We start from the raw sequence: 115,343 nt of genomic DNA, 5'->3' as shown, positions 1-115,343 counted from the left end.
GGTGGTGTTTCTGGTACTTGCTGCGCAATTTGAAAGCTATATCCACCCTTTGGTTATTATGCTTACTGTGCCGCTGGCCACGCTCGGGGCCTTGCTCGGGCTGTATTTCACCGACCAGACACTCAATATCTACTCGCAGATTGGCCTTATCATGCTCATTGGTTTGTCGGCCAAGAACGGTATTTTGATTGTCGAGTTTGCCAATCAATTGCGCGATCAGGGGATGGCATTTGATGAGGCCCTGCTTGAAGCTGCCTCCGAGCGTTTGCGCCCTATCTTGATGACAGCTATTACCACCATCGCCGGCACGATTCCATTGATTCTGGCTACGGGGGCGGGGGCTGAAAACCGTGTTGTCATTGGCATAGTTGTATTGTGCGGCATCACGGTCGCCACCTTGTTTACCTTGATTGTGATCCCGGTGATGTACCGCTTGCTGGCCCGCCACACCCAGAGCCCCGAGCATGTATCGCGACAACTGGCACGGCAGATGGAAGACAGTTGAGTTACGCTTGATTGTAGAAGGGGTTTTGTTCTACATCGAATACATCAATAAAAGTGCGAATTAATGCGGAATTTGATGTGTCTACTACGACAATTTCCCGCCTTTCCGCTACTATCACGGCAGGAATCACGACAAGACTTAATCTGGTGATATTAATATGAAAATTTCTGTTGATGGCGGCTCCTTCAAAGTCGCAATCGAAACTGAATTTGCAGGGCTGATTGAAGAGTCAGTAGCCATTTTTAACGAAACCTTCGAGCAGGCTAAAACCAAAGACAAGACGATTTTGCGCTTCTTGCAAATCATCATTGAGCATCGCGACAGTGATGATGCGATTGGCTATGCCGTACTGGGTTTGTTGGGTTGGTACCATATCAACATTAACCCTGTTGAAGACCAAGACATTGAATTGAACCTGCCGAAAATCCTACCGCACCTGATCAACCCGGCCGGTGATCTGACCGCCACCAGTGCCAGCGAAGGCAGTACCTTCTTGCATTGATGGGATGGGTTAGCTTTAAACAAAGAAAAGCCTGACGGTATCACCGTCAGGCTTTTTTAGGGCTTACTGGTACCTGTTAGTATTCCCAGAACTCGACACTATGGGCGCCGAAGAATTGGTTGCCGAAGTAGTCTTCGCAGGTGCCTTCACGCCATACATCGGCGGTTGCGCAGTGCAGGCCGCCACCAAAGGCGTAAGCATCGCGTAGGTCGACAGGGATGACCTCGAAGCCTAGCTTATCGAACTGTTCCATTTGTGGGTGCTCAGAGGCTTCGACACATACGGTTTTATGGTCAAGGATCAACGTATTCATTGATAGCCAGGTACTTGAGTAACACAGTGGTGGTGGGTTATCCCAAGCAGGTGAAACCGCTTCAACAATTTCCCAGCCGTTCTTCTCGAAGATATCTCGCTGGCCTTTGAACAGTGGACGGTGTGGGTTCAGTAGCATCAATCCCGGGCGCAGTGGGCAGAACGTCGCATCAATATGGATAGGGTGGTTATCCTCGAAGCTCAGGGTGTGAATACGATACCCTTGTGGCTCATATTTACGTTTTAGCCAACGGACCCCGGCCAAGTTGGTTGTCAGGCCGTGCTGGACAAAGATATCTTTGCCTAAACGCATCACATCCGCGGCATCGAATAAAATATCGGTTTCTTTTGTACTGTATTCTTTGCGCAGGGAGCGCGCCATGGTCTCTTCATCAGATAAGTACTCGTAAGCGGCGACGTAGTCCATACGGAAGCTTTCATCGGCCAGGCGTGGGCGCGGTGCCTGCTCAATCAAGCAGTTTGGATCTGATTCAAAGTATTCACGCAGTAAATCTACATAGGCTAAGTATTCGAAGTAGCGGCTTCTGAAACTCATTGGTGCCATCAATATACTTTTACCCATGGTCAGTAAGCAGTCGCGCGGTGGCATACAGCCGAAACCGGAACTGATACTAAAGTCAGGGGTTGTAATTCGCTGGTGCCAATCCACAGCTCCCGGGCGGTCAACAATGATCCCGCGATCTTCCAATGTTTTGGCAAAACCATTTAGGCATTCGTTGGCGCGTTCTATGCTTTCCTGAGTTCGACGGCCAGCCTTGCTGCCTCTCATTGGAGAATCGGCAGGGATTTTTTCATTGCTGGCTGGGCAGGCTTCTGGAATATGTTGGTTATCGGCAATACCGACGATGACATGGCGGAGTGGGTCAAAATCATTATAGGATTCTACATGTAGACCTTCTCGGGTATAGGGTACGCCAGATTCCTTTCTATCAAGGGGTAGAGATGCATTTGGGTATAGATCGTTTGAAACACTCATGACAAACACTCCACAAAATAAACGAATTAATACTGTTGGGTTGAATAGCAAACTATTGCTGTTCAATGAGTCTTATTTTGCGAGAATGGCGATTTTGTAATAGCCAAATAGTGCCGAAAACTAATGTTTTTCTGCTGGTTTAATTTACCCCAAACAGCATTGAAAAATATTTCACGGTAATGGAATAATTATCCGTTAATATCCATTCTTTTAGGATTGAAATCTGATTTTTATTTATGGTTATGTGTGATTATCTATAAATTTGTCATTGGCTAGGCGTATATCACGCTTTGGTAAGCTAGCTTTGGAGATCTATTTAAACAATGGTAAAGATAACGACTACTGTCTTGGGAGGTGAAGTCTATGTGTCAGAGGGTTATCGCCAATACTCCGAAGTTCCTTATGTTTGATTTACAGAAAGTCAGTGAAACCAAACACATGATCTTTGGAGCTGATTATATTCTTGTTGCGCCACGAACGGCTGGGTGTACCCTGCACCTTGCATCGACCCAGTACCGGCTGAAAGTCGGCCAACTGGTATTGTTGGCACCGTTCAACCCGTTTCGTCTATCTTTGTTTTCATCTGGGGGACAGAGAAAGGCTGATTGTGATGTATTGCATTTTAGGCTAAATGCTCTGGGGCAGACCTTTGTTGATAGTATCCAGTTTCAAGCGATTAAACAGATGCTTGATGACTCTCGAAGTGGACTGCTGTTTGATGATCCCCAAGGGGATGCGATCCAGCAATATATTGAACCGATGGTCAATACATTCGATTTTATTCAGGTATTAAACTTACTGGGTTTATTGAATCATTTATCGGTGAAGAAACCCCTGTGTTGTTTAATTAATAACTGCGTCGAAATATCCAATTCTAAACGGGCAGAGGATAGAGTTCACACAGCCCTAAAATATATTGACCAACATCTTGGGGAATCAATATCTGTTGCCAAGGTTGCCGACCAGCTCCATATGGCTGACAGTACATTTTCCCGCTTCTTCCACGCTAATATGGGAATTACTTTTCGGCAATATTTAATAGAGCAACGAGTGAGACAGGCTGCTCGGTATCTGGTGACGACAGATTGGAGTATTGCCCATATAGGTACCGAAGTGGGGTTTTCATCGTTATCGAATTTTAATGCCAAGTTTAAAGGCTTGCTAAAGGTAACCCCACGGGAATACCGGGCCAAGCATATTGATATGAGAGAAGGGATTGATACTTCGCGTTCTATTGCCGGGCAAGTTACCAAACAGTTTTATGGCAATGCCAGCTGAGGAAAAGGAAAAGGGAAAGCGCAATTATGCGTCTTCCCATTCAGTATGCCTACCTAAACCGGAGATATTGAGTTTGGCGATGGCGCTGAGAAACGAGGGATACAAACCAGTAACTACCGCAGGCAAGTACTGAGGCATAAAGGGGAGCCTCTACCCACCCCAAGTTGAATTGCCAGAATAGGAGACACCCAGAGCTAAAACCCATCAGTATAGAGGTGAGCGCGGCATAAATATTCGTTTTGATAACTTGAGCGAAGAGGGTTGGCGCAACCAATGCAGCCATCAGAGTGCCAGAGCCAAGAATTGCGAGCATCGACAACATAAAAGGTGGCGCAATGATCATCAATAGGAAACCGGCCGAGCCTAATAGGATAACGGCCAATCGGTTAAGCGTAAGCAGTTGGCGGTGATTAAGGTTGCAGTTAGGCCAGATGGCTTGCCGCAGGTCATGGGAAACTGAGCTGGCAATCGCGTGCAGGACTGAGTTCGCGGTGGACTTCATTGCAAACAGGATAAACAAGGTGACGATGGCCGATACTGTGGGTGATAAGAACAGCATCAGGAATGTCGGCATTGCCTCATCAGGGGTAGCTAAATGAGGCACCTTGATCCTGACATACAACCCAGCAAGGGGGACAAGGCTGAGCAAGCATGCGATCGGAGTCATGTAGGCGGCGACATGGTGGAGCTTGGTGGTTTTGGCCAGAGCCATAAACCGAACCGACATATAGGGGAGTGTTGCACTGTAGATGAAAGCGTAAGGCAAGACTAAAAAGACATGCCAAACCGATGCGCCATAGGGGCCCGAATCCCGCGGAGCCAGCAAATCAGGATCGATGTTATTGAGCCCATCTATCAACTGGCTGGGGGATAAGTCAGCAAAGATCGTGACCACAATGATAAGGGCTGACACGCACATACCTATAACCATAAAACAGTCGGTAAATGCGACGGCTGCCAGTCCACCAATCGAGGTGTAGAGGATAATAATTGCTACCATTAGCAGCGAGGCTGTGGTGACATCAATTCCTAGCCATTGCCCCGCGAGAAGCCCCAGCGCTTTAATCTGTCCCACAAGGAATACCAGCAATAGCCCCATGGTTATAATGGCAGTGACCGCTTGAGTTATCCGCTTGATCGGCTCTGGTCCGTCGTGGCTTCTGGCGATGTACTCAGGAATGGTCAGGCTGCCGATTTTACTGGCCCGCTGATGAAGGAAGCGGGCACAGAACAACACTGCAAAGACCATTGCTGGAGCGAAGAAAAAATTGCCCAATAACTCGATGGCACCGTATTTGTAAGCCACCCCTGGTGATCCCATAAATCCCCAGCCAGAAAAGCCGGTAGCGACGATCGTCGCAGCTCCTACAAAAGGACCCAGGGTGTTAGCGGCCAGTAAGAAACCGCCTTCACCGTTAGCTTTGCGGACTATTTTATCGCTGTAGAGGGCGAGCCCGGCCATCACAATGACGGTGATAAGCAAAAGGCTCCAATTTAGCCAGGCGTTCATGTCCGACTCCTAGTGTTCAAGTTGGGCATGTTTAGGCTGCTGGTGTTTTTTCCGCATACCAATAACCACTTCCCCCATTCCCCCGCCAATGACCAGGAGCCCACCGATGGCTTGCAGTAAGGTGAGAGATTCACTGAACAATAGGATCCCAATCCCGGCACCGACCACAGTTTCTAAATAGGAGACACATGCCAGCTCAGCTGCTTTGAGGTGTTTGGCGGCAATAGTCAGCAGGGACAGGGCACCAAAGCCGATAAAGAAGCCCATTGCAATGAGCCAGACCCAAGAGGAGGCGTCCATTGCAGCCAGCGATGGGGGGCTTATCAGGAAGTAGATCCCGATAGCAACGGCACCAAACAAGAAGTTGAAGAACGAGCGGACATCTGAGCCCACATCTGCGCGATAACGGCTGAGAAACAGGTATAGGCCATAGCCAACGCCAGAGGCAAGCCCTAGCATGTCGCCGACAAAAGTCTCACGAGAAAAGGACAAGGTGATCACCAAGCCGGACTGGCTGTCATAACTGATAATGCCAATGACAAATAGGCAACCGATGAACACAGCAGTAAGCAGCATGGCTGTTAGCCGAGAGATCCGCTCTTTGAGAAAGATGGCTGCGAGGATAGTAGAGAATACCGGGCCGGAGTAGATCAGGAACACCGCATTGGCCAAGGTGGTATATTGCGTCGCTGACACGTAGGCTGCCAGACATAGCCCAAGGCATGCCCCGCTGGCAATGACACTCGGGGTCAGCTTGGTTGATGATAGCTGGGGGATCTTCCGCTGGTATAGCAGGACAGCCAAAATACAGATAGCGCCGACCGTCATCCGGGTAAAAGCGATAACGTCTCCGGAGGTATTGATATTGCGGGCAAATAAGCCGACAAAGCCCATCAGCGTCGCGGAGACGATCATGGTGCTATAACCTAACGTCTTAGTATTCATATTCACTCCTTGGGGCCATGCTTGCGGTTAGGCGAGGTTAAGTTGCCTCCTCCTGTCCACTCGAGGTAACCAAAGATCATCGCGACAATGGTGCAAAGCGCCACTATTGCAATGATAAAGGCATCAACGGACCAGTAACCCGTAAGCATTTTCATTCCCCTAAATTTAATGTGGAAGAGCTCGATATATCGCCGGCAGATATATTCTGATTACTCAATATATTGGCGGCTGCAAAGGAATAAACTAGTTAAAAGCTGCTGCAAAATTGCTGATTGCTGCCTTGGGTAGCTGGATGTGATTTTGGTTGGAAACAGAGAAGGGGGAAGCTAATTTCAATAGGATTTTTGGTGTGCTAAACCACCGTGCAGCCAGGGCAACGTCCGCTATGTTACCGAAGGCGCATACCTGCACCTTTAGTTCTAGTCTTCATGCCAATACCCACTGCTCAGACCGTAATTAGTGATAGGGTTAATAAAAATAAGAGAAAGAAATTGTCATACTAAAAGGTCAACTATTAACAAACTGTAAAGGAATTACGGATGTTCAGATCTTTGGGTATGGCTATAACGGCTGCCACGCTTTTCGTTTCAAATACGACAATCGCCAGTGAGCAAATCTTTGCTCAAGCATCGAAAGGGAGTTTCAACGATGCTGCAATCGTTAAGCTTTTTGAAAAGCAGCCGGATTTAACGGCAGAGGTTGTATTTGCAGGCACGCCAGCCAATACATTTAAGCAAGCGGTAGACAGTGGTGCACTTGCGTTTAGTGCGGTCGAAAATAGCACGATTGATGGCCGTTTAGTTCAGGCATCTGTTGAGGCATTTCAGCAATATCGATTAGTCGAAGCAAAGGCGTTTATAACGACCCCTATCGAAATGTGTGTATTGATGAATCAGCAAGATATCGCGAATGATACCGGCATCATTACGATAGCCTCGCACCCAGCGGCCTTGAAACAAATCAATGCATGGAAAAAGGGCTTCAACCCGCAAGAAGTTGAAATCCCTGAAGGGACAGCTGCGGCGGCAAAGCTTGTTTCTAGCCAAGCGCTACCGGAAGGTACTGCTGCGATAGGCGCATGTGTATTAGATCGTGTCTATACCAACCTCGAAGTTGTTGAAAAAGGTGTTCAGGATAATAAAAACAATAAAACCTCATTTTTGCTGATGGAGCTTGAGCTGCGCGAAGCCGATATAAGCGAAGAAGAGGCGCGCACAGAGTTAATGGAAGCCATTAAACGGGGAAAAAAGTTGGTACAAGTTCAGTAGTTGATGGAATTGCCATAGCGCTCTGCTGTGGAGTAAGAGTTAAGACCCAAAATGAGGCCAGTAGCAATAGCTACTGGCCTATTGAGTTTGAATTAACTGATTATTGGTTTAATTGATCACCCAGTTTACCAGCCTGCTCAATGGTGCTGGCAAGCAAAATAGTGGAACAATGATCAAGGCCAATAAAGGATCTTTCCTTGATCATTGTTCCGTGAAATTGTCTTTGTCAGCGATTTGCGCTATCAATATCCGTCGTGCCGCAGGATTGGCGGATCACCAGCTTGGGCGGAATAATGATCCGCTTTTGGGGCTCGGTATTGCCGCGGATACGGTCGAGCAGGGCTTCGCCAGCGCGGCGGCCTATTTCTCTTGCCGAGACTGAAATCGTTGTTAGGGCCGGATACGTGTCGGCGGCTTCTGGGACATCATCAAAACCGGTTATGGCAATATCCTTGCCCGGCTCGAGTTGGTGCTGGCGCAAGGTGCGGATCGCCCCGAAGGCAACAATATCTTGGTAACACACAACTGCAGTGACTTCTGGATGGTGTTTTAGTAGGGTTTCCATCGCGGCGGCGCCGCCGTTACGGGTCGCAGGGCAGGTCGCCATCCAGCCTAGCTGAGGTGAGATGTTGTACTCGATCAATTTACTCATGTAACCGCCCATCCGGCTGGCGCGGTTTTTCGAGATTTTTTCACCGCCGATAAAGGCGATATGGCGATGACCTAAATCCAGCAAGTGCTGGGTAACTAATTGGCCACCATAAAAGTTATCGGTACCAACATAGTCGTAGTCCGTTCCTTCAATATCCCTCACCGCCAAGATCACCGGTAATTGACGCCGCTTAAGGGTCGCCAGAAATTGTTGATCCGTCCCTTTGGCTGGGCAGAGAACAAGTCCCCCTGCTTTTTGGCTCAGCAAGGATTCGATAAACTTTTTCTGTCTCTCGACGGCATCTTCGCTGTTGGCCAAGAATAGCATCAGATCGTTATCTTCCATTTCTTGGCTCAGCCCAGCGGTCATTTCGCTGTAAAACGGGTTGGTAATATCATTGAGCAGCAGGCCGATTTGGTTACTGTGTTGGTTTCGTAAATTGGCCGCGGTTTGGTTATAGACGTAGCCTAGCTCATCAACGGCTTGGAGTACCCGCTGGCGGGTCCTGTCTGAAATTCTGCCTTTATCTCTCAATACCATAGACACGGTGGCGGTTGATACCCCGCAGTGCTTGGCAACATCGACAATAGTAGCCATGACTCGTTCAAACTCTGGTTAATCGTTTAATCTGATAATAATGGTTAAAAAGCCGGATTTTTGTGATTGCTATCACGCCAATTTATCAAGGTTAATCGTTTAAACTATAACTGAGTGGTTAAACATATTAACCAAATTGATGGTTGGTGGTTAATCGATATATCTTCACCTCAACGAAATGATGAGGTGCAATCATGAGCTATTTGAATAACCAAAAAGCTAACTACGACAAATTTCCCCATGTTGATGTGACGGGATTTGCCGGCCAGAGCTGGCAGGGCTGGGATAACCTATTCGATGCCGTCGACAGCAAAATCCATGCTTTGGGTAAAGATAAAACCGTACTGGTCGTTGACTGCTACCCGGGTGTGGATCTGAAGGATTTGGAGCAGGCCTTGATTGCGGCTTTCCCTCAGGCACTGCTGCAGTGCTCAGAGCAGGCGAAATATCCGGAACAGAAGATCTTCGCCATGATCGAGCGGCATGTGACTGATGACCGGGTATTTGGTGTGATTGCACCGCATAAGCTGGTCGAGTTTTTCGATGACGAGCAACTGTCTGCCTTGAAGCGCAATGTGGATGAAAGCCAGTCGAAGCTGGTGGTGGTCTATGGGCCGGGGGCATCCTTGATCCACGATGGCGATGTCCATGTCTATGCGGATTTGGCTCGCTGGGAAATTCAACAGCGCTATCGCCGTGGTGAGGTGGGTAACTGGGGCGTGGATAATACCGACGAAGACGTCCTGCGCCGTTATAAGCGTGCTTTCTTCATTGAATGGCGGGTATTCGATCGCTATAAAACCCCGTTGCTCAAGCGTACTGATTTCTTGCTTGATACCAATGTTGCCGGTACCCCTAAATTAATCAGCGGGGATGCATTCCGCGCTGGCCTTGAGCAGGCGGCAAGCCAGCCTTTCCGTTTAGTGCCGTTTTTTGACCCAGGTGTTTGGGGTGGCCAGTGGATGAAGGAGGTCTGCGATCTCGACCCGGACAAGCCGAACTACGCGTGGTGTTTTGACTGTGTACCTGAAGAGAACAGCCTATACCTGATGGTCGATGGCGTTAGAATCGAAATTCCCTCGCAGGATTTGGTTATGCTCCAGCCTCGCGCGCTACTGGGCGAAGAAGTGCATGCCCGCTTTGGTGCCGAATTCCCAATCCGCTTTGACTTCCTTGACACCATGCAGGGGCAAAACCTCAGCTTGCAGGTTCACCCGCTGACCGAGTACATCCAGCAGGAATTTGGCATGCATTATACCCAGGACGAGAGCTACTACATGCTCGATGCGGGTGATGATGCCACGGTCTATCTCGGGGTGAAAAATGGCGTAGACCCAGATGTCATGATGGCCGACCTACAGGCTGCGCAACGCGGTGAGAAATCGTTTGATGATGATCGGTTTATTAATAAATTCCCTGCCAAAAAGCATGATCACTTTCTGATCCCAGCAGGCACAATTCACTGCTCGGGGACGAATGCTATGGTACTGGAAATTAGCGCTACACCTTATATCTTTACTTTTAAGTTGTGGGATTGGGATCGCTTGGGAATGGATGGTCAACCGCGCCCGGTTCACTTAGATCACGGTAAAGAAGTGATTCAGTGGGATCGCGATACCGATTGGACCGAGGAGAATTTGGTTAACCGCGTCGATTTCATTGCCGAGGGTGACGGCTGGCGTGAGGAGCGTACCGGATTGCATGAGCGTGAGTTTATCGAGACCCGCCGTCATTGGTTTACCCATGCGGTGACGCATAAGACCGGCGGTAACGTGAATGTGCTGAACCTTATTGAAGGGCGCGAGGCCATTGTTGAGAGCCCGACGGGGGCCTTTGCACCGTACGTGGTGCATTACGCAGAAACGTTCGTTATCCCAGCCTCGGTGGATGAGTATGTCATCCGTCCTTATGGCGAAAGCGAAGGCCAGGAAATTGCCACCATCAAGGCTTACGTACGCAACTAAACCTGAACCTACCTGTTCCTACAGCTAAGCGGCTTTGCTGGCAAAGCCGCTCATTACAACAAAAAGAGAGTTTGCCATGATCACATCTCTTATAAATGAAAATTTGATGTGCCTTGATTTGAAGGTCACCACCAAAAACGACGTGTTTGATACCCTTTCCGAGCTCTTGTTGCGCGAGGGAAAAATTAATGACAAAGCCCAATTTGTTGCGGACTTGCAGGCCCGTGAAGACCAAGGCAGTACGGGCTTTGAAGATGGCATTGCGATCCCCCATGCCAAGAGTAAAGCCGTGGTTGAGCCTGCGGTAGTCATTGGTATTTGCCAACAGGGAATAGATTACGGCTCGGAAGATGGCTTGCCGTCAAAGCTGTTTTTCATGATTGCCTCCCCTGACGGTGGCGCCGATCACCATATCGAGGTATTGGCTGAGCTATCAAGCAAGTTAATTGAAGATGGCTTTGTTGATGCTCTGCTTGCGGCGAACACACCAGCAGAAGCGCTGGCATTGTTGCTCGAAGAAAAAAAACCGGTCGAGCCTGAGCTGGTGGCAAAGAATGGACCTAAGGGGTTTGTGATTGGTGTAACCGGGTGCCCGGCCGGAGTGGCGCACACCTACCTAGCAGCCGAGTCCTTGGAAAAAGCGGCGGCAGAGCTGGGTTATGAGATCAAGGTAGAAACCAATGGTTCTATAGGCATCAAGAACAGCCCGAGCGCGGAGGAAATTGCCCGTGCCGATGCCATCATCGTTGCCTGTGACAAGCAGGTCGACATGAACCGTTTTGCCGGCAAGAAATTGGTTAAAACCGGCGTAAAAGAGCCGATCAAACGCGGCAAACAATTGATTGAAAATGCGCTTCAGGCGCCGGCTTACCAAGCTCAGGGTAGCGTTGAAACTGGTGAGCCAGCCCAGAAAACCAAGGCGACGTCGGCACTGTACACCTATTTGATGAACGGTGTGTCGTACATGATCCCGTTTGTGGTAACCGGTGGTTTGTTGATTGCGTTGGCGCTGGCTATTGGCGGCGTGCCAACCGAGCAAGGGATGCAGATCCCTGAGGGCAGTTTCTGGCAGCCGGTACTGGATGTCGGCGTGGTGGCGTTTACCTTGATGATCCCGATTTTGGCCGGTTACATTGCTTACGCAGTAGGCGACCGTCCGGCATTGGCCCCGGGGCTTATCGGTGGCTGGATTGCCAACAACGGCTCGTTCTATGGTTCGGAAGTCGGTACTGGATTTATCGGCGCGATCATTGCCGGCTTGCTGGTGGGCTACTTTATCCGCTGGGTGACGAGCATCAACTACCCGAAAGTCATGCAGCCTCTGGTACCCATTATTATCGCGCCATTGTCTGGCACCTTCTTCATTGCGGTTATTTTCATTACGCTTATCGGTGCGCCGGTAGCAGGCATGATTGACTCGATGAACGCCATGCTGGTGAACATGAGCGGCGGTAACATCATTATTTTGGGTATGATCCTCGGTGCGATGTCTGGCTTTGATATGGGCGGTCCGGTTAACAAAGTGGCCTTCCTGTTCGGCGTTGGCATGATTGCCAGCGGCCAGACCCAATTTATGGGCGCCTTGGCCTGTGCATTCCCGGTACCGCCGCTGGCGATGTGGATGTCGACAGTGATTGGCCGCAAGATGGGGCTATTTGATCCGACTGAAATCGAAGCCGGTAAAGCGGCTGGGGCAATGGGCTTTGTCGGTATCGGTGAAGGCGCTATCCCATTTGCAGTGCGTGATCCGCTGACGGTGATCCCAGCTAACGTTATCGGCAGTATGGTGGCGTGTGTGATGGCTTTCTTGTTCGGTATTACCAACACTGTTGCCCACGGAGGCCCGATTGTTGCCTTGCTTGGTGCAATGAACAAGCCAGTGATCGCCGTGATGTGTATGCTGGTTGGTGCAATCGTTACTTGCCTAATCACTATCTCGTTGAAGAAGTACCGTTTGGTAAAGTCTGAAGCTGCTGAGCTGCAGGTAAGTTAATACTTACCCCCTCGGCAAGTTATGAAATAAGTGAATATGCGGGAGCCTGGCTCCCGCTTTTTTGTCTTTGTCTATTTTAACATCAGCGGCGACGGCCAAGGCCTGTCACTTTATTGATAGAACATCCGGGAGAGTAATTTTATCTTGGTATTAATCTCATCCAATGCAATATTGCCAAAGCCCAGTACAACGCTATGCCAACCTCTTTGGCCAGACTTAGCTTGCTCATAATAATTTAGTGCGCGGATAGTGATGCCGGCGTCGTTTGCTCGCGCTACCCATGTATTTTCATCGATGCCGGTGTGCCATTTCAACGTGACATGGAGCCCTGCAGCTTGGCTGATCACTTCAATATCTCCGTTAAAGTGCTGCTCAACCGACTCGCAAACCATCTGGTGCTTGGCTTTGTACAAGCGGCGCATTTTGCGGATATGGCGAAGTAAATCCCCCTCGGAAATGAAATCGGCTAATGCGGCTTGGGTATGAGTTGGTGAGTCACCGGTTACCGCATCTTTGATCATCAAACAGGTGGGTACTAAGGATTCGGGAACCACTAAATAGCCCAGCCTCAAGCCGTTAAACATGACTTTGCTAAACGAGCCGACGTAAATAACGTGATTATCCCAGCCCATTTGTCCTGCCAAACCTTGCATGCTGGTATAAGGCCGGTGGGCAAACTGGAATTCGCTATCGTAATCGTCCTCGATGATCCAACGTTTGCCTTTTACTGCCCAATCGATGAGCTGAAGCCGATCTTCTGTATTGAGTGTTGTCCCCATCGGGTATTGGTTGCTCGGTGTGACATACAGGGCTTTGGCATCGCTAGCCACAACCTGCTGTATATCGAGTCCGGAGTGTTCTTTTACTTCAACAGCTTGGTGGCCATAGCCCATCAGTGAGATGATCTTTCGGGCTTGGATATAGCCGGGATGCTCCATCAAGACCGTATCTTGTTTCTTCATCGTCGCCATTAAGGCAATGGATAGGGCTTGCTGGGCGCCTGCGGTAATGATGATCCTGCCTGGATTGCACAGAACCGAGCGGCTGGTGGCAAGGTAGTTGGAGAGTGCTGAGCGTAGTGCTTCACTGCCTTGAATCGACTGGTTACCGAGCAGAGATGGGCGGGAGGCATGCCGTTGCAGTAGTTTTTGCCATTTGGTGTAAGGAAATTTCGCCAAATCCGGGATCCCCGGTGCAAAGGGGCGATTGATATCGCCTGCTGCCATAGGCAATGGCGTTGCCGAGTCCTTCGTGCTTTTATTTGCTAAGAGATAGTGTTCTGGTAATTCGACAGACACAAAATACCCAGAGCCTTGCCTGCTTTCGATATAGCCTTCGGCTAAAAGGTGTTCATATGCGCCGATGATGGTGTTTCTGCTTAAAGATAGCGCCTTGGCAAGTTCACGGGTTGAAGGCAGTTTCCCTCCTTTGGGCCAAAGACCTGAAACGACTTTCCCCCGGACGGCGTGAAATAACTTCTCTTGCTTGGCACCCTTGCCGGTGCTTAGCGTCAAATCGCCAATATCGATTAATGGAGTGTCGGGTAATGGCATAACTGGATCTACTATTTTGTCAAAACTGGCACTAAAGATGTTACCAGTTTGGCTCTATATTGCCAATTAAAGGATTATGACAAAGAGGTGAATTATGCTTTCAAACACCAAGAGAACAAACATTAAGAAGAGCGCTAAGAAGGCGGTATTTGATCAATCAAAGCTCTATCAGATCATCGATGAAAGCTTGGTTGCACATATCGCGATTGTAGAAGAAAGCGGTCCGATAGTGATCCCGATGCTGGCATGGCGGGTTGATGATTACATTTATATCCATGGCGCCAACAACAGCCGCTTGATGCGTAACTTAAAGCAAGGTAGCCAGACGTGTTTGACCTTCACCTTGTTCGATGGCTGGGTATTGGCGCGGTCGGCATTTCATCACAGTGCGCACTACCGCTCTGCGGTGGTATTTGGTGCATTCGAACGGGTTGAGGGTAGGCAAGAAAAGGACTCTCTTCTGAATCACTTCATCGAGCAGATTGCGCCGGGCAGAACGCAAGAGGTGCGCTTGAGTAGTGACAAAGAGCTAGCGGCTACCATGGTGCTGCGGATCCCTTTGACCGAAGCATCGGTCAAAATCAGCAATGGTGAAGTCAATGACGATGAAGCCGATCTTGATATACCGGTTTGGGCGGGCTTCGTACCTTATAGAACCCAGATAGGCCCATTGGTGCCGGATCCTGCTTTAGCGGATTGTATCGCTTCACCAGATTACAGCAGTGCTTATCTTGAACGCTGGATTAAGGGGGGGAATGAGTGAACGGCTGGGAAATTGATTTCAGCAGGAGACAGGCCCCCTGCTGGATAGTATGCGGATAAAATGGCTTACCTAAGCCATTATTTTTTCTCAATGAAGGTTACTTGGTATTCACCAATGCCGTCATAGCTGATGGTGGTCGGCTTCTCGAATTCCACCTCGACGATACCGCAGTACGAACCGGTAATAATCGCTTCGCCCGCAGAGAAGTGCATGCCGCGGCGGGTCATGGTGTTGATTAGCCAGTACACAGGATTTTGAGGCAGTGAGTTAGGGTGTACGCCAGCGAAAGTTTGTACTTGCTCACCTTGTGTGACAGTGATGTCGATGTTAGCCGCAGAAAATGCTTTCTCACGCTCAATTTCCGAGCCAATGAACATCCCTTGATTGACCAGGCAATCCGCCAGTTTTTCAAAGAATTCCGCTCCGCTGTCATCGGCGAAGCGAGCCTGCATCAACTCCAGTGCCATGTGGCATGGACCAATGGCTTCGTTGATTTGTGCTTCGCTGTAACCTTCAGGATTCGCTGGCAGATCCGAATTCAGGATAAAGGCAATTTCCGGTTCGATACGTACAGCGTTGTTATCAGCAAATAGCTCACAGTGATTACCTTTCTGAATGGTATCGGCAAAAATCGGCGCCACAACAAACTTGTCGTCTGAGAGTGGTAGTAAGCACTTCCAACCGCCAACCTTGTCGCTGTGTTGGTCAATCATTGAGGACTGGATCTGCAGGGCATCATCCACATTGGTCGGTCGCTGCTGCTCAGCAAGACGAGCGGCTTTGGTGCCAGCGACACGGCGGTTTAGCAGTTCGGTGGCTGCCTGTTCAAAATTCATATTGGTCATATTGTATTACCTTTGGGTTTTATCCATAGATAATATCGGGATTTACCGAGGCTGAATAGTGAAACTCTGCGGAAGTCGGCGATTAATTCATATACTGCTTGGCATAGTCGGTGAACCAGTCAATGAACTGGCTTATTGTTGGATCACTTTCTAGCTGGGTGGGGTAATAAAGGGTAAGGCCATGGCGGTGGGCATTGACGACATCGGTCAGTGTTAGTTCGATCAAATCGCCGCTTTCGACATATTCTTCGGCAAAGATCCGTGACAATACCGCCCATCCCTGATGTTTCAGTAGCGCAATCAACACATCATTATTGCTGATGATGTGCTGGTGAGGCGAGATCTTCATCATGTCTATACCTGCCCGCAAGTGGTTCTCGCTGATATATTGCTTGTTGAGCTGGAGATCTCTGATTGTGACTTCAGGCTGCGTTGCCAGTGGGTGGTTTTTGCTCGCATAAATGGAAAGCGGCAGCATGCCTAGACTACGGTATCCGATTTGCTTTTCAGGGAGAATCTTGCCGCGGTTGGGCATGATGGCCAGGTGGGCATCTCCCGAGACCAGATCATTGAGTGTTTCATCGCGGTTGCGGTGGAGCCAATTGAGCTGGAGCTGGGGAAAATACTCGGCGGCTTGTTGCTCTATTTGGATCACCATACTCGCTGGTAACAGCACGTCGTGGTAGATGTTGAGCGTTGTCAGGGCATGATCAAAGGCGGAAAGCGCCGTCAGAGTAAACTCCTGGGCTTGGCGGGCGAGGATCTCTGCTCTCGGGTACAGGCGGTGGGCTAAGTCTGTGGGTCTTGCACTGCGTCCCACAATGGTAAAAAGCGGCAGTCCCAAGTTATCTTCGAGGCTTATGACATGCTCCCTGACGGTGGTGCGGTCTTTTTCCAGCACCCGGGCGGCAGCGCTGTACGAACCTTGCTGGTAAACAGCGATAAACGCAGAGATTTGTTCGAGGGTAAACATAGGGGATCCAACGGCGATGCCAAGTATTGAAACTAATTCTAGAAGCGATTTTTTGCAAGAATGCAGGTGAGAGAGTGGGAGTTAGATAGTGCTTTACGGTCTATATGGCAATGAAAAGGCCGCCGGCCACGGTCGGAGCTTGGCCGGCGGTAAAATGAAAGCAGAATGTATGGGTGGCTAGAGCTGTTCGGCTAGCTGATGGGTGATATCCAGTTTTAACTTGTAGGCGTCCCTCGCCGCATTGGAGGCACTCGGTGCACTGGAGAACGTTGCGATCACCACGTTCTTGTCCTGGTTGACGTACAAGGTTTGGCCGAACACCCCGCGAGCCGTGGCAATGCCTTTCTCCTCGTCATGGATCCACCAGAAGTTCTTGTAGCCAGTTAGCTTATCGTCATAAGTGACGTGTTCGGTATCTTTGTACTGGCTGTTGCTGACATGCTGACGCTCTGTCTCGCTGAGGGTAAAGGTCTCTTTGACCCACTTCTCGGGGAATAGCTGCTCGCCGTTGTATTGGCCGTTGTTGGCCATGGCAAGGCCGAAACGGGCAAAGTCACGCAGCGTGGTATTGAAGCCACCTGTCGCCACCGGCGTGTAGGCAATATCGGTGATGAAGAAGGCATCGTGCTCGGTACCTAGCTTGCCCCAGATGTTATCTGCCACGAATGCTTGCAGCGGTTGGCCACTTTGACGTTCGATGATCCAGCCGATGACATCGACATTGGGCGAATGGTATTCGAATTTATGGCGTGGCGATAAGTCCGCATTTTGCTGGATATTCGGCAAGAAGCCTTGGATCCCTCTCGGGGTATCGTCCTTGGCCGGATTGAGGGCCATGAGATCATAAGCGGGGATAAAACCCAGACGGCGGAAATATTCGGTGCTGGTCGCGCCGGGCTCCATGTTGACGTAATCTTCGCTGTAATCCAGCGCGGTGATCATATTGAGTACATCTCGTACCGTACGCTCGGCAAAGGCGCTGCCTTTCAATTCGGGGATGTAAGCAGTTACTTTCTTCTCAGTATCGAGCTTGCCTTGTTCGGCCAAGATCCCCGCGGCCATTCCAATCAAAGATTTTGTACTGGATGCCCATAGGTGATGATCACGAGGGCCGAAGTCCCCGAAATAACGCTCGTAAACAATTTGGCCGTCTTTGATCACCAAATACCCGTCGGTATTATCGGCGACGAGTGCATCCAGCAAGGTGTATTTCTCCCCTTGGTATTCAAACGTCGCTTGCTCCAGAGAGTCATTCATTTTGTAAGGGATAGATATTGTTTCACCATCGCGTGGCACCATAACCGATGGGTGGATACCCACATTGCGAAATGCCCATTGGTTGAATGTTGGTTGCGTCCAGTTACTGGCGGTGACTTGGGTTTTACCTGAGGCAGGAAATCCTTCCATTACGGCTGCATGGACTGGGCCGAGCCCAGCAATCAGGCTGGCTGTCATTAGGCTGGTCAGTAGGCGTTTTTTCATAGGGATCACCTTTATTTTCACTCTGTGGGTACTGATTCGTTGAACAGCTTTGGTAGTTGCTCATGTTCTGAGTGTGATATTACTGACCGTCACCCATATGTAATGTCAGTTATGATGGTGTAACCCCATCAAGTATTGGTAAGTCTTTGATTTTTGTGTTGGGTGAGAGGGGCTGCGTGATTATTTTTGTATTTAATGCTGCAGCTGGCAGTGAGCTGGCGTATTGGGAGGGAAGTGGGCGAGCCGAATGACTTCGCCCTGTTTAGCGTTATGGAAAAGCCGCCTCTATCATTACCATCACCGTTGGCGTAGGTAGTGGTTTTTCACTATGGCATTGATCAGTACTTCGCTGCTCGTCAGCTCAAACTGCAGCGGGGAAGGTAAATCACCAAATAGCGGGCTGCCTCCGCCCAGTACGACAGGGATGGTCGTGATGATCATCTCGTCGATGAGATCCTCGGCCAAGAAGTTTTGTACTGTTATCCCGCCATCGATATACAGCTCCTTGAAGCCTTTGCCGTTTAATTCAGCAATGATGTTTTTCAGCTCCCCTCTGACCAAAAATGCTTTGTCCTGAAAGCCTTCAGGGATCGCTTTAAGGCTATTGCTGATCACAAAAACCGGTTTGCTGTAAGGCCACTCACAGTCAAAGCCACATACGGTCTCAAAGGTATTTCGCCCCATCACCAAGGCATCCACCCGCTCCATGAAGCCATAGAAACCAAAATCACTACCTTCTGGGTTGGGGATACTGTGCAGCCAATCCAGGCCGCCGTTCTTATCGGCAATGTAGCCGTCGAGGCTGGTTGCAATGTAGACGATATTTGCCATGGTGATCTCCTAATACGACGTTGCTGGTGTATTTGGCTTGGAAGGCCGGAACGGTTTCAGTTATAATATTCTACATTGTAGAATAATGTGAAGTTTAAAGAGATCTGAGAATGACTGTCAAGGGAAAAAAACGGGGAAGGCCGTCAACATCAGCGACCACGTTGAGCAAAGAGCGAATCATAGAACGTGCTAACACGTTGATGGCAAACGACGGCAAGATCCCTAGCATCCGCAAGCTTGCCGCCAGCCTTGAAGTGGATCCGATGGCGATTTATTACTATTTCGCCAACAAGCAGGCATTGCTGGAGGCGGTCACGGTCTCGCTGGTTGAAAAGATTTATCACCCCGAGCCAACAGGGGCTTGGCAGCAAGAACTGGAAAAGCTGTGCGAGAGTTACCTCAACCTGCTGGCACAATATCCGGGATTGCTGGAAACCTTGCTCGGTATGACATCACATGGCCCGGCTGCGGTATTTACCGAGCGTTTTGATTTGGCTACCGCTGAGTTATCGCTGAGCGAAGCGCTTCGCAACAATGCCCTTTCAATGTTGGCTGATTATCTGCATGGCTATGCCTTAGCGATGGGGTGTCAGTCGGGCGATGAATTAACAGTGGATATGATGGCTGGGCCATTGGCGTTTTATATGCAAGCCTTGCAGCAGATGGCGAAGTAATGTGTTTAGCTCTGGATACCGTCTCTTGATCATGCTTCCGTAATGTCGATGGACAGGCCTCGATGGTGTCATGGTGTCATGGTGTCATGGTGTTTTGGTGGCCGGTGACAGTGAATTGTACTTTCCGTATTTAGTTTCATTAAGTTATTGAATAAGTTGTTCTGATTTACTCGGTATGATCGAATCGCCGATGACCTTATATTTCCCCCATAGAAGAACACAACTTAACGTTATAGGGGAATAGAAATGAAAGTGAAACTAACGACGGCTTTGCTGATAATGTCCGCAGCATTTAACGCCAACGCGGCACTGAAAATGACAGCAACGCCATCGAACCATGGTACTTGGGTTAAAGTTATGCAGGATGGCGTGCCTGTTGCTGGAGCTGAAGTGACGAGCAATCGCTCGCAGGTTGCCACTGTGGTGACGGGAGAAGATGGGCGTGCCTTTGTTTTTAATCGTACTAACCGATCACGTTCGCTGCGCTTGACTGCCGTCACTCCTTCAGGGACAGAAGTTTCCAAGCATGTATTTGTACACAGTGATAAGTAACGTTTAATGAATGTAATCCTGCTCCCTAGACAAGGGCGCAGGATGCTAATGCTGCCAAAGGTGTTGGATATGCTTAAGACACCATGTCTTGGCTTTACCCATTTCAGCCCGGTGCCAAGCCACAACAATATCCACTTCCCGGGCGATACCAAGTTCCAGTAGGGTGTTTTGTGTTAGCGCTTGTTGAACTAATGGTCGAGGTACCGTACCAATCCCAATGCCTGCTTTGATTGCTTTTATCTTGTCGCCCATGGTGCTTACCGTGTAAATCGGCTGATCGGTAAGAATATTTTTCGTTAATTTAGGGCTGGTATGCGCAGAATCTGAAACGGCGATGATCCGGTAATGTTGCCTGACGCTTTCTTGCAGCGGCTCGGGTTCTTTAACGATTGGGCTATGGGGCGAGGCGACCCAAATCATCTCCATTTTACCCAAGAAGGCGGTATTGATTTCATTGGGCAATGCGTTGGGACGAGATGACACCAAAATATCGGTTCGTCCTGCACTGAGCGCTTCCCACCCACCGCTTAGGATCTCTTCTTTAAAAATGAGTTTAGTGTGGCTTAGCTTGGCAAAATTAGTCATCAATGGCAGGAAAAGATCTGAGCCGATAATGCCGTCGTAGCTGATATTTAACTCACTCTCCCAACCTTGGGATAATTCGTGAACTTGCCTGCACAGTGTATCGGATGCGCTTAGCAGCAAACGCCCCTGATCAACCAGTAGTTTACCTGCTTGAGTAAATGATGCTCGATGGCCAGATCGGTCTAGAATAAGCACGTCCAATTCATCTTCCAGCTTTTGGATCTGGTAACTCAATGCTGATGTCGAGCGATTCAGGTGGTGAGAGGCTGCTGCAAAACTGCCTTCTCTGGCTATGACATCAAGGATTTGTAAAGTATCTAGCGATAGGGTTTGTTTGAGCTTGTTCAATTGTATTCACCACGTCCACAGTCGCCATCACCTTAATTCAACCAGTTTACTTTTCAATGCATTTATAGGGCTAAATTGTATGGAAAGGTTTCGCCTGAATTCCTGAACAAGTTGTCCTGATTCTTGCGATATGATCTTAGTTTTGAAGGGATTAACCTTGCCCAGAAATTCACTTTGTTGGTAAGGAAGTAGTATGTTGGATCGGATTTCCCCGTATGTATTGTTAGTGTCCCGGACCATGCTCGCGTTGATATTCATTAAAGCGGGCTGGGGGAAAATCGAAGGATTTTCCGGGACGCAAGCCTATATGGAAGCGATGGGTGTACCGGGAGGTATGTTGCCTTTGGTGATTTTGTTAGAGCTCGGTGGCGGGCTAGCGATTTTGTTTGGTTGTTTTACCCGCTCGCTTTCGCTCGTGATTGCAGGTTTCTCTGTGGTATCTGCATTGGTGTTTCATTTTGATCTTGCAGACAGCGGCCAGACAATACATTTAATGAAAAACGTCGCGATTGCTGGAGGGTTTGGTGCACTCCTTGTCGTTGGGCCGGGGAGGCTGAGCATTGATGGTGTATTGAAGAAGTCTTGGTAACACCGGCAAGATGTTCAATGCGGATCAAAAAGGCAGCCTGTTGGCTGCCTTTGTTCTTTGTGCGCTAAACAAGCGATGAATTAACGTTGCTCTAGTGGGTAAGAGCGGTAGCTCCACATACCGTAAGTGCGTAGTGCGTCACGGTAGATGCCAAGTAGTTCACCTTCAGAAGGTACTTTTAGCTCTTCCAATGGCTTATCGGCCGCTGAAACAGTATCGAAGGTGATATCTTTTGGCCCAGTCTGCCATGTCGCAATCTCGAACAGTGACTGGCCGCGACGGACGTGGCTCGCTGAGCTGATGATCGTTGCATGGTCGATATCATGACGGGCCAGGGCATAGCTGCTGTACAGTGCATTTTCGACGGTGCTGCGGGCATAGTTGTCTTCGATAATGCGATCGCGGGCAATGCCTTTCTCAACTAACCAATCGGCCATTAATTTGCCTTCGGTCTTGTGGTTGCGTGGTACGCCACCGGTTAAGACGATCATTGCAGTCGGCTGTGCCTTGGCCATTGCCAACGTCATTTCAAGGCGGTGGACCAAGATATCGTGCATGCTGCCGTCAGGGTTCAGGGCATAACCCAGCGTGATGATTGCCGTGTTGCCCTGGTACGTTTTATCTTGCTTCTCTTTGAGCGGGGTTGCGACGATGCGGTTTACGGTGTCAAAAATTCGCTGGATATCGTTGGCACGTCCGGCATTGAGCTCTTTCAGGGCGTTCATATGCTCAAGTGATGCTTGGCTGTTGCCTTTGAATTGCTGCCAAACCGCAAGGTAGGCATGGGCATCGACATCTTGTGGAGCAACCGACAAGACCTGTTCAAATAGCTCAATCGCTCGGTCGGCATTTTTGTTGTAGATCTGGGCATTCGCTGCGGAGATCAACAAGTCGGTACGGTAAGGTTCTAGCTGGTATGCTTCAAGTAAACGGTTGGTGACAATTTCCATATTACTTGGCATTTTTGCGGTAAATCCAGCATGGGAAATGCGGGCCGGAGATTTAAATGCAGTAACGGCATCAGCAAGCAGTTGATCGACGACCTGACGCTTGGTGATAAATTGGCTGTATTCAGCATTGGCTTGGATACTCTGCTGTGGGGCGGTATCAGCGGCCAGAATAGACGTCGAGGAAAGGCTTAATAGGCCACTAAGGGCAATCGCAATTAGATTCTTTTTCATTATTTATGTTTTATATACATCACAAGGTGGGCAGCAATATATTGCATTGCTAGTATGAAAATTGTGATCTGGCAATAATTATTCATATCCTTATGTGCATGAGATCACAAAGTGATGTCTCGCTTCCATATTTGTGTGATAAATGAAGTGCTATGCATTTCTTCTGTGAATGAATGACAGTTCTCGGGCGAGTGTTGATACTGCCTGATATATAGCGTCGCCACATCCGGCATGGTTACGTAAATCGACTTCCCTTTCCTCAAATTGGCCAATATTGCGACAATTGAAATAAATTTCATTCAAGATACCAATGTCGTATTTATTCACGATATGGACTCGCTCGCGAATAAGGCGGGGGAACTGGTTGATTGTAATATCAACAAACTTATCGTCCACTTCGAGCCAAACATGACAGAGAATATCCGGGTAGTCAGCTAGGTTATTTCGGCACCATATCACTTTCGGATGATAGCCCTGCTCCCTTAAATACATCGCCAGCATGTTGTTGGCCAAATCACAGGAGCCATACGGGAAAGCATTGAGCTCTTGCCAGCGAGGGAGATCGCAATAGCGGTAAGACTGGGTTTCTATGATGGTGACAAGTGCATTCCTAAAGGTATGGATATGGTATTGCATGGTTATTTCTCCCTTTGTTCTTTATAGCTCTTCCACAGCTAGCGTTACTATGAGTATAGGCATTCATATTAGATTGTAGCCATACCAAGATCTATGATGGTAATTATTCTCGTTGCGGTTTTAATAGTTATATATTAACTGTTAAGTGATGATAGTTATATTTCTCATACACAGAGGTATGCCAAAGCACATAATTAATCAATTCTAATAATTCATAATTGTCCCGTGAGAATATGAGACATATCTTGGTTGTGGTTTATATCAGTAACTGTTTTTATTGTTTTTTATTGTTGTTGAGAAATGTTTCTAGCAAAAAATTACTTACACTTTTTGTGGGTGAAGAAAATATTTTTGTGAAGGAGATTTCGAATCTTATTGATATCTAGGATTAAGCTTTTCATTTTAAATCTAATTAAAACTGACTTTATTAAAATAAGTCAGTCGCTTTAATTATAAAAATATAAGTAGTTGGAGCTTATTGATGAGTATTAACACGGCTAGGTTAATAAAAAATAATAAGGGAGCAGATAAAATATCTATCCCGATCCTTTTAGGCATCATGAGTGCCAGTATCTTTTCGAGTAATGTACATGCAGATGATTTAACCTATTTGGAAGAGTTGGGTAAACGACTTTTCTTTGAGGATATTTCTCTAAATCGAAACATGTCTTGTTCAACGTGTCATACGGGTACGACGGGAGGAACCAATGGTGATTCAGTCACCAATGATACGCATGTTGCTGTGATCGGTTCAGATAATGTCAGTGTCGGTAATTTAAAACCGCCGACGAACCAGTATGCGCAATTTTTGAATGAGCAATTTGAGGTTGAAGGGTTGATTAACTTTGACCCTAATTGTCCGGCGTTTGGTGGCCCTGCTCCCTGTGGTGGTGCATTCTGGAATGGCCGGGCGGAAGGTGACTTGATTGAAACGTTCCATAATATTGATCCCTTTGCCGGTGTTGACAGTGAATACGAGGGGATGTACCGCAAATATCTAGGGCCGCTTTCTGATCAGGCACATGCTAGTCCGTTTATTAACCCGGTAGAGCAAGCGTTGGCAACCAAGCAGGATGCCTGTAAGCAAGTGCGGGACGATACCATATGGGGGGGGCAACTATACCAGTATGCTTGGGGTACGGAGATTAAGTGTGGTAAGAGGCAGATAGATAAAACGTTCGCTCGTTTTGCGATTGCACTTTCAGCGTGGCAGATGTCCAAGGAAAATAACAGCTTTGATTCCAAACGTGACAATGCATTGAAAAATGACGCAAACGGCCAATTCCCGTTGGATGATTTCACCGCTCAGGAAAACCATGGGCATGATCTATTCTATGGCTTAGCTGGGCCTGGCGTTGATCGCCCGGGAGGATTTGGTGGGGCTCGCTGCTTCTTCTGTCACCGAAGTGATAATACGAATCTCGGGGAAGGTAAGACAGAGCGATACACCAATGATCAATACTTCAATATTGGTGTGCCGAGAAACCATAATATTCCTGGTGATCCGTCGCCGGATATTGGCTTAGAAGCAATTACCAGTAACCCAGGCCATCGCGGTGAGCACAAGGTGCCAACATTGCGCAATGTCGACAAGCGTCCACATGCTGGTTTTGTCAAAGCCTATACCCATAATGGCTACTTCAAGAGTTTAGAGCAACTGGTTCACTTCTATAATACGGCAACCGCAAAAGCGCAATGTGCACCGCATATCACCGAGGTGGACGATGCAATTGCTAATAACTGTTGGCCGGCGCCTGAAATTGCGGATAACTTTGCAGGGTTTGGTGTTGGGAACCTTGGGTTGACACCAACTGAAGAAGCCGCTGTTGTGTCGTACCTGAAAACATTCAGTGATGAAAGCTCAGTACAGGCTCCGGGCCGCTACCGCTTGCACATCATCAACGAAAGCCGGTTGGATCATGGCGATGATGGCAGTTCTTCAGGACCGTTTGGTGGTCTAGAGGACAGAGCGAGAGATGCATTTGGGAGTTTTTAACGCATTAAGCTAGAAGGTATATCAATAAATCCAATGACCCGGGTAGCTCTGTGTTGAGCTACCCGGCTTTTGTTTTTGATAAAGGTGGAAGCTTGAAAATACTTAGTCTTAGCTAATGCGTTTTAGGTACTCGGCTTCGGTGAAGTAATCCGCCTTCTCGGCTCTATCGAGAAAAACCAAGCCATTAAGATGATCCAACTCATGCTGGAAAATCCGGGCAATAAAGCCTTCCAGTTGGGTTTTGACTTCCTTGCCTTCCAACGTGTCGTAGCGTACTTCGATATGGGAGTGGCGGTTAACCAAGGCACGGATCCCCGGAATACTCAAACAACCTTCCCAATCTTTCTCCATGCTATCGCTGGCCCAGGTGATCTCCGGATTGAGCATCAAGGTCGGCTTCATCATCGGCGCGTCGGGATAGCGTGGATTGGGGCGAGACGCAACGATGAACGCGCGGATAGACTCACTGACCTGCGGCGCAGCGATTCCGACACCATTATGCTCAAGCATCTTTTGCTGCAATTCATTGAAAAAAGGAGCGAACTCTTGGTATTGGGCTGCCGAAAGTGGCAAGGCATGTTCGCGCAAGACAGGGTTGCCAAGCTGGGCGATGGTGAGCGTTTCCATGGTGTTAATCCTTTTCACGGTTTATCCGTAAAGCTTATAGGGCGATAGGAAAAGCGGCAATAGGCTAGGGCGGTCTTGTATATGAAATAAAACAGGCTCTGTAGAGAGCCTGTTTAATGGGGATGCTTGATTACGAGGGGAGCTTACATCATCGCGAACAGCAGGAACACGATGGCGCAGCCAACCAACAGCACTAGCGGGTAGGCTTTACTGTTGTGCGGCTCTTCCTGTGGCGGCTCTTGCATCGCGGCGGCAGCAATAGGTTCTGCTTCCTGGCTTGTGGTTGAAGCCTGCTCATTCCCTCCAGTGTTATCTTCGTCAGCGCCACCCTCTTCATTTCCTAGTAGGGTCATCACCTCCGACTCGCTGCGTGCGGCCAAGAGCTGCTCCCTGAAATCGTCATCAACCAGTGATGAGGTGAGGGTAGTCAGCACTTCCATATGGGTCGATCCAGCCTCGGCCGGCGGGATCGCCAACAGGAATATCATGTTGACCGGTTCGTCACCATCAATGCCTTGCCATGGCATTTCACCTTTGACAAAAGCACAGGCAAACACTGGCTCGATAACCGCTTCGGATTTGCCGTGTGGTACCGCCAAATATTCACCCAGGGCAGTTGGGCCTTCTTCTTCCCGTTTGAGCACGGCATCAAGGAACATCTGGCGGTCAGTCAGTTTACCGGCCTGATCGATTTTATCCGTCAGGGTTTCGATAGCGGTAATACGGTCATCGAACACTGCATCGAGCATGATCAGGTTATGTGACGTTAGTTGGGCAAGTTTCATGGTCTTACTCCTTATTGTTCATGCTGCTGATTTTGAACGGGTACTAACCAGGTAAATTGATATGGCGCTAGGGTAAATTGTGGTTCGAACGATTGCTCGCTGATCAAATCCATACCGCCCTGTGGCAAGCTCACTGGCTGTGGCTGGCTGGTCAGATTGAGAATATAGGTTATGCGATTTTCCCCTTCGCCGCGGATCAGCCCGAATATTCCCTTGCCAAGTTTCAGTACCGTTTGTCCTGATTGCGGAGAAAATGCGTTGTGTTGCTGGCGCAGGTTCAGCAGTTTGAGCATGTTACTGTAAACTTGCTGGCGCAATGAGCCTTGTGTACTTAGCGCGTTTTCCAGTTCATCCAGGTTGAACTTCTCCCGGTTGATGCGGCGGTTGATGCCAGAATCGTCCATTCCCGCGATGTCATTTTCGCTACCGAGGAAGCTGTGGTAGTAGATGGCCGGCACGCCGATAAACGACAGTAGCAGTGACTGAGCGGCGAGGAATTTTCGCGCCTTGGTGCTGTTGTCGTCGTCGGGCTCGGTGATCGCGCTGAGATAGTTGATATTGAGCTCATACGGCGATTGGGTACCGTCCCCATTGTCCTTATAGCTGACGCGTCCGCCTTTACGTTCCACTTCACTGCACATGAATTGGCGATTGGCATCTTCTAGGATCCCTTCGGTCGGGCGTACCCCAATGCCGTCATGGCTGGCAAGGAAATTGAAATAAGTGGTCTGGCGGCCGGCGCTGAGGTTGTCCATGGCCTCGCGGGTCAGCCCCTCTGCCCACTGGGTCAATACTGTGCTGTCTTCCGAGAGGAAAGCGTACAGGGTGAGTGGCGGTAACGGGAACTGGTAGACCATATGGGCTTCATCGCCGTCACCGAAATACGCGACGTTTTCCGGGTGGGGCACATTGGTTTCGGTGATCAGCAAGGTGCCGCTGGCAGCGATATCCAGTACCAAGCGCCACAGCTTGATGATGTCATGGGCCTGCGGCAAGTGGATACAACTGGTTCCCAATACTTTCCAGATAAAGCCGATAGCATCGAGGCGGATAGAGCGGCCTCCGTTAGCGGCATACATCAGCAGGATATCGATGCTTTCTAGCAAGATTTGCGGATTGGCAAAGTTAATATCGATCTGGTCGTCCGAGAAAGTGGTCCAGACGTGGGCGGTTTCACCGTTGGCTTTGGTAAATGGCGTGAGCAGAGGCAAAGCACGCGGACGGGTGACACTGCTGTAGTCCAGGCTTGGGTCTGATTCGACGAAGTAGTTTTGGTAGCGTTCGTCGCCGGCCAGATATCCCTGGAACCAGTCGCTGCTCTTGGAGATATGGTTGATCACACAGTCATACATTAGGTTGAAATGCTCTGTCAGGGCATTGAGTTCATTCCAGTCACCTAAATTAGGATCGACCTTGCGGTAATCGACCACACTGAAGCCATCGTCCGAGGTATAGGGGAACATCGGCAAAATATGAATGTTGCTGACCGCCCCTTTCAGGTACTTATCGGCGAAAGCTTTCATGGTGGCTAGTGTTGGCTTGCCGTTTTCGCTGATGCTGTCACCGTAGGTGATCAGGTAGCTGGTGGTCTGGTCAACCCATGCCGGGTAAGCAGGGGCTTTACCCTGCCATTTGTCGATAAGCGCAAGGATCTCAGAGGTGATCTGTGGCGCTTGCTGTTGGCCGTAAATTTCGGCCACTTTTTGGGTAATCGCTTGGGTAAACATTAGCAACTTTCCTTATCAAACGGTGCAGTGGCAGTACAGCTCAACCGCAGGTCGATAGTATTGTTCGGCACAACCACAGGCTTGGCATCGGCAAGCTCCTGCTCGCGGTAGTTGACGATGGACACATTGGCAAAGCCGTTGAATTGGTTCATATCTAACTCAATGGCTTGCTCGGTTGGGTTGAACAGGCGCAGCACGATGGCATTGGCGTCGTAGAAAGAGTGCGACACGCTCGATAATTCCAGCGTTTCTTTGATAGCGAACAGACTGAACTGTTTGGCCATTGGCTTTTCTTCGAAGCGGACTTGGAAGCGTTCCAGCCGGTTTTCAAAGCTGTTGAGGCGTTGGCGCTGGTAGCTGAACGGTTGGCTGAGGTATGCCGTTTCCAGCTCGCGGATAACCTGATGCGATGCATTCTCTGTTATGGCGATTGCAAAGCTAAAGCGCATGGATTGCTGCAACTGGGCATCTGGGGTATGAACCACCGTGTTGTTGATCCCCGACGCCCGTCCCGGACGCCATACCAGATCGTCCTTGCCAAGAAAACCAACCGCCTTAAACAGGGTCAACGCGATTTGGTCGTATTGGTTGTTGTGAGCAGCTTTGAGGATTTGGTATTCCTTGATCCCACGGCAGTTGATAATCAGTGCTTTGCTGTCTTGCTCGGCGCTAGAGGTATTACCGATGGCGACAACGCCCTCGGTGGTTTCAATATCTACCGGGCACTCGCGGAAGTGTTTGCGCCAGTTTTCTTCACTGTCGAACAGGACGGGAGAGATAGGGCGCTCAATGGTAGCAAACGGCAGGGTACTGACTGAGCAATCGGCGTTGATATCGCTGTTGATCAGGACGCGAACCCGGTGGTCTTTGACGTGGTTGACTGTGTCGATATCGACCTGCAAGTTACGTTCGCCGTGATGCAGGGTGAACGTCAGCTTAAATACGATTTCGCTGTTGGCATCGCCCAGGCGGCGGTCTTCCAAATCTTGCGGTACCAAAATCCGGCTTTGCAGGGTCATTTGCTGTATTAGCTCACCGCGCTGGCTACCAAGCAGTGACAGCGGCTGGGAGTAGAGTGGTGTATCGCCTTCCAGCGGTGAGAAATCATAAGAATCGCCGTCATCGGCTTGGTTCTCAAACTGGATCAAGTTACTGATGCGACGGCCGTTTTGTTTGTCGGTCAGTACCAGTTCACCATTTTGCAAAGACAGAACAAGGCGGTCATTTTCAATCTGGAGCGAGGTGTCGGAGTGGGCCTTGCCCATCGACCCAGCTTCGGTCACCTGAAGTGTCAGGTAGCCAAGGGCGGGGATCTCGTTGAGTTTGGCTTTGAGTTCGAAGCGGTAATAGGGAGGGACCGGTACTTCTTTCTCGCCGTCTTTGGTTACTTCGATAACCTTGCCGCCGTCGAGGGTATCACGCTTGATCAGCTCAGCAGTAACCAGTTGGCCGTTGTGCGCCAGTGCAATATCGGCAAAGGTGCTGAATACCACGATATCGGTGATACCGGAATACGGCTTGATGCGGTTGTTGAACACCATAATCTCGCCTTCACTGCATACTTGGCTGGCGATATCTTTGACGATCAGGTTATACAGGCCGTGGCAGATCTCCTCCGCTTGCTTGAGGCGGTGCATGATATCGGCATTGGTGGCATCGCTGTTACAGCCGCCCATACTGTCGTGGGCATGGCATTCGATGATTTTTTTCCAGGCGATATCAAGCAGCTCGGTATGAACGGTAATACCGTGTGCTTTGGCAATTGCTGTGATCGGCTCAAGTTTTTTCAGCAGGAACTGCTCGATGTCGAAGTTGAGTTTCTTGATATCGTAGCGTACCGAGCCGATGGTTTTGTGGATACGGGTATAGCGCGGGATCTTGAACTCACCCTTGTAGGTGTCAAAATCGTGGCTGTCTTGGCGAAGGTAGTCGACGTAGTCTTCCATTGACGAAATAACATAGGTGTCACCCGCACCGTTCCGTTCGGTGGCTTTGGCCAGGGTCGCCGGCAAGTTAGGGTCGATATTGACCTGATCGCCACCAGAAGGGATCAGCACTTCATCAAGGCCCGCAAGGGCTTTGATTTTCTCGACCATCGGGAAGATTTTGTTATCGAGATGGGCTGGTTCGGCCACGATATTTTTCGCGGCGCCGTAGCCGTGGACTAGGTTGTAAGCAATGATGCTATCGCCCCCCGTCGACTGCCAGAAGAAGTTCGATCGTTCGACTTGCTGGTCGTAGTCGATACCGCGCCAGAAGATGATGTTGTCGATTCCACACCCTTTGAACAGGGTTGGCATCTGGGCATTGTGGCCGAAGGTGTCCGGTAGGTAGCCAACGTGCATGCTGTGGCCAAGTTGTTCGGCGACATGCATGCCGTATTTCAGGTTGCGGATGATGGATTCACCTGCGACATTGAAAGTATCGGTTTGGGTGTACCAAGGGCCGATGAATAGTCGTTTGTCGCTAACCAGTTTCGCCATGCGCTCGCGCATATGCGGCATGACTTTAAGGTAGTCTTCAACAATGGCTGATTGCCCATCAAGGTGATAGCAGCTGTAGCTTGATTGGTTTTCCAGCGTCTCAATTACCTTGGTGAAATTGTAGGTCGCGAGGACATCGCTGTCTTGTTGGGTGAAGTACCACTCACGGTCCCAGTGGGTGTGGGGGATGACATGTACTTTGGCCATGCTGACTTCTCTTCTATCGTATTAATTCGGTGTTGCTGGGGCAGCGCTTGCTGCCCCTATAGCGTGTAGGTTGCAAATATCTTTATGCTTGGTTGCTTTATTTAAGGCCGCTTTGAAATGGCGGCTTAATGGCTGCCTTTGGGCTGTGGCTTGGTACACAGCAGCAGGGCGATGGCAATAAAGCTGGAGCCGACAATGACCGAGAGGGTGTAGCTCACCGGATCAGAGGACAGGAACCAGCCCCATACCGCTGGCAAAGGGAGGCTTTGCCAAACATTGAGGACGACGGCAAGTTGGGTACCGATGATTGAACCGAGGATCATAACCGGGATCATTTTCGGGTTTTTCAGAATGAACGGGATAGCACCTTCGGAGATCCCGATCAGGCCCAGCATCAAGGATGTTTTACCAACGGTCTGTTCTTCGCGGCTAAAGACGCGAGGGCGGAACTTGCCGTCCAGCAGGGCGGCGATACCCACCCCGATAGGCGGAATGACGATACCGAGCTCGCGGGCAACCAAGTCGAAGTTCTCTCCCATGCCGTTAAGGCCAAGGGCTACCGAGCCTGCTGCTTTGTTGATTGGGCCACCAAGGTCAAATGCGGTACCGGCGGCAATCACCATCGAGTAAATACCGCGGCCTGCATCACCGGCTTCGGTGAATAGTTTGACCATTGCCATGTTGACGGCACCGAAGAATGGGTTGATCGCATACTCCATGGTTAGCACCATGACGACACCGCTGAGCAACGGGACCAGCAACATGGTCTTCAGGGTGGTGAGTTCGGTTTTTACCTTGATGGTGTCATTGAGGTAGCGAACCAGATAACCAATCAGGAAACCGATGGCGATGGCGCCGAAAAAGCCTGAAGGGGCCCAGTGTTCGATACCGAAGAAGCGTTTGTAGACTTCATCGCTCATTACCCCACCGATAAAGGCCGGGACAAGGGCGGGCTTACCGGCAATCGAGTAGGCAAGGTAGGCAGCGAAGATCGGGTACATGAACTTGATGGTCATGAAACCGAGGCGGTCTAGGGTTTCGATTGGGGTGCCGGAAATATCAACAAACTCACCGGTGATCTTGGCAACGGCCATTAATAGGCCGCCGAGCACGACAACCGGCAGCATGTAACTGATACCGGTCATGATATGGCCGATAAAAACTTGGTAAGCCGAGCGTTTTTCCTGAACCGGCAGTACAGCCCCTGAAGTGGATTTGTCTTTTTCGCGTTTCATGGCTTCTGGTAGCAGCACATCCACGTGTTTGATCAGCTCTTGGGTGCGTACCTGCAACGGGTTGGCATTGTCAAATCGGTCCATGTCCATGATGGGCACGTCAACGGCCAATACAACGGCATCGGCACTGGCAATGTCCTGTGCGGTCAGTTTGTTTTTGACCCCGTCACTGCCTTGTGTTTCGACCTTGACCTCATAGCCTTGCTTTTCAGCCCAGCTCTGAATTTTCTTTGCCGCCATAAAGGTGTGGGCGATACCTGTAGGGCAAGCCGTTACTGCGACCAGTTTTCTCTTCGCCATGGTTTCATATCCATTGTTCTAAACTGAGGACAGTATAAAAAGCGGCGATCGGCAAGCGTTATGGTTTCTTGGTACAAGGTGCGTATGACGATACTTTTGAGAGCTTACTCACGGATTTTCATCCGCTGTTCGCGCTTAAATACGTCCATCCAATGACGTGACGACAATAATGACAATGAATACCTTTCGTGGAACCGAACGCATCATCTATGAGTTTATTATTAGTCACGCCAAGCAATTGGGCGAGATCTCAGCCAAGGAGATCGCGGCCAAGGCGCTGACGACAACGACATCGGTCAACCGGGTGTGCAAGAAAATGGGGTATGCCAGTTATACCGAGTTACGCTATAAGCTTGCCTCAGACTTAGCCCGCCAGCGTTCGTCATCAGAAGAAGAGGGGGTGGATCAGGCTGTGATTGCCAAGCTGGCCTCAGGGCTGAAAGCGACCAATGTGGTATACCTTTACTCCCGCGGTGCGTCGATAGTTAGCGTGAATTACCTGTCCCGTTTTTTGTCGCTGGCCAATATTCCCCACTTGGTGATCACCGATATTCACCAGCTCACCATGGCTAACGCGGGTATCTTGGTACTGATCAGCAAATCGGGTGAAACCAACGCGGTGGTGGACATGGCCCACAATGCCAAGCGCAAAGGCATGAAGGTGTTCTCGGTAAGCCTGCGCGGCTCGACCTTGAGCCAAATTAGCCATCTCAATGTTAACCTGGAAGAGCAGATTGATGGGATTTCGTTGTACAGCCGGGAGAGCCAGCTGCACATACTTGAGGTGGTGGATAAGTTGGGTGAGCAGCTGCTGACGTAGATAGGCGTAAAACTGTTAGTCCACCTGCTGTTTTGCCAACCAACCGGAAATAATTTCAAAAACGTGCGAGTACATCCATGTAACTCCAACCCGCCGTCCATGGCGGGTAGGTTTTGAAATCATTCCCGATAGGTTGCCTGACCATCCGATCGCTTGCAAAGCTGGGGTTCTTCTTAATCATCCATACACATGATCAGCACGGCGGCGAACGCCAGGAAGGCGGTCATCATCAGGAACACATCGTTGTAAGCCATAATCGCCGCATCTCGCTGCATGGTCGACAGCAGTGTTGCTTGGGCCTGTTGCATCGCGGTGCCTGCATCGCTACCTGCCTTGATAAAGAAATCACTTTGCTGCAGCAACTGTTGCCAGCCGTTGGTGCTGACACTCGGCAATGACTCCTTGATATGCCCGAGGTGCTCCCGGGTTTTGTTATCTAGCAGAGTGGCGATAATCGCGATACTGAATGCCCCACCGAGGTTACGCATCACGTTGGTTAATGTCGATGCATCCGGTGTGTCGGCTTTGCTGATATGCTTCATCGCCACCAATGACAAGGGCACCATGATAAATGGGCTACCAATGGCACGCAGTACCATGGAGAGGATCAGCTGCTGGCCGCCGAAATCGACCGTCATATGGGTGTTGACGTAGCAGCTCAGGCCAAACATGACAAAGCCAAATGTCACCAGATATTTCGGTTTGATGAACTGGACCAGCTTGGGCACGATGGGAAATAGCAGCAATTGCGGGAAGCCCATCCACATCAATACCTCACCGATTTCCATCGCGTTGTAGCGCTGGATTTGGGTTAAGTACAGCGGCAGCACATAAATTGAACCGAGCAGCGCCATCCCGAGGATCAAATACGCCAGACACGACATTGCAAACTGCTTTTCACGCAGTAATCGCAGGTTTACCAGCGGCTTTTTGTGTTGCAGCTCGTTGATGACAAAGTACACCAAGCTGACGGCGGAGATGATCGCGAGAGTGACAATAAAGCGCGAGCTGAACCATTCTTCACGGTTGCCTTCTTCCAATACCACTTCCAAACAACCTAGCCCGAGGGCCATAGTGACGATCCCGAACCAGTCGGCTTTGAGCAAGGAGCCGAGATTGAGCGGTTCATCATCCAGCCCGTAGCGGATCATGGATATCACCAAGATTGCCGGTGGGATGTTGATATAGAAAATGTAATGCCATGACAGGTTCTCGGTTAGCCAGCCCCCGAATGTCGGCCCGATGGAAGGGGCGAAGGTCGCCGTTACGCCAAACAATGCCATCCCCACCGCACGCTTCTGGATTGGCAGTAGCTGTATCACCAGCGAGAACGCCAGTGGGATCAAGGCTCCGCCGCTGAACCCCTGCATGGCGCGAAAGACGATCATTGAGCTCATGTTCCACGACAACGAACACAGGAAGGACGACAGGGTGAAAATCACTGTCGTCCATGTGAGATAACGACGTTTCCCCAACGCTTTTGACAGCCAGCCACTAAGCGGGATCGCGATCATTTCCGCCACCAGGTAGGAGGTGGAAATCCACGAGCTTTCATCCAGTGTGGCAGACAGCGCCCCTTGAATATCTTTGAGCGAGGAGTTGGTGATTTGGATATCCAAAATCGCCATAAAGGCCCCAATCAAGCCACCGAATAGGGCGATCCAGTGGCGGCGGGGAACATGGAGCGCCTCGCTTTCAACAGCCTGTGGCTGTTGGCTTGTTGTGATCTCGGCACCCATGGCTTAGCCTCGTGTATCGACAGTGGCCACGACAGACAAGCCAGGGATCAACCTGCCTTTCAGGCTTTGTGGGTCTGGAATAGTAATTTTTACTGGTACCCGCTGGACAATCTTGGTGAAGTTACCGGTTGCATTCTCTGGTGGTAATAGCGCAAATTTCGCGCCGGTTGCTGGCGAGAAACTATCGACGACCCCTTGCAGAGGTTGGTCGGGGAAGGCGTCCAACTCTACCGTGACGCTTTGGCCCTGATGGATCCCTCCTAGTTGGGTCTCTTTGAAGTTGGCTTCGATCCACACATTGGTGGTGGGTACCAAGCTCATCAGTGGCATACCCGGCTGGACATAGAGGCCAACCCGAAGGCTGCGTTTGCCCACAATGCCATCGACTGGGGCATAGATGTTGGTGTAGGCAAGGTTGAGTTCGGCCTGTTCAAGTTGTGCTTGTGCTTCGGTTACCGCGGCTTCGGCTTGTTTGACCTGACTGGCAATCACCACGAGTTGATCTTTTGCGCCTTGGTAGCTGGCATTGGCTTCTTCGAGCTGCGCGGCGGTCACCTTCTGGTGCGAGGTCATGCTGTCTAATTCATCTTGTGATGAGTAATTGCGCTTGAGTAAGCTGCGGGTGCGTGCAACTTGCTGCTTGGCGCGATCGAACTCGGCTTTCGCAGAAGCAATTTGGCTTTTGGCTTGGCGGATCTGGGTTTGCTGTAACTGTTCTTGGGCATGAAGGTTATCAATCGCCGCTTGGCTGACAGCGAGGTTAGCTTCAGCCTGATCCAATGCTGCCTCGAAGTCGCGGTCGTCGATTTTTGCCAGTAGATCACCGGCTTTTACTTGCTGGTTATCGGAGACAAAAGAGTCGGTAATATAGCCGCCGACTTTGGGGCTGATGTTGGTGATATCACCCTGCAGATAGGCATTATCTGTCGATTCGAAATATTGGCCATAGCCAAACCAGTAGCCACCACCTAGCGCACCTAGCGAAAGCATGATCAAGGTAGCGATCAATGGCGCTTTTTTCTTATTACGCTTGGGAAGCGTGTTTGGCGCTGCTGGTGAATGGCTTGGCGCATCTGCTGTGGGAGCTTGGCGTTGATCGGTCATTTTACCCTCGTTGTTATACCCAAGTGATATCAAGCTGCAGATCTCAGCGGCAATGGCTTGGGCTTATAAGAATTGGCTCTGAAAAAGTGTGTCAAATTGTAAATGATATCGATTGGTTGATAAGATAGGAAAAAAGGGAAACACTGTTGCACAAATCTTACTAATGGGCAGAAGGCTAGACTGTGATGGACTTGAATTCGGTAGCGATTTTTTCACAAGTTGTTGATTGTGGTAGTTTTACGCAGGCGGCTGATGTCTTGGATATGACCAAGTCGACCGTTAGCCGAAAAGTGGCAGAGCTGGAGGAGCACCTTGGCGTGCGTTTGATCACGCGTTCAACCCGCAGTTTGATTCTGACCCCAGAAGGTGAAGCGTTTTATCAGTCCTGTGTCCAGATGCTGGAGATCATGGGTCAGGCAGAGCTGGAAGTCAGCGCCAATCAGGATTTAATCCGGGGCCGACTGTATGTGGTGATGCCGGTAGAGTTGGGTCATCAAGTGTTGGGCGGCTTCCTTAATACCTTTCTAAAGCAATACCCGCATGTTTCCCTCCATGTCGAAATGACCAACCGCGAGGTCGATATTATCGGCGAGGGGATCGATCTCTACGCCCAAGTTGGGGAGTTGGATGATTCGAGTTTAGTGTCGAGAAAGCTGACCGAGTCGCGCCGGGTACTGGCTGCCAGTCCTGAGTACCTTGAGCAATATGGCATGATTGAAAGCCCGACGGACCTCAAAGCGCCGCACCACCAAATAAAAGTCCATAACAAGGCGGTTAAAATCCCCAATTGGCACCTTATGCACGAGGGTGGGGCGGTGAGCATTGATCTGCCTTATCGGCTGAGGGTTAATACTATTACGGCATCGCTGTCGGCATGCCTTGATGGTCTGGGGATCGCGGTCTTGCCCGAGTTCATTTGCCGGGAACACTTCGCATCGGGTGAGCTGATCCAGCTACTACCGGAGTGGGAGATGCCACTGGTGCCGCTTAGCTTGGTCTATCCACAGCGCAAATTGATGCCCAAGCGGCTGCGGGTGCTGGTGGATTTTTTGGTTGAACAGTTTGAGCTTCGAATGAAAAAACACCCCATTAACACAGAGTCGCGTTAGTGGGGTGCAAGGGAACCTATCCTTGTGTTCAATCGAATTTGGATGTGCAAACACGCGGTGTTTTAGTTGGTGACGGGCTGTTGCTCGTTGTTTGCTTCTGTGTCGGCTGCAAGTTCGACACTGGCAAGGTCGTCCACTTCGGCATCGAGGATTTCATAGCCCTTGAGCTCCATACAACGACGTAATACTAAAGCTTGTGTTTGCGAGGCTTTGACCGAACCAACAGCGGCACCGGTGCCAGCCCCCAGCGCCAGTCCCCATACCATGCTCTCGCCCATGCCGACATCATCGGCCAGTAACCCACCAACTGCACCTGCAGCAGTACCAATTAACGCCATGTTGGTGGCGCTGGTGCGTACTGCCTCGCTTCTGTCCACTTCTTGGGTTTTTTGACGGCACTCTGCCAAGTCTTGTTCGTATTCCAGCTGGGTTCTATCGTGGTAGCCAACAACTGGCGCAGCATTGTATGAACAGGCGGAGAGTAAAGCGGTGCAGGTAAGTAGGGCGAGTTTTTTCACAGGACTGAGTTCGCTGGCCAAAGAAATATGGCCGCTATGGTAGGTCGAAAGTCATCCATCTTCAATACAGTGTTTTTTATTTTTTGTTTCTTAATGCTAACAGAGCAATAAACTGGCGGGTTGCCGAAAAAATTTACAATGTAAATTGTTTTAGGGTTACATCCGGTGGCGGTAACCGACGGTAAAGGCGATGTCGGTGCTGTTATCCATATTGAAGACATTCTCGATCATCGAAAGCTCAATCGCACCGCTTTTGGTGTGGTAACGGTAGCCCAGCAGAAATTCGGTAGAGGGCTCACTCAAATCTGATGTGGCATCACTGGCGCCTTCGTAAACATGTACTTCGGTAAGAAAGCGATGCTTGGGACTGATTTGGTATTGGTAGCTGACGCCGGTGGCAAAGGCGAATTTGTTGTACTTGATTTGGGCCAGCACCTCGTCGTTATGACGGTAGGAAACACCCAGTAAGGTATAAACACTGTGCTTGCCGGTTCGATAGCTGTAATTGAGCTGCAGTGCTTGTTCGAAGTTACTGGTCTTGAAAGGTCCGCTGCCAACATAGTTGAAATATAGTGAGCCGCCAATGGATAAGCCGTGATGTTGGTTTTCCAGCAGTTGGTAATGGGTATAGAGAGAGAAAGCATTGCTAATGGTTTCGCCTTCAAAGTCATGGATTTCGACGCCGTATTGCGGCACCGATATATCGAAGGAGTGTTTTTCTACTTCATCCCGGCCATTTAACCCGATACCGAACGTATCATGGAAAGCTTCGGTCAAGGTATCAAGACGGTTGTTGGCGGCAAAGCGCCAAGTGTAATCGAGCTCCAATGCCCATTTATTATGTAGTTGCCAAAAGCCACCGATCGAAAGGGCATTCTGATAATAATCAGCATTGTAATCATCGGTGTGGGCCCAGACACTGGCAATGGTTCCGGTAGCGTAAAGTTCGACGGTATCCGGCGCATGACTGAAACCGGTTCTCACCAGCGGTGTTAATGCATTAGATTGCAAGGGGGATTGGGCATAGGTTTTTAACGGGCCGTAATCGGTATAGCGCTCTTCGTTTCCGGCTTGGGCGTTACCAGCAACGCTTGTTAAAGAGAGTACAATTAATGCTGAAAATTGCTTGTAATTATCATCCATAAGGGGAGCCGCTGCCGATTGAATCTTGTCCTTGGCCCCTTGTTATACTCATCGATGCTGTCGCCACACTGAATATGTAACAAAGTAATGCAAAGGTTTTCAAGATGTTGGATCTTTAGTATAGCTCCCTGATGGGGGCACGATGATTTAGTTGTGATACGAGTCCTTGTTTTCCCGTTATATTTTTCAGGAGGGCAAAATAGGCCTGATCTTCCAGCATCTGCTTTCTGCGCATACCTTCATTGCTCGTACATTCGGCGAATAAATTTTCATTCTGTCTCTATAAACTAGATAGCTTTCGTTGTATTCAATTACGTTGAACCAATATCACACCACCAACATATAAAAACGTTTCTACTTGATTTTGCGACATTAACCAAAAAACATCATTGTTCTCTCTATTAGAATAGCCGGTTTTGTAAAATTCATGCTACGTATACTCATGCTGTGTTTTTGGGATGGTACTCGCAGTTTTTTGCTTTAATTTAGTATAATTAAGTATTTATCTTGGATGAAAGATTGTCATATTGAATAATTGTTGTGCGCGTTAGTCTTATTGACTAATCGAAAAGTAAATACAGAAACGTTTTTATTTTGCCCTAGGCTTTGCTTTTTGAGCAAGTGATCAGGGTTGGGAAGAACGACACAACAATAATGAGGGAAACATGACAATACCCAGTTTCAAGAAGTGCTTGCTTGCGTCTTCGTTGATACCCGCTTTGGGCGTTTGGCATCCAGCTATCGCCAGTAACGCAGGCTCTGCAGCTTATGACGTTAAAGCTCAGCCCAATGTGGTTATAATCGTTGCTGATGATTTGGGACACGCCGATGCCGGATTTTACCAGGGGGAGTGGAACAGCGAGGATACCATCAGTAACCAGACGACCAAATTCATTACCAAAATTGCAAGTAATGGCGCTGTTTTTAACCACGGTTACGTGACGGCCCCTGTATGCGGTCCATCCCGTGCGGGAATGCTGACAGGTCGCTACCAGCAAAGCTTTGGATTTTACAGCAACCCTGCACCGGATGATGCCGATGATAACGAGCCCACTGATCATGACGAGGGCGTAGAGCCGGGTATACCAACGGATATACCGACTCTCGGGGATTATTTCCAAAATGCCGGTTATACCACTGCCTTTATCGGTAAAGATCATGATGGCGAGGATTGGAAGTTCTGGCCTCACAACCGGGGTTTTGATTACTTCTTCGGCTTCAACAATGGTGCAGTGGCTTATGAAATCGGGGATAAAAACCAGTTCAATACCTTTACCACCCCACACTCTACAATGTGGCAAACGTTTGATGAAAGTCATCAAGCGCCATCAGACGAAGAAAGGGCAGCTGCCGAGATATTAGTCTCGAAGCATTTTCAGTTACTTGAAAATCTGGCCTGTGAAGCGCCCAATGCAGATGACCCAAGTGTTTGTGATAAAGAGAGAACTGAAAAACAGTTAATTACGGCATTTGATAAACATAAAGCTGAGCTGGATAGTGGCTACGATCCAGAAGCTTATAGGGCTCAATATTATGCTGCGCTAGAAACTGTCGCCGGTCTACAAATTGAGCCGGATTTTGAAAATGTTTATTTAACTGATAAGTTCGGTGAAAAAGCAGTAGATTTTATTAGCACTCAAGCTAATGAACAGCAACCATTTTTACTCTACCTTTCATTTAATGCTGTTCATACACCGCTGAAAGCGACCAATGTTGATGAGGCTGAAATTAACTTTGTAGGCTCTGAATATGTAACCGAGGAAGAGAAAGCAAGCCGTAAAACTGCCCTCGCAATGGCCAAAAGCCTAGATAATAGCGTCGCTAAAATTTACAAGAAGTTAAAAAGAAAAGGCATTTTAGAAAATACCATTATCGTTTTTGTGTCAGATAATGGAGGTAAGCCTAAGAGTAACTTCTCGTCGAATAAGCCGCTTTCCGGTCATAAAGGTGAGCTCTATGAGGGGGGAACCCGTGTTCCATTTGCTATCTCTTGGCCGGGAAAAATAGCTTCACAAGTTGTTGACGAACCGGTAATGACAATTGATATCTTGCCGACCATTCTGAATGCGGCTGGGGTTGATACTAGCGATAAAGAAGCGTATGACCTTCATGGTGTTAATTTACTTCCTCGGCTTACAAACCAGTCAGCCAAACTCGAAGAGCGCTATTTATTCTGGGACCGTGTGAACAAGGCTGCTGTTTTTGATGGTGAATTCAAGTTGCTGAAAACCAGAAAGAAGCAGTTTCAGTTATTCCGACTGAGAGATTGTGGTGAAGAGGCTTGCGAGTCTGATTCAGCGGTGAATTTTGCCGAGTTTGATGAATATATTGATAGCGACGGAAAAACGCAAAAAGCATTTTATGATGTATCGGATACTAACCCTGAAAAACTACAAGAGTTGAAAAATGCATTGGCTGATTTTCAGTGTAAAAACCCAGTTCCAACCTGGGGGGTAAAAGCGCCTGATCCTAGTATTTATAATAACCCAGACGCTTGCCCTGAATAACAGCAACTCTATTAATGCCAAATAGGCAAACACCAGATGTATGTTCTGGTGTTTGCCATACATGAAATAAATCCAATTAATTTAATCATCATTTTATTAATGATGGCATTTTTATTATGTAGAGGATGTATGAACATAAAAAAAAGAATGAAGCTGCTAAGCCATTTCGTCATGCTTGCTGTTCTTACTGGGTGTCAGGATGAATCGATTAGCAACAGTCTTATAAATAGTGAACAAATAGGCTCACCAAAGCCGCAGGCCAAATTAAGCGTGGAATCCATTTCGACAGAGGAGCTCATTTCTGAAGCCTGGTTTTCAAATTTGGGCCAGACGGATATGGTCGCGGCGGCTAAAGTGGCTGGCTACTATGCCGCTGCTGACAGTGGCTCGTCAACCATAGAGATCCGAGACATATCGTCCAACCTTCTTCATACAGTCACGGCCAGTGACATTGAGCTGGCAGGTCTTTCATCTGCTGGGCAATTGTGTGGAATGACATTTACCCCTTCAGGCCGCTTTTTGTATATGGCTCTGTGTAGCCAGGGCAGTGAAGAAGATGCGATTTTGGCCTTCAATACCAATACTGGCGTTTTGTCAGTGTTTGATCGGGTGAAATTGCGCTCTGATCCAAGTAATACACGACACCACTTTGGTATGGCATATTTCAAATCCAAGCTTTATGTCGGCAGTGATCAGGGAGTATATCGTTATGAAGCTAGCCGAAATACGGTATATAACGGCGGGACTGAACCGGAGATCGGCCTTATAGCCACACCCAGCCCCGTTAAAGATATTGCCTTGGATATGGTCGGCGGTAACTTATATGTATTGACCCAGAATGGGGTCTTTAAACTACCTGCTGATGGGGAACAACTGACAAAAGTGTATAACCGGAGAAACCTGTCAAGAATTGGTTATAGCCGAGTGTTTGGCCGTAAAGCACTGGCAGGCCTTTATATCACGAAAGATACACAGCAAAGCTCACAGGTTTTCTTTGTTCCAAAGGGCCTTGTCGAACAAGGTGGGGACTTAACCAATGCTGCTACTGAACTGTGGTCTTATGATGGCAAGCTGGTGGATCTGACCACTACTCCGGATGGCAAGTTATTGTATTCCGGAGGTGATGCTGATGCCCAATACGGTAATGCCTACACCCTGACCGATAGCGGTGATGTTTATCGGTTGACCTATCAGCAGTGGCTTCGTGATGAGCTGGCCCAATATGTCGCGGCGATAAAGAGTTTGACTGCTTATAACGGCAGTGAGATTGATGGTACCAACAGCACAACGCTTTCTCCTGAAGGTTTCTTACACCGGAAATTGCAGCGGGCGGGCTTGGCTGCCAACGAGACACCGATTGCCGATACCGTAGGCTGGGCCATTTACTTACTGATGGCCGCCAATGAAGCCAATATGTTGTCATCGGAAGGTGTGGTTGATGAGTCGCTGGCTGATCAGCAAATTCAGCCTCTATTGGAATTATTGATTGAGCGACATGCAGGACTGATACCGGATGGTACGGGTGGCATAAAAACGGTCGATGGTCATTTTGTCCGGAACTACAACAGTGATGGTACGCCTTTTGCCAAAGATCAAAGTCCGGGTCCACAGCCGCAGGTTTATACCAGTATGAAATTTCTTCCTGCGGTGATTAAAGCTGCCGAGCTCTATCCTGAAAGCAAGAAAATAGCGGAAGCGAAAAAGTACCTAGAACAAATTTTTGTTCGTTCTGCGGATACCATTCGTGCCCGCCAGGGTGTGACATGGGAAGTCGATGACTTCGGTCCAGTAAGGAATGCCAACGGTATGGCAAACGAAAGCTGGATATACGGTGATTTGGGTGCGGCTCAAGATCCTATGGCCAGCTACAACTATGGTCAGTATGTCTATGAGCGGGATAACTTCAGTTATGACCATTGGCTCGAAGGAGAGCCCGTGATCAAGCCATCCCATGCCGCCTTTGTGGTAATGGGTGGGACGCTAGTCTTGAAGCACCATGCCGATGACGCTGGCTGGAAAGAGCAGAATAACAACTATTACGCGCTTACACAGGCAGTAACCGATGATCTTGGCTCACCGTATTTCGCTGCATTCTCTGCAGGTAATAATCCATTTGATCGAGAAAACAAAAATGGAAATTACTGGAACGATGGGCCATCGGATCACCCTGGAGATATCATCCACTTCCCAGCTGTATTGGGCTTTGGTCAGCACGGTAAGCTGGGAGCCATGGTCGGTGGTTACTTTGCCTACCGCGATGGATTACGCCAAGACATGTTAAATAGCTCTGACCCCGAGAGCTCGCTCAAGATGCTAACGCGTTGGTCTATGGTTAAGCCTGATTACGAGATGCCATCCATCGGTATTGCTGATTTCTGGTTTGGGGCGGTTGGATTGGCTGAAACTATTCGTCCGGGTACGGCCGATAAGTTACGTAATACCTTTTTCAGAGCCCATCACGAGTTGTCCGGTGATGACGATGGCAATCAAGTTGTGTTGTTCTCGGCCTTAACGCCACGTCATGTGATCGGGGTCAGGGATGATAACTCAGAGCAATCCTTTGGCTTCCAGCGCTCGCCGTTTACTGTTCCTGGAAGGCAGCATTTCGCTACTTTTAAAATTGAAGATCCACAGGGCGATTGGATTGAATTGGATGATGTTGTCAGCGCCAAGGAGCAGGATAAATACGGTGACTTCAAAGCGCCAAGGTTCACCAATCCTGATTTTGAAAATGAAGTCGCAGGTTGGCAGTACTTTGGTGATGGTAAGACAAGAACGGTGAAAGGCGCTTCAGGGCAGGGTGTCAGGATCCGTACCTCATCAACGGGGGAATCTGTGCTGACCCAGGCGGTTTTGCAACCTGTGTCGCTTGAAAATAGCCAGTACAAGGTTTCGGCCTTTATCAAGCCAATCAAAGTAACTGAGGCAACAGCCTTTATCCGCACATACTGGTCTGCAGAGGGTGATCGTAATGCTCCGCTGGGTGAGGTCACTGTCAGTGATTCAATCGGCACCGGGGAGGCTGGACAACTGGTTGCCGTGTATTCCTACAAGCCGGAAGGGGCGGCGTACCTGCATATTGAATATGTGGTCAGTGGTCATTCGGAAGTGGTTGAGTCCTTTATGTTTGACAACACGTCGTTGCAGCTGGTTGGCACCTTGGCTGAGTTGGATAATGGTGACTTCGAGAGTAGCAGTGACGGTATTTGGGCTGGTGGTATAAATACCAACAAGGCGAGTGTGATTGCCATGGATGCTGAAGATGAAGAGGGCCGTATATATACCAATCATGCGCTGGAGTTCGTGCTCAATGGGACAACGTCTTGGCAGACTGTTGAAACTGGAAGCAATATTGATATCAGTGCAGATCCAGATGGTACCCGATATATCTTCAAGTTTGATGTGTTGGAAAATACGCTCCGCAGTAAGGATGACCTCGGAAACGATCCTGCTACCGAGTTTGATATTGATGTCGATGTTCTACCTAAAACCTCGGAAAGTAAGAAGTCGACAAGGCCATATGCTGCCACCGTTGAAAGCAACTCTAAGAATGAGATTGCCTTTGTGATGCGCAAGCGTCCTGGGGACGAACAGTTCAATATCGTATTGAAGGTAAGGCAGAGAAGCAAAAATGTCGGGGAAGAACGCGTCGTGATAGATAACCTCAGGGTTTACAAACAACGCCTGTTCTTAGAATGTGATACAACATCGGCAACAGGATGCTAGTTCACCATTAGCTTGCCGTTACTGTCATAGCCAAGGACGTCATCTACCTTGGCTATTTTTTATGTTGGTAATGCTCGAGCCTACAAAATAATATGCGGCAGATACCGCGACATATCTTGGGTCACCCTTGAGCTATCTTCTCGGATTGATATCCCCCCGGCCTTATCGTCAACCAGCCAGCTTCCGATCAGGGTGTAGGCGTCGTTGAATTTCGGCAGTGGGTGGTAGGCCTGGTAGATCACCCCTTCGTCACCATACGGGCCATCGACCCGTAGGGTCTGCTTGCCGTTTTCGACGATGGTAATGTTGGCACCTTCTCGAGCGAAGATGGGTTTAATCACGTAATCCTTGAGTTCACCAAGGCCGGGATCATCGGCAAAGTAAGCCGGAAGCAGGTTTGGGTGTCCTTTGAATTTTTGCCACAGCATCGGCAGCAAAGCCTTATTACTCAATACGGATTTCCACATCGGCTCCAGCCAGTTGATCGGGTTGGATGGCAGGTATTGAGCATACTCTTCCCTTAGCATGAATTCCCATGGGTAGAGCTTGAACATCCAGCGGATAGGCTTGTCGGCCATGTCTGTAAATTCTTTCTTGCCGTTGAGCCCGATATCTTCGACAAACACAAAGGAGGTGGATAGCCCTGCTTCTTTGGCGCAGTCCTCCATGTATTGTACCGTGCCCCTGTCTTCGACCGTATCTTTGCAACAGGAAAAGTGCAGGGTTTGCCCCGGTTGCTGGCGTGATAGGGTCTGGAAACGCTCTATCAGCAGCTCTTGCAGCAGGTTGAACTGGTCGGCATCGCGGCGAATTGCTCCGCTGTTGACCATATCCTCCAGCCATAACCACTGCCAAAATCCGGTTTCATACAGTGAGGTCGGGGTATCGGCATTGTTTTCATACAGTTTCGCAAAACCAGTGCCGTCGTAGGCAAAATCGAGCCGGGAATAGAGCGATGGTTCTCGGCTGCGCCATGAGTCAAGGATCGGTTGCCACATCGTTTCTGGTATTTGGAACCGTCGCAACCAGTATTCGTCAGTGACAACTTGATCGACGATCTCCAGGCACATCTGGTGGATTTCCTCAGTCGGATCTTCCAGATCGCGCTCTATTTGCTCTAGAGTGAATTGGTAATAGGCCGTTTCGTCCCAGTAGGGATCGCCGTACATGGTGTGGAAGCCGAATCCGTACTCTTTGGCTAACTCTCGCCAGTGAGGGCGTTCTTTGCTGTTGATCCTTAACATGTATTTTCCTGAACGATTCGATGAGGATTTGGGCCAGTATGACATGGAGTGAAACGAAGAAGAGAGATAAGGGATGAAATTTTAGAGTTAGGGCACCATCGGCGTGGTAAGCGGGCAAATTATGAAACGGATGAGCTAAAATATAAACAAACTGATGCTTTATGGTATTTATTTACCGCTATTATCATCTTGTTACACACTCTTATCCCTGCCTACGATTTACGCGAGCTAGATTGATATATGTCACATTTTTGTGTGTCTGGCGGGGTATAGTAGCCCCCGTTAAATTCAGGTTGCATGCTTCGTACCTGTAAGGTTTAACATCACTACAAATAATCGTTCGGGTAAGTTACTGGTAAATAGTTATTGTTCACCGTTCCTTGAGTAGCCATTTGGCCAGCCAACCTATTGCTTTAACTTGGTGCTTACCCATTTTTTTCCTCCCTCTTTCATTCTATTTCTTTGCTGCCCGCCCGCAAGCGGACAGGCAACAACATGCTTTTCCTTATTGTTGAGTTTTGATCCAGTTTTCAATGCTGGTTTCGACCACTTCCATTGGTTGATCGCCATACTTCAGCAGCTGATCATGGAACGCTGCCCACTCAAATTGCCCACCCAATTCACCTTGCGCTTTCTCCAGCATCTCTTTAATCACCAAGTAGCCTGATTTGTAAGAGACGGCTTGTCCGACATAAGCGGCGTAGCGGTAGCTCTCTGATTCGATATCGCCATCACCCAAAGCGGAGTTTGCGTCCATGTAGTCTTGGGCCTCTTTGATGCTCCACCCTTTGGCGTGGATTCCGGTATCAACGGCTAAGCGCATGTTTCGTAGCTGGGCTTCGTTCAGGCTGCCGAAATACTGCAGGGCATTACACTCTTCAGCATCGGTATAGATGCCGCCTTGGAAGGTGGTGTAGTCCAGATCGGCTTTGCACATCCCGGTGGCGTTAACAAATGTCGGTTTGCCGTCGTTGTTGAGCTCACCATAAATACCCATTTCTAGACCCAACCATTCGGTGTAGAGTGCCCAGCCTTCGGCATAAGCGGTGTACCAAACTTTTTGGATATAGTCAGGTTTGTCGGCTGGTGGGTATTCGATGGAATAGGCATTTTGGAAGTGGTGCCCCGGTGCCGCTTCGTGCAGCAATAAGGTCGAGACATTCCATTTTTGCAGGCTGTAGTCTGGGTTGGTGTTGAGGTTGAACTCATTCCCACCATATGAGCCGACCCCGTCATATAGTTCACGATTCGCTGGGATAGGTACGATGGTGTAATCGGTTTTGATTGGCTTGAAGTACTTGGCAACGACATCGTTGGCGTCGGTTTTAAACGTGTTGTAGTCAACAAGGGCTGCCTCACAGGCGCTTTGCGATGAGGCGGCTTTACAAAGTTCTGCGAACTCGGTTCCTGAGACATTCTCGCCATCACGGCCAAAGAAGAACTGCTCTGTGTTGAGGTAATCGAAGAACTCGTTGAGGTTGATGTTGCCGTTGTCATCGGCCAACACAAAGGTTCTATCGATGATGTTACCGTCGGCATTACGCCATTCTGCATTGACAGTTGCTCCACGTTTGCTGATAACAAGCTCAGCAACACGAACCATTTCGGCTTTGGCGTCGGCCACCAGATCTTCCCCGAGTTGGCTGAGTTCCATAGCCGGTTTGCCGGTGGTACTGTTGCGATCTAGCTGCCATTGGTACCAAGCCTGGCCGTTGGGTAAATCACCCCAGCCGATATTGGTGTCATCTTCTGAGCCTGCTCCTCTAGCGCCATCGATATAATCGATTTTTAGGAAGTCGACTAAGCTGCTGACCGCGTTGGCAGCATCATCTACAGCCTTTTCATATTCGGTGATAAAGCTGCTGTCATCTTGATCGCTGTGCTGCTTGATGTCTTTTAAACCAAGTCGCAGTAAACCATAGGGATCAGCGTCGATAGCGAGGGCTTTTTCAGTACTTTCAATCAAGCGGTTGGTAAGAACTTTAGGGAGGCGAGCCTTGTCGACAATCCCCATGGCGTATTGTGAGTGCAGGTTATTGGTCCAGGCGGTAAATTCACGGATCACCTGAATATGCTTCTGGTAGTCATCAGAGGTGTCTTGTTTAGCACCCGCTGTCGTCGCATTCCAGTCGATGTAATTGTAGAAGTGGGTGATCGGAATATCGAAGTTACCGAAGCGTGGGTTGGGCAGTGAGGCCCCTCGGATAGCAATATTGCGGTCAAATTGGAAGGTGTCGAAGTAAATCTTGTCTTCATCAGACAAAGCGCTGCGGTCGATATTTTCCAGCTTGTCCAAGTACATTCGGTCTACCGATTGGCGCGAACTGGCCATTTGGTCGGTGATCTGACCAAATTCGGTACTGTCGAGTGTACTGATAGCACCTTGGTAGTCGGCAAAAACGGTTCGCATTTGTCTTGCTGGATCTTGGCTTTGCTTTGGCTGTTCAATGTAAGTGGTTTCATCATTACACCCTGCCAATGCAGTCATGGTGATGATAGCAAGGGCAATAGGGCGAAGAGGGTATCGTTTGTTGGTTTTCATTGTAATACCTTATGGTGTCTGATCGTATCTTGTTGTTATCCCTTGGGATGCTATGAGGGTAAGGGTTTTGCCAATGACGGTGTTGCGAGGGTGATCACAGCAGAAAGGTCTGCTTTTTTATGCGTTTATTGCATACGGTGAAGGGGTGATTAAGCGGTGGTGAATTATTCTGCTCGCAAAGGCTTTGTTCTGTGTGTCCTGCAAACTCACTGCATGGATGAGCGGAAGGATGAATATTCGTAACAAACGCTGTGAAGTGAAAAAATGCTGTGTTTGGACACAAGATCATGGTTTGGAATGAAATCGTGACGTTAGTTACGGATTTTATTCAGTTGAATTAGGCGTTGGACGGTTTTTTGATTTTTAGTTGTTGAAATGGTTAAAGTTATTTACGCAAGAGGCAAGAGGTTTAAGTGAAAAAAAGGTCTCTTCAAGTCGTTGGTTAGTGATGGTTGGAGGGTAAGAGACCTTTGTACCAATGGCGGACGCTAATTTCACGTAATGGGTACTAACATCCCGAAGGAATGCAAGAGGAATTGTATGCCCTTTGATTAGAGTAAAAAATCTAATTGACGAATTAATGAACAATGGCCGTAAGGAGCGAAATAATGCTCACTGTCGTAAAATGGTAAGTCTCTTCACAAGCGAGTGGTTATTATTTGACCAAGTCAGGGCGAGGGCCCTCCAGTCATTAGAAAGCCATTTGTGAGGTTGATTGTGAATGCTCAACAATTCTTAGTAACACTCCCGGGCAAAAGCTCGATGGATACATTTATCAAAGCCATGCTCTTGCTGTTGGTTGTTTATTTTTGCTATCAGGTCTTACAGCCATTTTTGTTACCCATCGTTTGGGGGGCTATTATCGCGATTGCCCTGATGCCTCTGGTGAAGGGGTTGCAACGTCGGTTCTCACTTTCCCAAGGCAAGGGGAGCATGCTGGTAACCTTGGTAGCGCTAGCCGCACTGCTTGTGCCAACCGTTTGGTTTTCCGGAGCTGTGGTAAGCACGACCCAAGACGTCGCAACGTCGGTCTCGGCAGGCACCTTGGTTATTCCGCACCCAGAGGCGTCGGTGGCTGAAATACCGGTAGTCGGTGAACCGCTGCATAAGGCTTGGAGCTTATCCGCAACCAATTTGGAAGGAGCGTTGGAAACTTATGCACCTCAGGTGAAAGCGTTTGTTTCTAGTGGCTTATCTGCTATTGGCAGCTTGGGCGGCAGTGTGGTCCAGTTCATTATCTCTATTCTTATTTCTGGTGTTGTAATGAGCAACTCTGGCCGCTGTAAAGTTATGGCGAATAAAGTGGCTGGTCGACTGCTGGGTGATAAGGGTGAAGAATATGTTGGCCTGTCTATTGCGACCGTTCGTAGTGTTGTTCAAGGTGTGATTGGTGTTGCGGTTATTCAGGCGGTTTTGGCTGGATTGGGCATGGGCATTGCAGGTGTTCCGGCTACCGGACTATGGATGTTAGCAGTATTGATTTTGGCGATTATCCAGTTGCCACCGATTTTGGTGCTGGGTCCGGTGATGGCTTACTTGTTTGCCGTCGAGACAACAACAGTGGCTGTGCTCTTCATGGTGTGGGGTATTCTGGTGAGCGCTAGTGATGCCGTACTGAAGCCAATGTTAATGGGACGTGGTGTTGATATTCCAATGCTGGTCATTTTGCTAGGTGCGCTGGGTGGCATGATGATGTCAGGTATTATTGGCTTGTTCGTTGGTGCGGTGGTTCTTGGACTGGGTTACAAATTACTGATGACATGGCTTGAACAGGCAGAGCCGGCTTCACAAGCTGATACTGAAAAAGAGCTAGCTGAAACAGCATTGCCTGTGGTGGTAACAGTCTAAGTAAGCAGGTTTTAAGTCAAAAAAAAGCTGCTTACAAATACAAAGAGAAGGTCAATGCCTGTTGTAGGCATTGGCCTTTTTTTGTTTGTTCTTCATCAATAGGTGGCTAGCCAATATTATTGTCATTTTGGATTTCTTAAATAGTTTAATTTATCAGTGGATCAGACTGATTTGCCCGTTTTTGCCCGTTTTTGCCCGTTATCCCATAAATCGGGCATTTTAATATTGTAAGGTTGCCCGATTTTGACCATTTCATCCTTTGATAGTATGAGGTTTATCACGGAAATGATTCCGTTTTAATTTGAATTTGAAGTAAATCACATTTTTTTAGCCTCCATATTATTAACTTTATCAAAACAACGGAGGCGGTATGAACGTAAGAACAAATAGAATTATCGATTATATTAATGACTCGGGTCGTGCCTCCGTAGCCGAATTATCAAGTGAACTAAATGTTTCCGTTGAAACAATTAGACGTGATTTGAAGCATTTGGATGCAATAGGTTATTTGGTCAGAGTTCATGGGGGAGCTGTAAGTAAAAAAAATAATGATGTAGGCACCTCATTTAATAACCGGGTAAAGAGCAATGTAGAAGTAAAACAAAACCTTGTTGATAAAATTATTCCACAGCTATTTGAAGGTGCCGTTATTGGTTTGGACGCAAGTTCTTCTTGCTGGCACTTTGCTCAGTCGATGCCTAACATCTCATGCACAGTGGTTACAAACTCTCTCAATGTGATTAATGCTTTAAAAGGAAAGGATAAGGTAAATATTATTGGCTTAGGCGGGAATTATTCTGAGAAGTATGAAGCTTTCTATGGGGTACTAGCCAAGAATATGCTTGATGGTATCTCGTTAGACCTATGCCTTATTTCATGTGTTGGTTTTGACTTTACTCATGGTGTATGGGATTCCAATGAATATAACTACGAAATAAAAAGAAAACTTATAGATATTTCTGAACAGGTTATATTAATCGCTGACAAATCAAAATTACACAAAAGAAGTTTGTTGAAAATATGTGATGCTGTCGAAGTCGATATAGTCGTTACGGATGTCATATTGGGCAGTGATAAGAAACGTGAAATAGAAAACAGTAACAACTTATTGATAATAAATAATTGACGTGAAAAATAAACTCTACCCAATGCTCCTAATAAATTTCGGGTAGGACACCCTACATAAAAAGGAAAATAAGATGACGGATATTATTAACGTTCCATCAGGAGAGGTTTCGGAACAAAAATCGGAAATAATACCGAAAGCGATTTTAATCCCCTTTATTTTGCTCACTAGTTGTTTTGCTCTCTGGGGGTTAGCGAATAATATGACCGATGTACTAATCGCACAGTTTAGGAAAGTATTTACGTTGACGGATATGCAGTCTGGTTTAGTCCAAACTGCATTTTACGGAGCTTATTTTGTACTTGCATTACCGGCGGCGCTTTTTATTCAGCGTTTCAGCTATAAAGCGGGTGTGTTGTTAGGACTAGGGTTATTTGCGACAGGTGCTCTACTCTTCTACCCTGCTGCGCAAGCGATGGCATATATGCCGTTTCTTATGGCACTGTTTGTTCTCGCGGGCGGCCTGTCCATTCTTGAAACAAGTGCGAACCCATACATTATTGCGATGGGGCCACAGGCGACAGCAACGCGGCGACTAAATATCGCGCAAGCCTTTAACCCTGTTGGTTCAATTACAGGCGTGTTAATCGGTAAGTTCTATATTTTATCCCAGCTTAACCCAGCGACAGAAGTCGAACGTGCAGCAATGAGCGGCCAAGATCTGGCAGTGATTCAATCTGCCGAACTAGACGCCGTCATGACCCCATATTTGGGCGTTGCTGCTGTTATTCTTGTCCTTTGGCTGGCGATTGCATTTACTAAGATGCCGGTGGCTAAAGATGCCGTTGTATCTAGCGACGAAGACCAATCTTTACGTGCTACGTTTGGTCGCTTATTGCAGAAGAAGCACTTTGTACGAGGCGTTATCGGCCAATTCTTTTACGTTGGTGCTCAGATTGGCTGTTGGTCTTGGACTATCCGTTACGTAATGACTCAAGTCGGTGGATCTGAGGCTGAGGCTTCTACCTATCTGCTTGTTTCAATTGTTACCTTTAGTGCCTTCAGATTTATCTGCGTGGGCTTGATGAAGTACGTCGCCCCTGAGCGCCTACTGGCCATTCTTGCTGTTGTTGCCACTTTGTTAGTGGGTGTTGTCATGTCTATTGGTGGCCTTGCTGGGGCTTATGCTCTAGTGGGTATCTCAGCGTGCATGTCACTCATGTTTCCAACTATCTTCGGCCTTTCTCTTCACGGCCTCGGTGGTGACTCCAAGTTTGGCGGAAGCTGCTTAATTATGGCTATTCTTGGCGGCGCAGTATTAACCGCAATCATGGGACAGATTTCAGATTCAATGGGCATCCAAGCTGCCTTCGTAATTCCTCTTATTGGCTTTATTTACCTCACTTATTTCGGTCTTAAAGGCTACAAAGCTAACTAACGCATATTAACCACTTTTCAAGAGCATATATTATGAACAACTTAGTTAAAATTGGTATTCGTCCTACCATCGACGGTCGTCAAATGGGCGTTCGTGAATCGCTAGAAGATCAAACGATGAGCATGGCCAAGAACCTTGCTGCGTTTATTGCCGAGAACGTTCGTCACTCTAGCGGCGAAGCAGTAGAGTGCGTAATTGCTGATACAACGATCGGCGGAGTTGCAGAAGCGGCAGCATGTGGTGAGAAGTTTAAACGAGAAAATGTTGGTCTCACAATTACCGTGACTCCTTGCTGGTGCTATGGCACTGAGACCATTGATATGGATCCGCATATGCCAAAGGCTATTTGGGGTTTCAATGGCACAGAGCGCCCAGGGGCTGTGTACCTAGCAGCAGCCATGGCTGGCCATTCCCAGCTAGGCCTTCCTGCTTTCTCAATTTACGGCGAAGAAGTACAAGATGCTGATGACAAGAACATTCCAAGCGATGTACAGGCAAAAATCATTCGCTTCTGCCGTGCTGGCCTTACTGTAGCGTCAATGCGTGGTAAGTCTTATTTATCTATGGGCTCTGTCTCTATGGGGATCGCTGGTTCTGTTATTGACCCATCGTTCTTCCAAGAGTACCTGGGTATGCGTAACGAATATGTTGATATGACGGAAATTAAACGCCGCCTTGACCGTGAAATTTACGACAAGGAAGAGTTTGAAATTGCCATGTCGTGGACGAGAGAGAACTGCGAAGAAGGCAAGGATTATAACGGCGAACCACTTTCTGTAGAGCGTAAACAGGAAGATTGGGCGACAGTCGTGAAGATGACGATGATCATGCGCGATCTGATGCAAGGAAACCCTAAGCTTAAGGCACTTGGATTTGGCGAAGAATCTATGGGTCACAATGCGATTGCTGGGGGATTCCAGGGGCAGCGTCATTGGACCGACCACCTCCCTAATGGGGACTTTAGCGAAGCAATACTAAACTCGTCGTTCGATTGGAATGGCATTCGTGAGCCAATGGTTATCGCGACCGAGAACGACAGTTTGAATGGCATCAACATGCTATTTGGCAAGATGTTGAGTGGTGAAGCGCAAGTGTTCTGTGATGTCCGGACCTATTGGTCGCAGGACTCCGTTGAGCGCGTCAGCGGCTTCAGGCCGGAGTCTGGCTTTATTCATCTTGTGAATTCTGGTTCTGCTGCGTTAGATGGATGTGGTGAAGCGCGGGATGCTGAAGGTAAGCCGGTCATTAAACCACATTGGGAAATGACACCACAAGATGCCCAAAACTGTCTTGATGCGACCAAGTGGCCACCAGCAATCATTGAATATTTCCGTGGTGGTGGTTTTTCATCGAACTTCCTTACTCATGGCGCAATGCCGTTCACAATGCACCGTATCAACTTGATTAAGGGGGTTGGTCCCGTCCTTCAAATTGCGGAAGGCTTCTCTATTGACCTGCCAGATGAAGTACATGACACCCTAAATGATCGTACTAACCCAACATGGCCAACGACTTGGTTCGTTCCAAAGCTAACGGGCAAAGGCGCTTTTAAGGATGTGTATTCTGTGATGGCGAACTGGGGCGCAAACCATTGTGTGATTTCTCACGGCCATATCGGCGCGGATCTAATCACTCTCGCTTCAATGTTGCGTATCCCTGTATGCATGCATAACGTCGAAGATAAAGATGTATTCCGTCCTCATACTTGGTCTGCATTCGGTCAGGATGTGGAAGGTCAAGATTATCGTGCGTGCGCTAACTTTGGTCCGCTATACAAATAGTTACTCGCATTTTTGTATTGTTCATCGTGATATGGGGCCTGGGAACAGGCGCCCATAATGTAAGGAATATTCATGTCTTTAGTGATTATTTTGGATTGCGGCGCGACTAACTTACGCGCTATTGCTATCGATAAACAAGGCGGAATTGTCGCGTCACATTATTTGCGTAATGAGACAGTATCTGGCCTGGAGCGTGCGGACTTTCATGTCTGGGACTTTGAACAAATCTGGCAAAAGCTGAGTGTATGTTGTCGTGAAGTGATGAGTAAAGTCGCTGAGCGTGAAATTAGCGCAGTATCGGTGACGACATTCGGCGTTGATGGCGCGCCGTTTGATGCTCAAGGAAATCAGATTTATCCCATTATTTCTTGGAAGTGCCCGCGTACGACAGCCGTGATGAAGCAGGTCGAAGAGGAGTTCGACCGAGAGTTGCTTTACCGGGAAAACGGCATTGGCGACTATAGCTTCAATACCTTGTACAAGCTCAAGTGGCTGAAGGACAACCAGCCGGAGATTCACCAGCAGATGGATAAGTTCGTTTTCATTTCTTCGATGATCACGAGCCAGCTTAGCGGGGTTGCTAGCACTGACAGGACCATGGCTGGCACTTCTATGTTGACCAATCTGTCAGATGGTAGCTGGAATCAACGCGCACTCGAATATCTCGAGCTGACAACCGATCATTTTGCACCCACTGTAAATGCCGGTGAGGTGATAGGGCACGTCCAGCAAGAAGCCGCCAGCGAAACCGGTCTGCCGGAAGGTGTGCCAATTGTATCTACCGGTCATGATACTCAATTTGCGCTGTATGGTTCGGGGGCGCAGGAAAACCAGGCGTTCCTCAGCTCCGGTACCTGGGAAATCCTCATGGCCCGATCACAGCAGCCGAGCTTGAATGCCCAAGTCCGGGCGGAGGGTCTCACGGTAGAGCTCGATTCAAAAGCCGGATTGTGTAACCCAGCGATTCAATGGTTATCAAGTGCGGTCTTGGAGTGGGTTGCAACGCGATTTTATTCTGATGTCGAGGATGGCAGCGCGAAGTACGAATTAATGATCTCGGAGGCCGCAGAGGTACCATCTGGCTGTAATGGCGTTCGCTTCAAGCCGAGCTTTGCTGTTGACGAGTCGGGGCAGGGCGGCGGCGAGCTGACGGGGCTATCAATCAACACTACCCGTGGTGAGATTTACCGTGCAGCGTTGGAAGGCTTGGCCGAGCAATTGCGCCAGAGTGTCGAGAGGCTGACCGGTAGCTGTCAGCTCAAGCAAGATAACCTGATGGTGGTCGGCGGTGGGGCGCGCAACCGATTATGGAACCAGATCCGCGCTGATGTCCTGGGCCGACCGATTCAAGTGGTCGAGCAGCCGGAATCGACTGTTATTGGCGCTGCTATGTACGCATTCGCTGGTGTCGGCGAGTTTGATAGTCCATATGCAGCGCAGCAGGCAATGAAGCCCAGCTTCAAGACCGTGCTGCCGTCGCAACCAACAGAGGAAGGCCAACATGCTTAAAGGAATTCACTCGTCGCTATCACCGCAATTGCTGGCGACGCTGTGCGAGATGGGGCACGGCGACGAAATTTTGCTTGCTGATGCGCATTTCCCCGCCCATACATTCAGCAACAACGTCATCCGCGCCGACGGGGTGGCGGTCGATACCCTGCTTGAGGGAGCGCTCGCCCTGTTTGAACTGGACCAATACGTGGAAAAGCCGCTGATCATGATGTCAGCCGTGAGCGGTGATCAACTCGACCCTAAGGTTGAAGAGAAATACTGCTCCGCGATTGACCGTGCTATTGCGGCTCGCCCTCAAATTGAGCGTATCGAGCGCTTTGCTTTTTATGAACGCGTTAAATCTTGCTATGCCGTGGTACTCACCGGCGAAACAGCCAAATACGGCAATATTATCTTGAAGAAAGGCGTTACGACCTGCTAAGGAACACATTATGACTCGCAATGAAATTTCACAACAAATCATCGATACCTGCCTGGAAATGACAAGGCTTGGTCTTAACCAGGGAACAGCAGGCAATGTTAGTGTTCGTTTCGATAACGGAATGTTGATTACGCCAACTGGTATCCCATACGAAAAGCTGACTCCTGAGCATATTGTTTATGTCAGTAATGACGGCACCTTTGAAGAAGGCAAGTTGCCGTCATCGGAGTGGCTGTTCCACCTCACCTGCTACCAAGTTCGCGATGATGCTAACGCGGTAGTGCACAACCATGCCATCAACTGCGCTGCCGTGTCTATCCTGAACAAGCCAATCCCGGCCATTCACTATATGGTCGCAGCGTCGGGCTCGAACCAGATCCCGTGCGTTCCCTATGCGACGTTCGGCAGCCAAAAGTTGGCCGAGTACGTCGAGCAGGGCATGAGGCAAAGCAAGGCCATCTTGCTGCAACACCACGGATTGATTGCGGCAGAGGCGAACCTGGACAAGGCGCTGTGGCTAGCCCATGAAGTCGAAGTGCTGGCGGATCTCTTCCTCAAGACCTTGTCTATTACCAACGACGTCCCTGTGCTTGACGATGGCGAGATGGACGTAGTTTTGGGCAAATTCCAGTCGTACGGTCTGCGCGTAGAGAAGTAAAGGACTCGGCCTGCGCCGTGAAGGCGCGGGCTTTCAATTATAAGGAAATAGACATCATGGCATTTGCACTCAATATGCCCAAGCTCAGCTTGATGGGCGAAGGCGCCGTTGCTGATTCTATCGAAGTGCTTAACCAGCAGGCGATAAATAAAGCGTTAGTCGTGACAGATAACAATCTGCTAGAACTTGGTATCTTGGATTTATTATTTTCTGCGTTGAGTAAGAAAGGTATTGAATACCATATTTTTGATCAAGTAACTCCAAATCCAACGGCGGAAATAGTCCGTAAGGGCTATCGCGAGTACCTCAATAATAAATGTGATTGCTTTATTGCCGTTGGCGGCGGAAGCCCGGTTGATTGCGCCAAAGCGATTCGTATTATGGCGTCTAATGACGGCGATATTTGCGACTACAACGGTGTTGGCAAGGTCACCAATGCCGGCGACTTCTTCGTGGCAATCAATACCACGGCGGGCACGGCGGCAGAGATGACGTCGAATTCGGTGATCACCGACGAGGAAAACCAGGTGAAGATGGTGATCATCGATGCCAAGCAGATCCCCGATGTCGCGGTGAACGATCCTGCTCTCATGGTTGGGTTACCTGCAGGTATTACCGCTGCGACTGGAATGGATGCGCTAACGCATGCAATCGAATCCTATGTGACCCCCGGGGCGCATTCGCTCACCGAGCCTACCGCGCTGGAGTCCATCAGGCTGATTGCGCAGTGGCTGCCGGTCGCGGTTGAGGACGGTGGAAACATTGAGGCCCGGGACAAGCTGGCCTGTGCGCAGTTCTTGGCGGGTATGTCGTTCAACAGTGCCGGACTGGGGCTCGTTCACGCCATGGCACACCAGCCGGGGGCATCCCATAACCTACCTCATGGTGTATGTAATGCGATATTGCTGCCGATAGTGTGTGAATTCAATGCTCAAACAAACCCCGAGCGCTTTAGAGCAATCGCTGAGGCGATGGGGGCCGATACGAGTATGGTTAATGACATTGATGCAGCAAATCATGCTATTGCGAGAATTCGTCAATTATCTGAGCTTGTGGGCATCCCGAGGGGGTTGTCCCAATTGGGCATTACAGAGAAAGACATTGGTTCTTGGATTGATAAGGCGATGCTCGATCCATGTGTGGGAGGCAACCCACGAAAACCGACCCCTGATGAAGTAACGGCTTTGTTCAAACAAGCCTTGTAATAACTATCAGGCTATCGCTACCACCCCAATGGGCTGGAATCGATAAAAAGAAAGGTCAATGCCTGTTGTAGGCATTGGCCTTTTTTTGTTTAGTCTTTTGACTCTTTACCACAACCCCATTCGCAAGGGAGCTCGATAAGGATGTCCGAAAGTTGTTCTGGGTGCAGCATTTGCTCGGAAGGGATATTGAATTGGGTTGCCATGGTTTGGTTAAACAGCTCCCAATGGTTCAGTAAACATTGCTCTTCACTGGCTCCTTCCCACGTCTCCAAAATAAAGGGCTTCATGCTGGCGGCACCATGGGCAAACATCATCATCTGCCACTTCATCTCCCATACCTTGATTGGTGTGGTTGGGAAGTCCCGGTTGCAGTTATCAACCAGTTTATTAACGAAATTTTCAAGATCGCCGTTGCTATCGAAGAAATAGTCCATCAGCACATCACCCTGCCTAACGCCATCAGCAATCAGTTGTACTGGCTGAGGATGAGCGAGTTGCTGAGCGAGCAACATGGTAATAAAGCGATAGAGGATCACATTACTCGGCAGCTCAGAAGGAATTTCCTCCAGCAGCTTGTACATGTAGCTCAGAAAGTAAACTTGTAGGTTGTCACTGATACTGTGCCAGATCTTTTCCTTGCTGCCGAAATGGTGGCGGATCAAACTGTGCGACACACCCGCGCGCTCGCTGATATTCCTCAGCGATACCCTTTCATAGCCTAATTCGCAGAACATTTCTGCGGCGGTCTTGATGATTAGCAGCTTGGTTTCTTCGGCGGCCTGTGCGCTGCGGCGGCCCTGTTTTCTCTCGGTCATCATTATATCAGTTTCATAGCCCATGCCATTTTTACCAAAAAAACGCGGAGACGTCATCTGTGTGTTCACAATATTCATTTATTGTCCACCTGTAAAATATACTTGATCTACGGCAAGATCAACATATACTGCACGGGTGTGTAATATAAATCTCAGAGAGAATCGCCCGTGAAAGGAACGTCGATTACGTTCACCCCATTTGTCAGGGTGGCAACCTTGGTGTTGCTGGGAAGCATCCTCGCCGGATGTAACCAAGCCAACTCGGAAATAACTAAAGAAGTCGTTAAGCCTGTGAAATTGCTGGAAGTTCCTGTTCCAGCTAATCAGGCAAGCAATGCCTTCCCCGGAAAATTGGAAGCGACGCAGCGCGCCCAGCTTTCTTTCCAGGTACCAGGAGAAATCGAAAAGCTATCCGTAAGGGTTGGCCAGCGTGTTGAACGTGGTCAGGTACTGGCAGTACTTGATGATCAGGACTACCGTTTGGCCTTTGATGCCAAGATGGCAGAGTTTGAATTGGCACAGAGTCAGTTTCAGCGCGCCAAGCAGTTGTATGGCAAGAAGCTGATCAGTACTGATCAGTTTGATCAGCGCGAGACCGCTTACAAAGCCGCGGCTGCCAACCTTGAGCAAGCCAAGACAGATGTTGAGCATACTTTTATAAAGGCCCCTTTCAACGGTGTCGTCTCACTGAAATTTGTTAATCAGAATCAGTTCGTTGGTGCTAACCAGCCGGTGATGAATATCCAGAATGTGGATGAAATGGATGTCAGTTTCAGCTTGCCGGTGCCGTTTGTGAAACAGTCGAGCCTGTCGTCTATCCGTAGCACAGCGGTGTGGGTTGAAATGGATAACCACCCAGCCCAGCAGATCAAAGCCCAGTTTAAAGAACTCTCGACCAAACCGGATGCTGACACCAACAGCTATACCGCAAAAGTGACCCTTTCCCGCCCTGAAGCCATGAACCTGTTATCAGGCATGGTGGGCCAAGTGCATTTTGCTAAGCCAGAGCTGGCAACCGCATTGCGCCTGCCAGAAGGTGCTTGGGTTGAGAAGCAAAATGGCCAAGGCACACTGTGGCAGTTTGATCCTGCAACCGGCGTCGTCGATGCCTTAGAAGTGGTACTGAACGATAAGGGTGAGGTGACGTCTGGATTGACGCCGGGCGCCATGGTGGTGATCGCCGGGGCGAAAGATTTGTTACCGGGCCAGCAAGTGCGCTCTTGGGAACGTGAGGGTGGTATCTAACATGTTGAATAAAATGTCATTAGCCGCACTTTCGATGCTGGTGTTGGCCGGTTGCCAAGAACCGCCACAGCAACAAGAAACGGCTTCCCTTTCCGTTTCATCCCTGCTGGTTGAACAGCCAATTACCAGCCAGTTCCGTACTTTCAAGGGACAAGTTGAAGCGGCTGAAAACACCCCATTGGCGTTTCGTGTCGAGGGTGAGCTACAGCGCGTTTTGGTTAAGTCTGGTCAGCAGGTCAAGAAAGGCCAGTTACTGGCTCAGTTGGATGCCGACAAGTTTGAACAGCAGCGCAATGATGCGCAGGTGCAATTTCAACTCGCGACCAAACAGTTGCAGCGTGGCCGGGAGCTGTTCGAACGGAAAATGATTTCCAAAGCTGAGCTTGATGAGCTATCGGCGAATCATAAGTTGGCAAAAGTGAACTTTAACTCGGCTGAGCGTCGTTTGGGTTACACCCGTTTAGTCGCGCCGTTCAATGGCGTGGTGGCGGATGTGCCGAAAGAATCTTATGAGGCAGTCTCTCCGGGCGAAGCTGTGGTCAGCCTGTACCAGGACGATCTGCTTTATATCAATATTGCCGTATCCGATAACGTATTGGCGATGCTTAACCCGCTGCAGACTAACCGCAGTTATCAGCCGATGGCGCGCTTTGGGACTGAGTCGCAAACCTATCCGGTGAACTATCTTGAGCACACCAGTGAACTGGAGCCGCAAAGTCAGACTTACCGCATGTGGTTTGAAATGGCGCAGCGAGAGCCTGCTATTTTGCCGGGTACCAGTGTGTCACTACGTGTCGATATGGCAGAGGCTGGACTGAGTACCCAGCAAGGCTACCAGCTTCCTATGACTGCGATTGAAGCAGGGCGCGAAGAGGGCCAGTTCTTTGTCTGGAAGGTTGAGGACAACCAGGTACACAAGATGGAAGTGGGAATTGGTCAGCTCAACAATCACGGTGCCAGCGTGAGTAGCGGTATCAGCGAGGGAGATCGCTTGGTGACATCGAGCTTGCGTAAATTGCGCGACGGGATGGACGTGACCTTGTTAGTAAAACCAACCACAGAGGCGCAAGCCCAGTGAAATTGAGCATGCCTACCGTTCGCCAGCCCCTCATCCGCTGGGTAGTTTGGTGTGTGATCACGCTAGCTGGCCTGGCTTTCTTTACCGAGCTGGGCCAACTGATGGCTGGGAAGTTGATTGAAGAAGGCATGCAGTTTTTAGAGTTATCAATTCAGGCCAAGCCCGTTGTAACAACATCTATCGAGCTTGGTGAAGAAGATTGGGGATTGACTATGGCAGTAGCCACCATGGGAGCAATACAGTGAATATTGCTGAGTATTCAATAAAAAATAAAGTCATTAGCTGGCTGTTCATCATTATTCTAGCCGTGGGGGGCGTGACCTCATTTTTGGATTTGGGACGATTGGAAGATCCGGCGTTCACGATCAAGGATGCCATGATTATTGCCACCTACCCGGGGGCCACCACGACTGAGGTTGAAGAAGAGCTCACCTATCCGCTGGAGAAGGCAGTTCGCCAGTTGCCATATATTGATAAAGTCACCTCGACCTCTTCGGCCGGGATGACCCAGATTATGGTGAGTATGGAGATGATTTACGGCCCGGATGAGTTGCCACAAATCTGGGATGAAATGCGTCGCAAGGTTAATGATTTGCGTCCGACCTTACCATCGGGTGTGAACTCACTGCAAATTATCGACGACTTCGGTGACGTATATGGTGTGATGATCATGCTGACCGGTGAAGGGTACTCCTATGTTGAACTCAAGCAGTATGCCGATTACCTGACCCGCGAGTTGGAATTGGTTGACGGTGTTGGCAAGGTGAGCCTGACCGGTGATCAGCAAGAGCAAATTTTTGTCGAAATTTCAGTCGAGCGCATGGCAGCGCTGAACCTGGACATGAATACGGTGGTTGGCTTGCTTAACCAGCAGAACAGCGTAACCGCATCCGGCGAGCTGATGATTAATGGCCAGAACCTGATCATCCGCCCGAACGGTGAGATGAACAGTGTTGAGTCGCTGGAAAACCTGGTTATCCACGGCCGTGATACCGGCAATCTGATCCGCTTGAAAGACGTGGCAACCATCTCCCGTGGGGTGCAGGAAAAACCGGGTAACATCGTGACCTATAATGGTCAGCAGGCTATCAATCTTGGTCTTTCCTTTGCGTCAGGGGTTAACGTTGTCGAAGTCGGCAAACAGCTTGATGCGCGTTTGGCGGAGCTGGAAAACATCAAGCCAGCAGGCGTCGAACTGAATTACTTCTACAACCAAGCGCAGGAAGTCGATAAGTCGGTACAGGACTTTGTGGTCAGCTTGGGTCAGGCGGTGGCGATTGTTATCGTGGTGCTGCTATTCGCCATGGGGCTGCGCAGTGGTGTCATTATCGGTTTGGTACTGCTATTGACCGTGTTCGGCACCTTTATCATGATGAAACTCAATGATGTTGAGTTGCACCGAATTTCCCTTGGCGCCCTGATCATTGCGTTGGGTATGTTGGTGGACAATGCGATAGTCGTGGTTGAAGGGATCTTGGTTGGTTTGAAGAAAGGCCGAACCAAGGTTCAGGCAGCGGTCGATATTGCCAAGCAGACCCAATGGCCGCTGTTGGGTGCCACGGTGATTGCTATTACGGCCTTTGCACCGATCGGTTTGTCTTCGGATGCGACCGGTGAGTTTATGGGCTCCCTGTTCTGGGTATTGTGTTACTCCTTGTTCCTGAGCTGGGTCACTGCGCTGACGCTAACGCCATTTTTGTCGGATCTGTTGCTCAAAGATGAAGGCAACAACCAGCAGGACGATGAAGACCCGTATAAAGGTGTGCTGTTTACCGTCTTCGCTGCCCTGTTGAAGTTTGCCCTACGATTCCGTTGGTTAACTATGGCAAGCATGGTTGCCCTGCTGGTAACGGCTGTGATCGCATTTGGTCAGGTGAAGCAGTCATTCTTCCCGCCATCGAATACGCCGATGTTCTATGTCGATATGTGGATGCCGGAAGGGACCGATATCCGTGAGACCATGGCGCAGACCGAAAAGGTCGAGCAGTATGTTCGCAGTCAAGAGAATGTGGCGTTTGTGACGACGTCTGTTGGTCAGGGTATGCAGCGATTCATGCTGACCTATCAGCCGGAGAAAAGCTACGAGTCGTATGCCCAGTTGCAGGTGCGTACCACCAGTCGCGACAATATGTTTGATTTGCTGCACAAGCTCGATGCCGGCTTATCAACCGAGTTTGACCAGCCGACATTCCAGTTCAAGCTGATGGAATTTGGCCCATCGCCAGCATCAAAAATCGAAGCACGGATCATTGGTCCAGACCCGCAAACCCTGCGTGATATTGCCCTGCAGGTCGAGGATGTGCTGTTGCAAGACTCTGGTGCGCGCAATGTCCGTCATGACTGGCGTGAGCGTACCAAGGAGTTGGTACCGCAGTTCAATGAAACCAAAGCTCGTCGCTTGGGGATTTCCAAGGAAGACTTGTCCAATACTCTACAGATGGCTTATGGCGGTAACACCATAGGGTTGCTGCGAGACGGCACCCATATGCTGCCGATCATTACTCGTCTGCCAGAATCTGAGCGAGTCGATTACGATACCTTGCAGAACCTGCAGTTGTGGAGTCCGGTACAGCAGGCCTATGTCCCTATCGAGCAGGTGGTTGACGGGGTTGATCTCAGTTGGTCCGAGCCTCTAATTCAGCGCCGTGACCGCAAGCGTACCCTGACCGTTCTGGCTGATCATGATGTATTGGGCGATGAAACGGCAGCAACCCTGTTTAACCGTATTCGCCCGCAGGTGGAAGCATTGCCGCTGCCGGTTGGCTACAGCATTGAGTGGGGGGGCGAATATGAATCATCGAAAGATGCGCAGGAATCCATGATGGCCTCAATGCCGATGGGTTACCTATTTATGTTCGTGATCACCATCTTCCTGTTCAATTCGGTGAAGAAGCCATTGGTGATCTGGGCAACGGTTCCGCTGTCGATCATCGGTGTTGCCTTTGGCTTATTGGTAACCAACATTCCGTTTAGTTTTACGGCGTTGCTTGGTTTGCTGAGCTTGAGCGGGATGATTTTGAAAAACGGTATCGTATTGCTGGATCAAATCAATATCGAACTGGAATCAGGCAAGGTGCCATATGATGCGATTGTTGATAGTGCCATCAGCCGTGTACGTCCGGTGAGCATGGCTGCATTGACCACCATCTTGGGTATGATCCCACTGGTATTCGACGCCTTCTTCAACTCGTTGGCGATCACCATCATGGCTGGTCTTGGTTTTGCTACTGTCCTGACCCTGATTGTGGTACCGGTGTTGTTTGCCTTGTTCTACAACGTTAAGCAGCCAGCAAAATCTTAACTAGATAGATTGCTGTAGAGCAAAAGACAAACCCCGTTGTGTGTTGCGCACAACGGGGTTTTTTATTTTGTCTGCTGTACTTCGATTTAGCGCCTGAAGAATAGTTGGCTAAATGGGTTGAGCAGCGTTGCCAGGCCTGAAGTGAAATGCAGTGGTGCACTTAATAAGGTCAGGCACAAACAATCCTGTCCTTGCCGGGTTCGGGGAATATGTTTGTGTTCTTCCGTTTGTACAATGAAATCACCCGGTCGGTAGGTCCCGTTTTCATCGTAAAACTCTCCGGCAAGTACCAGGGTGATTTCTTGTCCTTGATGGGTATGCTCTGGCAGTGAGCTGTCTGAATCCATATAAATGAAATTCATCTTGCTGTCACCACTGACTTCAATTTGAGCTCGTTTGATATTGCCCGGAAGTCGCGACCAAGGACCAATCTTATCGTTGTGCCTCTGTAAGGCTGATGGAAGAGGGTAGGCTTTGCCTTCCAGAGATAACTGGTTGTCAATAATGTCATCCACAACAGGTAGATCAGTAGGTTGATGGTTCATGATATCCATCATCATGGCATTCATTGACGGAGAGAGTTCTGCGGGTATGCTTTTCTCTAGCTGAGAGGCTTGCTCAGTTTCAATCGATGCCATTTTTTGTCGGCAGTGGGGACAAAATTCTAGATGAGCACTTAGCACGATACTGGATGATGATTCTAGTTCACCGCAGGCGTAGCGACTGAGGAGGTCATGGTTGGGGTGAAAGCGGATGTTAGCCATCAAGGGGCTCCTTCATTTTTTGCAGGGCAAGACGTAACCGACTTTTCACAGTGCCGAGTGGTACATCGAGAGCATCAGCAACATCTTGGTGAGATGCGCCTTGCATACAGACCATCTTCACGACTTCAGCTTGAGCGGGAGGAAGAGAGGTAATAAGCTTTTCAAGCTCACCACTGACAATGGCATGAAACTCTGCAGGCAACTTATCATCATCTCGCTCTTCGTGCAGAATTGGCCAGAGGTCGTCACCTTGCACCCAATCTTGCTGGTGTTTGGACTTACGCAGCAAATCGAATTTTACGTTCCTTGCAACGGAGTAAATCCATGTCAAAGCCGCACCTTTGCTTTCATCGTAGAGATGGGCTTTGAGCCATACTTTAAGCATTGTTTCTTGAACAATTTCCATTGCCATTGACTCGTCGCGTAATTGCTTGCGGGAAAAATTAAGCAATTTGGGTGCGACGGAGGTGAAGAGTTGTTCGTAACTTCGACGACAGCGGGTATTGGCTATGTTGCTTAGTAGCTGTGCCACATTAATGGCTGGCGCTTCATCGTTTGCCATAGTGCCCTTGCTGACTCTGGATTGCATTACTGCATGTATTCTCATCATAATCCTATCTGCAAGCATATGTCCGTTTGTAATAAACGGCATAATTAGTTGAGGCGATCACTTTGGCGAAGGATTTTTTTCAGGTATTTAATACACAGTTGGGCATCTGGAAATTTAAGCAGCCGCTGTTTTTTATTCAAAGGAATAGGAAGGATTTCTAGCCAGCGCCAGCACACCCAATTGGTGTTGAGCTGATGATGCACACCCGGATGTTGATGTTCATTAATATGAAACTGGCGGGTACATTCAATGAGGCGAACTGCTAGAAGGTCATCCACGGGAAGAGGACTATCTTGCCATAGAGGATATAGCTGTCCTTCTAGTTTGTGGTGTTTAGTTTCTGGTGAAGTGATTCTTCCCCAGTGTTCAATAGCCAGCTTCAGTTTGATTTGAGTCTCGCTAAGCCAATCGACGTCTCTAATTGCAGCGAACATGATGATGTCGCCGGTATTGTTTGCCGTCTGGCCTGAATCACCTTGCATTACTAGCCACAACCCACCAGATTGCAAGCCGTCAGAGACCGTATGTGTGAAGCTGTATCCCGTACCTCTGATATTTCCTTTGCCCATGGGCATCAAGTGCTCAGTGCACTTTAGAAAGGGTAAACGCTTATATTCGTATTTGATTTGCGACACTATACTATTTCCTTTTTTCATACCTACGCGGTAAAACCGAGTTTGGATGACTACGCATGCTTGGTGGCAGCGACAGTTATGGCAGAAGATAGTGGTGTAACAGACTTAACCCTGATCGCTGGTTGGCTTGGGGGCGATCAGATGCAGTATGGCAGGGCCTGAGCTTTTTGAGTCTTTTATTATTGTATTGTGTGTATTATATAATTGACTAAAGCTGCGATATTGTATTGTAAGGGAAAATAACCTTAACTTAAGCGATTCGTTGTTGTTTAGCTTTGTGAAAGGGCTATGCGGAAACAACGAAATTGCCAACAATTTCATTTTTGCTATTAGTGATTTTACCTTCACATGTTTCTTCACAGTAGGAAAATTGAATATTGTGATTATCCACATTTCCTTTTAATAAAACATGATTTAATAATAAATTACTATTTAATTGATGGATTAGTGCAGTCCATGAAATATTACCTTTTAAAATATTAAAGTTTACTGTCATTTATTTACCACTTTTTTGTAATGAGTTTTTCTGGTTTTGTTGTTGAAACCAAAATCGTTTACGACCTATTGAACGAGACATATTTACCTTTATATAATTATCAAAAAACAGACGAAGCTGGACCATTAAGGTACTTTTGTGCTTTTAGTGTTTAATGCTTGGTAGGAATAAAACTGAGAAACTAAGAGGCATAGCGATATCTACAATATGTAGATTATTGAAAGGCTTATAATTTTTATACAGTATGATGTGATCTAGATATTAAGGCTGGCGTAAATAGTAACAGACTATTTACGCCAACTTATCAAATTATAGAGCTACTACGTTTGCAGCTTGAGGGCCTTTTTGGCCTTGCTCTACTTCGAAAGATACTTTTTGGCCTTCAGCAAGAGTTTTGAAACCTTCTGATGCGATAGCACGGAAGTGAACGAATACGTCAGCACCGCCGTTGTCTTGAGTAATGAAACCAAAACCTTTCTCTTCGTTAAACCACTTTACTAGACCAGTTGTTTTATTAGACATGATGTGTCCCTTATTTAAAAATATAATTTATATCGCGAAATTGCGATGCGCTGAAAGCTTGAATTATTGAATGCGACGATGAAGCTAAGGGAAAATCTGAGGATAACAACAATAATGGAGAAATTCTGAGGTTTAACTTTTACTTTATGTTTCACTAATAACCCTGAACAACAGAGCGAGATGGATAATACCTGATTACTGATCTTTGTAAAGGTATATTTTAAGATTTATTTCTATGTGGTTATTTTGCAGGACATTTTTACTTCTTCTCTATATTGAAAAATGTACATTGCTTATGACGTTGATTAGGTATTGTTGACCGATAACGCTATGATATCGAAGTGTTTTACATTATGTCTTTGGTAAAAATAAGCCACCCGGCAGGGCGGCTTATCGTTAAGTGTTGTACAGAATTATTGTTTTAATTAGTTAGCGGTAGAGGCGACAGTCAGTTGCTTCTTTTTCATTATGTTATCCGCAATCAGCAGCATCGCCACCGGCACCAGTAGGCCAACCGCTTGGTTCATCACGCCCATGTTAGCTGCCACCCAATCAACTTTTGACAGTACAAACTGAAGCAGGAAGCCTGCGCTAGCCGTGACAACCACAGTAAGGTAGGCATGAAGTTTGGTGACTTTACTGACAAACAGCGCCCACAGGGTTGGCATCACCATCGGGCCGACGAACAGGCTGGTAATGCTGACAATCAGCTTTTCGGCACCGCCCAAGTAGGGGATGGAGATACTGATGCCGATCACCAACAGACCCAGCATGATGGTCACTAGGCGGCCGACTTTCATCATCTGTTCATCATTGGCTTGCGGGTTGATGCGTTTGCCGTAGAACTCGGTGGTGAGGGCGCCGGAGAATACGTTGAGCTCAGATGAAGCCATACTCGCCGTCGCGGCTAACATCGATGACACCACTAGGCCAAGCATGCCCACAGGCAGTACAGCTTGTGCTGATAATATATAGGCCTGCTCTGGGTTGGCATCCGGATTGATAGTGCTGTAGATGATAGGCGGTAGCATCCAGAGCACCGGTGTGATGATGTACAGTGCGCCGAACAGGTAAGCGGCCTTGCGGGCATCTTTCGGTGACTCGACACACAGGTGGCGTTGGACGAAGGCCCATTCACCGCCCACTTTGAATACATGCACCAAAATCCAACCGAAGATGAAGATCTGGGTATAGCTGCTGTTGAAGAACGACAGGTGCCCTTCTGGCAGGTTGGCGATGATGTTTTCGCTGCCGCCACCCAAGCTATAAATCATCGGCAGTATCAAGCAGACCGACAGCATCAGTACCACAAACTGGGTGAAGTCCGTCAACAATACCGCCCATAGACCGCCAAGGAAGGTGTAAAGGATAATCACCGTACCGACGATGATGATCAACCAATTGACACTGAAGAAACCATTGTCATCAGCAAAAATACTGTCAGGTGAAAGCGGGATTAATGAGCTGACAATCACGGCTACGGAGTACAGGGCAACCGAGACACCGATAATACGGGTGACGATTCCCAGCCAGGTATACATTTGCAGTACCCCTTGGCCGTATTTCTGACCGACAAACTCCGCTGCTGATGTCGCACCGGACTCTTTCCATTTACCGGCAAAGAAATACCCTGCAATAAGGGCTGCCACACCCATGCTCATACACACGGTAATGGCTACGACACCAAGGCGGTAGGCCACACCACCCCATACCACGAAGGTACCGGCAGAGAACATGGTCATATACGCTGAAATGCCTGACATCCACCATGGGGATTTCCCGCCGGCAGAGAACATTTCGGCACTGTTGGTCATTCGCTTGGAAGACCAGTAGCCAATCCCGACCATACCGGCCAGGAAGGCTATGAGGACTATTACGTCTAAGATGTTCATCGTTTCATTCCTATATCGTTATTAGAATACTTTAACTTCGAAGATCCGGGCACAAGGATCGCCATGGGTTGCTGTCACTGTGATCTGGATTGCATCACAGCTAACCGGTTTCTCGAGGGCGATCTTGTTGTGGCGCAAGTGGTTATCGGTAACAGAGTGCTGGTGGACGACTTGGCCGCCCAGGAGGTAATCAATGCGGTAATCTTTGACGATCTCTAGCGGGAAGCCTTCTCGTTGGGCAGCTTTGTTTGGCTTGGAGATAGTGATCATGATTTCGTTCGACAGGTTGGAGTCGAAGTTGAGGATCATTTCCGAGGTACTGATGGTACGGCCGAAATCTAGTTTCAGTGTTGCGCCGTTTTCAGCCAGTGGCTGGGAAACCCACAGGTTGGTCTGATCACCGATATTACGCTGGAAGCCATTGATGACCTTGCTCGCTTCAAAGCCAGTTTGCTCGGAAGATGCGGTTACTTTTGCTTGTAGGGCAACGTTGTTTGGATCGGTGTCTTGAATACCGAACAGGTAGCAGTCATCTTTGAGCAAACGGTATTGAAGTTCTCTTATGTGCTCACTGACCTCTCTTGGGGAGAGGGACTTTTCAACCGTCAATGCTGCAGCGGTACCGATGGCTTGGCCAATCACGCCGCAGGTTGCCATTACCCGGGTCGAGCCGAACGCCATGTGTGAGGCACTGATGTTACGACCACCGACAAACAGGTTGCTGATGTTGCGTGAATACAGGCTGCGGTAAGGGATCGCGTACATGTTGTTAGTCTCGATCCACTTGGTGGGTGACTCCTTGCTCTTCAGGCCATCTTTAACGTGCATATCCATCGGCCAACCGCCGTAGGCGACGGTGTCTTCAAATACTCGGGCGCCGAACAGGTCGTTGGCATTTAATACATAGTCGCCCAGTACCCGGCGGCTATCACGCTTGCCCGGCAGCATGCCGACCCAATCCAACACATAGTTGTCGGCACCATGATCACCGCCGTTCTTGATGTGATCCCAAATACCGTAAACGGCCTTGAGCAGTTCGTCGCGGATCACTTCACCGTCTCGTGTCGTGTTGAGATCAGTACCGCCTAGTTCGATCCACCAGTAGCCGGCGGTGATATCTCTGTGGCTGCGATCGTTCAGATCGTCCTCGGTGTAGGTGTTGGCCCAGCGAGGTTTTTTGAACGGCACCGGATACCCCATGTCTTTAGATTCGAACATTAGGGTGTTGCCCATCATTACATTGTCAGCGTGTTCCGGTGCAAGCTCTTCATCGTATTCATGGCGGGCCTCTCGGCCGGTTCGGATATCAGCACCCGCGCGTAGGGAAAGTACGGCATCGCCTGAGGTATCGACAAAGTTATTGGCGAAAAACTCAAAGCGGCGTTCTGTGGTGGTTTGTTCAGCTTTTAGCGATACGATGCGATCGCCTTCCATTTGAACGTCTGTCATATGGGTATTGAGGAACAGATCCAAATTGTTTTGGAATGTGACTTTTTCCCACAATACGGTATCGAGCACAGAGAAAGAGTGTTGTGGATTGATCAAGCGGTTATCAAGCAAGATCTCTTCGACGATCCCCGTTTCGCGGGCATTTTGTTTGCTGGCGTGATAGTCAGCACCGCAGATGTGCATTCGCACCTCAGAGCTGGCATTGCCCCCCAATACCGAACGGTTTTGGATCAGCGCGACTTTCGCTCCATGGCGTGCTGCTGCTAGTGCTGCACAGACGCCAGAGATCCCGCCACCGACAATTACAATGTCATATTGGCGGCTTTCAAAAGGGTTATTCATACCTGTTACTCTCACTTTATTGAATCGCTTTTTTGCTTGCTTAAGCGTTTAAGCAAGTTTGGAATGATAGTAAGCAGCTCGGTCTTAAGTGAAAACGTTTTCCGTGTGAAAATGTGATCTTGTTAAAGTTGCCAAGTGGCGCTCTGTGCGCTGGCTCATGTTTCGGTATAATACCAGCAGCCGTGATGTTCATGCGCTGAATGGTACGCAGGGCATCGTTAAGCAAGTATTTTTGAGCGAGAAAGCTGAGGTCTATGCTGAGAGGTTTAGATCGCGGTAGTGGAGTAGTAAATGGCAGCGACATTAAAAGATATTGCTAAAGTGGCAGGTGTTTCGGCAGTAACTGTGTCGTATGTGCTTAATAATAAAAACCGGGTGAGTGAAGCGACCAAAGCCAAGGTGATGGAAGCGGCGAAATCGCTGAATTATGTGCCGAACCGCGCGGCAAAAATGCTTGCCAGCAAGTCGACCAAACATATTTGCCTGGTGATTTCTGGTCCGGACTATGAGTACCTCACCAACCCGTATATCTATAAGTTGGTGAATGGTATCGGCTCTGCACTGAATCAGCATGGTTACGAGCTGACTTTGCGCATGGCCAAGGCTGATAATGAATTGCTGTTTATCCAAGGAGAACTCAACTCCAATTTGTATGATGGGCTATTGATCTGGGGTACTCGAATGCCTGATGAGCAATTTCTGTCACTGTTTGAACATCGTGTGCCTATTGTTTCGATTGCCCGCGATTTGCATGACGAAGTCGTCAATGCGGTGCTGGTGGAGCACTATCAATCCGCCTACCGCATGACCCAATACTTGATTGATAGCGGTTACCGAAAAATCATGTTCCTTGGTAAATTGGATGTCATCAAAGCGGCTCGGGATCGCTTCGATGGCTACCGGCAAGCCCTGATTGACAATGGTATCGAGTTTGATGAAAGCTGGGCCTACAAGGCAGATTACTACCAGGAGGATGCCTACCGTATTGTGTCTGAGATGGAAGAGATTAGCTTTGATGCCATGTTCGCAGCGTCAGATTTGATGGCCATTGGCGCAATGAAAGCATTGTTGGAAAAAGGGCTGTCGATCCCTAAAGATGTCGCTGTTGCCGGATTTGATAACATCCCCAACAGCGACATGTTGCCAGTCGGGCTGACAACCGTTGATACGCCAATATTCCAATTAGGCTCGCAGGCTGCAACCATGCTGGTTAGTTTGATTGAAGAGCAGGAGACCGAGCGTAAAATTGAGCTTGGTACTGAGTTGATGATCCGTCAGTCAGCCTAACGGGTGATTTAAAGCCTGCTATGTTCTAGTGCTCTGTCGGGCGGAAATCTGTTTCCGCCCAAAGGAAGGTTCAGACTTAATAGGTTTCCTTTTTGGGTTTCTTATCTTTTTTATTGCCTTTGCCCGGGTTGTCGTCACCGTGAACACTACGGTTTTCTTGATTTTTTTTCCATTGCTCACACTCTTCTGAGGTGATTTTGACATTATCAGATTCGAGCTTCAGGCAGTCTTTGCTGAGCTCAAAACCGTCGCCAGATATCTTTACATCAGCGTTGACTCCCCCGATGACTAGCAGGGCAAACAGGCAAGCAAAAACTCGGGACATGGCAAACTCCTTGCTGTGGGTTTCACAACAAGTGTAGAAGCTCGTTAGAATTTTAACTGGGAACTTAAAGGCTAATGGGCTTAACCAGGCTGAACTTCATAAGCGGCAACAAACATTTTGACCGCCGATTCGATGGCGGCTTGCTGCACGTTGGCGTCTGGAGCCGGCATATGGGCCATGATCTGGGGCCAGAAGATGGTGGCTTTCAGGCTGGCAATAAACTGCTCGGAGGCAACCTCTGGATGGGCGACATTCAGTTGGCCTGCTGCAATACCGTCGTGGATCCACTGGCTGAGACCATGGCAGCCATCGAGAGGCTGGAATTTTTCTACCATCAAGGCGGCCAGTTCTTTGGAGCGGATACATTCGCTCATTACCACGCGTGCAACCGCCATGAAGCATGGGCTGCAGAGTAACGCGACCTCTTTCTGAGCAATATGGGTGAGCTGGTCTTCGATGCTCTGTTCTGGGGTAAATGAAATTGAGCTGATCACCTTAACGTTTGACACTAGCCGCTCAACAATCACCTCGAACAAGCTTTCTTTGGTCGGGTAATACTTGTAAAGCGTCCGCTTGGAGACTTCGGCTTTTTTCGAAATCGCTTCCATACTTGCCTGATCTAGCCCTTTTTCTGAAAAAATTTCCAGCGCGGCACAGACAATATTTTCCTGTTTTATTTCAGCGACTTTACCCATAAAAATTACCCAAATGCGTGATGATGTAGAATTAAAAGGTAAACGGGTGTGTTTACTTTTTAACTTTAATAGCTATGATGAAAAGTATACACCATCGTTTACTTTTGAGGCTAGCAACAAATGAAAACTACACTGAAAGCATCTTTGGTTGCCGTAATGGGTGCCCTTGGCTTAGTGGCATACAGCAGTGGAAGTGCAAATACAGACGGCAGTTATGTGCGTAGCCAGGAGATCCGGGAAGCACGTATTGCCAGCTCGCCTCAATTCAAAGATGGTAAAGCCATCAGTCATATGCCAAGTGTCGAGTCAGAAGAAGGCATGCTGTCGGTCATGTGGAAGTTCTTCACCCAGCGCGATCAATATAAGCCCCAGCAACGACTTCAGTTCCAGGCGGTAGATACCCCATTGCTGGAAACCCCGAGCGACACATTGCGAGTCACTTGGCTGGGGCATTCATCACTGTTTTTGGAAGCCGATGGTGTCCGTATGCTAGTTGACCCGGTCTTTGATTACGCTTCACCGTCAGCCTTTTCCAGAATGTTTTCCCGTAATGTCGATGCACCGGTCAGCCGCGAAGATTTGCCTCAGCCGGATGTGATTTTAATCTCTCACGACCATTACGATCATTTGGAAGAGCAAACCGCCCGTTTCTATGCTGATAAAAACGTGAGGTTCTTTGTCCCGCTAGGCGTAGGGCGCCATCTTGAAAAGTGGGGGGTGAAGCCGGGCAATATCGAGGAGTTCGACTGGTGGGAAAGTGTCGCCATCGGCACGGTTCGCATTACCTCGGCACCGGCCAACCATAATTCAGGCCGCGGCCTGTTCGATAGCAACCGTACCCTTTGGTCATCGTGGGCTATCCAAGCTGAGGCGGGCAGTGTGTTTTTCAGTGGTGATTCGGCCTATGGCGAACATTTCAAGCAAATTGGTGAGCGGCTAGGCCCATTTGATATGACCTTTATCGAAGTTGCAGCCAATGTCAAAGACGGCAAAGGTTATCCGGTAGAAGGCTGGGGCCATATGCAGGCCGCCCATACCATGCAGGCGCACTTGGATGTCGGTGGTGATAAGCTGTTTCCCGTTCATTGGTCAACGTTCGAGTTGTTTCTGCACAAATGGGATGAGCCGGTCAACGATTTGATTGCCGAGGCGCAAACCTACGGGGTGGAACTGGTGACGCCGCTGATTGGCCAAAGCTTGGATATGTCACAGCCATACCAAACGGCTTATTGGTGGCAAAACAGTGAGCAGTGGCAGGCAACTTCTGACATGCCTCAATTGGCCTATCACACTGAATAACCGCGATCGTGTGGAGCGTGTGATTGAAAACAACAAGGGCAGTAGCCAATGGAATACCGCCTAAAAACCATCTACTGCCCTTGTTGTATGTGCGGATGAAAGAGAAGAATCTTATTGTCGACCGTATACCTTGACGCCTGCTGAGGAGTCTTTGGCCTTGCCAAATACCTCTAGGCTCTTCACACAGCGGGTATAGGCAAACTTGCGCCAGTCCGTTTGGTCATGCTTATCCAGTTTGCGGTGGAAATGGATGGTCTTGGTATCGTCATTATTGAAGGTAACGACCACCCGCTCCAAGCGCATATCGCGCTCTGCTTTTACTTTTATGGCATCAACCCGGCGGCATACCAGTAAGGGGATCTGCGCGCCGTGGTCACTTTTTCCTAGCAAGATAGTTCTGCCCAGCGTGATTTTGTCATCAGCTTGGGTAACCGTTGAGGCACCCAGCAAGCCAAGGCTCAGTGCCAACATCATGATATGTGTTTTCATCTATTATCTTCAGAAATAACAGCGTTGCTGTTAAGCCAATTACGGTGGTGGGCATTGCGCCCACCTGTTGTTGGCCCTGCCAGTGTGGCAGGGCAGCGGAATATAACTGCGAATTTCACCGGTAACGACAAGGCTGTGTAAAAATGTTGCTTGTTAAGCCTCTTTTTTTGTTTCGTCTTCGGCAGTGAGCTCCTCTCTGGCTGGATCATCATCCGCCTCGTTAGTGATGGGCTCTTTACGGGTGACAGTGATCTTATCTGCCCGGTTGCCGTTGACTTGGGTAACTTCAAAATGCCACCCTTCCAACTCAATGATGTCCCCGATAGCAGGGAGTCTGCTCAGGCTCCACATCAGCATCCCGTTTAAGGTGTGGTAGCCGTGCAGTATTTCGTCGGGTAAGGCATCGATCTCGAGTAAATCCTTCAATACCAAGATGGGGATCAGCCCGTCCATCGACCAGCTGCCGTCGTCATTTTCTACCGACCAGATATCTTCTGGGGCGCGGGTTTTGAACTCTCCGGCCAAGGCTTCCAAAATATCTTTGGGCGTGACGATGCCTTGAACATCCCCGTATTCATCGACAACAAACACCATAACATCACCCGAATGGCGGAAATGCTCTAGCAATTGGTTTCCAGTCCAGTTTTCCTGGATAAACACCGCAGGCAGTAGGTAATGCTCTATCGGGCCGCGTGGCTGGGCGATGTGATATTGCAGTAACTGCTTAGTGGTAATCACGCCTTTGGTATTATCCATGCTGCCTTGGATCACCGGAAAATGCTGATGGCTTGAGGCAATCAGATAGTTAAGGTTGCTGTCGCTGGGTTTGTCGAGATCCAATGCAATGATTTCACTGCGTGGTGTCATCAGCGAGGTGACCTTACGATCATCAAAATGAAAGACATTTCTGACCATGGCATGTTCTTGCTTTTCAATGACCCCGCTCTGGGAGCCTTCTGCCAGTACCGCTTTGATATCTTCTTCGGTAAGGGCATCGGCTTGGCTATCTTGGCTGTGCTTTCCGAGTAGCTTTAAAGTAAATTCGGTCGAGGCCGTCAACAAAAAAACAAACGGCCGCGACAGGCTAGCCAACACGGTCAGTGGGCGGGCCATCAGGCGGGCAATGCTTTCTGGGTTGAACTGGGCAATGCGTTTCGGAACCAGTTCACCAATCACAATAGACAGGTAAGTGATACCGACAACAACGATGGCGGTAGCGGCGACTGAACTGGTTTTGGCAGTGAGGCCAAATTGCTGTAGATATTCTGCTAGCGGGCCTGCGAGGGCGGCTTCACCGAAAATACCATTGAGGATACCGATGGCGGTAATACCAATCTGTACGGTAGACAGAAAGCGAGTTGGTTCCTCGCCGAGTTTGATGGCACTGACAGCGCCTTTGTCACCATTGCCTGCCAGTTTTTGCAGGCGACTTTTCCGTGCAGTGACCAGGGCGATTTCTGACATGGCAAAGACACCATTGAGCAGAATAAGGCCGGCCAAAATAAGCACGTCCATGAGGTTCTCCTTCATGTTCGAGGCAACTGCCTCTAAGCATATATGTTGGGTTGAAAATAAGGGGTGAGGTGAAAAATATGTGTGAACATAGCGAGTCAGCTCAGGGATGAAAATGGAAAAATATTTATCTTCATGAGTAACAATTTTGATTAAGATGGCCTATACCCAAGCACCTTGAAGCCATTAGGGTAAAAAGAAAGGAAAAGTTATGAAGATAGAGATGTCCTTCTCAACCAGCCGGCTGGAAGCGGTAACCCTTGCTCCCAATATGGCGGGGATCCAAGACGAAATCATCACCATGTTCACCGCTACTGTAAGCCGATACCTGCCGCCCTCTTGCCAGAGCCTGAGAACCGCTGAGGATGTGGATCGCTGGCTGGAAAGCATGGCGCAGACAGGCGCCGTATTGAGGCTCACCCATCAGCAGCAGGCTGCGGGTTATCTGTTTGTTTTCCCTGAGCCTGAAAACTGTTACCGCTTGGGTTATGTGCTGGCAGAAGATCAGTGGGGCAAAGGGCTGGCAACTGAAGCCATGCAGGGGCTGGTGGCTTATTTGAGTGCGCAAGATCATGCCGCGAAGTTTATTGCCGGAGTAGAGCCTGACAATGCAGGATCAGTGAAAGTGCTAGAAAAGCTGGGCTTTGCTTATGGTTATTCCGAGCAGGGCGTGGATTATTACTCGTTATCCGTTACCCAATAATGGTTTAGGCCACCTTGTGTTTGGTGGCCTGTTTCTGGGTGGCGTGGTGGGTGAACTGCCCATGCTGTCACTTTATGGTTGCGGCAAATGCCCCGTTTTTACCAAGATTACGGTCTCTTGCTCAACAAAAGGGAAGTGCTCGCTTAGGTGTGGGCTACGCAGCCAAGTGCCTGTTGGGTAGTGGCCAAATTCATCCTGAAACGTACCTGAGAGCACCAGTATTTCTTCCCCTCCCCAATGGCGGTGGGGTTGGAATCGCTCGCCTTCGGGCCATTTTACCAAGGCGGTGTGCTGGTGGCCGAACTCGTGCAGCGGCATGACCTGCAGGCCACCGATACCCGCTTGCCAGGGCGTCTGGTTGGTATCGATGCGAAGCTGTTGGCTATCCTGTGGCATAAACTGATTGAGTTTGACGAAGATAGTACAACCTTGTTTACTGAACGGCGCATGCTGGCTGCCCGGTGGATTCCGGATATAGGTTCCCGGCCCGAAATCACCCGTTTCATCAGAGAAAATACCATCGAGGACAAAAATTTCCTCACCCATCGGGTGAGGATGGGGGGCAAACGACGAGCCTTCTGCATAGCGGACGACACTGGTGGTATGGCCCGATTCTTTGTCTTGCCGTTCAAGCGGTTTGCGCCACACCCCGAGAGCAGGGCTAGGTAGCCATTCCATCTTCTCGGTGTCTATCACCAAGCGTTGTTGAAAATCCATATTGAGCATTTGTGCCGCCCTCCCGGTGTTGGGTGTGTTTTTAATCGTCGTAAATCGGATGTGTTTATATTTAGTTTCGCCCGGCCATCACACCGCCATCGATATCCCAGATTGCGCCGGTAACCCAGTTGGCTTCATCGGACAACAAGAAACAAATGCTGTTGGCGATATCAGTCGGTGTGCCGATCCGGCCGATAGGGTGGAAGTCATTGAATCCCTCAAGCGCCTCGTCGATTTGTTCTGGCTCGATAAAAGCGCCGTAAATCGGTGTTTTCACCACTGCTGGTGATACTGCATTTACTCGAATATTGTGCTCGGCGAGCTCCATCGCCATATGCTGGGTAAGTGCATGAAGTCCGGCTTTTGCCATCGAATACGCCGATGAGGGTGTTGCTTTGATTGCCTGTTTTGCCCACATTGAACCGATGTTTACGATGCTGCCACCACCGTGTTTGATCATATTCTGCGCAACGGCCTGGCTGAGCCTGAATGTTGCGCGGTTGAGCTCCATATAAGTATCATAATCGGCCATGGAATGGTCAATGAATGCTTTGGGATTAAAGTAACCCGCCGCATTAACCAGATAGTGGATAGCGCTGTCATCTTTGGTGATGGCGTTGATTAGCCTGTCGACATCTTGGGCTTCATAGAGGTTGGCTTGGATGCCGCTGGCCTTGCCACCGCTAGCCTTGATCGCATTGATGGCTTGGTCGAGTTTGTTGGGGTTATTGCCGACGATAACCACTTCAATATTTTGGCTGCTGAGTTGCTTGGCCGTTGCCAGTCCCATGCCGCTGGTACCACCGATAATGAGTGCTTTGCCTGATTGGATGAAGGTCATTTGTTTTCTCCTGCCTAAGTGCGATAAGCTAATCTTAGGTTCACAACTAACCTGCTGAATAGTCAGTACAAATCGGTGGGGTAGGTACTTTTTGGTACATCTTTATGAAAACACAGGAAAACTTTTTTTCGCGAAAATCAGCCCCTGAACGATCTGCACGTATGGTGGAGACTATTTACGGGTGCAAGTGGTCACTGACGGTGTACCACTTGCTCGCCAGTGGCATCAACCGGCCGGGTGAAATGGTTCGGGCCGTCGAAGGGCTATCAACCAAGGTGCTTAATGAATGCCTGAAGAAAAATGTCGAATTTGGCATCTTGGACAAAGTGGTATTCAACGAACTGCCACTGCGCGTCGAGTACCATGTCACGCCGTTTGGTGAAAAGTTTCTGAAGATATTGGATGAACTTGAGAAGCTGCAGCACGAAATCGATGCTAAAGCGTAATTGGCGAAGTCTGTGATATATGAAAAAAGCGCCAAACTTGTCTGGCGCTTCTGTGTTGATTGAGCCTGTTTAAATGTGAATGGAGAGGTTAAAGCTCAAATTCCGGCTGTTTTTTCTTCACGGCATCATGAGTGCCGACATAGAGAAGCGATTGTTGGCCTAGCCCCCGCATAAAGAATGATAGGCAAGCTGGGCATTGCAGCTTTTCCTGTCCGGTTGTTGCCAGTGATTTTTCGTGCCACTTACGTCTTACCCGGTTTAATCCAGAGGTGCAATCACACTCTGGGCATCGAATAGGTACTCTCATAACATCGTCCTCCTGACCGCTCTGCTTGGCTATAAATTAACCAGAAATAGGCGTTGCAAAACTTGATATGCATCAGATTTATTACTTGATTTTATGACGTTGCAATGAAGTTTTTTATATTTGAGACCAATGTCTTAGCGGTAGTTCATAAGGTGTAACCTGTGGTTACAAAGGGACATGTTTAGACAGGAATAAACAAACTTATTCGCCACCCAAAATCGCTTGGCGCTTGAGCATAAGTTCTTTCGACATTGATTGAGCGGTAATACGCATTCCTTTTTGCTCTAGCCCGATCAGCAATTGCATTCGCAGATTCTCAGCGCGCTCTTCTAACGACTGACGCTCATCCGCCGGCTTTTCAGCCGCTTTCTCGTAGCAGCCAATGATCGACTTAAACAGGTGCGATTCAAAACTGGTTCTCTCTTCGGGCTTGATAGCACGAGATTCCTGAACCTCGCCATTGGCCTTGCGGCGGTTGTAGTCTTGAATTTGGTTTTCAGCGATTAGGTCGAACACACTCATAGCATTACTTTTCTTGTGGATAATTCGCGATCATCATAGCCTCGAAGCTTGAATAGACGCTGAAAAATGCCTTGGGGAAGTGTTTCTAAATGTGTTTCTCAGGGGATGGCTGTGCCGAGAGATAGAGCGACCTGAGTCATTCTCAGGCCGCTTGGTGGTTGTTGCTTAGAAGGAAACCTTATAGGTGTTTGATTGTTCCTTACTTTCACTCAGTTTGATCTTCAGTGCCGAATTATCGGCAAAGCTCGCTAGCTTTTGCGGGTTGTTTTTGGCCTCGAAGGTATAGGTCTTGCCTTCCTTGCCTATTAGGTGCCAGTTATCGCGAACAGTAATGTCCTGCTTTGGCTGGGCAAAGTAGGCTTGCAGTACGTCACGGCTGTTCGGTGAGTCGATATCGATAAACTCGCGGCCTCGCTTCATTTCCCTAGCAAAGAACGGTGCGTAGCTGCTGGCAATGATAACGAAGGTGTCATCGGCTTTTACCGGCTTACCTTGGTAGGTGATATTTTCAATTCGCCCGCTACCATCCGCAATTTGGTTGCCGAACTGATTGTAGGTTGATGGCTTGGTAAGGTTGATATTGTAATCAATGCCATCAATGGTGTAGTACAGGAAGGTGAGTGAATCGGGCTTTACTATCTCACGGCTTTCATCTGTTGGTTCCGCGTACATTGCCGCTGACATCTCCAGCCACTCTTTGATTTCCGCACCGGTTACCTCAAGTGCAGCAAGGGTTGACGAGTACACTAGGGAAGCAATATCACGTTTGTTGATGTCACCTTTTTCGATATCGAGGAAATAAGCCGGATCGTTACGGTGGATAGCCGGTGCAGTGGCCGAAAGTACCTTGTCCGTTGGCTTGAGGTAAGGGGCAAGGTAGTGCTTTTGTGACTCGCTAACGACTTGGTAGACGGTATCGTTACCGAGCAGGTTGAAGTCATTGCTTAAGTCTAGGCTGACCTGCCCGACCGTTTTACCAAACGCTTCGATCACTTCATTGTGTTGTTTGTTGATGCAGGCTTCGAGCGGGGCTTTCTGCTCGGCAGTTTCTTCTATTTCGTTGGCTGAAACAACAAAGGCGCTACCGTTATTCAACTGCCATTGGCCGTTCTGTTGCGTCAGTGTCACATCGACAACGCCGATATGGTCGCCCCATTTACCCGGCTGTGCCGCCGGTTTGCCTTGGATAAGACCGCGCTCTATATCCACCCCTTTTAGGTTGGCGTAGCGCTCGTTAGGGTAGGTGTTGTGCGAGTGACCGAACAGGATTGCATCGACGTTCTCAACGCCAGCTAGGTGCCAGACGACATCTTCCATACCGTCGGTGTAGTCGTCATCGTTAAGGCCTGAGTGGGCAAGGGCGACAACGATATCGGCCCCGGCGTTTTTCGCCTCGTCAGCCCACTTTTTCGCATCAGCCAATTGATCGGCAATGGCAATTTTCCCTTCTAGATGTTGCCGGTTGAGCTGCATAGTTTGTGGTGGCACAAGGCCGATATAGCCGATATTGAGAGTGTGTTTGGTACCTTGCTCGGAGACCACCTCTCGCGGAACGATGAGGTACGGTTCAAAGTAGGGCTCTTTGCCATCTTCGCGATATACATTGGAGGCAAAGTACGGGAAGTTGCCACTACTGTAACTCAGTTGGAGGTAGTCTAAGCCGTAGTCGAAATCATGGTTTCCGGGTACGGCCACATCAAACTCAAGTGCATTCATCGCACAGATGATCGGTGATTGGCGGGCGTAGGACTCAGGGCTTACTCGGGCTAGGTAATCCCCGAGTGGGTTGCCGACAAGCAGATCGCCGGTATCGGCAAGGAAGCTGTTCTTTACTTCGCTGCGGTAGTGTTCAATCTCGGCGACCAGTCCGACTAGTCCGTACTTTTGACTGGCTTGGTTATTGTAATAGTCAAACTGGCTGATATAGGAATGGAGATCTGAGGTGCCGATAAATCGGAGTTTTACCTCTTCGCTGTTGGCGAATGGGCTGATAGCCAGCCCCAATGTAAGTGCTGAGATGAACGCTGTTTTCATTCTTAGGCCTATTATGTGCTTGCGAGTAAATCGATGAGCTTTCGGGTTTTCAGTGGTATGACGGCATTGTTGGGATACACGGCATACAGTTCGGTTTGCCAAGTAAAATCATTCAGCAAGCTGACCAGCTCGCCCGACTGAATATATGATTCAGTAATAAAATCTAATGTGGTCGTGATCCCCATTCCTTTTAGCGCATAGCGGGTAAGGAGTGATTCACTCTCAAGTTGCAGGAATGGCGATATTTCGATTTTCATTTCTTTGCCACCGTCGATGAACATCCACTTATCTTTGGTAAGGCAGTGGGTGTAGTTCATGCATTTGTGGCCGATTAAATCTGATGGCTTTTCTGGGATGCCATGAGCGTCAAGATACTCCGGCGACGCGACAACATATGTCCCGATCTTTTTGATTTTTTTGCATTTATACGAGCTGTCTTCCAGTGCGCCAATCTTTAGTACCAGATCAACCTGCTCATGGATCAGATCGCCTATCTGGTTGTCGAAAATAATATCGAGTTCGAGCTCAGGATAGGTTGATAGTAATTGGGCAAAGGTGTCGGTGATAAAGTCATCGAACTCCAATACTGCTGGCATTTTTACCCTCAGCTTGCCCCTGACAATGTCTTTTCGCTCGTCGATGAAGTCGTAGCATTTATCCACGCTGTCGAAGATCTCCGCACAGCGTTCATAGAGAAATTGCCCTTCCTCCGTTAGGTTGATCTGCCGGGTGGTGCGTTGGATCAACGAGCAACGTAATTCTTGCTCAAGCTGCTTAACGTGCTTGCTGATAACTGATTTTGATAAGCAAAGCTTGTCGGCAGCGACAGAAAACGAGTTGTTCATGACCACGGTATAGAAGGTGGCCAATAAATTCAGGTTCATGGTTTTCACCCGTTAATTCCTTACTGTGTAGTTTAAAAGGGAAACGTTTGCTTTTTGGTGATCGCTGTTTCGTTAATGTTTCCATTACGGAAACTTATAGTTTCTGTATAACGAATAAGTTGCTTAGGCAGGAGTTTTTTCAGTGTTTTGATGACAGTTATGTGAAATATCACATTATTTTGCACCCAGGGGAAACTATCAGTTCTTGATAAGTTGATTAAGTTTATATGACATTTCAGGGAAGATTTGTGGGTCACAAAACGTTCTCACAACAGAGGCTCCTATGGAACAAAATACCTACCCTGAACACGACGTTGCCGATCTTTCTCTTGCGTCGCTTGGTCGACGCCGTGTTGACTGGGCACGAAACCACATGCCGATCATGCGCAGTATTATCGAGCGTTTCGAGCAAGAAAAGCCATTTGCCGGATTGACGATTGGTATTTGCTTGCACGTCGAAGCGAAAACAGGTGTATGGCTGGAAGCATTGACCAAAGGCGGTGCGAAAGTGGTGATCACCGGCTCTCCAGGTTCAACCCAAGATGAAACCGCAGCAGCCCTTGTTGAAGACTACGGGGTGAGCGTGTATTCCCGTCGTGATGAAAGTTTTGATGATCACATCAACTACTGCCGCAAGGTGCTATCGCATCAGCCCGATATTATTGCTGACAACGGAGCAGATTTGCATGAGTTGATTTTCACTGAGTCTGAGTTTTCTCATTTTCAATCCTCACTGCTTGGCGCAACGGAAGAAACGACGACCGGGGCGAACCGTCTGCGTGAAGATTTCCATGCCGATAAGTTCAGTACCCTGATCATCAATGATACCCAAGCCAAGCGTATTATCGAGAACCGCTTTGGTGTTGGCTCATCAGTTGTTGATGGCATTATGCGTGCCACCAATGTGATGCTGCACGGCAAGAAAGTGGTGGTGATTGGTTATGGTTACTGTGGCTCGGGCACTGCCCAGCGCTTACGCGGTATGGGTGCCCATGTCACTGTTGTTGAATCGAATCCGCTAACACTGCTTGAAGCGCACATGGAAGGGTTTTATACCGCCAAACTGGAAGATGCATTGCCTGATGCCGATATGGTGGTGACGATCACTGGTCGTGATAATGTACTGCGCAAAGAGCACTTTGAAGTGATGCGTGATAACACCATCATTGCTAATGCGGGTCATTTCCAGCGTGAAATCAATCTTCCTGAGTTGGCCGCCATCAGTCAAAGCCAAGATAAGATCCGTCCTCATGTCACGGCGTACCAGCTTGAGAACAAACAGTTGTTCGTGCTGTCAGATGCCAACCTTGTCAATTTATCCGCCGGTGACGGTAACCCCATCGAGATTATGGATCTCGGCTTGGCGCTGCAATCGCTGAGCTTGGAACGCATCGCCCTCAATCGGAATTCGCTGCAAAACATCCCTCAGCCGGTTCCTTTCGATATCGAAATGCAAGTTGCCGAACTCGCCGTAAAGCACTGGATTAACCACTAATTTCTAACCGCCCCGGGCTTATTGTGTCCGGGGTATTTGTATATGTCGAGTAGGTAGGTTGTACACCTATCCACCCTATATAAGGCCGCCAAACATGGACGCTCTGACTAGCTTAATGGGAATGGTAGCATTGCTTGCTATCGCAGTTATTTTTTCTAAAAATCGCCAAGCCATCAATAAACGAACGGTGCTGGGGGCCTTTGCCATCCAGTTCATCATTGGTGCCTTTGTCTTGTTTATCCCTATCGGTAAAGACTTGCTTGAAGTGGTATCGAGCGGGGTGAGTTCGGTATTGGGCTTTTCCCACGCGGGGATTGAATTCCTGTTTGGTGGGCTGGTTAGTGACAAGATGTTTGAGCTCTTTGGTGGGGGCGGCTTTATATTTGCCATTCGGGTACTACCGGTCATCGTGTTTTTCTCAGCATTGGTCTCGGTGCTGTATTACCTCGGTATCATGCAGCTATTTATTCGGATCCTAGGTGGCGCACTACAAAAGCTGCTGGGTACCAGTAAAAATGAATCGATGTCTGCGACGGCCAATATTTTTGTTGGCCAAACCGAAGCGCCGTTGGTCATTGCCCCCTATATTAATCGCCTGAGCCGTTCTGAACTGTTCGCAGTGATGTGTGGTGGTTTAGCCTCGATTGCTGGCACGGTATTAGGTGGCTTCGCGGCAATGGGGGTTGATATGCAATACCTGATTGCTGCGTCATTCATGGCGGCGCCGGGTGGTTTGTTGTTCGCCAAAATATTGGTGCCAGAAACCGAGGAGCGAAGTAGTGAAACGGTTGAAGAAGATGTATCAATAGAAAAACCGGCCAATGTCATTGATGCTGCCGCTGCAGGGGCATCCAGCGGACTCATGCTGGCATTGAATGTCGGTGCTATGCTACTTGCGTTTATTGGCTTGATTGCCTTGGTCAACGGCATGCTTGGCGGTGTGGGTAGCTATATCGGCTTGCCTGAATTGTCGCTGGAGTACTTGCTTGGCTATTTGTTCTATCCGGTCGCGGTGATTATTGGTATCCCATTTGACGAGGCAATGGTATCGGCATCGTTTATAGGCCAGAAGTTGGTGCTTAATGAGTTTGTCGCTTATGTGAATTTCACTGAGTACCTAGCAGTGACTGAGCTATCGACTCGTAGTACCGCCATAATCACGTTTGCATTGTGTGGCTTTGCGAACTTTGCCGCCGCGGCAATGCTGCTGGGGGGATTAGGTACGATGGCACCTAAGCGTCGTCATGAAATTTCGACGCTATGTATGTCGGCGATTTTTGCCGCCACCATGTCAAACCTTATGAGTGCGACGATTGCGGGCTTCTTTTTCTCGTTTTAGGTTCCTCTTTTCTGTCGTTGCATACGGATAGCCGAGTAAATTTATGTTGCTTGGCTACTTTATATAGGGGGATCTCAGTGGTTATGGCGGGTTTACACTGGGTTTATGAGCGGAGATCTTACTGATTTTGATTTTTTTTTGATTTTTTTAAAAATAATGCTGTACATAAAGCGCTCAGCTGTTAATATTCGTCTCGTTCTTTAGAACAAAGAGTTATTCAATGCAACATCAAGTACAAGTTAAACCTTTAGCTACTTTTACGTTATCGTACTGTATCTCACTGTTTCCCTTAGATTGAACGTAACATTAAATAATTCACTAACCTATCATATCGCATAATGCGATTAGTTTATTAATGAATTTATAAGGGGCAGTCTATGTCTAAGTCAACTGGTATCGTTAAGTGGTTCAACGAAGAGAAAGGTTTCGGTTTCATCACTCAAGAAAACGGCGGTGCTGATGTATTCGTACACTTCCGCGCTATCGCTTCTGAAGGCTTCAAGACTCTTGCTGAAGGTCAAAAGGTTTCTTTTGACGTAGAACAAGGTCAAAAAGGCCCACAAGCTGCAAACGTTGTAGCTCTGTAAGTCGAAACTTACTTTGTGATAAAATGCTGGCTTAGGCCGGCATTTTTTATATCTGTCATATCTGATCCGCATTTCTCCTTCTCCTTCTCCTTTTCTTTACCTATTCCCTGTTTTCCTTTAGTTGCGTAAATATGCAACCAAAACTATTGCGATAACATCTCTAGCTGCTTATTTGTTCAAACTAATCTTAACAGCCATGTCATGGTTCTCGGTATGTATTCATATCAAACTATCAGAGCGGCCGGAAGTCGATCGTTATGGTGATTTAACCTTCAATGGTGTGCTTTTATAGTGTTTAGTGATGTTAAATTAATGTTTTAAAGAATTGTTTGTGTGATCTTGCTCACGGTTTGTGGTCAATTCTGTTTGGTTTGGCGAAAATTGTGTTTTATTCATTGTAGCGCGAGAAGTTATTCAGTCTCGCTAGTTAGTAGAGGCGCATTGCCTAACAGTAGTTTAGTGAAGGCCGACAGCCAGAGAAGCTAAATGAAAGGAGCCAATGCCGAAGTAGTATCGGTTGTCAGCCGTGCTGCTGGGGTTGTTCTTAATAGGAACAGCACTGTCATCCAGACCTTGTTTGGGTGGGGAGCTACAGCAATTTTTGTCATCGAACAGGTAAGTTCACCTACCGATTTCGTACAGCCTTTGTCTGCCCGTGTTTCTATACACCCCTCCTCGATACTAAATTCACTGGGTATAAAAGTACCTTGATGTTGTTTTTTCAGGAGAAGTCTACGAATGGCTGATTACGGATTGTTGTCCATCGTACCCGCGGTGCTGGCATTGATACTCGCCTTTACCACTCGGCATGTTGTTTTGGCGCTGGGAGTGGCAGTGATCAGCGGTATGCTGATTTTAACTAAGGGCCATCCCGTTGATACTGCGCTGATGTTCCTGTCTGATGGGCCGTTTACCCAGCTCGCCTCAGGTAGCAACGCCCAGATCATTATTGTTATTACCATCATTTCAGGCTTTATCTATCTGGTCGAGCAAAGTGGTGGTATGGCAGCGTTCTCGACCATGGCCACCCGTTATGTGTCATCCCCGATCAAAGCCCAGTTGGCGACATGGGCGACCGGGATTGGGATCTTTTTCACCGACTCGGGCAATTCGCTTATCCTTGGCCCGATGTTCTCGCCAATCTATCAGAAGCTCAAATTGAGCAAAGAAAAACTGGCGTTCATTATCGACTCGACCTCGTCACCGGTTTGTGTGCTGATCCCTATCATCAGCTGGGGGGTCTATTCGCAAGGGTTGATTGAAAACGCTTTCGATAATATGGGCCAGCAAGTCGATGGTTTCACGACGTTCTTGCAGGTGATCCCCTATCAGCTCTATGCATTGCTGGCGCTTTTCAGTGTCCCTGTTTATGCGATGTTGAAAAAAGATTGGGGCCCGATGGCTGAAGCAGAGCAACAAGCCCGCCAGCAGACGGAGGTGAGTGTGCCATCGTCAGGCCAAGAGCAGCCGGTTAAATCTGGTCGTATTTCACTGATAGTCCTACCACTGGCTGTGCTGTTTGGCTCGCTGATTGCCTTGTTTACCTACAATTACCACCTGCACGGCACAATCAATGGACCTGTGATCCGCACATCATTGGGAACCAGCTATCTGATTGCCTCGGTAACAGCGATTGCCTACTACGCCTATACCAAAACTATGACCGCTTCGACAGCCTTCAACACTTTTGTGTCGGGAATGCAGCGGATCATGCTAATTTTGATTATCTTGCTACTGGCATGGACCTTGGGTGATATCTGTAAGTCTCTGGGGACTGGGGATTATATCAGCCAGGTAATGAATGACCGTCTGCCGGTATTCTTGCTGCCAGCAATGATTTTTATTATCGGCAGTTTTATCTCGGTGGCGACGGGATCGTCGTGGGGCACCTTTGCTATCTTGATCCCCATTGCTGTACCGGTTGCCAGCGCTCTGGGGGCTGACCCGCTGATTTGTATTGGCGCAGCTTTGAGTGGCGGCATGCTGGGGGATCATTCTTCACCGATTTCAGATACAACGATTTTAAGTTCGATGTCTACCGGGTGTGATCATGTATCCCATGTCCGTACCCAGTTCCCGTATGCCATTTTGACTGGTGTGACTGCCAGTATTGGTTTTATGGTCGCCGAGATCACCCGTAGCCCGTATACCATTTTGTTGGCGGCATTACTGCAAATTGCTTTGATTGTTTTGATGGTGCGCCGTCAGGCTTCAGTAAGCCCTATTACCGCTTAAGAAGCGATTGCTTAGAAAGCGTCTGTTTATAAAGGATTGATGATGAACACACTATTTTGGCTAAGAGATGAAGTAAAAGTTGGTGAACACAGAACGGCACTGACACCAACAGGGGCCAAATCACTGATTGATGCTGGCGCACAAGTAATTGTGGAGCGTAGCAGCACACGTATTTTTCCCGACCAAGCTTATGTGGATGTCGGTTGTGAACTGGCTGACGGGCATAGTTGGACCGAAGCACCGGAACACGCCTATATCCTTGGCTTGAAAGAATTGGCCGAAGCCGATTTTCCACTCAAGCATCAGCACATTTATTTTGCCCATGCCTTCAAGGGGCAGGATGAAGCGGTACAGATCCTGTCGCGTTACAATGCTGGCGGCGGCCAGATCCTTGACTTGGAGTTCCTGCAAGATGAACTGGGCAAGCGTGTTTGTGCCTTCGGATACTGGGCGGGTTATGTCGGTGCGGCGATTGGTTTATCGGGTTATATCCATCATTTACAGTGTAAAGATGTGTTCGGTGCGGTGAGCAGCTACCCGGATCGCGATCATTACCTAGCAGTATTGGGTGAGCAGGTTGCGACCTTGTCCGAAAAGCCGAAGGTGTTGGTTATTGGTCAGTTTGGTCGTTGTGGTCGTGGCGCATTGGATTTATTTGCTGAGTTGGATATCGATGCTGACGGCTGGGATATCGAGGAAACTAAAGCGGGTGGTCCATTCACTGCCATCAATGATTACGATATCTTGGTTAACTGTGCCTACTTGGCTGAAGGTACGCCTCCTTTCATTACAAAGGAAAGCCTAGGTGAGAATCCACGCCTAAGCATGATCAGTGATGTCAGCTGCGATCCGAACAACCCGGATAACCCAATTCGTATCTATAACCAGAGCACAAAACTGTCTAAGCCGATCATTGAGTCGGATGTCGGCGGTGTGTATGTCCAGGCGGTTGACCATCTGCCGACCGTACTACCGAAAGAAAGCAGCGAAGATTTCGCTGGGCAGCTTTTGCCGCATTTGCTGACGCTTTGCAATGGTGATGATCCAAACGGTGTGTGGGCACGGGCGCGTGACTTCTACGCATCGGCGCTTAGTAGCATCAAGTAACCTTTTCAAGAATAACAATCATTGGCTAGGTAATGTATCCGAGTGTAGAAGTACACTCGGATTTTTTTTGCTTAGCTATATACCAAGCACCTTGATCTCATTTGGGTGTGGAGTTCTAATTGTTTGATTGCTAGGTGAATACAGTAGATAGAAATGTAGTCATGGGGATATTATGCAGCTTGAAGAGATAAACGGTATTTTGGACTTCCTGCGCCAGGCCGAACAATTGAAGGACACACTGAGGAGTGCCCATACCACCCAAGGCCGAAAAGAAAGCACCGCAGAGCATACGTGGCGGCTATGTTTAATGGCTATGTTGTTCGAGCAGGCCATGCCTGAAATTGACCATGCTAAGCTGATGCAGATGTGCGTGATCCATGATTTGGGTGAAGCTATTTCTGGCGATATTGCGGCTGTTGACCAAGATCCGAATATTGATAAATCCCATCAGGAGCGTTTGGACTTGCAGACCTTGATTGCTCCGCTTAGCGATTCGATGCAGCAACATATCCTGACGCTATGGGATGAGTATGAGCAGGCCCAGACGCCGGAGGCCAAAGTTGCCAAGGGGTTGGATAAACTGGAAACCCTGATCCAGCATAATCAAGGCTTGAACCCTGATGATTTTGATTACGCGTTTAACCTTCACTACGGCAAGAAATATACCGATCAGCATCCATTACTGGTGGCGATACGTGCCATTGTTGATGAAGATACTAGCAGTAATATGGAGAGTCAGGGGTAAGGCAAACGTGAATAATTCAGTCTAACCGAGTACCTCAGAGTTGAGGTCGTTGAGGTACTCGGTGTACAGAAGCGTCTTAAATAAGTAACAGCTTAGCCGTTCCGAGGAAGGCAAAGAAACCGACCACATCGGTCACCGTGGTGAGGATCACCGAACCTGCCAGTGCCGGGTCGAGTTTGAGTTTGTCGAGCACCACCGGGATCAGCACTCCGAACAGGGCGGCAGTAATGATATTGACCACAATACCGACCGAAATGATGACGCCAATAATCGGTGATTGGAACCACAAGCCTGCCATGAGGCCGATTAATACTGCCCATAGTACGCCGTTGAGAAAACCTATCCCCAGCTCATTGCGGAGCAGTGAGCGGCGGTTACCCGCGGTGACCTGATTCAACGCCATACCCCGGATCATCAGGGTGAGGGTCTGGCTGCCTGCAATTCCCCCCATCGAGGCGACAATCGGCATCAGAATCGCAAGGGCAACGACCTGGGCAATCACATCTTCGAATAGACTAATAGTCATTGAAGCCAGTACAGCGGTGATAAGGTTGATGCCTAGCCAGACCGCGCGCTTTTTGGCACTTTTGGTGATAGGGGCGAACAAGTCATCCTCTTCACTCATACCGGCATTGGCCATCAAGGTACTTTCGTAGTTCTCCCGCATCAATTCCAAGGCTAAGTGGGTATCAATCTCGCCGATGAGTGCGAAGTTCTCGTCAACAATTGGCAGGCGGAACTGCTGGCTATGCTCCATGGCCTCAACGGCTTCGGTGAGCGAAGCATCATCTTCCAAGACCAGCGTATCGGTATCGGCCAGACTGCTCAGCTTGGTTAGTGGCTCGGCCTCTACCAACTGTTGGTAATTGACGGTACCGACAAACTTGGTATCGCGGGTGACTACATAAATCGACGCGGGGTATTGGTAGCCATAGCGCTCCAGCAGCACCTTGGCACGCTTTGCCGAGATCCCCTGTGGCAGTGAAAGCACCTTGGGATTGGCATAACGGCCTATCTGATCGTCATCGTATTGGTTGGCGCGATCAAACAGCTCGATGTCTTCTTTGCTGAGCTTTTCAATTGCCCGTTCAATGATGTCTTCGGGCAGCGAGTCGGCCCATTCAATCAATGACAGGTTATCGAGTTTACCGAGGACCAAATCCAATTCGGCGTCACTCAATGACTGGATTACCCACTCTCGGGTATCGCCGCGCATCGCAGTAAGGACATCGACGTGATCGTTGAGCGGAAGCTGACGCCACAGCTCCATACGCTCATCGAGCGGCAGGGCTTCGAACAAGGTGGCGAGGGCACCCGCTTCGAGTTGTTGGATCTCGGGTTCATTGAAAATTTGACGCTGTTCGTCGGTATCTGCGGCAGAGATACGCTCAATGAGCAGGCTTAAATCAACGGTGTTGCTCATGCAGGTTTCCTTGTTGCAAACGCAAGCAGCCAGCTAAAGGTTGGGCTTGTTGTTTTTGTTTTTTATCTTAATGGGATGACTGGGATCTATACCCAAGCAAAGTGGGTATAGAGTATGGTTTTCACTTTTGTCGGTCAATTGTGATATCGCTAACTGTCGCTGTTATGAAATCAGGCTAGGTTAATATTGAGAGGATAAGTAGTACCGGCAAGGAGAAGGTGAATGGATAAACAACAGATCCCCGAAGCGCTCTACGATGATGCGTTGGCGTATTTTGGTGACCGGGAAAAAGCCGATGATTGGCTACAGACGGAAAATATCGCCCTTGGTTTGGTGAGCCCTGCTTACTTATGCCGTACGGAGGAGGGATTACGGCAAGTGGCTGATCTTTTGAAGCACTTGAAAGAAACGGGTCATGTCTAGAGCTTGCTTTGACGGATGGACCTAAATCGTGGAGGGCTGGGCGATTTAGGCCAGCCTTTATAAGGAAAGATATAAATATCCCGTAAAATCATTACTGTATATCTTGTAATAGAGTGTAATAGAGTGTAATAGATAATATTTTTTCTTTTGTTATATTTCTCATAGTAAGTTGCATGATAGAAAATAAGCTTATGTAACTCAATATACATAGGTAATATGCTTTCTATCAGTTAAATAGCATTACTTACGTGTTCGTTAAAGGTGATTTAAATTGTTAATTAAGTCGTTTAAAAATTATAAATTGCTTGAGTTTTAACTTGATATCATGACACTTTTTACGAGGGATATATTATGTCACAGGAAACAGAGACGTTAGATAAAAGTGTAAGTTCATCTGTCAACTCCGCAATGGATACCCTAACCGCACAGTGGTATAACGCCATGGTGACAGGTTTAGGGTTAGACCCAAATCAATTCCAGCTATATCAAGGCCCTAATTCATTAATGAGTACATCCCAAGATATGTGGAATGTATTTAATGCCGTACCGCCAAAATCAGTTAACAACTATTATAACCCAAACCAGTCAAATAATTTTTCATCAGCTTATAACTTGATCCTCGAGGCGCTGGTTCCTGCATCTAATTCAAGCTTCCAGAATTGCATGGGAGATTATTATGGGAAGTGGAGTGCTTATTTTGAGAACAATGACCCCAAAGAGTGGACAGCTCAAGGTGTCTCAGATCTGTTCAATTCATGGGCGATGAGAAATGCTCCGGGGAAAGCTGGTTGTGTAACTGGATTGACAAATACATACATTAACCCGATCAATATTGCTGTTAATAAATTTGCATCAGCTGGTGGAAAATATGCCTGGAATAAAACGGCTGATCAATTAAAGTCGGCTTTAGCTGGGGGGGCACAGAAGAGTTTTACACTTGATTCCCAAACCACGAGCAGCGATGTTAAGCATACTTGGGCGGGTGGCAATACCTCCGTATTTTTTGATATCTTTTCATTTGGTGGTGGTGGTAAGTATGACAAGCTTACCACCAAAACCACTTCTGCCGGTGTAAAGATCGATGCCAATTTCCAAAAGGTGACGACATTTACAGCCGGGCCATTGGCCGTTAATGACCCGAACGATCCAATACTGGCAGAGTTCAAAGCATGGTATGAAAGTGCTGCACTAGCAAAGGCCTATACCACCAAAGATAATACGGTTTGGAATAACCAAAGTTCGACCACGTGGGATAAAGCTTTTGGTCCTGAGGGCTTCCTCCAGCGGCTTACCTCTTCGCTCATTGTGGCAGACGGTGTAACGATTACCATGACTTCCAATGCAAGTTATGACACCTCTGAGCGCACAGAAATTGAAGCGGCGGCGAAAGCGGGAATCTGGCCATTCTTCAGTGTGTCAGGAAAGGGGGGCACGACTACCGAGGTGAAATTCAACGATCAAGGTAATTTCACCATTACCACAAAGATTGCTTTGGGTAACCCTCAGGTTCTGGGTGTTCTGCAATCTCCTATGTCAGCTATTTTTTCGTAGGATAGATGTGCACCATAATGTCTGAATGATTAAAGGCTTCTTTTGTGAAGCCTTTTTATTTTTTAGAATATCGATATGAAGTGAAAAATTGTATGAATTACTTCTGAAAAGGTGCCTAACTATGGATAAAGCAAAGCTGGTTATTTTTATATTGGCTCTGTGGCTACCTAGCTCCGCATCAGCTAGAGCGGGTATAAAAGAAAACGATTTTCAGAGAATAGGGTTGGAGTACTGGCATAGCCAACTGTCTGACATAATATCAATAAGCCCGAACAAAGTTAAAATATCTCAAGGGATTATGACGTTAGGTCATGACTCATATCAGCTTTGGAGTGTATTTGATGCGATGGCAAATTATGACAGTGAGCTTTACTACAATCCCTCTCAATATAACAGTTTTGCTTCGGACTATGGTGATAAGTTATATAACTTACCCGTTGGATCAGTCAGTAGAGAGCGGTGTGATATTGACAAGGCTGTTATTCGCTATGACAAGAGTGATGGAACTTACGCATGGAGTAAAACACTTGATCAACTAAATGACGAGCTGCTTCATAGCCAGGCTTTGAAATATACCTCCAGCAAGTCCTTTGGTAATGAAAGCAATCCCAACGATCAGGCAGCGTATACGGTTAAAGTCGACGTGGACTATGAGCAGTTCATCGTTTTTTATGCCGAGCCCTATAGCAGTGATATACACAATACAGAATTACAGGGCTATTCCCCTTGGTATAGCCCTTGTGTTTTACCATATGCATTTAGCCAAAAACAGGATGAAAAAGAATCAAGACTAAATCAAACGACTGCCATTATTGTCGCCAATAAGGGTAAGCTGTGTGTATCTATCCTTAACCCTTCACAGATCCATCATGATTGCACCACGCTTTCTGTTCCCGCGATTATCGCCGTCATTACAGTTCCCTTAGCGGATCTGGTTTCTCAGGCTCGCTGACAGCGATTACGATATTAAATACCTTGGCGGGCAGGTCCGGTTTTGTAACGTGGATTCGATTTTTTCAGCAGCATGGCATCAGCGCTGAAGTGACCAGCGCCTGAAATCAGTAGTGATACCGAAATAGCCAATAGCGCTAAGCCAAATTCATAACCGCCATTTGACATGAATAACCCTTTGTCTAAATGCACGGTGACGATGGCAACCAGCATGGTTATAGCAAGAACAAAAGCAGTAGGGCGGGTAAGAAGTCCGAGCAGGATAAACAAGCCACCAAAGAACTCCGCACTACCGGCCATCAGTGCCATCAGAAAGCCGGGTTCTAAACCGATGGATGCCATCCATTTGCCCGTACCTTCTAGCCCGTAGCCGCCAAACCAGCCGAAAAGCTTTTGCGCACCGTGTGCCATGAAAATGATCCCTGCTGGTACACGCAGAGCAAGAGGGGCGAAACTGGCTGGCGACGAAAGTGTTTTGTTGAGCAATGTGTTCATGATGCTGTCCTCGAATCTGTCGGTAAATCTTGGTGTCGGATAACTGTCCTGTTTTGTTGGGTACAGAATAGGCAGCATCGCTCAAGAACAACATCAGGCTATGTTGAGCTTTTCGTTCAAAAAATTCGAATGAACTATAGGGTGAAGTCTTAACTGCAAGCGATATATCGTTGTTAAAACTTGAAATTTACCCCTACCAAGTAGTGGTTGCTACTAAAGCTGTGTGGCAGTTCGATACGTTGATACTCAACACTGATACCGAAGTGCTGGCCAAGGGCGAGCTCAGTGCCAAGGGCGACATAAGGTGAAAATCCACGTTCGGTGCGGGTATGCCAATTGTTTTTACTTATCCGGGAATCGATATCGACGGCAGCATAGTTGATACCTCCGCGTGCATAGACATTGGTAAAGCGTGTCAGCGGGTATTCGGCTTTTAGTCCCAGCAATCCTCCGCTATAGCTGGAAACGGATTTGGTCAGGCCAAACGATCCCAGGTAGCTTAGTCCACCACTATTGGCAAAGTATCCGGTGTCGAGCGAGAAGTACGGATTGAAGTGATAGTTATAGCCAAGCTCGAAGGTAAAACCGGCATCGTTGTCACTGTAGTCGTTGTTAGTCATCGCGCCTCCACCGAAACGTACCCCTACCTCATGGGTGATGGTTTGGCTAGCCGCATAGCTGCTGAGTGGGCAAAGTAGAAAAAGAGCTGGGATCAGGTGCTTCATAAAATACGCTGTTTTATTGTGTGGGGAGGGATTCTATCTATGGGACAGAATGAGCTCAATGATTTGGTACAAAGCCATACATTGTTGTCAGAAGCAGATGGTTGATTGTATCTATATGTTTTTTATAGGGCGGAACAATCAGCCATGGGGAAGTTGAATAGGTTATTGTGGGGGTAACATCCGACCAGTCTCAAATGTGAGAGATGAACTAATATTAATGTAGTCGTGCCAGTTTTGGTTAAGGAAGCTGTGGCTATGATGGATGCAGATACAATGTTTACCTGTATCTACTTGCTAGAATTTGACTCGCTAATTGTGTCTTGATTTGGACACTCGCAAATTTCGCTCAGCCTCGGCTGGGCATTTTTATTTCTGCCTCAGCTGAGCTTTACACCAAACTTATTTATCGCAGCTGCCGTTACTGATCGCTTTGCGGGTAAAGCCTTGGTTTTCTTTCAGTAGTGACGCGGCTTCTTTGGCATGTACGCCAGCCAATAACATCACAATCGCTGTCTTGCAGTGGCCGTCACAGACGTCGAGTGCTTCAACGGCCTGCTCGCGGCTACAGTCTGTCGCTGCCATGACGATGTTTTTCTGGCGTTCGACCAACTTGGCGTTAGTCGCTTCGACATCCACCATTAAATTGCCATACACCTTACCAGTTTTGATCATAGCACCGGTGGTGAGCATGTTGAGGATCAGCTTCTGCGCGGTGCCGGCTTTTAGGCGTGATGATCCAGTGACGATTTCCGGGCCAACAACCGGTGTGATGGCAATATCGGCAGCCTGGCTCATCGGGCTTTGTGGGTTGCAGCTGATACAGGCAACAGTTGCGCCAACGCTCTTGGCATACTCCATCGCCCCCAGTACGTAGGGGGTCCGACCGCTGGCAGCTATGCCAACTAACACGTCTTTGCTGCTGAAGTTTAACCCTTGTAGGTCGCCAGCCCCCATTTCACGGTTATCTTCGGCGTTTTCGACCGCCTTGAGAATAGCTTGGTGGCCACCCGCGATAAGCCCAACCACTTGCTCTGGCTTGCTGCCAAAGGTCGGCGGGCATTCACTGGCATCCAGAATGCCCAAGCGACCAGAAGTACCGGCACCGCTGTAGATCAATCTACCACCTTGCAGGAAGGCATCGGCAATGGCATCGACAGCGTGGGCAATATCAGGCAGTACCGCTTCGACGGCAAGGGCGACTTTCTGATCTTCTTGGTTGATGACTTTAAGCATCTCAATGGTGGAGAGGGTATCAATCTCGGCACTGGCGCTGTTGCGGCTTTCTGTCACCATTTTGGTTAAATCAATTTTCATTCTGGGGTCCGTTTAATGGGGTATCAATACGTTATGTTAAGGCCAATTTTTGTGTTAGGGAAACGCCTTGAGCTAGGGGTTAGGGGATTTTGCCTGTAACTGCTGGTGCGCTTGGATAAAGCAGGCTGATACGATTTCAATTGTGTGCTCATGCTGTCCTTGAGCATAGATCAAATTTAAGTTCAGCCGTTCGTTAAGCGTAAAGATATCGTGGTGCAGCTCCGAAGGTAAAAATGGCTGAATTTGGCCGCTTTTGGATAGTGATTCTGGCAACAATGACACAGCAAGGCCGTTGTATACCGCTTCGGCAATATTATCGAGCACTGGGCTGGTGAAGACGATGTCATAGCGGATATCGGCATTTTCAAGCGTGGCTAGTGCCAAGTCACGGATCAAGCAGTCGCCGTCAAATAGGGCGATAGGCACAGCTTGGCCGGGGTAAAGGGCCAATGTGGGGGACTTTACCCAATTGATCGATTCGTTCCACAAAGGCATACCATCTTTGATGCCGGGCTCGCCAGAGACAATGGCGATATCAACCGTACCGGCTTGGCGCTTCTTTCTAAGATGGCGGCTTCGATCACAGACGATTTTAGCCGCCAAATTTGGCATTTTTGCCTGTAATAACGGCATGAAATAGCGGGTAAAATCGGCGGCATAGTCGGTGGGGATACCGAAGGTCAGCTGGCCTGAAATGTCTTTTTCGCTCAGCGCAGCGAGGGTGCTGTTGTTCAGGGCTAGCATTTGCTGGCTGCGACTGAGCAGCACCTTACCGGCATCGGTAAGCGCAACGCCTCGGTGGGTGCGAACCAAGAGTTCACATCCCGCCAATTCCTGCAGGCGCTTCATTTGCATACTGACGGCACCGCTCGAGCGGTAGACCTTCTTGGCAGCAAGTTTGATTTCCCCCGTCTCTGCGACAGCCACGAATGTTTTTAATAAGTCTAAATCTAGAAGTGTTTCCATATCTTGCTCTTCATAGCCATTTCAAGGTGGGCAATACCATCGTTGGCGGAGATCTTGAAATACATTATAGATTTAGAATGTCTAAATTTACATGTCAGATTTATTCGTTTGGCTAAATTTACGTTGATCGATATTGTGTCACCAAAGCGAAGGTATTCTGAATGATGTGGGAGAGATTGTGATGGCAACTTCATTGCCAAATACGATGACTGGCGTTGTACTAACCGGACATGGTGGCTTGGATAAACTGGAACTCCGTAACAACTTGCCGCTACCGGAGTTGGCAGAGCACGAGGTACTGATCAAGGTGGGGGCATGTGCGGTGAATAACACCGATATTAATACCCGCATCGGTTGGTACTCCAAGCAAGTGACTGCAGATACCAATGCTGGCGGCGCGGAGGGTTTTGGCAGCATCAATGGCGAAGACGCCAGTTGGTCAGGGAGCCCGCTAACCTTTCCGCGTATCCAAGGCGCTGATGTCGCAGGCCATATTGTGGCGGTAGGCACACAGGTTGACCCGTCTCGTATTGGTGAAAGAGTGATGGTACGCGCCATGCAGCAGCATCCACACAGTGATGAGCCATATCACTGCATTACTATTGGCTCTGAATACGATGGTGGCTTTGCCCAATACACCAAAACACGAGCTGGTGAGGCGTTTACCATTAATAGCACGATGACCGATGTTGAACTGGCTTCGTTTCCGTGTGCTTTTTCAACCGCCGAGAATATGGTTGATAGGGCGAATATCAAAGCTGGCGATGTGGTATTGGTGACTGGCGCTTCTGGTGGTGTCGGGGCAGCTGCTGTGCAGCTTGCCAAACGCCGTGGTGCTGGCGTTATTGCGGTATGTGGTGCTGATAAGCATCAGCAAGTGCTTGAAATTGGGGCTAATAGAACGATTTCTCGGGGCGATAGCTTGATCGAATCACTTGGTACGATGGCAGTCGATGTGGTGATTGATTTGGTGGCTGGAAAACAATGGCCGGAGTTGCTTGAAGTATTACGCCGTGGTGGTCGGTACGCCGTAGCCGGTGCGATTGGTGGCCCATTGACTGAGTTGGATGTGCGTACCTTGTACCTTAAAGATCTCAGCTTCTTTGGTTGTACCTACCAACCGCGCCACGTGTTTGAAAATCTGGTCCGCTATATCGAAACCGGTGAGATCAAACCGGTTGTGTCCAATACTTATCCGCTGGCGCAAATCCATCAAGCTCAAGAGGACTTCTTAGCCAAAAAGTTTGTCGGAAAACTGGTGCTGTTACCTGAGCAAGGGTAGGGCTCTGACAAAAGTCACAATAAGTGTCATTTGGAATGTATCTTTGTGTTTCGTGTTGATATAACATGTATTTGAAAGTTTTGTTTTGGGTGCGAACACCACCCGCATCATAAGGACGTTACGAACAATGAGCTCTAAAATGACTTTTGCGATTATCTTCTCTGCAGCAATTTCATTGTCGATGATCGCGCCACTATTTATTTTGGCTTAAAACCTGCCTTCTTTTGCTGCTGGTGTTATCCAGCAGCATTTCACCTTCGCCGCTGCTAAACCACCATTTTCATCGCCAAACCGCAATCCCTCTGTGCCATAATTAGCCATTGCTGATTTTGGGTATTTTTTTGGGAACGACAATGAATAATAAAAAACGGATGCGTGCCTTATTGGGCGCTTCAATGGTGCTGGCATTGAGTGCGTGCAGTACCAATTATGTAGACAGCTATGTCGCAGCCAATGACTGGCAATCGCTAGGTGAGCAGGATGCACTTAAAGGACACCGGGTCAGGGATTTGTCCTCGTTGGTCGATGGGGATCTATTGGCGGCACAACAAAAATACAGTACAGGTTATGAAATTGGCCGAGCCGAATTCTGTGATATTGATAAGGCATGGGCGTTGGGCAAATCAGGGCAAAACTATTTCGGTATTTGCGATGGTATGCCTGATGGTGGCGAATTCAGGCAGCAATATAACTATGGCCATGATGCTTTTGTGATAGAGATGGAGCGCGAGAGCTCATCTGATGGGTTTGGCTTTGGTTATTAGTTGAACGGTATAATGTGAAAAAACGGTTAGTTTGAAAAGCCCTTAGCAAACGCATCATTTTAAAGTTTGTTAAGGGCTTTTTTGTATATTACCGTCGCCATTTGTGGGGTTTAAAGCGGAATTAAGAAAATAACAGGGTGTAATGCAGTTTGTTAGTCTTTAACTGGAATGGTTTAATTGATTGAAAGTATTCATTTAATTTAGTTTTAAATATATCTATGCGTTTTGTGCATGTGAAAAATGAAAAGCATTCATTTTTGTCATATTGCGATTTGTCCTACCATTCAATCATCAAGATGAAGTGAATAAACCGAATCTTATGGTATGTGAAGTTATTTGATAAATAGCGTCTTAATAATACCTGATGTAGGTATTTGTTCAGATCTTTATTCATCAAAAGCTTTCTAACTTTTGCTTTGTCTCTATTTCAGATTTTAAACAATTAAAGTCTTACAGAACATTATTATTGGTAGGTATTAACTATGACTATTCCAACAACTGAAATGCTTCAAGCATGGAAAGGTTTTACCGCTGGCGATTGGCAAACCGAGGTCAACACCCGTGATTTCATCCAAACCAACTATACGCCATATGAAGGTGATGAGTCATTTCTTGCCGATGCCACAGAATCGACCACTGCGCTTTGGAATACCGTCCTAGAGGGGATCAAAGAAGAGAGTCGTACCCATGCGCCGATTGACTTTGATACCGACCTACCATCAACGATCATTTCCCACGACGCTGGTTATATCATTAAAAATCAGGAAACGATTGTAGGTTTACAAACCGACAAGCCGCTTAAGCGTGCCATTATTGCCAACGGCGGTATCCGCATGGTCAAAATCTCCTGTGAGGTCTATGGCCGCCAGCTTGACCCTGCGGTGGAAAAAACCTTCACTGAATACCGCAAAACGCACAACAAAGCGTGTTTTGACCTCTATACCAAAGACATCTTGGCCTGCCGTAAATCCGGTATCATTACGGGTCTTCCTGATGCCTATGGCCGCGGCCGTATCATTGGTGACTACCGCCGCATTGCCCTTTATGGCATTGATTTCCTAAAAGCTGACAAGCAAGCGCAACTTAAATCAACCCAAGCCTTTTTGGAACAAGGCCAAGACCTCGAAAAGACCCTTCGCCTGCGTGAAGAGCTGGCTGATCAAATTCAGGCGTTGGAAGATATCCGCATCATGGGGCTAAAATACGGCATTGATATGTCGACGCCAGCCACATCAGCACAAGAAGCGATCCAGTACACTTACTTCGGTTACTTAGCCGCAGTGAAATCGCAAAACGGTGCTGCGATGTCGCTGGGCCGTACTTCTACTTTCCTTGATGTTTATATCGAGAGAGACATGGCCAACGGGGTGATCACTGAATCACAAGCCCAAGAACTGGTCGACCATTTCATTATGAAGTTGCGTATGGTTCGTTTCCTGCGTACCCCAGATTACGACTCACTGTTCTCTGGCGACCCTATCTGGGCCACTGAAGCCATGGCGGGAATGGGTGTTGACGGTCGTACATTGGTCAGCAAAACCACTTTCCGCTACCTGCATACGCTATACAACATGGGGCCGGCACCAGAGCCGAATATGACGGTGCTGTGGTCAGAGCAATTGCCTGAAGCATTCAAGAAGTACGCGGCTAAAGTGTCTATCGATACCTCATCGCTGCAGTATGAAAATGATGACTTGATGCGTCCTGATTTTAATAACGATGACTATGCCATCGCCTGTTGTGTAAGTCCGCAGATCGTCGGTAAAGACATGCAGTTCTTCGGCGCCCGAGCAAATTTGGCCAAAGCGCTGTTGTACACCATCAATGGCGGTGTTGATGAGAAATCAAAAGCTCAGGTGGGTCCGAAGCAGTCGCCGATTGCTGATGAAACCTTGGATTTCGATGCCTTGATGCCACGTTTTGATGCCATGCTCGACTGGCTGGCAACCCAATATGTGACTGCACTGAATATCATCCATTACTCGCATGACCGCTACAGCTATGAAGCGTCGTTGATGGCACTGATGGACCGAGATGTTAAACGTACAATGGCGTGTGGTATTGCTGGCTTGTCGGTGGTTGCCGACTCACTGGCGGCGATTAAGTTTGCCAAGGTGAAACCAATCCGGGATGAAGACGGCTTGGCGATCGATTTTGACATTGAAGGCGAGTATCCGAAGTTTGGTAACAACGATGCCCGAGTCGATGATATAGCCTGTGATCTGGTTGAGCGTTTCATGAAGAAAATCCAGAAGATGAGTATGTACCGTGAAGCGACGCCAACCCAGTCTATCCTGACCATCACATCTAATGTGGTGTACGGTAAGAAAACCGGTAACACCCCAGATGGCCGCCGTGCCGGTATGCCGTTTGGCCCGGGTGCGAACCCAATGCATGGCCGGGATCAAAAAGGGGCGGTCGCTTCGCTAACATCGGTCTCGAAGCTGCCATTTGCCTTTGCCAAAGACGGGATCTCGTATACTTTCTCGATTGTGCCAAATGCGCTAGGTAAAGATAGCGATACCCAGAAGCAAAATCTGGCTGCGCTGATGGACGGCTATTTCCATCACGAAGCCGCAGAGAAAGGGGTTAGCGTTGAAGGTGGCCAGCACCTGAACGTTAACGTGATGAACCGTGACATGTTGCTAGACGCGGTCGAGCATCCTGAGAAATACCCGCAGCTAACCATCCGGGTATCGGGTTATGCGGTTCGCTTCAACTCACTGACCAAAGAGCAGCAGCAGGATGTGATCACCCGTACCTTTACCGACAAACTGTAGATGTTTATTAGCATTATCGAAAAATAATAATTAACTCTTTGAGTTAAGTAATTTATGACTACCTAGCTACTTGTTAGCAAAGCTTGGCCTGCCTTCGCGCAGGCCTTTTTTATCTTTTTCTTCAAAGACAGAAATCGACTTCATTGCATAGGGCTTCACCACGTATCGGATTTCAAAATTAGCAGAGCAAGTGGGGCTATCGCGCTCTACTTTGCTGCTTCGCGATGCGAAACTCTTTTGGTGTTAGATTAAGGTTCTTTTTAAATACTGTGTACATGTATTGTAATGATGGGTAGCCACACAGTGAGGCTATTTCGTTAATCTGTAATTCTGTAGACCCTAGCAGGTGGCAAGACCTATGTAATTTGGCATTGTGGATTTCCTGATGGATCGAGTGCCCTCGCTCATCTTTAAACCTAGATTCAAGGTTTGAGCGAGAAATGCCAACAAAACTCAATACTTGGTCGACTTTAATGCCTTTACAGGCGTTATGGCGAATATAGTGCATAGCTTGAATGACATATGGATCTTTTAATGCCTGAAAATCAGTGCTTTGACGTTCATAAATTTGTGTTGGCGGGATAATGATTCTAGGTTGCTTATTGCTGTTCGTGAATTGAGGGGCGGTCAATAAATTATGAAGCAGTTTGGCTGCACGATAGCCCATCGATTTGCACCCTTGCCCTACAGAGCTAAGTGAAACACGGGTTAGGTAGCGGGCTAGTTCCTCATTATCAATGCCTATCACTGCTATTTTATCGGGCACCATCAGGTTGAGGTGGTCACATACCTGAAGTAAATGGCGAGCTCGTGAATCGGTGACGGCGATAATTCCGGTTGGTGTCGGCAAGCGCTGGAGCCAGTCTGCAAGACGGTTCATATCGTATTGCCATGTCTGTGGTGTTGTTTCATTGCCACGATAAACAGCTCCGTCATAGCCTTCGTCTTTTACTATCTGGTTAAAGGCTTTTTCTCGTTCATGAGCCCAGCGCTTTGACGGGGTATTAGGTAGCCCATAGAAGGCAAAGTTTTCAAGTCCTTTATCACGCAGGTGGTGAAATGCCATTTTCACTAAACTGTGATTATCTGTGGCTACATACGGAACGTTTGGATAATCTTCGCTACTTTGGTAGGAACCACCGACACCAATCGTGGGAATCTTGAATTCGGATAAGACGCTTTGAATTTCCGGGTTATCAAAATCAGCGATGATCCCATCACCCGCCCAGCCCTTAATATCATCGAGACGGGTGAGGAAGTCCTCTTCCAGAAAAATATCCCAGTCACATTGCGTGGCCTGAAGGTATTCACCGATACCTTCAATGATTTGACGATCGTAGACTTTGTTGGCGTTAAAAAGCAGTGTAATACGGAAGCGTTTATTCATGGAGTCTGGGTTCTAATAAAAAAACTTAAACCGGATACTAGCAGTCGAAATTGAGTCACTTTGTGACAGGTACCTCAGTCGTGAAATCAGAGAAATCCGGTAACAAAAAACATAATTGTTCTAATCGCAGAAGTCCGCGAGCATGGAAGACATCGAGTGAAATGTGGTTTTTGAGGAATACATGATGTTTATCGGTATCGATTTGGGTACATCGGGTGTCAAAGTTGTTTTGTTGGATGAGGGTGGGCATATCATCGGTGCCGAGACGGTGGCTTTAACCGTCTCACGCCCTACTCCTATGTGGTCGGAGCAAAGCCCTGAAGACTGGTGGTGCGCAACCAGTGAAGCGATTTCATCCTTGCGGGAAAAAGTGGACTTATCAAATGTGCGTGCTATTGGTTTGTCGGGGCAGATGCACGGAGCCACATTGGTTGATAGTCATGGAGAAGTGCTTCGTCCTGCTATCCTCTGGAATGATGGTCGTAGTGTTGCTGAATGTGCAGAGTTAGAATGTATGGTGCCTGAAAGTCGTCATATCACCGGCAATATTATGATGCCGGGATTTACCGCCCCCAAGCTGAGATGGCTACAAAAACATGAACCAGAGTGTTTTGCTAAAATCTCTAAAGTGTTATTACCTAAGGACTACTTGCGTTTTCGTTTAACCGGGGACTATGCATCTGACGTGTCAGATTCTGCTGGTACTATGTGGCTGGATGTCGGCAGACGAGATTGGAGTGATGAGCTACTGGCGGCAACAGGGCTTACTCGTCAGCAGATGCCGGAGTTGTTCGAAGGCAGTGATGTAACAGGAACGCTTTCTAAACCTCTTGCCCGTGAATGGGGATTGCCTTGTGTACCTGTTGTAGCAGGTGCGGGGGATAATGCTGCAGGTGCGATTGGCGTTGGTATCACCCAACCGGGTCAGGCAATGTTATCACTTGGAACATCCGGTGTGTATTTTGCCGTAAGTGACGGCTTTTTAGCGAATCCAGAATCTGCTTTACACAGTTTTTGTCATGCTCTGCCGGGGACCTGGCACTCCATGTCGGTGATCCTTAGCGCTGCGTCCTGCCTCTCTTGGGTCGCTGAATTAACCGGAGCGGAAAACGTACCGGCGTTGCTTGAAGAAGTGATTACTGACTCCTCTGAAGCTTCTGATATTATTTTCCTACCCTACTTATCGGGTGAACGTACGCCGCATAATGATCCTGCAGCAAAAGGCGTATTCTTTGGTATGACACACACCACAACGCGTGCCGATCTGGGTAAAGCCGTTCTTGAAGGTGTGGGTTTTGCTTTTGCTGACGGTTTAGATGCTTTGCATGCAACGAAGACTGTTCCAGATGAAATATCGCTGATTGGTGGCGGTGCGCGGAGTGCTTACTGGCGTCAGATACTTGCCGATATTTTTGGTAAAGCGTTGACCTACAGGGCCGGTGGTGATGTAGGTCCGGCTTTAGGGGCGGCCCGTCTTGCTCATCTTGGTGTGGTTGAGCAGGCGACACTATCAGAGGTCTGTCCTGTGCCTGATTTAGTTCAGGTACATCAACCGGATCCTGAAAAACACGAGAGATATAACGTTAAGCGAGAAAAATACCAAGCTCTGTATCAGAAGCTGAAAGATTTATTTTAACCAGAATGAAAAACGCCATCAGAATTCAATGATGGCGTTTTTGTATTTTATACAGCGTATTTCAGTATGCTAGTCAACAATGCACTGTTTGCCTATTTCAATGTAAAGAGAAGAACTATTGTCAACGGCGCTACATGCCAATTTGCCTCTTTAAAATATGCAAAGTGCTGGGCTTTAGTGCTTTGATTTATAAGCTTTTTTGATGCCTTAGCAAAACCATAATGGTAGCCTGCCTTCAGTTCATGGTAGGCAGCAATATGGAAACTTACAATCATATTGTTAGATAGCGACAGTCACCTAGGTTAACTTGGTAGGCTGTCGCTTGATTTTCAGGCTAGGTGTCAGGTGTATGAGTCAGTTGAGATCACTTATACAGAAACCCTGTCACAATATTTTCCAACCTTTCTTGTGTGCCGGATACGGGTTTAGGCTGAATATCGTTCGTTAAGGCGTGATCCGCAAGTGATGCCAGAGATAAGTCGCCATTGATAATGTTCTTGCCAAGCTCACTGTTCCAGCCCGCGTAACGTTTCGAAACATGCTGACCCAACACATCATTTTCAATCATTGCTGCCGCACGCTCGAGTGATAGAGCCATCACATCCATTCCCCCGATATGACCGTGAAATAGGTCTTCTAGGTCAACCGACGGTCGACGAACACGGGCATCGAAGTTGAAACCACCGGTGGTGAAGCCACCGGCTTTCAGGATTTCATACATAACCAAGCAGTTTTCTTCAACGCTGTTAGGAAACTGATCAGTATCCCAGCCCAACTGAGCATCACCACGGTTGGCATCAATTGAACCGAATAGGCCAAGTGATGTTGCTGTTGCTACTTCGTGATGGAAACTGTGGCCGGCAAGCGTTGCGTGGTTTGCTTCGATATTTACTTTGATGTCATTTTCCAAACCAAATTGTTTCAAGAAGCCATATACCGTTGCAGTATCATAATCGTACTGGTGTTTAGTAGGCTCTTGTGGCTTCGGTTCAATCAAGATAGCACCTTTGAAGCCAATCTTATGTTTGTGCTCAACTACCATTTGCATTAGGCGGCCTAGTTGGTCGCGCTCTTGGCGTAGGTCAGTATTGAGCAGTGTTTCGTAGCCTTCACGGCCACCCCATAGGACATAGTTTTCGCCACCAAGGCGCTGAGTTGCATTCATAGCATTGAAGATCTGTGTTGCCGCATAGGCAAAGACTTCTGGATTAGGGTTGGTCGCCGCACCATTCATGTAACGGGCATTTGAGAATGCGTTTGCCGTACCCCATAGTAGCTTAAGTCCTGTTTCATCTTGTTTACGCTCAAGAATATCAATCATTTGTGCAAAGTTATTAACGTACTCTTTCAGGTTGCGACCTTCAGGAGCGACGTCTGTGTCATGAAAGCAGTAGTAAGGTACGTTTAGCTTGCTAAAGAACTCAAAGGCTGCGTCTGCTTTTACTTTTGCCATTTCCATTTCGTCGCCAGCAGTTAGCCAGACGTGCTCGAAGGTACCTTCACCGAATACGTCAGAACCCGGCCAGCGGAAGTTGTGCCAATAGCAGGCGGCAAAACGTAAGTGCTCTTTCATTGTTTTGCCAAGAATAACCCGTTCTGGATCGTAATGACGAAATGCTAGAGGGTTGTTACTTGTAGTTCCTTCAAATTGAACTTTGCTCACATTTTTAAAAAATTCTGTCATCGCCATAATTCCAAATAATAGTAGTGGACTCTTTAATTTCTATATTTTTACTTTTTAACAAGATTGGCAATTATGAAATTTAACTCTCAATTTCATGGATTTTGTTATTGTGCGCTATATCTCAATTTTAGTGGTGTAAATAATTGCTCGTGGTTTTGTTTTTTCTTATAAAACATAAGTTTATATAGCTCTGGCTGGGCTGTTTATTCCACTGTAATCACAGGTAACATTATAAAAAAATCATAAGGCTGTAACGTGATATGATAATTGAAAATAATAAATTCATACTGAAAAATGAGTAGCGTAAGAATACAACTCCCCCTACAAGAGTTTTAACATCATAGGAAATTATATGTCCTTAAATAAAATAAGTTTGAAAGAAAAAATAGGGTTTGGGCTTGGAGATGGTGCCAACCTTATTGTTTTATCAACCGTTTTCTCATTCCTTACCTACTACTACAGTGATGTTGTTGGGATCAGTATGGCTGCAATTGGTACGATGTTTCTAGTCGTTCGTATTGTTGATGCCGTTACTGATCCATTAATGGGATATATATGTGATCGAACGGTGAATAAACATGGACACTATCGACCTTGGTTGGTCCGTATGGCTATTCCCTACGGCATTATGATTGTATTAGCATTTTCGGTTCCTACCAACGCGAGTGAATTTACAACCATCATGTATGCGGGGATTACTTATGCGTTACTAATGATCGTTTATACGGCAATTAATATTCCCTATTGTGCATTAGGAACTGCAATTACTAGTGATCAAAACGAACAGCTTTCCATTCAATCGATTCGATTTGTGATGTGTAGTGTTGGTGCATTAATGGTATCCACCATGCTTGTACCTATGGTTAACTGGCTGGGAGCGGATGATGAAGCTCGAGGGTTTCAGTTAGGCATGACTGTTCTGGCTGTTATCGCTGTTATTATGTTCTATATCTGTTTTAAGACGACGAAAGAACGGGTAATAATAAAAGAAGAAAAAATGCCTTTCAAAGAAGGGCTTATTGCACTACTAAAAAACGATCAATGGCGAATTATCGGTTCTATTAACTTCCTTTTCCTCGTCTCCAATGTTGCTCGTGGTTCCGTCTTTATTTTTTATGCAATTCACATCATGGAACGTCCTGACCTAGTGCCTCTACTACTGACTCTGCCAATTTTCGCTGAGATGTTGGGGAGTATGATGGCTAAGCCGCTTGGCGATCGTTTTTGTAAAGTGAAGCTCTATATTGGTTTTCAGTTTCTTCAGGCTGTATCTTGCCTGGCTATTTTCTTCATCGATCCATCATGGATTACCATTGTTGTTATCTTTGTTGTATTCCGTGCCTTCATTGCTCAGATGTCTAACCCGGTCTTGTGGACGATGTTGGCAGATGTTGTTGATTACGGCGAGTGGAAAACGGGCAAGCGTCTGCCGGGCATGACGTCTTCCGGTAATCTGTTTGGTATTAAAATGGGGATGGCGATAGGTGGTGCGGGTGCAGCCTGGCTATTGAGTGCATTCGGTTATGTGTCGGGGGGCGAAAGTCAGACTGAACAAGCCTTGATGGGCGTGATGATTGTGCTGGCGATTGTTCCAGCCCTAATTCATCTATTAATGGCATTTGTCATGAAATTCTACAAGCTTGATAAAACCTATGTCGAGCAGATTAAATCTGAACTAAATCAGAAGCAAAATAACAACAATACTGCTAACGAAGAAGTATTAGAGCCAACTCTAGCACAATCATAAATTATACAATTTAAGAGATATTTGTATGTCTATATCGATGACACCAACTTATAGATACATTGCACCTAATATCATTCATGTTAGTCGTGGAGTGCCTACTGAAAGCCTGTTCGTTAAAGAGCTAAATACTTACGAAAGTGAAGAACGGCGTATTACCGTTCAGCAGGACAACAACCAACTAACATTTTCTGTAGACGGCCAAACCCCCTTCTTAAGTGAAATTACAGAGCAAGCTCGTTCGATCGTGAGCCAGGTTTTTGTTTCTGCTGATACATCACCTTTGTTAGGTTTGGGACAACACCCGGAAGGTGTTTACAACTGGCGTAATCAGAAAGTACGAATGTGTCAGAGTAATAAGCGAATTTCTGTTCCTTTCATCATGTCAGCCGATGGGTGGGGGATCTTGTGGGATAGTTCCTCGGTTACGTATTTCGAAAGTGAGCAAGAGCGCATCTCATTTTCCGCCGATGGTGGCCAAGGGAGCAGTTATTATGTGATCTATGGTCCTGAGTGGGATCAGATTATTCATAGTTATCGCCTTTTGACTGGCGATGCTCCGTTATTTGCCCGTTCGGCATACGGTTATTGGCAGTCAAAAGAAAGATATTGTGACCGTAACGAAGTAGAAGCAGTAGCCAGTGAGTTCAGAGCACGTAAATTGCCGATCGATAATCTTGTTCAGGATTGGAAATATTGGGGAGAAAACCCGTGGTCTAGTATGCTGGTTGATGAAGCGGTTTTCCCTGACTTAGCGGGTATGATCACCGATATGGAAAACAAACAGAACATCAATCTGATGTTCTCGATCTGGCCTGTAATTGGTGATAACTGCCCGCTTTCGGATGAGCTTGATGATCACGGTCATCTGTTTGATTGCCCGCACTGGTCCAACGGTCGATTCTACGACCCGTTTAGCCAGGAAGCTCAAGATATTTACTGGAAGCACCTTAAAGCAGGTTTGGTTGACCAAGGTGCGTTCTATATGTGGACCGATGGCACCGAGCCTGAGCTGATCTCTTCTATTTGGACGGAAGAAGAGAGCTTGGAAGCGGCATATTTGCAAAAAGATACCGCTGCAGGCCCATGGCGCGAAGTTGCCAATGCGTATTCGCTGGTTCATGTGAAAGGTTTGTATGAACGCTTGCGGAAAGAGCGTAACGATAAGCGCGTCTTTATTTTGTCGCGCTCAAGTTATGCAGGTCAGCAGCATTATGGCGGTGCGGCATGGTCTGGGGATATATCGTCTTCATGGCAAGTGCTGCGTGAACAGATCCCGGCTGGCTTGAATTATTGTGCTTCAGGTTTACCATATTGGGCTACTGATATTGGGGGATTTTTCACCAGTGGCTTTGGGGCTAATTTTCCTGATGGCTGCAAAGATAATGCATACCGTGAACTTTACGTACGTTGGTTCCAATATGGCGCATTCTGTCCAATTTTCCGCTCTCACGGAACAGGCACGCCTCGTGAAGTGTGGCAGTTTGGTGAGCCGGGGGACTGGGCTTATGATACGATTGAACAGTATCTGAACTTACGCTATCGCTTATTGCCGTATATCTATTCTGAAGCATGGAATGTGACCAATAATGGCTCGACAATGATGCGTGCGCTGCCGTTCGATTTCCGTAACGATACAACTGCTCATGATATATCTGATCAGTTTATGTTTGGTCAATCATTGCTTGTTGCACCGATGACAAAACCGGTAACCCACCAACCTGTTTGTGATTGGATGCCAGTCGAAACCAAGCAAATGACCACACCGGATGGCCAACCTGGTTTACTGGTTGAGTTTTTTGACGGCACTAACTTTGAAACGTTGAAGAATTCACAAGTGCATACCCAAGTTGACTATAACTGGAGTGGTGCTGCCCCTGAAGGTGTTCGCAACGTTGACTACACGATCCGTTGGACGACTGATTTGATGGTAGATCAAGATGGCGAATACGAGATCTGTGTTCGATGCACTAATGGCACTCGCCTGTATGTTGATGGTGAAATCATCATTGACTCATGGGAAGAAGGAGCGGAATACGAGCGGATCTGCAAGCTCGATTTTACGGCCAGTATCAGCAAGCGTGTTGTACTAGAGTTCTTACATACTTCTGGTCCGTCAAAGATGTCACTGTATACACGGCCACCGAAGGGCGTTGCTTTTGGTGAAGTGCTCGCGGAACCTAAACGTGAAGTCTACTTACCAGAATCTCAAGGCTGGTGGAACTTCTGGACAGGCGAGTTCTATACTGGCTCGCAAACCATTATTGAAGACTGTCCAATCGAACATTTGCCGCTGTTTGTCAAAGCGGGAAGCATTATTCCATTCGGCCCTTATGTACAATATCACGATGAAAAGCCGCTTGATGATCTAGAGTTGCGCATTTATACCGGAGATAACGCAACATTTACGCTTTATGAAGATTCGGGTGATGGTTACCAATACGAGGATAAGGAATATACAGAGATAGTATTCTCTTGGGATGATAAAAACGGTGAATTGACGGTGAGTGATATTATCGGATCATTTAAAGGACAGCTAGAATCAAGGACCTGTAAGGTTTATCTGTCCAATTCACCTGACGGTGGGATGGATCTTGTCCGAGTTCCTGATGCCGTATTTGAATATACCGGCAAACGTCACTGTGTGAAACTATAAGAAATAAACATCACCTATAAAAGTAAATAACATTGCCTTGCACTAACGGTGCAAGGCCTATTCCAATGCGAGAATATCATGAAAATAAAATACCTTGCCATGCTAGTAGCTTGTTTTTCTGTGCCTGCTTTTGCTGAACATTCTAATGGAGAAAAACATGGAGATGATGAAAGAGATATATATACCTTAGAAAATCAGCCTTTTTCAGTGACAGATATGAAGCATGATTTAGGTTTCTTTGGTTATATTAGAGCGGGTTCAAATATTAATAATAAGGGATATACAGCGACAGAAAGTATAGCTAAAAATCAGCTTGGTCGATTGGGTAATGAACCAGATAATTATTGGGAAATAAATTTTTATGATCGTATGAGTCATAATTCAGGTGCCTGGGCTGAAGTTAATTTTATGATGGCTAACTGGGATAATGTTAATTATAATTCTACTGGAACATCGGGTAAAGACTATGGTGTTCAACAGCTATATGTTGAATTAGGTGGTCTACCAGAGTATGGCGATATGGTGTTCTGGGGAGGTAAACGTTATTTCAACAGAAGTGATGTTGGTATTACGGATTTCTTTTATATTGATTACTCCGGCTCGGGTGGTGGTGTAAAAAATGCGTTTGCCCATGGATTAGAGCTTGCTTACCTTGTGCGTGATAATGATCAATTCAATGCTGATGAAGCCAATATCACCGATGGACGTGGTAATATTCAAAACCTCTATGTTGGTTATTCCTTTGATCAATGGAAGATTGAAGCATTGGCCATGTATGCAAAAGGGAATGATAAGCTAAAGCACGACAATGGTGATTCACTGCCGTCATCGGGTATACAGCTCAATGGTGTATATAAGGCGTCTGATTTTTATGGCCTGGGTGAAGGTGTTTCGTCATACACGCTTCAAACCGGCTATGGTTTAGGGGCCGGGGCTGGTCTTGGCTTAATTCAAACTAATATGGATAATACCGACAGTGATTACTCGGTGAGATTCCTTACTCAAGGTGGAATGGAATTAAGTTCATGGTCAATTCTTCCTGCGTTCTATGTACAGCATGATGTGCGGGATAACAGCGATGATGATAAAACAACGTTATCTGCTGTTGTCAGACCTATCTATAAAGTAAACCAAAATTTCTCCATTCAAATTGAAACAGGTATTACTTACGATCATTACTCGAAAGATAAAGATTCGAAAGATCTTGATAGAAATGCCCTGGAATATAAGCTGACTGTTGCGCCTACGTTTACACTAGATGCCTTTGACTATGATGCTCGTCCGCAGATAAGAACCTTTGTTTCTGCATTCGGATGGAATGATGCTGCAAATAACCGTAAGGATGAATCACTGTATACAGGATCAAACGGAGAAGTAAGATTCGGAATTCAAGGGGAAGTATGGTTCTAGATGGCTAGATAAATTTCTCATAGCTTTGTTTTTTAAACTAGCCCATATTGGTTGGGAAATATTTAATAATCCTAGGCACCTATATTAGCCTGTTACCTTCTTTGCATTAGTAGGTTGGGGATTAATAGGTGCCATTATTTTAGAGCTAATGTAATAAC

General features: G+C 48.0%; 96 protein-coding genes and 1 riboswitch (1 of these 97 running past the window's edge). Of the genes, 47 read left to right on the top strand and 49 right to left on the bottom strand.

Features of this window, described 5'->3' with window-relative positions; genetic code table 11:
• Both L4D79_RS09200 and L4D79_RS09195 read left to right on the top strand, forming a co-directional pair.
• A protein-coding gene (locus L4D79_RS09200; protein ID WP_428650315.1) for an efflux RND transporter permease subunit crosses the window boundary here: on the top strand, positions 1–505 show its final stretch. Its footprint begins 2,591 nt before the window's first position; 505 of the gene's 3,096 nt are visible here — the last part of the coding sequence; its start codon lies beyond the left edge, outside the window; it ends in the stop codon at positions 503–505.
• Between the two features lie 157 nt (positions 506–662).
• Positions 663–1,007: a hypothetical protein gene (locus L4D79_RS09195; protein ID WP_428650312.1), complete on the top strand. Its 345-nt coding sequence runs from the start codon at positions 663–665 to the stop codon at positions 1,005–1,007.
• A 76-nt stretch (positions 1,008–1,083) separates the two neighbouring features.
• On the opposite strand, the gene L4D79_RS09190 is transcribed toward L4D79_RS09195, so the two are convergent.
• Entirely contained in the window at positions 1,084–2,316 is a 1,233-nt protein-coding gene (locus L4D79_RS09190) for a serine/threonine protein kinase (RefSeq protein WP_428650310.1), read from the bottom strand.
• Between the two features lie 363 nt (positions 2,317–2,679).
• Between L4D79_RS09190 and L4D79_RS09185 the strand changes: the two genes are divergently transcribed.
• Entirely contained in the window at positions 2,680–3,594 is a 915-nt protein-coding gene (locus L4D79_RS09185) for a helix-turn-helix transcriptional regulator (protein ID WP_428650308.1), read from the top strand.
• Positions 3,595–3,643: 49 nt separating this feature from the next.
• On the opposite strand, the gene L4D79_RS09180 is transcribed toward L4D79_RS09185, so the two are convergent.
• The 3 genes from L4D79_RS09180 to L4D79_RS09170 are packed head-to-tail and all read right to left on the bottom strand — an operon-like array spanning position 3,644 to position 6,198.
• Positions 3,644–5,104 (bottom strand): sodium:solute symporter family protein, encoded by a 1,461-nt coding sequence (locus L4D79_RS09180; protein WP_428650305.1) that lies wholly within the window; start codon positions 5,102–5,104, stop codon positions 3,644–3,646.
• A gap of 9 nt (positions 5,105–5,113) precedes the next feature.
• Positions 5,114–6,049 carry a DMT family transporter gene (locus tag L4D79_RS09175; protein ID WP_428650303.1) on the bottom strand — a complete coding sequence of 312 codons (936 nt, stop codon included), beginning with the start codon at positions 6,047–6,049 and terminating at the stop codon, positions 5,114–5,116.
• Between the two features lie 2 nt (positions 6,050–6,051).
• Entirely contained in the window at positions 6,052–6,198 is a 147-nt protein-coding gene (locus L4D79_RS09170) for a hypothetical protein (RefSeq protein ID WP_428650300.1), read from the bottom strand.
• 390 nt (positions 6,199–6,588) lie between these two features.
• On the opposite strand from L4D79_RS09170, the gene L4D79_RS09165 reads away from it, so the two are divergent.
• Positions 6,589–7,317, top strand: a complete 729-nt coding sequence (locus L4D79_RS09165; RefSeq protein WP_428650297.1) for a prephenate dehydratase domain-containing protein — start codon at positions 6,589–6,591, stop codon at positions 7,315–7,317.
• 226 nt (positions 7,318–7,543) lie between these two features.
• Here L4D79_RS09165 and L4D79_RS09160 read toward each other — a convergent pair whose 3' ends face one another.
• The gene (locus L4D79_RS09160; RefSeq protein ID WP_428650295.1) at positions 7,544–8,566 is read right to left on the bottom strand and encodes a LacI family DNA-binding transcriptional regulator; all 1,023 of its coding nucleotides are present in this window, start codon (positions 8,564–8,566) and stop codon (positions 7,544–7,546) included.
• A 194-nt stretch (positions 8,567–8,760) separates the two neighbouring features.
• Here L4D79_RS09160 and L4D79_RS09155 point away from each other — a divergent pair, with 194 nt between their 5' ends.
• Entirely contained in the window at positions 8,761–10,530 is a 1,770-nt protein-coding gene (locus L4D79_RS09155; RefSeq protein WP_428650292.1) for a class I mannose-6-phosphate isomerase, read from the top strand.
• A 76-nt stretch (positions 10,531–10,606) separates the two neighbouring features.
• On the top strand, positions 10,607–12,523 hold the full coding sequence (locus L4D79_RS09150; protein ID WP_428650289.1) for a PTS fructose transporter subunit IIABC: 1,917 nt from the start codon (positions 10,607–10,609) through the stop codon (positions 12,521–12,523).
• Positions 12,524–12,633: 110 nt separating this feature from the next.
• Here L4D79_RS09150 and pdxR read toward each other — a convergent pair whose 3' ends face one another.
• Positions 12,634–14,076, bottom strand: a complete 1,443-nt coding sequence (pdxR, locus tag L4D79_RS09145; RefSeq protein ID WP_428650287.1) for a MocR-like pyridoxine biosynthesis transcription factor PdxR — start codon at positions 14,074–14,076, stop codon at positions 12,634–12,636.
• Positions 14,077–14,170: 94 nt separating this feature from the next.
• Between pdxR and L4D79_RS09140 the strand changes: the two genes are divergently transcribed.
• Positions 14,171–14,839, top strand: a complete 669-nt coding sequence (locus L4D79_RS09140) for a pyridoxamine 5'-phosphate oxidase family protein (protein WP_428650285.1) — start codon at positions 14,171–14,173, stop codon at positions 14,837–14,839.
• A gap of 77 nt (positions 14,840–14,916) precedes the next feature.
• On the opposite strand, the gene L4D79_RS09135 is transcribed toward L4D79_RS09140, so the two are convergent.
• From L4D79_RS09135 to L4D79_RS09120, 4 genes are all read right to left on the bottom strand, one after another.
• Entirely contained in the window at positions 14,917–15,684 is a 768-nt protein-coding gene (locus tag L4D79_RS09135) for a hydratase (protein WP_428650282.1), read from the bottom strand.
• 82 nt (positions 15,685–15,766) lie between these two features.
• Positions 15,767–16,657, bottom strand: a complete 891-nt coding sequence (locus L4D79_RS09130; protein WP_428650279.1) for a LysR family transcriptional regulator — start codon at positions 16,655–16,657, stop codon at positions 15,767–15,769.
• A 177-nt stretch (positions 16,658–16,834) separates the two neighbouring features.
• The gene (locus L4D79_RS09125) at positions 16,835–18,139 is read right to left on the bottom strand and encodes a serine hydrolase domain-containing protein (RefSeq protein ID WP_428650277.1); all 1,305 of its coding nucleotides are present in this window, start codon (positions 18,137–18,139) and stop codon (positions 16,835–16,837) included.
• A gap of 297 nt (positions 18,140–18,436) precedes the next feature.
• Positions 18,437–18,970 carry a dihydrofolate reductase family protein gene (locus tag L4D79_RS09120; RefSeq protein WP_428650274.1) on the bottom strand — a complete coding sequence of 178 codons (534 nt, stop codon included), beginning with the start codon at positions 18,968–18,970 and terminating at the stop codon, positions 18,437–18,439.
• 110 nt (positions 18,971–19,080) lie between these two features.
• Here L4D79_RS09120 and L4D79_RS09115 point away from each other — a divergent pair, with 110 nt between their 5' ends.
• A complete protein-coding gene (locus L4D79_RS09115; RefSeq protein WP_428650271.1) occupies positions 19,081–19,644 on the top strand; it encodes a TetR/AcrR family transcriptional regulator in 564 nt (187 codons plus the stop codon).
• Positions 19,645–19,890: 246 nt separating this feature from the next.
• Positions 19,891–20,196, top strand: coding sequence for a hypothetical protein (locus tag L4D79_RS09110; protein ID WP_428650268.1), 306 nt, complete (start codon positions 19,891–19,893; stop codon positions 20,194–20,196).
• Positions 20,197–20,241: 45 nt separating this feature from the next.
• On the opposite strand, the gene L4D79_RS09105 is transcribed toward L4D79_RS09110, so the two are convergent.
• On the bottom strand, positions 20,242–21,129 hold the full coding sequence (locus L4D79_RS09105) for a LysR family transcriptional regulator (RefSeq protein ID WP_428650265.1): 888 nt from the start codon (positions 21,127–21,129) through the stop codon (positions 20,242–20,244).
• Positions 21,130–21,322: 193 nt separating this feature from the next.
• On the opposite strand from L4D79_RS09105, the gene L4D79_RS09100 reads away from it, so the two are divergent.
• The gene (locus L4D79_RS09100; protein WP_428650262.1) at positions 21,323–21,718 is read left to right on the top strand and encodes a DoxX family protein; all 396 of its coding nucleotides are present in this window, start codon (positions 21,323–21,325) and stop codon (positions 21,716–21,718) included.
• An 80-nt stretch (positions 21,719–21,798) separates the two neighbouring features.
• On the opposite strand, the gene L4D79_RS09095 is transcribed toward L4D79_RS09100, so the two are convergent.
• Together L4D79_RS09095 and L4D79_RS09090 are read right to left on the bottom strand one after the other, a co-directional pair.
• Positions 21,799–22,899 carry an ElyC/SanA/YdcF family protein gene (locus L4D79_RS09095; protein WP_428650260.1) on the bottom strand — a complete coding sequence of 367 codons (1,101 nt, stop codon included), beginning with the start codon at positions 22,897–22,899 and terminating at the stop codon, positions 21,799–21,801.
• 150 nt (positions 22,900–23,049) lie between these two features.
• Positions 23,050–23,535, bottom strand: a complete 486-nt coding sequence (locus L4D79_RS09090; RefSeq protein ID WP_428650257.1) for a hypothetical protein — start codon at positions 23,533–23,535, stop codon at positions 23,050–23,052.
• A gap of 481 nt (positions 23,536–24,016) precedes the next feature.
• Here L4D79_RS09090 and L4D79_RS09085 point away from each other — a divergent pair, with 481 nt between their 5' ends.
• A complete protein-coding gene (locus L4D79_RS09085; protein WP_428650254.1) occupies positions 24,017–25,531 on the top strand; it encodes a cytochrome-c peroxidase in 1,515 nt (504 codons plus the stop codon).
• Positions 25,532–25,639: 108 nt separating this feature from the next.
• Here L4D79_RS09085 and def read toward each other — a convergent pair whose 3' ends face one another.
• The 5 genes from def to L4D79_RS09060 all read right to left on the bottom strand — a co-directional run bounded on the left by def (position 25,640) and on the right by L4D79_RS09060 (position 32,895).
• Positions 25,640–26,158, bottom strand: a complete 519-nt coding sequence (gene def, locus L4D79_RS09080) for a peptide deformylase (protein WP_428650251.1) — start codon at positions 26,156–26,158, stop codon at positions 25,640–25,642.
• 143 nt (positions 26,159–26,301) lie between these two features.
• Positions 26,302–26,943, bottom strand: coding sequence for a fructose PTS transporter subunit IIA (locus L4D79_RS09075; protein ID WP_428650248.1), 642 nt, complete (start codon positions 26,941–26,943; stop codon positions 26,302–26,304).
• Between the two features lie 11 nt (positions 26,944–26,954).
• Positions 26,955–28,670: an alpha-amylase family glycosyl hydrolase gene (locus L4D79_RS09070; RefSeq protein WP_428650245.1), complete on the bottom strand. Its 1,716-nt coding sequence runs from the start codon at positions 28,668–28,670 to the stop codon at positions 26,955–26,957.
• Positions 28,670–31,360 carry a glycoside hydrolase family 38 N-terminal domain-containing protein gene (locus L4D79_RS09065; protein ID WP_428650242.1) on the bottom strand — a complete coding sequence of 897 codons (2,691 nt, stop codon included), beginning with the start codon at positions 31,358–31,360 and terminating at the stop codon, positions 28,670–28,672. Before L4D79_RS09065 ends, L4D79_RS09070 begins: the two co-directional genes overlap by 1 nt.
• A 125-nt stretch (positions 31,361–31,485) precedes the next feature.
• Complete coding sequence (locus tag L4D79_RS09060) at positions 31,486–32,895, bottom strand: PTS fructose transporter subunit IIC (RefSeq protein WP_428650239.1); 1,410 nt, start codon at positions 32,893–32,895, stop codon at positions 31,486–31,488.
• Positions 32,896–33,070: 175 nt separating this feature from the next.
• Between L4D79_RS09060 and L4D79_RS09055 the strand changes: the two genes are divergently transcribed.
• Positions 33,071–33,715, top strand: coding sequence for a MurR/RpiR family transcriptional regulator (locus L4D79_RS09055; RefSeq protein WP_428651751.1), 645 nt, complete (start codon positions 33,071–33,073; stop codon positions 33,713–33,715).
• A gap of 173 nt (positions 33,716–33,888) precedes the next feature.
• Here the strand turns inward: L4D79_RS09055 and L4D79_RS09050 are convergent, their stop codons facing one another.
• The gene (locus tag L4D79_RS09050; RefSeq protein WP_428650238.1) at positions 33,889–35,454 is read right to left on the bottom strand and encodes a DHA2 family efflux MFS transporter permease subunit; all 1,566 of its coding nucleotides are present in this window, start codon (positions 35,452–35,454) and stop codon (positions 33,889–33,891) included.
• Between the two features lie 3 nt (positions 35,455–35,457).
• Positions 35,458–36,558: an HlyD family secretion protein gene (locus L4D79_RS09045; RefSeq protein WP_428650235.1), complete on the bottom strand. Its 1,101-nt coding sequence runs from the start codon at positions 36,556–36,558 to the stop codon at positions 35,458–35,460.
• 185 nt (positions 36,559–36,743) lie between these two features.
• Here L4D79_RS09045 and L4D79_RS09040 point away from each other — a divergent pair, with 185 nt between their 5' ends.
• The gene (locus tag L4D79_RS09040) at positions 36,744–37,667 is read left to right on the top strand and encodes a LysR family transcriptional regulator (RefSeq protein ID WP_428650232.1); all 924 of its coding nucleotides are present in this window, start codon (positions 36,744–36,746) and stop codon (positions 37,665–37,667) included.
• 62 nt (positions 37,668–37,729) lie between these two features.
• Here the strand turns inward: L4D79_RS09040 and L4D79_RS09035 are convergent, their stop codons facing one another.
• Positions 37,730–38,185 carry a glycine zipper family protein gene (locus tag L4D79_RS09035; protein ID WP_428650230.1) on the bottom strand — a complete coding sequence of 152 codons (456 nt, stop codon included), beginning with the start codon at positions 38,183–38,185 and terminating at the stop codon, positions 37,730–37,732.
• A 156-nt stretch (positions 38,186–38,341) separates the two neighbouring features.
• Positions 38,342–39,328 (bottom strand): DUF3187 family protein, encoded by a 987-nt coding sequence (locus L4D79_RS09030; RefSeq protein ID WP_428650227.1) that lies wholly within the window; start codon positions 39,326–39,328, stop codon positions 38,342–38,344.
• Between the two features lie 665 nt (positions 39,329–39,993).
• On the opposite strand from L4D79_RS09030, the gene L4D79_RS09025 reads away from it, so the two are divergent.
• Positions 39,994–41,835 carry a sulfatase-like hydrolase/transferase gene (locus L4D79_RS09025; RefSeq protein WP_428650223.1) on the top strand — a complete coding sequence of 614 codons (1,842 nt, stop codon included), beginning with the start codon at positions 39,994–39,996 and terminating at the stop codon, positions 41,833–41,835.
• Between the two features lie 129 nt (positions 41,836–41,964).
• A complete protein-coding gene (locus tag L4D79_RS09020; protein ID WP_428650221.1) occupies positions 41,965–45,561 on the top strand; it encodes a hypothetical protein in 3,597 nt (1,198 codons plus the stop codon).
• An 80-nt stretch (positions 45,562–45,641) separates the two neighbouring features.
• On the opposite strand, the gene L4D79_RS09015 is transcribed toward L4D79_RS09020, so the two are convergent.
• Both L4D79_RS09015 and L4D79_RS09010 read right to left on the bottom strand, forming a co-directional pair.
• Positions 45,642–46,805: a glutathionylspermidine synthase family protein gene (locus L4D79_RS09015; protein ID WP_428650218.1), complete on the bottom strand. Its 1,164-nt coding sequence runs from the start codon at positions 46,803–46,805 to the stop codon at positions 45,642–45,644.
• A gap of 505 nt (positions 46,806–47,310) precedes the next feature.
• Positions 47,311–49,347, bottom strand: coding sequence for a DUF885 domain-containing protein (locus tag L4D79_RS09010; protein ID WP_428650215.1), 2,037 nt, complete (start codon positions 49,345–49,347; stop codon positions 47,311–47,313).
• A 762-nt stretch (positions 49,348–50,109) separates the two neighbouring features.
• On the opposite strand from L4D79_RS09010, the gene L4D79_RS09005 reads away from it, so the two are divergent.
• From L4D79_RS09005 to fucO, 8 genes are all read left to right on the top strand, one after another.
• The gene (locus tag L4D79_RS09005; protein WP_428650212.1) at positions 50,110–51,195 is read left to right on the top strand and encodes an AI-2E family transporter; all 1,086 of its coding nucleotides are present in this window, start codon (positions 50,110–50,112) and stop codon (positions 51,193–51,195) included.
• Between the two features lie 370 nt (positions 51,196–51,565).
• Positions 51,566–52,321: a DeoR/GlpR family DNA-binding transcription regulator gene (locus tag L4D79_RS09000; protein WP_428650209.1), complete on the top strand. Its 756-nt coding sequence runs from the start codon at positions 51,566–51,568 to the stop codon at positions 52,319–52,321.
• A 73-nt stretch (positions 52,322–52,394) separates the two neighbouring features.
• Entirely contained in the window at positions 52,395–53,699 is a 1,305-nt protein-coding gene (gene fucP, locus L4D79_RS08995) for an L-fucose:H+ symporter permease (RefSeq protein ID WP_428650206.1), read from the top strand.
• A gap of 32 nt (positions 53,700–53,731) precedes the next feature.
• Positions 53,732–55,480 carry an L-fucose isomerase gene (gene fucI / locus L4D79_RS08990; RefSeq protein ID WP_428650204.1) on the top strand — a complete coding sequence of 583 codons (1,749 nt, stop codon included), beginning with the start codon at positions 53,732–53,734 and terminating at the stop codon, positions 55,478–55,480.
• Between the two features lie 72 nt (positions 55,481–55,552).
• Entirely contained in the window at positions 55,553–56,989 is a 1,437-nt protein-coding gene (fucK, locus tag L4D79_RS08985; RefSeq protein ID WP_428650201.1) for an L-fuculokinase, read from the top strand.
• Positions 56,982–57,413: an L-fucose mutarotase gene (gene fucU / locus L4D79_RS08980; protein ID WP_428650198.1), complete on the top strand. Its 432-nt coding sequence runs from the start codon at positions 56,982–56,984 to the stop codon at positions 57,411–57,413. The genes fucK and fucU overlap by 8 nt, the downstream gene beginning before the upstream one ends.
• Positions 57,414–57,423: 10 nt before the next feature.
• Complete coding sequence (gene fucA / locus L4D79_RS08975; RefSeq protein WP_428650195.1) at positions 57,424–58,071, top strand: L-fuculose-phosphate aldolase; 648 nt, start codon at positions 57,424–57,426, stop codon at positions 58,069–58,071.
• Positions 58,072–58,127: 56 nt separating this feature from the next.
• Positions 58,128–59,276, top strand: coding sequence for a lactaldehyde reductase (gene fucO / locus L4D79_RS08970; RefSeq protein ID WP_428650192.1), 1,149 nt, complete (start codon positions 58,128–58,130; stop codon positions 59,274–59,276).
• 89 nt (positions 59,277–59,365) lie between these two features.
• On the opposite strand, the gene L4D79_RS08965 is transcribed toward fucO, so the two are convergent.
• Positions 59,366–60,169 (bottom strand): TetR/AcrR family transcriptional regulator, encoded by an 804-nt coding sequence (locus tag L4D79_RS08965; RefSeq protein WP_428650189.1) that lies wholly within the window; start codon positions 60,167–60,169, stop codon positions 59,366–59,368.
• 90 nt (positions 60,170–60,259) lie between these two features.
• Between L4D79_RS08965 and L4D79_RS08960 the strand changes: the two genes are divergently transcribed.
• Genes L4D79_RS08960 through L4D79_RS08945 form a run of 4 tightly spaced genes read left to right on the top strand, consistent with a single transcriptional unit; the run spans position 60,260 to position 65,715 of the window.
• The gene (locus tag L4D79_RS08960) at positions 60,260–61,336 is read left to right on the top strand and encodes an efflux RND transporter periplasmic adaptor subunit (RefSeq protein ID WP_428650187.1); all 1,077 of its coding nucleotides are present in this window, start codon (positions 60,260–60,262) and stop codon (positions 61,334–61,336) included.
• A gap of 1 nt (position 61,337) precedes the next feature.
• Positions 61,338–62,414 carry an efflux RND transporter periplasmic adaptor subunit gene (locus tag L4D79_RS08955; RefSeq protein ID WP_428650185.1) on the top strand — a complete coding sequence of 359 codons (1,077 nt, stop codon included), beginning with the start codon at positions 61,338–61,340 and terminating at the stop codon, positions 62,412–62,414.
• Positions 62,411–62,659, top strand: a complete 249-nt coding sequence (locus L4D79_RS08950) for a hypothetical protein (RefSeq protein ID WP_428650183.1) — start codon at positions 62,411–62,413, stop codon at positions 62,657–62,659. The genes L4D79_RS08955 and L4D79_RS08950 overlap by 4 nt, the downstream gene beginning before the upstream one ends.
• Complete coding sequence (locus L4D79_RS08945) at positions 62,656–65,715, top strand: efflux RND transporter permease subunit (protein ID WP_428650180.1); 3,060 nt, start codon at positions 62,656–62,658, stop codon at positions 65,713–65,715. The genes L4D79_RS08950 and L4D79_RS08945 overlap by 4 nt, the downstream gene beginning before the upstream one ends.
• Positions 65,716–65,801: 86 nt before the next feature.
• Here L4D79_RS08945 and L4D79_RS08940 read toward each other — a convergent pair whose 3' ends face one another.
• The 7 genes from L4D79_RS08940 to L4D79_RS08910 form a co-directional block, all read right to left on the bottom strand.
• On the bottom strand, positions 65,802–66,479 hold the full coding sequence (locus L4D79_RS08940) for a ChrR family anti-sigma-E factor (RefSeq protein ID WP_428650177.1): 678 nt from the start codon (positions 66,477–66,479) through the stop codon (positions 65,802–65,804).
• Complete coding sequence (locus tag L4D79_RS08935; protein ID WP_428650174.1) at positions 66,472–67,089, bottom strand: sigma-70 family RNA polymerase sigma factor; 618 nt, start codon at positions 67,087–67,089, stop codon at positions 66,472–66,474. Before L4D79_RS08935 ends, L4D79_RS08940 begins: the two co-directional genes overlap by 8 nt.
• Positions 67,090–67,133: 44 nt before the next feature.
• Positions 67,134–67,745 (bottom strand): hypothetical protein, encoded by a 612-nt coding sequence (locus L4D79_RS08930; protein WP_428650171.1) that lies wholly within the window; start codon positions 67,743–67,745, stop codon positions 67,134–67,136.
• Between the two features lie 265 nt (positions 67,746–68,010).
• Complete coding sequence (locus L4D79_RS08925) at positions 68,011–68,220, bottom strand: hypothetical protein (protein ID WP_428650169.1); 210 nt, start codon at positions 68,218–68,220, stop codon at positions 68,011–68,013.
• Positions 68,221–68,529: 309 nt separating this feature from the next.
• Positions 68,530–68,742 (bottom strand): transcription antiterminator/RNA stability regulator CspE, encoded by a 213-nt coding sequence (gene cspE, locus L4D79_RS08920; protein ID WP_016960596.1) that lies wholly within the window; start codon positions 68,740–68,742, stop codon positions 68,530–68,532.
• Between the two features lie 425 nt (positions 68,743–69,167).
• Positions 69,168–70,634: a sodium:solute symporter family transporter gene (locus L4D79_RS08915; protein ID WP_428650165.1), complete on the bottom strand. Its 1,467-nt coding sequence runs from the start codon at positions 70,632–70,634 to the stop codon at positions 69,168–69,170.
• Positions 70,635–70,655: 21 nt separating this feature from the next.
• Entirely contained in the window at positions 70,656–72,425 is a 1,770-nt protein-coding gene (locus L4D79_RS08910) for an FAD-dependent oxidoreductase (RefSeq protein WP_428650162.1), read from the bottom strand.
• A 291-nt stretch (positions 72,426–72,716) separates the two neighbouring features.
• Here L4D79_RS08910 and L4D79_RS08905 point away from each other — a divergent pair, with 291 nt between their 5' ends.
• Positions 72,717–73,712 carry a LacI family DNA-binding transcriptional regulator gene (locus L4D79_RS08905; RefSeq protein WP_428650160.1) on the top strand — a complete coding sequence of 332 codons (996 nt, stop codon included), beginning with the start codon at positions 72,717–72,719 and terminating at the stop codon, positions 73,710–73,712.
• A gap of 76 nt (positions 73,713–73,788) precedes the next feature.
• On the opposite strand, the gene L4D79_RS08900 is transcribed toward L4D79_RS08905, so the two are convergent.
• On the bottom strand, positions 73,789–74,037 hold the full coding sequence (locus L4D79_RS08900) for a CG2 omega domain protein (protein ID WP_428650157.1): 249 nt from the start codon (positions 74,035–74,037) through the stop codon (positions 73,789–73,791).
• Positions 74,038–74,117: 80 nt separating this feature from the next.
• Positions 74,118–74,732 carry a TetR/AcrR family transcriptional regulator gene (locus L4D79_RS08895; RefSeq protein WP_428650153.1) on the bottom strand — a complete coding sequence of 205 codons (615 nt, stop codon included), beginning with the start codon at positions 74,730–74,732 and terminating at the stop codon, positions 74,118–74,120.
• 120 nt (positions 74,733–74,852) lie between these two features.
• Between L4D79_RS08895 and L4D79_RS08890 the strand changes: the two genes are divergently transcribed.
• On the top strand, positions 74,853–76,031 hold the full coding sequence (locus L4D79_RS08890; RefSeq protein WP_428650150.1) for an MBL fold metallo-hydrolase: 1,179 nt from the start codon (positions 74,853–74,855) through the stop codon (positions 76,029–76,031).
• Positions 76,032–76,142: 111 nt separating this feature from the next.
• On the opposite strand, the gene L4D79_RS08885 is transcribed toward L4D79_RS08890, so the two are convergent.
• Together L4D79_RS08885 and L4D79_RS08880 are read right to left on the bottom strand one after the other, a co-directional pair.
• On the bottom strand, positions 76,143–76,520 hold the full coding sequence (locus L4D79_RS08885; protein WP_428650147.1) for a DUF2541 family protein: 378 nt from the start codon (positions 76,518–76,520) through the stop codon (positions 76,143–76,145).
• A gap of 153 nt (positions 76,521–76,673) precedes the next feature.
• Entirely contained in the window at positions 76,674–78,035 is a 1,362-nt protein-coding gene (locus tag L4D79_RS08880) for a hemolysin family protein (RefSeq protein ID WP_428650145.1), read from the bottom strand.
• Positions 78,036–78,243: 208 nt separating this feature from the next.
• Between L4D79_RS08880 and L4D79_RS08875 the strand changes: the two genes are divergently transcribed.
• Entirely contained in the window at positions 78,244–78,735 is a 492-nt protein-coding gene (locus tag L4D79_RS08875; protein ID WP_428650141.1) for a GNAT family N-acetyltransferase, read from the top strand.
• A gap of 72 nt (positions 78,736–78,807) precedes the next feature.
• Here the strand turns inward: L4D79_RS08875 and L4D79_RS08870 are convergent, their stop codons facing one another.
• Complete coding sequence (locus L4D79_RS08870) at positions 78,808–79,461, bottom strand: cupin domain-containing protein (protein WP_428650139.1); 654 nt, start codon at positions 79,459–79,461, stop codon at positions 78,808–78,810.
• A 61-nt stretch (positions 79,462–79,522) separates the two neighbouring features.
• The gene (locus L4D79_RS08865; RefSeq protein WP_428650136.1) at positions 79,523–80,293 is read right to left on the bottom strand and encodes an SDR family NAD(P)-dependent oxidoreductase; all 771 of its coding nucleotides are present in this window, start codon (positions 80,291–80,293) and stop codon (positions 79,523–79,525) included.
• Positions 80,294–80,397: 104 nt separating this feature from the next.
• On the opposite strand from L4D79_RS08865, the gene L4D79_RS08860 reads away from it, so the two are divergent.
• Positions 80,398–80,739, top strand: a complete 342-nt coding sequence (locus L4D79_RS08860; protein ID WP_428650133.1) for a winged helix-turn-helix transcriptional regulator — start codon at positions 80,398–80,400, stop codon at positions 80,737–80,739.
• Positions 80,740–80,827: 88 nt separating this feature from the next.
• Here the strand turns inward: L4D79_RS08860 and L4D79_RS08855 are convergent, their stop codons facing one another.
• From L4D79_RS08855 to L4D79_RS08840, 4 genes are all read right to left on the bottom strand, one after another.
• On the bottom strand, positions 80,828–81,046 hold the full coding sequence (locus tag L4D79_RS08855; RefSeq protein ID WP_428650130.1) for a hypothetical protein: 219 nt from the start codon (positions 81,044–81,046) through the stop codon (positions 80,828–80,830).
• A 201-nt stretch (positions 81,047–81,247) separates the two neighbouring features.
• Positions 81,248–81,568, bottom strand: a complete 321-nt coding sequence (locus L4D79_RS08850) for a hypothetical protein (RefSeq protein ID WP_428650127.1) — start codon at positions 81,566–81,568, stop codon at positions 81,248–81,250.
• A 165-nt stretch (positions 81,569–81,733) separates the two neighbouring features.
• Positions 81,734–83,602, bottom strand: coding sequence for a bifunctional 2',3'-cyclic-nucleotide 2'-phosphodiesterase/3'-nucleotidase (locus tag L4D79_RS08845; protein ID WP_428650123.1), 1,869 nt, complete (start codon positions 83,600–83,602; stop codon positions 81,734–81,736).
• Between the two features lie 11 nt (positions 83,603–83,613).
• Positions 83,614–84,486, bottom strand: a complete 873-nt coding sequence (locus L4D79_RS08840) for a substrate binding domain-containing protein (protein ID WP_428650120.1) — start codon at positions 84,484–84,486, stop codon at positions 83,614–83,616.
• 283 nt (positions 84,487–84,769) lie between these two features.
• On the opposite strand from L4D79_RS08840, the gene L4D79_RS08835 reads away from it, so the two are divergent.
• The 6 genes from L4D79_RS08835 to L4D79_RS08810 all read left to right on the top strand — a co-directional run bounded on the left by L4D79_RS08835 (position 84,770) and on the right by L4D79_RS08810 (position 91,994).
• Positions 84,770–85,981: an adenosylhomocysteinase gene (locus L4D79_RS08835; protein WP_428650118.1), complete on the top strand. Its 1,212-nt coding sequence runs from the start codon at positions 84,770–84,772 to the stop codon at positions 85,979–85,981.
• Between the two features lie 94 nt (positions 85,982–86,075).
• Complete coding sequence (locus L4D79_RS08830) at positions 86,076–87,320, top strand: NupC/NupG family nucleoside CNT transporter (protein WP_428650115.1); 1,245 nt, start codon at positions 86,076–86,078, stop codon at positions 87,318–87,320.
• A 377-nt stretch (positions 87,321–87,697) separates the two neighbouring features.
• Positions 87,698–87,907 (top strand): transcription antiterminator/RNA stability regulator CspE, encoded by a 210-nt coding sequence (gene cspE / locus L4D79_RS08825; protein WP_107349178.1) that lies wholly within the window; start codon positions 87,698–87,700, stop codon positions 87,905–87,907.
• A gap of 423 nt (positions 87,908–88,330) precedes the next feature.
• A riboswitch (Lysine riboswitch) is annotated at positions 88,331–88,507 on the top strand.
• Between the two features lie 138 nt (positions 88,508–88,645).
• A complete protein-coding gene (locus L4D79_RS08820; protein WP_428650112.1) occupies positions 88,646–90,142 on the top strand; it encodes a Na+/H+ antiporter NhaC family protein in 1,497 nt (498 codons plus the stop codon).
• 42 nt (positions 90,143–90,184) lie between these two features.
• Positions 90,185–91,249, top strand: coding sequence for a saccharopine dehydrogenase (locus L4D79_RS08815; RefSeq protein ID WP_428650110.1), 1,065 nt, complete (start codon positions 90,185–90,187; stop codon positions 91,247–91,249).
• Positions 91,250–91,421: 172 nt separating this feature from the next.
• Positions 91,422–91,994, top strand: a complete 573-nt coding sequence (locus L4D79_RS08810; protein WP_428650107.1) for an HD domain-containing protein — start codon at positions 91,422–91,424, stop codon at positions 91,992–91,994.
• A gap of 76 nt (positions 91,995–92,070) precedes the next feature.
• Here the strand turns inward: L4D79_RS08810 and L4D79_RS08805 are convergent, their stop codons facing one another.
• Positions 92,071–93,417, bottom strand: coding sequence for a magnesium transporter (locus L4D79_RS08805; RefSeq protein ID WP_428650104.1), 1,347 nt, complete (start codon positions 93,415–93,417; stop codon positions 92,071–92,073).
• A gap of 222 nt (positions 93,418–93,639) precedes the next feature.
• On the opposite strand from L4D79_RS08805, the gene L4D79_RS08800 reads away from it, so the two are divergent.
• From L4D79_RS08800 to L4D79_RS08790, 3 genes are all read left to right on the top strand, one after another.
• Positions 93,640–93,840, top strand: a complete 201-nt coding sequence (locus L4D79_RS08800) for an antitoxin Xre/MbcA/ParS toxin-binding domain-containing protein (protein ID WP_428650101.1) — start codon at positions 93,640–93,642, stop codon at positions 93,838–93,840.
• 351 nt (positions 93,841–94,191) lie between these two features.
• On the top strand, positions 94,192–95,391 hold the full coding sequence (locus L4D79_RS08795; RefSeq protein ID WP_428650098.1) for a hypothetical protein: 1,200 nt from the start codon (positions 94,192–94,194) through the stop codon (positions 95,389–95,391).
• Positions 95,392–95,512: 121 nt separating this feature from the next.
• A complete protein-coding gene (locus tag L4D79_RS08790; protein WP_428650096.1) occupies positions 95,513–96,343 on the top strand; it encodes a hypothetical protein in 831 nt (276 codons plus the stop codon).
• A 14-nt stretch (positions 96,344–96,357) separates the two neighbouring features.
• On the opposite strand, the gene L4D79_RS08785 is transcribed toward L4D79_RS08790, so the two are convergent.
• From L4D79_RS08785 to L4D79_RS08770, 4 genes are all read right to left on the bottom strand, one after another.
• Positions 96,358–96,837, bottom strand: a complete 480-nt coding sequence (locus L4D79_RS08785) for a DoxX family protein (protein WP_428650094.1) — start codon at positions 96,835–96,837, stop codon at positions 96,358–96,360.
• A 173-nt stretch (positions 96,838–97,010) separates the two neighbouring features.
• Positions 97,011–97,562: a porin family protein gene (locus L4D79_RS08780; RefSeq protein WP_428650091.1), complete on the bottom strand. Its 552-nt coding sequence runs from the start codon at positions 97,560–97,562 to the stop codon at positions 97,011–97,013.
• Between the two features lie 399 nt (positions 97,563–97,961).
• Positions 97,962–98,876 (bottom strand): N-acetylmuramic acid 6-phosphate etherase, encoded by a 915-nt coding sequence (murQ, locus tag L4D79_RS08775; RefSeq protein WP_428650088.1) that lies wholly within the window; start codon positions 98,874–98,876, stop codon positions 97,962–97,964.
• Positions 98,877–98,948: 72 nt separating this feature from the next.
• Positions 98,949–99,842 (bottom strand): LysR family transcriptional regulator, encoded by an 894-nt coding sequence (locus L4D79_RS08770; RefSeq protein ID WP_428650086.1) that lies wholly within the window; start codon positions 99,840–99,842, stop codon positions 98,949–98,951.
• Between the two features lie 181 nt (positions 99,843–100,023).
• On the opposite strand from L4D79_RS08770, the gene L4D79_RS08765 reads away from it, so the two are divergent.
• From L4D79_RS08765 to pflB, 3 genes are all read left to right on the top strand, one after another.
• Positions 100,024–101,124, top strand: a complete 1,101-nt coding sequence (locus tag L4D79_RS08765; protein WP_428650083.1) for an alcohol dehydrogenase family protein — start codon at positions 100,024–100,026, stop codon at positions 101,122–101,124.
• Between the two features lie 353 nt (positions 101,125–101,477).
• Entirely contained in the window at positions 101,478–101,888 is a 411-nt protein-coding gene (locus tag L4D79_RS08760; protein ID WP_428650080.1) for a DUF2799 domain-containing protein, read from the top strand.
• A gap of 482 nt (positions 101,889–102,370) precedes the next feature.
• A complete protein-coding gene (gene pflB / locus L4D79_RS08755; RefSeq protein ID WP_428650077.1) occupies positions 102,371–104,668 on the top strand; it encodes a formate C-acetyltransferase in 2,298 nt (765 codons plus the stop codon).
• A 196-nt stretch (positions 104,669–104,864) separates the two neighbouring features.
• Here pflB and L4D79_RS08750 read toward each other — a convergent pair whose 3' ends face one another.
• The gene (locus L4D79_RS08750) at positions 104,865–106,055 is read right to left on the bottom strand and encodes a XylR family transcriptional regulator (protein WP_428650075.1); all 1,191 of its coding nucleotides are present in this window, start codon (positions 106,053–106,055) and stop codon (positions 104,865–104,867) included.
• Positions 106,056–106,239: 184 nt separating this feature from the next.
• Between L4D79_RS08750 and xylB the strand changes: the two genes are divergently transcribed.
• Positions 106,240–107,691, top strand: coding sequence for a xylulokinase (gene xylB / locus L4D79_RS08745; RefSeq protein ID WP_428650072.1), 1,452 nt, complete (start codon positions 106,240–106,242; stop codon positions 107,689–107,691).
• A 364-nt stretch (positions 107,692–108,055) separates the two neighbouring features.
• Here the strand turns inward: xylB and xylA are convergent, their stop codons facing one another.
• Positions 108,056–109,375, bottom strand: coding sequence for a xylose isomerase (gene xylA, locus L4D79_RS08740; protein ID WP_428650069.1), 1,320 nt, complete (start codon positions 109,373–109,375; stop codon positions 108,056–108,058).
• 352 nt (positions 109,376–109,727) lie between these two features.
• Between xylA and L4D79_RS08735 the strand changes: the two genes are divergently transcribed.
• From L4D79_RS08735 to L4D79_RS08725, 3 genes are all read left to right on the top strand, one after another.
• On the top strand, positions 109,728–111,122 hold the full coding sequence (locus tag L4D79_RS08735) for a glycoside-pentoside-hexuronide (GPH):cation symporter (RefSeq protein WP_428650066.1): 1,395 nt from the start codon (positions 109,728–109,730) through the stop codon (positions 111,120–111,122).
• Positions 111,123–111,147: 25 nt separating this feature from the next.
• The gene (locus tag L4D79_RS08730; RefSeq protein ID WP_428650064.1) at positions 111,148–113,775 is read left to right on the top strand and encodes a TIM-barrel domain-containing protein; all 2,628 of its coding nucleotides are present in this window, start codon (positions 111,148–111,150) and stop codon (positions 113,773–113,775) included.
• A gap of 78 nt (positions 113,776–113,853) precedes the next feature.
• Positions 113,854–115,185, top strand: coding sequence for a carbohydrate porin (locus L4D79_RS08725; protein WP_428650062.1), 1,332 nt, complete (start codon positions 113,854–113,856; stop codon positions 115,183–115,185).
• Positions 115,186–115,343 lie beyond the last annotated feature (158 nt).

It is taken from the genome of Photobacterium satsumensis, assembly GCF_050336935.1.
Lineage (GTDB): Bacteria > Pseudomonadota > Gammaproteobacteria > Enterobacterales > Vibrionaceae > Photobacterium > Photobacterium satsumensis.
The sequence above is the reverse complement of the archived record's forward strand: the minus strand, read 5'-3'. Positions and strand labels throughout refer to the sequence as shown.

Excerpts from the sequence above, each read along its gene's own strand:
- L4D79_RS09195 (WP_428650312.1), top strand. The coding sequence starts at position 663 with ATGAAAATTTCTGTTGATGGCGGCTCCTTCAAAGTCGCAATCGAAACT.
- L4D79_RS09190 (WP_428650310.1), bottom strand. The coding sequence starts at position 2,316 with ATGAGTGTTTCAAACGATCTATACCCAAATGCATCTCTACCCCTTGAT.
- L4D79_RS09185 (WP_428650308.1), top strand. The coding sequence starts at position 2,680 with ATGTGTCAGAGGGTTATCGCCAATACTCCGAAGTTCCTTATGTTTGAT.
- L4D79_RS09180 (WP_428650305.1), bottom strand. The coding sequence starts at position 5,104 with ATGAACGCCTGGCTAAATTGGAGCCTTTTGCTTATCACCGTCATTGTG.
- L4D79_RS09175 (WP_428650303.1), bottom strand. The coding sequence starts at position 6,049 with ATGAATACTAAGACGTTAGGTTATAGCACCATGATCGTCTCCGCGACG.
- L4D79_RS09170 (WP_428650300.1), bottom strand. The coding sequence starts at position 6,198 with ATGCTTACGGGTTACTGGTCCGTTGATGCCTTTATCATTGCAATAGTG.
- L4D79_RS09165 (WP_428650297.1), top strand. The coding sequence starts at position 6,589 with ATGTTCAGATCTTTGGGTATGGCTATAACGGCTGCCACGCTTTTCGTT.
- L4D79_RS09160 (WP_428650295.1), bottom strand. The coding sequence starts at position 8,566 with ATGGCTACTATTGTCGATGTTGCCAAGCACTGCGGGGTATCAACCGCC.
- L4D79_RS09155 (WP_428650292.1), top strand. The coding sequence starts at position 8,761 with ATGAGCTATTTGAATAACCAAAAAGCTAACTACGACAAATTTCCCCAT.
- L4D79_RS09150 (WP_428650289.1), top strand. The coding sequence starts at position 10,607 with ATGATCACATCTCTTATAAATGAAAATTTGATGTGCCTTGATTTGAAG.
- pdxR (WP_428650287.1), bottom strand. The coding sequence starts at position 14,076 with ATGCCATTACCCGACACTCCATTAATCGATATTGGCGATTTGACGCTA.
- L4D79_RS09140 (WP_428650285.1), top strand. The coding sequence starts at position 14,171 with ATGCTTTCAAACACCAAGAGAACAAACATTAAGAAGAGCGCTAAGAAG.
- L4D79_RS09135 (WP_428650282.1), bottom strand. The coding sequence starts at position 15,684 with ATGACCAATATGAATTTTGAACAGGCAGCCACCGAACTGCTAAACCGC.
- L4D79_RS09130 (WP_428650279.1), bottom strand. The coding sequence starts at position 16,657 with ATGTTTACCCTCGAACAAATCTCTGCGTTTATCGCTGTTTACCAGCAA.
- L4D79_RS09125 (WP_428650277.1), bottom strand. The coding sequence starts at position 18,139 with ATGAAAAAACGCCTACTGACCAGCCTAATGACAGCCAGCCTGATTGCT.
- L4D79_RS09120 (WP_428650274.1), bottom strand. The coding sequence starts at position 18,970 with ATGGCAAATATCGTCTACATTGCAACCAGCCTCGACGGCTACATTGCC.
- L4D79_RS09115 (WP_428650271.1), top strand. The coding sequence starts at position 19,081 with ATGACTGTCAAGGGAAAAAAACGGGGAAGGCCGTCAACATCAGCGACC.
- L4D79_RS09110 (WP_428650268.1), top strand. The coding sequence starts at position 19,891 with ATGAAAGTGAAACTAACGACGGCTTTGCTGATAATGTCCGCAGCATTT.
- L4D79_RS09100 (WP_428650262.1), top strand. The coding sequence starts at position 21,323 with ATGTTGGATCGGATTTCCCCGTATGTATTGTTAGTGTCCCGGACCATG.
- L4D79_RS09095 (WP_428650260.1), bottom strand. The coding sequence starts at position 22,899 with ATGAAAAAGAATCTAATTGCGATTGCCCTTAGTGGCCTATTAAGCCTT.
- L4D79_RS09090 (WP_428650257.1), bottom strand. The coding sequence starts at position 23,535 with ATGCAATACCATATCCATACCTTTAGGAATGCACTTGTCACCATCATA.
- L4D79_RS09085 (WP_428650254.1), top strand. The coding sequence starts at position 24,017 with ATGAGTATTAACACGGCTAGGTTAATAAAAAATAATAAGGGAGCAGAT.
- def (WP_428650251.1), bottom strand. The coding sequence starts at position 26,158 with ATGGAAACGCTCACCATCGCCCAGCTTGGCAACCCTGTCTTGCGCGAA.
- L4D79_RS09075 (WP_428650248.1), bottom strand. The coding sequence starts at position 26,943 with ATGAAACTTGCCCAACTAACGTCACATAACCTGATCATGCTCGATGCA.
- L4D79_RS09070 (WP_428650245.1), bottom strand. The coding sequence starts at position 28,670 with ATGTTTACCCAAGCGATTACCCAAAAAGTGGCCGAAATTTACGGCCAA.
- L4D79_RS09065 (WP_428650242.1), bottom strand. The coding sequence starts at position 31,360 with ATGGCCAAAGTACATGTCATCCCCCACACCCACTGGGACCGTGAGTGG.
- L4D79_RS09060 (WP_428650239.1), bottom strand. The coding sequence starts at position 32,895 with ATGGCGAAGAGAAAACTGGTCGCAGTAACGGCTTGCCCTACAGGTATC.
- L4D79_RS09055 (WP_428651751.1), top strand. The coding sequence starts at position 33,071 with ATGAATACCTTTCGTGGAACCGAACGCATCATCTATGAGTTTATTATT.
- L4D79_RS09050 (WP_428650238.1), bottom strand. The coding sequence starts at position 35,454 with ATGGGTGCCGAGATCACAACAAGCCAACAGCCACAGGCTGTTGAAAGC.
- L4D79_RS09045 (WP_428650235.1), bottom strand. The coding sequence starts at position 36,558 with ATGACCGATCAACGCCAAGCTCCCACAGCAGATGCGCCAAGCCATTCA.
- L4D79_RS09040 (WP_428650232.1), top strand. The coding sequence starts at position 36,744 with ATGGACTTGAATTCGGTAGCGATTTTTTCACAAGTTGTTGATTGTGGT.
- L4D79_RS09030 (WP_428650227.1), bottom strand. The coding sequence starts at position 39,328 with ATGGATGATAATTACAAGCAATTTTCAGCATTAATTGTACTCTCTTTA.
- L4D79_RS09025 (WP_428650223.1), top strand. The coding sequence starts at position 39,994 with ATGACAATACCCAGTTTCAAGAAGTGCTTGCTTGCGTCTTCGTTGATA.
- L4D79_RS09020 (WP_428650221.1), top strand. The coding sequence starts at position 41,965 with ATGAACATAAAAAAAAGAATGAAGCTGCTAAGCCATTTCGTCATGCTT.
- L4D79_RS09015 (WP_428650218.1), bottom strand. The coding sequence starts at position 46,805 with ATGTTAAGGATCAACAGCAAAGAACGCCCTCACTGGCGAGAGTTAGCC.
- L4D79_RS09010 (WP_428650215.1), bottom strand. The coding sequence starts at position 49,347 with ATGAAAACCAACAAACGATACCCTCTTCGCCCTATTGCCCTTGCTATC.
- L4D79_RS09005 (WP_428650212.1), top strand. The coding sequence starts at position 50,110 with ATGGATACATTTATCAAAGCCATGCTCTTGCTGTTGGTTGTTTATTTT.
- L4D79_RS09000 (WP_428650209.1), top strand. The coding sequence starts at position 51,566 with ATGAACGTAAGAACAAATAGAATTATCGATTATATTAATGACTCGGGT.
- fucP (WP_428650206.1), top strand. The coding sequence starts at position 52,395 with ATGACGGATATTATTAACGTTCCATCAGGAGAGGTTTCGGAACAAAAA.
- fucI (WP_428650204.1), top strand. The coding sequence starts at position 53,732 with ATGAACAACTTAGTTAAAATTGGTATTCGTCCTACCATCGACGGTCGT.
- fucK (WP_428650201.1), top strand. The coding sequence starts at position 55,553 with ATGTCTTTAGTGATTATTTTGGATTGCGGCGCGACTAACTTACGCGCT.
- fucU (WP_428650198.1), top strand. The coding sequence starts at position 56,982 with ATGCTTAAAGGAATTCACTCGTCGCTATCACCGCAATTGCTGGCGACG.
- fucA (WP_428650195.1), top strand. The coding sequence starts at position 57,424 with ATGACTCGCAATGAAATTTCACAACAAATCATCGATACCTGCCTGGAA.
- fucO (WP_428650192.1), top strand. The coding sequence starts at position 58,128 with ATGGCATTTGCACTCAATATGCCCAAGCTCAGCTTGATGGGCGAAGGC.
- L4D79_RS08965 (WP_428650189.1), bottom strand. The coding sequence starts at position 60,169 with ATGAATATTGTGAACACACAGATGACGTCTCCGCGTTTTTTTGGTAAA.
- L4D79_RS08955 (WP_428650185.1), top strand. The coding sequence starts at position 61,338 with ATGTTGAATAAAATGTCATTAGCCGCACTTTCGATGCTGGTGTTGGCC.
- L4D79_RS08940 (WP_428650177.1), bottom strand. The coding sequence starts at position 66,479 with ATGGCTAACATCCGCTTTCACCCCAACCATGACCTCCTCAGTCGCTAC.
- L4D79_RS08935 (WP_428650174.1), bottom strand. The coding sequence starts at position 67,089 with ATGATGAGAATACATGCAGTAATGCAATCCAGAGTCAGCAAGGGCACT.
- L4D79_RS08930 (WP_428650171.1), bottom strand. The coding sequence starts at position 67,745 with ATGAAAAAAGGAAATAGTATAGTGTCGCAAATCAAATACGAATATAAG.
- L4D79_RS08925 (WP_428650169.1), bottom strand. The coding sequence starts at position 68,220 with ATGACAGTAAACTTTAATATTTTAAAAGGTAATATTTCATGGACTGCA.
- cspE (WP_016960596.1), bottom strand. The coding sequence starts at position 68,742 with ATGTCTAATAAAACAACTGGTCTAGTAAAGTGGTTTAACGAAGAGAAA.
- L4D79_RS08915 (WP_428650165.1), bottom strand. The coding sequence starts at position 70,634 with ATGAACATCTTAGACGTAATAGTCCTCATAGCCTTCCTGGCCGGTATG.
- L4D79_RS08910 (WP_428650162.1), bottom strand. The coding sequence starts at position 72,425 with ATGAATAACCCTTTTGAAAGCCGCCAATATGACATTGTAATTGTCGGT.
- L4D79_RS08905 (WP_428650160.1), top strand. The coding sequence starts at position 72,717 with ATGGCAGCGACATTAAAAGATATTGCTAAAGTGGCAGGTGTTTCGGCA.
- L4D79_RS08900 (WP_428650157.1), bottom strand. The coding sequence starts at position 74,037 with ATGTCCCGAGTTTTTGCTTGCCTGTTTGCCCTGCTAGTCATCGGGGGA.
- L4D79_RS08895 (WP_428650153.1), bottom strand. The coding sequence starts at position 74,732 with ATGGGTAAAGTCGCTGAAATAAAACAGGAAAATATTGTCTGTGCCGCG.
- L4D79_RS08890 (WP_428650150.1), top strand. The coding sequence starts at position 74,853 with ATGAAAACTACACTGAAAGCATCTTTGGTTGCCGTAATGGGTGCCCTT.
- L4D79_RS08885 (WP_428650147.1), bottom strand. The coding sequence starts at position 76,520 with ATGAAAACACATATCATGATGTTGGCACTGAGCCTTGGCTTGCTGGGT.
- L4D79_RS08880 (WP_428650145.1), bottom strand. The coding sequence starts at position 78,035 with ATGGACGTGCTTATTTTGGCCGGCCTTATTCTGCTCAATGGTGTCTTT.
- L4D79_RS08875 (WP_428650141.1), top strand. The coding sequence starts at position 78,244 with ATGAAGATAGAGATGTCCTTCTCAACCAGCCGGCTGGAAGCGGTAACC.
- L4D79_RS08870 (WP_428650139.1), bottom strand. The coding sequence starts at position 79,461 with ATGCTCAATATGGATTTTCAACAACGCTTGGTGATAGACACCGAGAAG.
- L4D79_RS08865 (WP_428650136.1), bottom strand. The coding sequence starts at position 80,293 with ATGACCTTCATCCAATCAGGCAAAGCACTCATTATCGGTGGTACCAGC.
- L4D79_RS08860 (WP_428650133.1), top strand. The coding sequence starts at position 80,398 with ATGAAAACACAGGAAAACTTTTTTTCGCGAAAATCAGCCCCTGAACGA.
- L4D79_RS08855 (WP_428650130.1), bottom strand. The coding sequence starts at position 81,046 with ATGAGAGTACCTATTCGATGCCCAGAGTGTGATTGCACCTCTGGATTA.
- L4D79_RS08850 (WP_428650127.1), bottom strand. The coding sequence starts at position 81,568 with ATGAGTGTGTTCGACCTAATCGCTGAAAACCAAATTCAAGACTACAAC.
- L4D79_RS08845 (WP_428650123.1), bottom strand. The coding sequence starts at position 83,602 with ATGAAAACAGCGTTCATCTCAGCACTTACATTGGGGCTGGCTATCAGC.
- L4D79_RS08840 (WP_428650120.1), bottom strand. The coding sequence starts at position 84,486 with ATGAACCTGAATTTATTGGCCACCTTCTATACCGTGGTCATGAACAAC.
- L4D79_RS08835 (WP_428650118.1), top strand. The coding sequence starts at position 84,770 with ATGGAACAAAATACCTACCCTGAACACGACGTTGCCGATCTTTCTCTT.
- L4D79_RS08830 (WP_428650115.1), top strand. The coding sequence starts at position 86,076 with ATGGACGCTCTGACTAGCTTAATGGGAATGGTAGCATTGCTTGCTATC.
- cspE (WP_107349178.1), top strand. The coding sequence starts at position 87,698 with ATGTCTAAGTCAACTGGTATCGTTAAGTGGTTCAACGAAGAGAAAGGT.
- L4D79_RS08820 (WP_428650112.1), top strand. The coding sequence starts at position 88,646 with ATGGCTGATTACGGATTGTTGTCCATCGTACCCGCGGTGCTGGCATTG.
- L4D79_RS08815 (WP_428650110.1), top strand. The coding sequence starts at position 90,185 with ATGAACACACTATTTTGGCTAAGAGATGAAGTAAAAGTTGGTGAACAC.
- L4D79_RS08810 (WP_428650107.1), top strand. The coding sequence starts at position 91,422 with ATGCAGCTTGAAGAGATAAACGGTATTTTGGACTTCCTGCGCCAGGCC.
- L4D79_RS08805 (WP_428650104.1), bottom strand. The coding sequence starts at position 93,417 with ATGAGCAACACCGTTGATTTAAGCCTGCTCATTGAGCGTATCTCTGCC.
- L4D79_RS08800 (WP_428650101.1), top strand. The coding sequence starts at position 93,640 with ATGGATAAACAACAGATCCCCGAAGCGCTCTACGATGATGCGTTGGCG.
- L4D79_RS08795 (WP_428650098.1), top strand. The coding sequence starts at position 94,192 with ATGTCACAGGAAACAGAGACGTTAGATAAAAGTGTAAGTTCATCTGTC.
- L4D79_RS08790 (WP_428650096.1), top strand. The coding sequence starts at position 95,513 with ATGGATAAAGCAAAGCTGGTTATTTTTATATTGGCTCTGTGGCTACCT.
- L4D79_RS08785 (WP_428650094.1), bottom strand. The coding sequence starts at position 96,837 with ATGAACACATTGCTCAACAAAACACTTTCGTCGCCAGCCAGTTTCGCC.
- L4D79_RS08780 (WP_428650091.1), bottom strand. The coding sequence starts at position 97,562 with ATGAAGCACCTGATCCCAGCTCTTTTTCTACTTTGCCCACTCAGCAGC.
- murQ (WP_428650088.1), bottom strand. The coding sequence starts at position 98,876 with ATGAAAATTGATTTAACCAAAATGGTGACAGAAAGCCGCAACAGCGCC.
- L4D79_RS08770 (WP_428650086.1), bottom strand. The coding sequence starts at position 99,842 with ATGGAAACACTTCTAGATTTAGACTTATTAAAAACATTCGTGGCTGTC.
- L4D79_RS08765 (WP_428650083.1), top strand. The coding sequence starts at position 100,024 with ATGGCAACTTCATTGCCAAATACGATGACTGGCGTTGTACTAACCGGA.
- L4D79_RS08760 (WP_428650080.1), top strand. The coding sequence starts at position 101,478 with ATGAATAATAAAAAACGGATGCGTGCCTTATTGGGCGCTTCAATGGTG.
- pflB (WP_428650077.1), top strand. The coding sequence starts at position 102,371 with ATGACTATTCCAACAACTGAAATGCTTCAAGCATGGAAAGGTTTTACC.
- L4D79_RS08750 (WP_428650075.1), bottom strand. The coding sequence starts at position 106,055 with ATGAATAAACGCTTCCGTATTACACTGCTTTTTAACGCCAACAAAGTC.
- xylB (WP_428650072.1), top strand. The coding sequence starts at position 106,240 with ATGTTTATCGGTATCGATTTGGGTACATCGGGTGTCAAAGTTGTTTTG.
- xylA (WP_428650069.1), bottom strand. The coding sequence starts at position 109,375 with ATGACAGAATTTTTTAAAAATGTGAGCAAAGTTCAATTTGAAGGAACT.
- L4D79_RS08735 (WP_428650066.1), top strand. The coding sequence starts at position 109,728 with ATGTCCTTAAATAAAATAAGTTTGAAAGAAAAAATAGGGTTTGGGCTT.
- L4D79_RS08730 (WP_428650064.1), top strand. The coding sequence starts at position 111,148 with ATGTCTATATCGATGACACCAACTTATAGATACATTGCACCTAATATC.
- L4D79_RS08725 (WP_428650062.1), top strand. The coding sequence starts at position 113,854 with ATGAAAATAAAATACCTTGCCATGCTAGTAGCTTGTTTTTCTGTGCCT.